We start from the raw sequence: 82,072 nt of genomic DNA on the forward strand, positions 1-82,072 counted from the left end.
GGGCGGCGGTGATCTATTCCTCGCTTCGCAGCAGCGCGGCCACCCGCAACGACGTCTCGTACAGCCGGTTGAACACCTCGAGCATGGGTTCCATCTGCATGCTCAGCATCGGGAAGGACGCGCCCGGCGCAGCGGCCAGAGCGGCTTCGGAGGTGCTCACCATTGTCGAGGAGTCCACAGCCATTCGTTCACGATGAGCGGCTGAGATAGTGAACTAGGCTGGAGCTCGCCGGACGAGGGTCGAGTTGCAGGGGGAATCGTTGTGTTCGAAGTCAATCCGGAGAACCTGCGGACGGCAGCGCAAGCGTTGGCCGTGTTGCCGACAGAGATAGATGCAGCTGCGCCCCTGGGCGCCGATCAGGTCGACGGTAAGCTGAATGGATCCGCAGTCGGGCACAGCCTGGAGCAAACGACCCAATTGGCGGCCCAAGCGCGAGAAACTTTGAAGGCTCGGTTCACCCGATTGTCAGAACTCCTCGAGCATGCGGCGAGTACCTACCACGACGACGATATGGCGGCCGCCACCCAACTGGCTGCTGTGACCGATTTGGTCCCGACAGGTGTCCACGATGGTAACTAGAGCGACACCCACACCGGTCGAGGTCCTGAACTGGGACGTCTCGGCGCTGGCCGGCATCGCAGACAGGTCTGACCAGATCGCGGACCTGATCTTGAAGACATCGAACTCGATGCACACCGTGATCCACGACCTCGCATGGCAGGGACAAGCTCGCGACGCTGCCGGGGGCAGGGCTGACCGCGAGCAAAATCAGATGCGCACGATCGCCACCGCGTTTCACGACCTCGGTACCGCCTGCGCTAGCGCTGCCCGCGACATGGAATACCCGCTGGCGGAGATCAAGACGATTTTCCAGCACTATGTCATCGCACCGGTAACCGTTGCCCACGATTGGAGCATCACCGGGGTCGATGACTGGAGTTCGGAAGCGGGCACTCAACTCTCGCGGCTGAACGGCCTGGTGTCGACTCTGGCGGCGGCCGATGCCAAGTGGGGCGCGAAGATCGCCGAGGCCAACGAGAAACTCCAACTGCTCGAGGCGACAGAGATTCTATTCCAGGCCGCCAACGACGGGCTGGTACAACCGCCGGGCGGGTGGAGCAAGGATCCGGGCATGAGGATGGCTCAGGAGATCGCCTACGGTCACGCCTGGACCAAGCACCGCGACGACTTCAAGGGAATGACGCAGGACGAACTCGCCGAGAAGGTTTACCAAATCATCCAGGGTCCACAAATGGAGCGTCTGGGCAAGGACAAAGTCGGCAATCCCGTGATGATGAGCTACGACGGGTTCATCGTTATCGTCGACCCCAGCACTACTGATCACGGCACCGTCTACCGACCCAAGGAACCATTGGGCGAGTTCATCCGCCTCACCAACCAGACCACAGATCCATCGCTGGACCCTTCAAGGGTCCCCGGCGGCACTGGAGGGACGCCCCCCGGAAAACCCGGCGGAAATCGGTAGGCAGCGAAAACGACCTCAGGAGAAAGACTGTTGGAATTCGATATGTCGAAGCTGACGCCCGCGGAACGCGATTTCGTGGACGGAGCTCTGGCCAGCTGGGTCGGAGTGTCGACGAACGCACCGATCCCAGTGCGCGCTTTGGGGTTTGCCAACCGTGACCGCTTCGATGACGAAGCCGCCAGGCTCCGTCGCGCGGTCCGCGAAGGAGCCATGCTGACCGAGGTCGAGACCGCGAGGGTGCTGTTTTTGAGCGAGTTGGCCTTCGGCAGTGACCTCTTCGGCGCGGGTGTCGAATTTCAACTCGTCAACGCGATCCGCGATACCGAAGCGATCCAGATCCTGCGCTCCCTGCAACGGAAGCTCCATACCCGCGCCGGTGCCAAAGCACTTTTCGAGCCCGAACTCTACGCACCCGAATAGACCTCTTTGCCGACACGGAAAGTACCGCAAGGCAAGCGAAGTCCGACCGGCTCAGCCGTAGCCCAGATGACTCAGCACTCCGGATGTACACCGGTGTCGACGTGCGGATAGCCGGGCCGCACCCCCCGACGCTACGAGTGACCATCCGCCGAGAGGCGTTGCCCAACTATGTGGCTTCACGGGTCTACGAAGCTGGCGTGCTGCGCGGAAGCCCACCGAGCTGTAGGGAGCCGTCGGCCTTGGCGGTCGGCAGTGGACCGTCATGAGGTAGTCAGTGGCTAGTTGGGTGGAGAGCCATCCGGCCGTCGACACAGACCCGCAAAGGCCACGCCGTCTACTTGCTCGTCGTGTCCTAGCGGGACGCAGGGGTTCGTCGCCTGGTCAGGGTTCGAGGTAGAGCCGTTCGCAGGGTAAGCGTGGGAGACCATTCGTGTCGCCGGGCAGCACAGTCACCGCGTCGGGGCGATGATGGGCGTTCCATTCCTGCACGAACACCAGGGCGGCGGTCACGCACGCGGCGAAATCCATGCGCTGGTCGTGGAGGTAGACCGACAGGTGAACGTCGGGCTCCTCCGGGTGCGGAGACTCCGCCGGGCCGGTCACGGTACCGCCCGCAACACCGCGCGCGGGTTGTCGTGGATGATTCGTGCGCTGTACCGATATCGCCGCGCATCCCAGGTCCGTGCTCGCCGATCCGTTCGACGGCCACCGCCCCCGGTCCAACCGACGGCGCCGGGCTCGCCACAGGCACCACCGCGTCCGTGTCCGTGTCCGTGTCGGACACCACCGCCCCCCACTCGGCGTACAACCGCATTGCACCCGCCGCAACGGTGGCCGATGATCGGGCGGCGGCCGAGAATCCGTGTGCGAGCGCGGCACGCGACCGCATGCCGGCTCATCGGCTCGTCCTGCCCGCGCGCGCGAGCAGGCAGGCACGCGCGCACCGCGTCGACCACCACCCGGCCCGAAGGCCGGTAGGTGTCCCGCGGCGCCTCCAACCACGCCCGGTATCCGTTCGCACTGTCGGCCGGGGACGGAAGCGCGATCAACGCCCCGTCGCGGATCACCTTCACCCGGTCGCGAAACAACCCCGCGAACGTCTGCGGGTCGTGGGGCAGATCAGGACGGACAAGGAATGTCCAGGTTCGCGAATACGCGTGCGCGATGGTTGGGCCGAGACTGTGCCCATCGCTGCGTAACCGATCCGCCACCGCGTGGCCCAACGGTTCGGGCACCGACACACCCCACACCATCGACCCTGCCCGCACCATGATGCGGCCGAGGGCTTCCGGTTCGACCTCGGCCGGGAGCTGGCACACCAGTTTGTAGAACGCGCACCGCCCGTGCGGGGTCGCCAGATCGAAACCCCCAGCGCTTGCCGCGCTCACCCCCGCACTCCCGCACCGGCGTGGTCACCGGGAGATGGGGGCGCGGACGTGGAATACAGCGCGCGGCCCAGCATCACATGCCCCGGCATGACCACACTGCACACCCGCGCGAACTCGGCCGGGACCGACCCGCCCAGATGCGCCATCCCCGGAACGATCACCGCCCCCGCCCGCGCTACGTGCACCATTTCCAGCACGGCCGTCACAATGACCAATGAGACGGTCTGCGGAGTAACCACATACGTGTGCAGCAACGTATATCCGTGCCGACGCGCCAGCGCCTCGATGGTGGCCTGATCGCTGGCCGCCTCCGCACCCGCGACCGATACGCACCGCAACCCGATCGCCGAGACACCCGACGCAGCCGTCGGCAATTCCCGCAGCGGCGTGGGCTCGTCTCTCAGATACGCCGCCATCCGTTCCAGCTCGGCCACACCCGCCGAATACAACCCCTGCTCGCTGCTCGCATCCATACCCTGCGCCTCCCTGCGATCCGATTCGGAAAGCACCCGACGCCGAGGGCATCAACACCAGCGGCCATAGCTGCGCCGGCGCGGCCGAGATAAGGAATCGGCCCGCTCACCCCGGCGTCGGGGCCGGAGCTGACGTTATGAGAAGGGATACAACGGATTTGTCCTGAAAGGACAGGCGGTGATCGCGGTCAGTTTCCGGGTGCAAGGTCAGGTGCGATTCCCAGACGCCAGGCGAGGCCGCGCAGATTCCGGCCGCCGGCATCCCGTCGAGCAGTACGTAGCTGATCCGCGATCGCTTCACGAACGAAGAAGTCAGTGCGAACTTGTTGTGGTGCGATGTCTTCCGCTTTCATGAGTAGGGTAAGGCCCATGTCTCGGTACTTCGGTTCGGCAAGGAGCGTCCGCCCGGCTTCGGCGTAGTAGTTGGCCCGACGGGACGGCGACGGAATGGATTCGACGGGCAAATCACGCGCCACCTCCACAGCACTGGGCCCGTCGCCGAGTTCCATTCCGATAGACGACCGCCACATCCCAACGTTGGTACGGCCGAACCACAGCCGTGCGAAGGTACCGACCTCCTCATTCATCCGTGCCGCGACCGCTGCGGCCTCTGCGAGGTGTGTGTTGGCGGTGTCCCTGTCGGATTGCACCGCTCCCGCCAGTGCTGCGGACAAGTGGAGCATGCCGTACGCCTGCAAGACAGAGCAGTCATCGAGATGCGGCCTGAGCCTGTCGGCTGTGCGCACAGCACGGTCGTACTGCTTCGAACGCGATAGCGAGCCCGCGATACTGCCGCGCAGCCACACCGCGAACCCGATCCACGCGGGCGACTCGAGTTCTTCCGCACATGCGTGTGCGGCCTTGACGATCATGATCGGCAAACCCCGAACTCCGAGCCGCTTGGTCGTCTGCGCCAATGCGTAGTAACAACGGATGATGCCTACCAAGACTTCACGTCGCCACTCGGGGCGTCGGACATACGCCGAATGCAACTCGGTCAGCAATCCAGGAGCTAGCACGCAGGCAGCCGCGTAGTCGGTGGACTCCCGAACAACCTCCAGCGCAGCCAGATCCGCAGCGATTTCCGCCCATTCGCGTATATCTGTTCCGGGATCAGTGCCGAGTTCACAGATCTCCAGTGCATTCTCGACGGCAATCAGACCGGCATACGCCTCAGCCGCTGGTCCATCGGTGATCTCCCACGGCTGGCCATTGAACTCCGCGGGCGACACCTTCAGCGCACGTGCGATCGCCTCGAGGGTGGCGCGATTGGACAGCGGTTGTTCCCCGCGCTCGAGCCGACCCAGGTATCCATAGCTGATACCGGCCAGGCCCGCGACCACCTCGAGGCTCTGCCCGCGCCACGCGCGGATCTCGCGCAGCCTGCGCCCGACTTCGTTCGGTGGGATGTCGTTCATGGCGTACTCCTCCGCCGATGGCTACAACTTGCGACGGTACCTGTTGCTCCCAGCGTGCGAGTGGCAGGCGAATGGGAGATTTCGAGCCCCTGGCATGGCTTCCGAGATAGTCAGGGATTGTTTACGCACGGGCGCAAACCAGAGTGACGCGCCCATGGCCTTCCAGGACAGAACCACCCGGCGATCTCACCGGCAGCGAGCACTCGATCTGTTCGGCGACATCGCCCTGTAGGAGTAGCCGTAGCCCCCCGATACACCGGCCGAACAGCCGCACAAGTTGATCGCCGGAAGCTCCGCCCTCTCAGAGAACAACACGATCGCCGCAACCTCCCAGATCGAGAGGTTGCGACGATCGCGGAAGCCCGCCATATTCAGGCCGTGGAGCCTCGTTCCCACTGGTCGGGTGCCCTCGCCGTCGGCGGCGCACCGACCGAACACGGCGGTACATCACCCTGCCTGACGGCATCGGGATTCCGGGCCGAAAAGTGAGCAGTCTGGCTACGGCTGAGTCGGCCGGACTTCGCTTGCCTTGCGGTACTTTCCGTGTCCGCCTTCGCCGATGACCCATGTCACCGGCATGCCCGGCGTGATGAGTTGTTCGTCGCCCTGGTACTGCCAGAGGGAGAACCATACGTCGCCGGAGTGGCTGGCGATGAGTCCGTCGTAGGTGTCGGGCAGCCACCACCGGACCACACCGTCGAGGCCCGGATCAGGATCCTTTGCCGCCTTGACCTGCCCGAACGGTATCAAGCCGCCCGGCCCGTGCCATCCGTCGGGAGTGGGGAGCAACGGCTGGTCCCCACCCTCGGGGTCGGCAGGCCAGATCTTTCCACTGCGGGACAGGACGTCGTCGTGGACTTCCCGGGCCAGTCTGCACGCCACGCCGTCGGGGGTGAGCTCGCCGGGGGTTGTGCCGAGCAGGACGTTCAAGGCCGGGACGGTGAATTCGATGAACCATGCCGGTGAATTGGCCGAGCGGCGACGATGTTCGGGGATCGTTTCATCGATGTGTACCTCGAAACCGAGAGCTGACTCGATGTCGGCCGCCAGCAGGTCGGCGCCTCGCCGTGATGTCTCCTGGTCCATGTAGCTATCGTGCCGTGTGGGGGAGGCAGGTTGTAGGTGAACGACGACGAACGCCAAGTGTGGGAGTTCGCGGTAGGACTCGGGCTGCCGGACGCGACCGGGCCCGGTGCCCTCGACGGCGAGGGGATCCACCCGATCGCACTGGCGCTCGAAGAGAGCGCCCATCGGATCCGCGGGGTGAACCGTATCCCGTGCTACACCAGCTTCGGACCGGTCACCGCGGTCGATGAGTTCGCTCAGCGCGCATGGGGGGACGCCTACGACCCGGCGCGCATTCCAATCGAATGCCGTCTCGCCGTCTATGTGACCGATGACGAGCTGGACGAACTGGCACCGGCGGTTGCGGAGGATCTCGGCCTGGACCAGGACGGATACTCGACAGTAGTCGGCCGGAAAATCACCCTCGGCCTGCGGGCCATCTCGCTGGAATCGCCCGAGAACGCCTTCTACCAGCACCTCGTCGACCAGTATCGGGATCAACCCACCACGGATTGACTCTGCGGGATGCCACCGGTGCGCGCGATCGGTCTGGCTTATGAGGACCCATTCCCGATGCCGACGAGCGAGATCAGAGCACCGTCTGCTCGATCAGTCGGCGGGCCGCGCGATCGGTGCGCTCGACCTCGCCGGTGATCAGCCGGTCCTGCAAGATGCCGCGCAAACCCGAAACGAGCAGAGTCGCGACGACTTCGGGGTCATCGATCGAGCGAAGGTTGCGCAACCCATCCGCCAGGGCCGACACGAACGCGGTGATGGCCGAGGTGGCGTAGTCGGCGTACGGACTCCGTGGAGCACAAGCCGCGCCGAGGACTTGCAGCATCACCCGCACGCTCGTGCGGCCCTCACCCGAGGCGTTGGCGGTCCAGAAGTCCCACAGCCGGTCACACAGTTCGGACGCGTTCCCGATGTCGGCGAAGAAGGCCGCGAGGTCGGGGCGTTGCGTCGCCAGCGCCTGGACCAGCAATTCTTCTTTGGTCGTGAAGTAGTAGATCAACATGCGCGAGCTTGTGCCGAGTTCGGCGGCCAGCGGGCGCAGCGACAGGTCCGCGAGGCCGTGGTCGGCGATGTAGCGCACGACGGCGGCGAGTAGTTCGGCGCGTTTGGCGTGGTCGAGGGGACGGGCCATGGGTTGACTGTAGCGATTGGTACAGGTATTCATGACATCGTGACTGTAACAATCGCTTCAGAAACTCGGGATTCGGTGGTCGTCACCGGGTACGCGGCGACCACGTCGCTGGCCGACGACATGGACACGACCTGGTCCGGACTGCTGGCGGGGCACAGCGGGATCGGCGCGCTCGAGGATGATTTCGTGGCCGAGTACGACCTGCCGGTCCGCATCGGCGGCAAGCTGAAGTCGCAGCCCGGTGCCGAGCTGACCCGGGTCGAACAGCGCAGGCATTCCTACGTCGAGCAGATGGCGCTGGTGCTCGGCCGTCGGGTCTGGCGTTCGGCGGGCGCGCCCGAGGTGGACGGCGATCGATTGGCGGTGGCCGTCGGCACCGGACTCGGCGGCGGCGACGCGCTGATCTCGGCGGTCGACGCGATGCGCGCGGGCGGCTACCGCAAGGTGTCGCCGATGTCGGTGCCGATGGTGATGCCGAACGGTCCCGCCGCCACCGTCGGGCTCGAGATCGGGGCCAGGGCCGGTGTCTTCGCTCCGGTCTCGGCCTGTTCGTCGGGTTCGGAGGCGATCGCGCACGGTTGGCGGTTGATCACCACCGGCGAGGCGGATGTGGTGGTGGTGGGCGGGGTCGAAGGGCATATCGACGCCGTGCCCATCGCGAGCTTCGCGATGATGCGTGCCATGAGCACCCGCAATGATGATCCGGAACGCGCGTCGCGCCCGTTCGACCGCGACCGCGACGGGTTCGTCTTCGGAGAGGCGGGCGCGCTGCTGGTGCTCGAGTCGGAGCGGCACGCACGCGCGCGCGGCGCGGCCGTGCACGGGCGGGTGCTGGGCGCGGGCATTACCTCCGACGCCTATCACATCGTCGCGTCCGAGCCTGAGGGAATCGGCGCCGCCCGCGCGATGCGCAAGGCCATCGAGACCGCAGGACTGCGGCCTTCGGATATTCAGCATGTGAACGCGCACGCCACGTCGACCTCCATCGGCGACGCCTCCGAGGCCAACGCGATCGCTTCCGTGGTGCCCGACGCTTCGGTCTACGCACCGAAATCCGCGCTCGGGCATTCGATCGGGGCGGTCGGGGCGCTGGAGTCGCTGGTCACCATGCTCACCCTGCGCGACCAGGTCGTCCCGCCCACCTTGAACCTCGACAACCTCGATCCGGCGATCGATCTGGACATCGTCGCGGGCGCGCCGCGTACCCAGCGCATCGATTTCGCGCTGAACAATTCGTTCGGCTTCGGCGGTCACAACGTCGCACTGGCGTTCGGCCGGGTCTGATTCGTCGATCACCACGTCGCGCCGGCGTTCGGTGGGGTCTGGCGGCGGAGGGAATCGCCTCGCGGGCTAACGTCGGGAGACAACCGACCACTTGGCCCGAGGGACGGATATCGACGTGAGCGAGAGAACCGAGGACACGGCGTGCGGCCGCGCGCGACGTAATCGAGGCGGGCACGGTCATGAGTGACGCGTTCTACTTGTCCGACCCGGATCGACCAGGTCGTTTCCTCTCGACCGAGCTGACCCGCGGTCCATGGTCCCCGGACGCCCAGCACGCGGGTCCGCCTTCGGCGCTGCTAGGTCACGTGATCGAGCGGTGCGAACCACGCCCAGGTTTTCAGGTCGGCCGGGTCGCGGTCGAGATTCTCGGCCCGGTCCCGCTGGAACCGCTGACGGCGGAAGCGCGGGTCGCCCGTCCCGGCCGCAGCGTCGAACTCATCGAGGCGACGCTGTCCACCGAGCGCGGGCCGGTGATGCGGGCGAATGCCTGGCGGTTCAAGTTGTCCGAACCGGAATTGCCGCTGCCGGAACGTTTCTTGCCCACCGGCACGCGCCCCGGCCCCGAACATGCGGATGTGCCCGCGCCGTTCCCGTCCACCCAGCCGGTGGGCTTCCACACCGCCATCGAATACCGCTTTGTCAGCGGATCCTTCACCGAGCCCGGCCCAGCGGTCTGCTGGATCAGGATCAAATACCCGATCGTTGGTGGCACCGACCCGAGCCCACTGGAACGCACCCTCGCGGCGGCGGATTCCGGAAACGGCGTCAGCGCCGTCATGGACTGGTCGAAGTACCTGTTCATCAACACCGACCTGACGGTCACCCTGCACCGCCAGCCCGCGGGCGAATGGGTCTGCCTCGACGCCGTCACCTACCCCCAACCCCATGGCATAGGTATGGCCGAATCGGCGCTCTACGACGAAAAGGGCCCCTTGGGCCGCAGCACCCAAACCCTCTTCCTCGGCACCCGATAGCCGAGACAGACCCACTCGGCGTTCGTCGCCGAGACGCCGGCGGACGGGTCGGGATCTGCTGAATGCTTCAGCCGTGCCGCATCGCGCTCACTGCGGCACTGGCGGCAACCGTCGAGCGCGTACGAATGTTCGGATCCGCTGCCCTCGATCTCGTGTGGGTCGCGGAAGGGCGAACCGACGCCTGCGTCATGCTGTCCAACAAGCCCTGGGACACCGCCGCCGGTGTGCTCATCGCTCGCGAGGCGGGCGCTCTCGTCCTCGACTCGACTTCCCGGCGGCACAGCCTCGAGTCCCCCGACACGATCGCCGCCTCACCCGCCATTGCCGATCAGCTCATGGCGGTGGTCGAGGCATCGATCTGCTGACCGAAGCCATTGTCCGCGCCCGGATTCGCTTACGGACGCGTCGAGATCTGCTGGACGCCCCAGCCGTTCCCGTCCGGGTCGGTGAAGAAAAAGAAGCCCACGTTGTCGAGTGGGTCGGGCATGGGGGTGCGGTTCTCGCCGAGGACTTGGATTTCGGTGACCTCGACGCCTCGGGCGGTGAGTTCCTCGTGGGCTGTGCGCAGGTCGTTTACCACGAGTTGCAGGCCCTGTTGGGAGCCGGGCGTCATATCGGGCACCGCGCCCTTGCCGATCACGATCGAGCAACCCGAGCCGGGTGGGGTGAGTTGCACGATGCGGACGTTGTCGCCGATCTCGGTGTCGTGGTCGACGGTGAAGCCGAGTTGTTCGGCGTAGAACCGTTTGGCTCGGTCGATATCCGACACGGGCACGATGACGACCTCGAGTGTCCAGTTCACGGCGCATCCTTTCGGGGCGGGCAGCGATATTCCTACCAGTGCGGACCGGTTGGCGCGGAAGAAATCATCGCCGAGCCCAGCGCCAGTTGAACTCATCCGGCGCGGGCGGGGGGCCGGGAAGTTCGCCATCCGCGCTCAGCCCGGCCAGGAGCATCGCGAGCACGCGGCGGCGCAGTTGGACCGTGCGCTGCGAATCGGGCACCGCGACGGCCGCGCAAGACTCCAGGATCAGGCCGAGATCCTGCGGGGTGACGTTCGAACGCAGTTCGCCGGTGGCGTGGGCACGGCGCACGAGTTCCTCCGTGACCTTCGCGGAGTACTGCACATCGGGCAGCATCGATTCGTCGGGGGTGAAAGTGCCCGCGAGATGCACGGCCAGCGAGTGTACGTCGGCGTCCACCACTCGCTCGAGAAAGCCGACCAGACCGTGCCAGCCGTCCGGATCCTTCAGCGCCGCATCGGCTTCCGCGTTGTACCTGCGCAGACCATCGTGACAGAGCGTGCGTAGCAGCACCTCCTTGCTCGGATAGCGGCGGTACAGCGCGCTGATCCCGACGCCCGCGCGTTCCGCGACGGCGGAGATCGGGGCGGTGGCGTCGGCAAGGAACACGGCGCGGGCGGCTTCCAGAATCAAGCCGTCGTTGCGGGCGGCCTGCGCCTTGCGGCCGGGCAGACCCTTCTGAACTGGGGCATCGGATGTCTTCGGCATGAATCCAGGATAGCAGTTGAACGGAACGATCCGTTCTGTTACGGTTCAATCAGAACAGAGCATTCCGTTTCAAAGGAGCAGGACATGACCGCGATCACCCCCTTCCGCATCGCCATCGACCAAGCCGACTTGGACGATCTGCGCGATCGCCTGTCCCGCACCCGCTGGGCCGAGCAGATCCCCGGCTCGGGCGATACCTACGGGGTGAGCGTCGAGCGCGTGCGCCACCTGGTCGGATACTGGCGCGACGGGTTCGACTGGCTCGCGGTCGAGAACTCGTTGAACGCCTACCCGCAGTTCACCACCGAGATCGATGGCCAGAACATCCACTTCCTGCACGTGAAATCCACCCGGGACGACGCGTTCCCGCTGATCCTCACGCACGGCTGGCCCGGGACCTTCGTCGAGTTCATCGGCGTCATCGAGCCGCTCACCACGGCCGGGTTCGATCTGGTCATCCCCTCCGTGCCCGGTTACGGATTCTCCGGCCCCACCACCGAGACGGGCTGGAACGACTCCCGCATCGCCCGCGCCTGGGCGGAACTGATGCGGCGGCTGGGCTACACCCGCTACGGCGCGGTGGGCAACGACGGCGGTTCGCAGATCTCGCCGGAGCTCGGGCGGGTGGCACCGGACCAGGTGACAGGCGTACACGTGACGCAGGTGTACTCGTTCCCGTCCGGCGATCCGGCGGAGCTGGCCGATCTCGACGAGGGCGAGCAGCGGTCACTGGCCACGCTGGACTGGTTCATGAAGAACAAGATGGGCTACAACGTGCTGCAATCGCAGCAACCGCAGACGCTGGCGCACGCGATCACGGACTCGCCCGCCGGGCTGGTCGGCTGGAACGGCCAGTTGCTCGGTCCGGATCTCGACGACGACTTCGTGCTGACCAACATCGCGATCCACTGGCTCACCGGCACCGCGGGTTCGGCGATCCGGCACTACTTCGAGAAGGACAAGGCCGAGCGCCCCGCCGCGCCGACCACGGTTCCGCTGGCACTGTGCGGCTCCACCGGCGATTTTCACGGCATCCGCCGCTTCGCCGAGCGCGACCACAACATCGTGTCGTGGCGCACGCACGATGTGTTCACCCACTACCTGCACCATGTGGCGCCCGCGCTGATGGCGGAGGAGATCACGGAGTTCTTCGCCCGGCTGCGCTGAGACTGTCTCTTATGGCATCGAGACTTGTGGCCATGGTTCGTCTCGGCCTCCGCTGATGTACTGGTTTCAACAACGGCACAGCAGCTTTCGAACAAGGAGAGAGACCATGAAAATCGCAGTCTTCGGAGCCACCGGGACCGTCGGCCGCCTCGTCGTCGAGCAAGCGCTGCGGGAGGGCCATGAAGTGACGGCCTTCACCCGCAGCGCCGCGAGCGTCACGCAGCGGCGCGACCGGCTGCGCGTGATAGAAGGCGATGTGCTGGACACGAATTCGGTGCAGCGAGCGGTGCAGGGGCAGGACGCGGTGCTGATCTCACTCGGCAACGGGCGCAAGGGCGTAGTCCGTGCGGGCGGCACCGAAGCGATCATCGGCGCGATGAATCGCACGGGCGTCAAGCGGCTGATCTGCCAGACGACGCTCGGCGTCGGCGACAGCCGGGGCAACCTGAACTTCCTGTGGAAGTACGTGATGTTCGGGTTGCTGCTGCGCCCCGCCTATGCCGACCACGTCCGGCAGGAGGAATACGTCCTGGCCAGCGATCTGGACTGGACGATCGTGCGGCCGAGCGCGTTCACCGACGGACCGGCCACCGGCAGCTACCGGCGCGGATTCCCATCGGGCGAGCGCGGTCTCACCCTGAAGATCGCCCGTGCCGACATCGCCGGCTTCATGATCGAGCAACTGACCGACACCACCTACCTCCGCCAGGCGCCCGGCATCTCGAACTGAGCGCACCATGCGGTGGCACGGAAGCGGCCCACGCCCCGAAGTCGGGAGCATGGGCCGCCCCGCAGGTCAGGCGTGCTCGTGCAGTTCACCCCACGCAGGGAACGGATCGGGATACTCGGCCCACACGCCCGGTCCTTCGGCGAACTCCGCCTCGGTGAGCAGAGCGTCATCCAGTAGCGCGCGCACCTTCTCGCGATCCAGCTTCACCCCGATGAAGACGATCTCCTGCCCCGGCGGCACTTCTAACGACGACCACCAGGCGGCGGGTTCGAAAACCAGGTTCGGCCCGGCTTGCGACCACACCGCGGCCAGCGTCGACCGGCTCGCGATCCAGCAGAAGCCCTTGCTGCGCAGCAAACCTCGCAACTGCTCCAGCGCACCGGAAAGGCGCAGCGGATGGAACGGCCGATCGGCGGTGTAGGTGAGACTGCCGATGCCGTACTCCTCGGTCTCCGGTGTGTGCCCGCCGGCGAGTTCCTCCGCCCAGCCCTCGGCCTCCGCGGCGACCACCGGGTCGTAGCGACCGGTATCCAGAACCTCGGCCAGATCGACCACGCCGTTGCTGGTGCGCAGCACGTGGGCGCGCGGGTTCAAGCGGCGCACCGTCGCCTCCACCGCGCCGGCCGCGGCCGCGCCGACCAGATCGGTCTTGTTGACCAGCAGGACGTCGGCGAACTCGACCTGATCCACCAGTAGGTCGGCGATGGTGCGCGCGTCGCCGTCGCCCGCCTGCAGATTTCGCTCCGCCAGTGCCTGCCCGCGCGCCACCTCCGCGAGGAATGTCGAGGCGTCGACCACGGTGACCATGGTGTCCAGTCGGGCGATGTCACCGAGCCGGAATCCGTCCTCGAATTCCCAGTCGAACGTCGCGGCCACCGGCATCGGCTCGGAGATGCCGGTCGATTCGATCACCAAATGATCGAATCGGCCTTCCCTGGCGAGCCGGGCCACGGCTTCGATCAGGTCCTCACGCAGAGTGCAGCAGATGCAACCGTTGGTCAGCTCGACCAGCTTCTCCTCGGTGCGGTCCAGGTGGCCCTGGCCCGCGACCAGTGCGGCGTCGATGTTGACCTCGCTCATGTCGTTGACGATGACCGCTACCCGGCGGCCCTCCCGATTGGCGAGGATGTGGTTGAGCAGCGTCGTCTTGCCCGCACCGAGAAAGCCGGACAGCACGGTGACGGGAAGCAGATCGGAGTCCATGCGGATAATGATAACGATTTTCATTTGCTATCCGCGGGCGGGCTCGGTTGCCGGTGGCTACCGGACCGGCTCGCCGTAGGGTTTGTGTCGTGAAACTGCTGCCATTGCCCGCCGAGGGGCAGACCCCCGTCCGGGCGCTCACCATCGCCGGTACCGACTCCGGCGGAGGCGCCGGAATCCAAGCCGATACTCGCACCATGGCGCTGTGCGGTGTGCACGCACTGGTGGCCGTCGCGGCGGTGACCGTGCAGAACACGGTGGGCGTCAGCGGGTTTCACGAGATCCCGCCCCAGGTCGTCGCCGATCAAGTGCGCTCGGTGGCCACCGACATCGGCGTCGGCGCCGCGAAGACCGGCATGCTGGCCTCCACCGCGATCATCGAGGCGGTCGCGGCGGTGTGCCAGGAGGTCGGCATCGGTCGTGATGGCGAGATCCCGCTGGTCGTCGATCCGGTCGCGGCCTCGATGCACGGCGATCCGCTGCTGCACGCCGAGGCGCTCGACGCGCTGCGCAGCACCCTGATCCCGCTCGCGACCGTGGTGACGCCGAACCTGGACGAGGTCCGCCTGCTCACCGGTATCGATGTCGAGGACGAGGATTCGGCGCGGCGCGCGGCCGAGGCGCTGCACAAGCTGGGGCCGCGCTGGGCGATCGTCAAGGGCGGGCATCTGCGTTCCTCCGAGTACAGCACCGACCTGCTGTTCGACGGCGAGCAGTTCCTCGAGTTCACCGCCCCGCGCATCGCGACCGGCAACGACCACGGCGGCGGTGACACGCTGGCCGCCGCGACCGCCTGCGCGCTGGCCCACGGCTACTCGGTGCCCGAAGCGGTCGAGTTCGCCAAGGAGTGGACCTACCGCTGCCTGGCCGCGTCCTACGATCTCGGCGCGGGCCAGGGGCCGGTGTCGCCGCTGTGGCGGTTGCATCGAAACTGAGCCCGGCAACCGCCCGGCGCACGCCATTTCCTGTCGGTGGGCGCTGCGATACTGAGAACGTCGCCGATATGGATGGCTTCAACGGCGAGGCGATCGGAACAACGACGTTCGGCGTTGACGCGACGAAGACCTCGGCGCCCGGCCCGGGAGGCGCTGGCGGTCACACAGCGGAAAAGGCGCGGTGCAGCGGAAGATCGGCCGCTATCGCGATGCCGTGCAACCGAGCGCTGGCCGCCACCAGCGCGAAGATGATCTCGCTCAGATAGGTGGCGAACTGCTCGACCGGCATGGCAGGCTGCTCCGACCGGTTCACCCCCAGCCACCAATCGGTGGCCGAGGCCACCGCGCCGAAGATCGAATAGATCACCAATTCCGCGCTGGTGACCTGCACCGACTCGTCGTTCACCGCACCGGCGAACAACTCCGCCGCGCGGTGGGCGGACTGCCGGGCCGATCGCAGCGTGCGGTCGGCGTCGTCGGATCGTTGCGTGAAGTGGCTGTGCAGCATGAAGCGGAAGACGTTCGGCTGCCGCGACACCACCTGCGCGTATTCGGACGCGGCGCGGCGCACCAGGTCACCGGCCGAATCGCCGGTCAGGTCGAAGCTGGTCATGATCTGTTCCCAGAGCATGTCACGTGCTCGGTCGACGATCGCGTTGTAGAGGTCGGCTTTGTCCTCGAAATGGCGATACAGCTTCGGCTTGGCCGCGCCCGCCTCCTTGGCGATGTCGCCCATGCTGACCGCGGGGCCGAACTTGTCGAGCGCGCGGAAAGCCGCGTCCACGAACTCCTCGCGCACCTTTCGGCGATGCTCGCGCCAGCGCTCGGTGCGCGCGTCCACACGTTTGCCCGGCTGGTCGTCTTCCCTCCGGCCGCTGAGCATCACGAATCCGGATGCTACCTGCCGACCCCCGGACCGAGACCCGGCCCTGGACCGGGTCTCATCCTGCGGTCAGTGTTTGCCGGAACCGGCGCCGCTGTCGCCCGCCGTCTTGGCCTTCTTCTCCGCTCGCTTTTCCTTGAGGGTCTTCCCGGACTTCTTGGACATCGAACTGCGCGGAGATTTGTCGGACAAACGTGGTCCTTTGCTCGGAGAACCTGAATGGTCCCGCTGTCGTCGACCGTACGCTACGGCGGCTGCCGAAGGGGTCGATCACCTCCGGCGGCACCCCCAGGAACCTCACAGCTGAGGCCCAGCCCCGTGGCAGCGTGGCCGTCGAATCTGAACGGCATGACCGAGACCTTGACCGTCGCGGCGGCGGAACGGACCGAAACCACGGGTGCGCCCGTGCTGGACGTGGTGATACCCGTCTATAACGAAGAGACCGACCTCGGCGTGTGCGTCCGCGGACTGCACGCCTACCTGCGCGACGGGTTCCCCTTCCCGGCGCGTATCACGGTCGCCGACAACGCGAGCACCGACGACACCCTCCAGGTCGCCCGGCTGCTCGCCGAAGAGCTGGACGATGTGCGGGTGGTGCACCTGTCCGCCAAAGGACGCGGGCGGGCGCTGCGAGCGGTGTGGGAACGCTCGGACGCGCAGGTGGTCGCCTATATGGACGTCGACCTGTCCACCGACTTGAACGCACTGCTGCCCTTGGTCGCACCGCTGATCACCGGGCATTCCGACCTGGCCATCGGCACCCGGCTCGACGCCGCGTCCCGTGTGGTGCGCGGACCCAAGCGCGAGATCATCTCACGCTGCTACAACCTGCTGCTGAAAGCCTCACTGCGCGCGCACTTCTCCGACGCCCAGTGCGGCTTCAAGGCCATGCGCACCGACGTGGCGCGCCGCCTGCTGCCGCTGGTGCACGACGGCGAGTGGTTCTTCGACACCGAACTGCTGGTGCTCGCCGAGCGGGCAGGGCTGCGCATCCACGAGGTTCCGGTGGACTGGATCGATGATCCGGACAGTCGCGTCGACATCATCGACACCGCGCGCAAGGACCTGCTCGGCGTCTGGCGGCTCGGGCGGGCGCTGGCCACCGGCGCGCTGCCGCTCGAGGAACTGCGACGGTCGGTGGGCCGGGAACCGCTGGTGCCCGGGGTGCCGCTGGGCATGATCGGGCAGCTCGTGCGGTTCGCGATCGTCGGAGTGCTGAGCACGCTGGCCTATCTGCTGCTCTACGTGCTGTTGCAGCCGCTGACCGGCGCGCAGGTGGCCAACTTCGCGGCGCTGCTGATCACGGCGGTGGGCAATACCGCGGCCAACCGGGCCTTCACCTTCGGTGTGCGCGGCTCGAACGGGGCGGTGTCGCATCAGTTCCAAGGGCTGGTGATCTTCGGCATCGGGTTGGCACTCACCAGCGGATCGCTGTTCGCGCTGCATCGGTGGGCGCCGGACGCCTCGGTGCACCTGGAGCTGTTCGTCCTGGTGGTGGCCAACCTGGTCGCCACGCTGTTGCGGTTCGTCGCATTGCGCTGGGTGTTCCGCGACAGCGGCGGCGATCGCGCGCCGAGCGCACCGGCTCTCGCCTCGGACGGGCACACCACCGGGGGAGACCGTTGATGACGACGACGTCGACCGCACAGCCGGTCGCTACCGAACCGCAGCCGAAGGTCCGCCGGAACTGGGAGTATCCGGCGCTGGCGGCGCTACTGATCGGCACGGCGGCGGCGTATCTGTGCAACCTGAGCGCCAACGGGTGGGCGAATTCGTTCTACTCGGCTGCGGTGCAGGCGGGTTCGGTTTCGTGGAAGGCGTTCTTCTTCGGGTCCTCCGACGCGGCGAACTCGATCACCGTGGACAAACCGCCCGCCTCATTGTGGCTGATGGAGCTTTCGGTGCGGGCCTTCGGGCTCAACAGCTGGAGCATCCTCGTGCCGGAGGTGCTGCTCGGTGTGGCCGGTGTCGCGCTGGTGTGGGCGACGGTGCGCAGGCCGTTCGGGCCCGCGGCCGGACTGCTCGCCGGGGTGGCGCTCGCGGTGACGCCCGTCGCGGCGCTGATGTTCCGGTTCAACAATCCCGAGGCGCTGCTGGTGTTCTTGATGGTCGCCGCGGCATGGGCGATGACACGGGCGGTGGAGGACGGCCGCTGGCGGTGGCTGGTCCTGACCGGCGCGTTGATCGGCTTCGGATTCCTCACCAAGCAATTGCAGGTGCTGCTGGTGGTTCCGGCGCTCGCGCTGACCTACTCGATCGCGGGGCCGCCGAAACTCGGTAAGCGCATCCTGCAACTCCTCGCGGCCGCAGCCGCGATGGTGGTGGCCGCGGGCTGGTGGTTGCTGGCGGTGGAACTGTGGCCGGCCTCGTCACGTCCGTGGATCGGCGGCTCGCACGAGAACTCGATCCTGGAACTCACCCTCGGTTACAACGGGCTCGGCCGGCTCAACGGCAACGAGCGCGGCAGTGTCGGGCCGGGCGGTGATCTTCCGTCGGGCGGCAACGGCATGTGGGGAAGCACCGGCATCACGCGAATGTTCGAACCGGCGCAGGGCGGTCAGATCGCGTGGTTGATCCCCGCGGCGCTGGTCGCGCTCGTCGTGGGAATCCTGCTGCGCGGCAGAGCGGCTCGTACCGATCAGCAGCGCGCCTCGCTCATCCTGTGGGGCGGGTGGCTGCTGGGGACCGGGCTGGTCTTCAGCTTCATGGCCGGCATCTTCCACCAGTACTACACCGTGGCCCTGGCTCCGGCCATCGCCGCGCTGGTCGGCGCGGGCGCGGTGCTGTCGTGGCGGGGGCGGCACCGGCTGTGGGTGCGGACGGCGTCGGCTCTCGCGGTGGGCCTCACCACGGCGACCGCCTGGATGTTGTTGTCCCGCACCCCGGAATGGCAGTCGTGGCTGCGCTGGACGGTGCTGGTCGTCGGCGCGATCGCGACGCTCGCCGCGCTCTTCCCCGCGCCGCGCAAGCTTGCCGTGATATCGGCGCTGGCCGCCGCGTTCACCTTCCTCGCCGGACCGGTCGCCTACGCCGTCGACACGATCGCGACGCCGCACGCCGGTTCGATCCCTTCGGCGGGGCCGAACGTCGGGATGCGTGGCCGGCCACCGTGGGGCGAGGGAATGCCAGGCATGGGTCGCCGCACGCAGGACGGAACGGGAACCACCGGCCGCGATGGAGCCGGGCAAGTCCCGGGCGGCACGACACCGGATGGGCGTTCACCGGGAACGGGCCCGCAGGGCACGACATCGGACGGCCGAGTTCCTCAGCCGAACAACGCACCCGGCGGCCGGATGCCCGGCGACGGACAGCTCCCGGACGGCGCGGGCACACCGCCCGGTACCGCACCGCAGGGCAACCCACCCGGCGACGGCACGATGTTCCCGCCCGGAACGCTGCCCGACGCACAGGCCCCGCAAGGCACCGCGCCGACGCAGGCTGCGCCCGGAGACGGCGGTCCCGGCCCCGACGGCGGCGGAATCGGCGGCCTCCTCGGGGCGAGCGAACCCAGCGCCCAGGTCGTGTCCCTGCTCGAGCACAACGGCGGCGACTACACCTGGGTGGCCGCGGCCATCGGCTCGAACAGCGCCGCGGGCTTGCAACTGGCCACCGAGCTGCCCGTGATGCCGATCGGCGGGTTCAACGGCAGTGACCCCTCACCGACGCTGGAGCAGTTCGAACGGTATGTCGCCGAGGGGAAGATCCACTACTTCGTCGGCGGCGGACGTGGCGGGCCGGGTTCGTCCGACTCCTCCCCCAGCGCCCGTATCACGCAGTGGGTCCAGCAGAACTTCACCGCCATCCAGGTGGACGGGGTCACCTTGTACGACCTGACCGCGGCCCACTGAGAACCGCGCGATGCGGTCCTGTCGCCCTGCATTCCCCGGGACCGCATCGCCTCCCTGTGTTCAGCGCGACCCCTGCACCCGCTGAACACCGCATCCGCACCGGCGCCATACCTCGGCGTCGGTGCGGACCGCGTTGCCTGATGGGGCATCCCTGGCCGCGACCCGGACGATGCGCGCGGTCGCACTGCGGCGGATCGCCGGACGCCGGAGGCTGCGACGATTCGAGCACCGGCTCTTGGCATCCCGCAAAACTCCAGCGATGATGGTCGGACGCGTGACGGCTCCGGGCCGGTAGCCGGACCATCAGCTCACGTGTCCACCGCGAACATTCAGGGAAACAGTTGAACGCTTTCATGAAGCTGGCCGTGACGGTGGTCAGCGCACTGGTCGCAACCGCGCTCACCGTCGGATTCGCCGCCACCGCGTCGGCCGCCCCCGCCGACCGAACCGAATCGATCGCCGCGGCGACCAGCGAACCCCCGCAGGTGACCTACATCAAGGCGTGCCTGCCACCCGGCGACACCATCGAACTGCGCACGGGAATCGGCGCGGCGATCGGCGCCGCCATCGGCGCGCTCGTCGGCCTGCCCGTCTTCTTCGTCGGCGCGATCCCCGGCGCGATCATCGTCGGCCTGATCGGCGCCGCCATCGGGGCTTCCTCCTACGCCATCGATTCGGGACGGCTCGAGCAGCAAGGTCTGTGCTGACCGGCGCGGCGTTCACAGCTCCGCGACGGGCAGCGACCCGATCGCGGACTCCCGCTCAGCGGGGTGCGTGCAAGGCGGCGTGTAGCGTGGCCGCCCACTGTTCGACTATCCGCTTGCGGCGGGCCGAATCGTCGGTGAGCACGTCGGCGAGGCCCAGACCACGCGCCATGTCCAGGGTCGCCTGAACCAAGTGGTGAGTGACCGGGTCGGAGTCGTCCACGCCCAGGGCTTCGACCGCGCGATGGTGTGAGGCGCGCCCGAAGCGCGCCTCCAGCGGGACGATCCGCTCCCGCAACACCGGGTCGGCGGCGGCGTGCGTCCAGACTTGCAGGGCCGCTTTGAACAACGGGCTGGTGTAGGACTCGACCAACCCCGCCACCACCGCCTCGGTGCGGGCGAGGCCGTCACCCAGATCGGTCAACGTCGCGGCCTCGTGCACCGCCTGCCCGCTGCGCGTGTCGAACATGTACTCCAGCGCGGCGGTGATCAGATCTTCCCTGGTGGGGAAGTGATGCTGCGCCGCACCACGCGACACCCCAGCCCGTTCGGCGACCACGGCGACCGTCGCGGCCGCCCAGCCCATCTCGGCCAGGCAGTCGATGGTCGCCTCGAGCAGGCGCTGCCGGGTGGCGCGGCTGCGATCCTGCTTGGGTTCGTGGGGTGTCGCCATGGTCGCTATTCTGCCCAGCTCGGCGGGCGGCGCTGCAAAAAGGCCGACATGCCCTCGTGCACCTCGGGGGTGCCGAAGAAGCTCGCCGACCGCCGTGCGAGTTCCTCGGCGGAGGCGTCGAACTCGGCGAGGATGCCCGCGTTGACCAGTCGTTTGGCCTCGGCCAGCCCCTGCGGGGAGCCTTTGCGCACCTCCTCGCACAGTCGCGCCACTTCCGCCGCCGGGTCGTCGGCGGTGACGGTGACCAGGCCGATCTCCGCGGCCACGGCGGCGTCGAACTTCTCGCCGGTCAGGTAGTACCGGCTGGCCGCGCGCGGGCTGAGTCTGGGCAGCAGGGTCAGCGAGATCATGAACGGCGCCAGCCCGATGCGCACCTCGGTGAGCGCGAAACTGCTGGCGGGCCCCGCCACGACGACGTCGCAGCCTGCCACGATGCCCATGCCGCCCGCCCGCACGTTGCCATCGATCCGTGCGACCACCGGCTTCGGAATCTCCACCAGCCTGCGTAGCACGCCGATCATCACCCGCGTGCGCTCGTCGGCGGCCACGGCCGGATCGGCGTCACTGGCCTCGCTGAGATCGGCGCCCGCGCAGAAGGTGTTGCCGGTGTGCGCGAGCACGATGGCGCGCACCTTGTCGTCGGCGGCCGCGTCGTCGAGCCCGCGCAGCAGTTCGGCGACCAGCTTGGACGACAGCGCGTTGCGGTTGTGCGGCGAATCGAACGTGAGCGTCGCGACGCCGCCGTCCACCTCGTAGCGGACGAACGGACCCGTCTCGGTCATGCGCGTCCTCTCAGTACGACTTCGGCAGGCCCAGCGAGTACTGGGCGACGAAGTTCAGGACCATTTCCCGGCTGACCGGCGCGATGCGGCCGATGCGCGCGGCGGCGAGCATGGCGGCCAGCCCGACGTCCCTGGTCAGGCCGGAGCCGCCGTGGGTCTGGATGGCCTGGTCGAGTGCTTTGATACTGGCTTCCGCGCCCGCGTATTTCGCCATGTTCGCGGCCTCGGCGGCACCCATCTCGTCGCCCGCGTCGTAGAGGGTGGCGGCCTTCTGCATCATCAGCTTCGCCAGCTCCAGTTCGACCTTCACCTGGGCGAGCGGATGCGAGATGCCCTGGTGCGCACCGATGGGCGTCTTCCACACCGTGCGTTCCTTGGCGTATGCCACCGCCTGTTCGATGGCGTAGCGGCCCATGCCGACGGCCATGGCGGCGCCCATGATGCGTTCCGGGTTGAGCCCCGCGAACAGCTGCATCAGCGCCGCGTCCTCCTTGCCGACCAGTGCGGTGGAGGGCAGCCGGAGGTCGTCGAGGAACAGGCTGTACTGGTGGTCGGGCTCGATGATGTCCATCTCCTGCGCCGTCTTGGTGAAGCCTTCGGCGTCGGTCGGCACGATGAACAGGGCGGGCTTGAGCTTGCCGGTCTTGTGGTCCTCGGTGCGGGACACGATCAGCACCGCCTCGGCCTGGTCCACACCGGAGATGAAGATCTTGCGGCCGTTGAGGATCCAGTCGTCGCCGTCGCGGCGCGCGGTGGTGGTGATCTGGTGGGAGTTGGAACCGGCGTCCGGCTCGGTGATGCCGAAGACCATCTTGCCGGAGCCGTCGGCGAGCTTGGGCAGCCACTCCTGCTTCTGCTCGTCGGTGCCGTACTTGGTGATGATGGTGCCGCAGATGGCCGGGGAGACCACCATGAGCAGCAGGCCCGCGCCCTGCGCGGACAGCTCCTCCATCACCAGCGACAGTTCGTACATCCCCGCGCCGCCGCCACCGTACTCCTCGGGCAGGTTCACTCCGAGGAAGCCGAGTTTGCCCGCCTCCTGCCATAACTCGTCCAGCGGCTCGTTCTTGCGCGCCTTCGGCAGCACGTAGTCGCGGTAGTTGTATTTCGCGGCCAGCGCGGCGACGGCGGCCCGCAGCGCCTTCTGCTCGTCGGTTTCGATGAAGCTCATCAGTTCTCCTGGTTTTCTACGGGTTCCGCGGGTTCGACGACCGCGAGCACGGCCCCGACGTCGACCTGCTGGCCGACGGTGACGTTCACGGCGCTGAGCACGCCCGCGGCGGGCGCGGCGATGGTGTGCTCCATCTTCATCGCCTCCAGCCACAGAATCGGCTGGCCTTGTTCGACCTGACTGCCGACCTCGGCGCCGAGCCGGATCACGCTGCCCGGCATGGGCGCCAGCAGCGAGCCGCTGGCCACCTGGTCGGCCGGGTCGCTGAAGCGGGGCACCCGGCGCACCGCCACCGGGCCCAGCGGCGAGTCGACATAGACCTGGTCGCCGTAGCGGGCGACCTCGAATTGCCTGCGCACGCGGCCACGTTCGCCCGGGACCGACAGCACGACCCGATCGGGAGCCGACTCGACGAGTTCCAGGCCGTCGTGACCGTCCACGGTGACGCCGGTCCGGCCGAAGCGGTAGCCCACCTCGTGCGTCCCGGTGGTGCGACTCTCGTACGACTTGCGCTGCGACTGCGACGGCAGGTTCCGCCACCCGCTGGGCAAGCCGGCGCCCACTCGCGCGCCGCCGCGGTTGGCGGCGGCTTCGGCCAGTGCCGCGGCCACGATGGACAGCGCCTCGTCGGACTCCGACACCAGCGGCGCGGCGAGAACGTCCAGGCCGTGCGTGGCGAAGAACGCGGTGTCGGTGTCGCCGGCCAGGAACGCCGGATGACGCAGCACGCGCACCAGCAGGTCGCGGTTGGTGACCAGACCGTGGATCTTCGCGCGGCGCAGTGCGGCGGCCAGCAAGCGGGCCGCCTCGCCGCGGGTCTCGGCGTAGGAGATGACCTTGGCCAGCATCGGGTCGTAGTGCACGCCGACCAGCGAGCCGTCGACAACGCCCGTGTCCAGGCGCACACCGGGGCGGTCGAGCAGGTCGAATTCGGTGCGCACCGAGGGGATGTCGATCCGGTGTACGGTTCCGCTCTGTGGCTGCCAGTCCTGCGCCGGATCCTCGGCGTAGAGGCGCACCTCGATCGAATGACCGCGCATCGCGGGCGGTTCGGCGGGCAGCGCGCCGCCCACGGCGACGTCCAGTTGCAGCCGGACCAGGTCCAGGCCGGTGGTGCACTCGGTGACCGGATGCTCCACTTGCAGGCGGGTGTTCATCTCCAGGAAGAAGAACTCGCCTCGCTCGTCGGCCAGGAACTCGACGGTGCCCGCGCCGGTGTAGCCGATCGCCCCCGCGGCCAGGCGCGCCGCCTCGAACAGCCGATCCCGCATACCGTCGGTGCGTTCCACCAGCGGCGAGGGCGCCTCTTCGATCACCTTCTGGTGGCGGCGCTGGATGGAGCACTCACGCTCGCCCACCGCCCAGATGGTGCCGTGCGTGTCGGCCATCACCTGGACCTCGATGTGCCTGCCGGTCTCCAGGTAGCGCTCGCAGAAGACCGTCGGATCGCCGAAGGCGGATTCCGCTTCGCGCCGCGCGGCCTCGATCTGCGGAGTCAGGTCGGCCAGCTCGCGCACCACACGCATACCGCGCCCGCCGCCGCCCGCGGACGCTTTGATCAGCACCGGCAGGTGGGCCTCGGTGACCTCCGCCGGGTCGAGCTCGGCGAGCACCGGCACTCCGGCGGCGTCCATCATCTTCTTCGAGGCGACCTTCGAGCCCATCTGCTCGATCGCCTCGACGGGCGGGCCGATCCAGGTCAGCCCCGCGTCGAGCACGGCCTTGGCGAATTCGGCGTTCTCGGAAAGGAAGCCGTAGCCGGGGTGGATGGCGTCGGCGCCCGCGGCCAGTGCGGCCTCGATGATCAGCTCACCGCGCAGATAGGTCTCCGCGGGAGTATTACCGGGCAGGCGCACCGCGGCGTCCGCCTCGGTGACGTGCGGCGCGGCGGCATCCGCGTCGGAGTACACCGCGACGCTGCCCAGACCCATCCGGCGGCAGGTGGCGAAGACGCGCCGGGCGATCTCGCCCCGATTCGCCACCAGGACAGTGGTGATCTGCCCACCTGTCACCCGCGCCCCACTCGTCGAATCGCCCTGCGATGCGGTCATATCCGGCCTCACATTCGGAAGACGCCGAAGCCGTCGGCGCCTTTGATCGGGGCATTGTGAATGGCCGAGAGGGACATCCCCAACACGGTGCGGGTGTCGCGCGGGTCGATGACGCCGTCGTCGTAGAGCCGCCCGGACATGAACATCGCCAGCGATTCGGCCTCGATCTGCGCCTCCACCATGGCGCGCATCCCGGCGTCGGCCTCCTCGTCGAACGGCAGGCCCTTCGCCTCGGCGGCGGCCCGGCCGACGATCGAGATGACGCCCGCCAGCTGCGCGCCGCCCATCACGGCGGATTTCGCGCTGGGCCAGGCGAAGACGAAACGCGGGTCGTAGGCCCGGCCGCACATGCCGTAGTGGCCCGCCCCGTAGGAGGAGCCCATCAGCACCGAGATGTGCGGCACCTTCGAATTGGAGACCGCGTTGATCATCATCGCGCCGTGCTTGATGATGCCCTTCTGTTCATACTCCTTGCCCACCATGTAGCCGGTGGTGTTGTGCAGGAACAGCAGTGGCGTGTTCGTCTTGTTGGCCAGCTGGATGAACTGGGTGGCCTTCTGCGATTCCTCGGAGAACAGCACGCCGCGCGCGTTGGCCAGGATGCCCACCGGATAGCCGTGCAGTTCGGCCCATCCGGTGACCAGGCTGCTGCCGTAGAGCGGCTTGAACTCGTCGAAGTCCGAGCCGTCCACGATGCGGGCGATCACCTCGCGCGGGTCGAACGGGATCTTCAGGTCCGAGGGCACGATGCCGAGCAGATCCTCCGGATCGTGCAGCGGCTCGATCACCTCGGCGCGCGGAGCCGGGCCCTGCTTGCGCCAGTTCAGCCGCCTGACGATGGAGCGGCCGATGCGGATCGCGTCCTGCTCGTCGAGCGCGTAGTAGTCCGCGAGGCCGGAGACGCGCGCGTGCATGTCGGCGCCGCCGAGCGATTCGTCGTCGGACTCCTCGCCGGTGGCCATCTTGACCAGCGGCGGGCCGCCGAGGAACACCTTGGAGCGCTCCTTGATCATCACCACGTGATCGGACATGCCGGGAATGTAGGCGCCGCCCGCGGTGGAGTTACCGAACACCAGCGCGATGGTCGGGATGCCCGCCGCCGACGCCTGAGTGAGGTCGCGGAACATCCGGCCGCCGGGGACGAACACCTCCTTCTGCGTGGGCAGGTCAGCGCCGCCGGATTCCACCAGCGAGATCACCGGCAACCGGTTCTCCCGCACGATGTCGTTGATGCGCAACGTCTTGCGCAGCGTCCACGGGTTCGAGGTGCCGCCGCGCACGGTCGGGTCGGGCGCGACGATCATGCACTCGACGCCCTCCACGATGCCGATCCCGGCGATGGTGCTGCCGCCGACATGGAATTCGCTGCCCCAGCCCGCCAGCGGGCACAACTCCAGGAACGGCGAGTCCTCATCGACGAGCAGTTCGATGCGCTCGCGCGCGGTCAGCTTGCCGCGCTTGCGATGCCGGGCCAGCTTGTCCGGCCCGCCGCCCGCGATCGCCTTGGCGAACTCGGCCTCCACCTCGGCCAGCTTCGCCGTCATCGCGTCGGCCGCGGCTTCGTACTCGGGCGCCGCCGTGTCCAAGGTGCTGCGCAGGATGGTCATGACTGGTACCCCAATCGCTTCGCCGCCAGTCCGGTGAGAATCTCGGTCGTGCCACCGCCGATGCCGAGGATGCGCATATCCCGGTATTGGCGTTCGATCTCGGATTCGCGCATGTAGCCGAGGCCGCCGAACAGCTGGACGGCCTGGTTGGCCACCCACTCACCCGCTTCGACGGCGGTGTTCTTCGCGAAGCACACCTCGGCGATCAGGTCGGTCTCGCCTTCGGCGCTGCGCTGCACCACGTCACGGGTGTAGACCCGGGCGACGTCGATGCGCCGCGCCATCTCGGTGACCGTGTTCTGCACCGCCTGCCTGCTGATCAGCGGACGGCCGAAGGTCTCCCGGTTGCGCACCCACTCCAGGGTCAGATCCAGGCAGCGCTGCGCGCTGGAATACGCCTGCACGGCGAGGCCGACGCGCTCGCTGACGAACGCGCCCGCGATCTGATAGAAGCCGGAGTTCTCCGTGCCGACCAGGTTCTCCACCGGCACCCGGACGTCGACGTAGGACAATTCGGCGGTGTCGGAGGCCAGCCAACCCATCTTGTCCAGCTTGCGACTGACCGTGAAGCCCGGGGTGTCCTTGTCGACGATGAGCAACGAGATGCCGCCCGAGCCCGGCCCGCCGGTGCGCACCGCGGTGACCACGAAGTCGGCGCGGACGCCGGAGGTGATGTAGGTCTTGGCCCCGTTGACGATGTAGTGGTCGCCGTCGCGGCGCGCGGTGGTGCCGAGGTGCCCGACGTCGGAGCCGCCGCCGGGTTCGGTGATCGCGAGCGAGCCGATCTTCTCGCCGGCGAGCGTCGGCTGCACCCAGCGCTCGATCTGCTCGGCGTTGCCCGAGGCGATGATGTGCGGAACGGAGATGCCGCAGGTGAACAGCGAGGCGAACAGCCCGCCGGACGCACCGGCCTGGTGCATCTCCTCGCAGACGATCATCGCGTCCACGCCGTCGCCGCCGGAACCGCCGGCGGATTCCGGGAACTGCACACCGAGCAGGCCGAGCGCGCCCGCCTTCTTGTGCAGCTCGCGCGGGATGTCCCCGGCGCGCTCCCAGCCGTCCAGGTACGGCAGGATCTCGCGTTCTACGAAACCACGGACGGTGGCTCGCAATTCGCGTCGTTCCGGCGTTTCCCAGAGTTTCGTCATGACAGCAGCTCCACTGGAATGTCGAGGTGACGAGACCGCAGCCATTCGCCGAGTCCCTTGGCTTGCGGGTCGAAGCGGGCCTGATAGGCCACGCCTCGACCGAGCAGGCCTTCGATGATGAAGTTCAGCGCCCTCAGGTTGGGCAGCACGTGGCGGGTGACCGTCAGCGCAGCCGCTTCCGGCAGTAGTTCTTTGACGCGCGCCACGGTGAGGGTGTGCACCAGCCAGCGCCATTGCTCGTCGGTGCGGACCCACACGCCGATATTCGCGTCACCGCCTTTGTCGCCGCTGCGGGCCAGCGCGACCGTCCCCAGCGGCAGGCGGCGGGTTTCCCCGGTAGGCAGTGGCTCCGGAGCGGGCGGCTCGGAGACCTCGGCGAGTTCGGCCGTGTCCGTGGACGGCGGTACGCCGACGCGGCTGCCGTCGGGCAGTACCGCGGTGTGCGGAACCTCCGCGGCATCGACGAATCCGGGCGTGAACACGCCGTAGGGAGATCCGTTGCCGGGCAGGGTCGTGAAGCTGCATCCCGGATAGCTCGCCAGCGCCAGTTCCACCGCGACGTTGGAGAACGCGCGCCCGACCTTGTTCGGGTCCTGGTCGCGGACCACGCAGCGCAGCAACGCGCTGGCCTGCTCCTCGGTCTCCGCGTCCGGCCGGTCCAAGCGGGCCAGGGTCCAGGTCAGCTCGGCGGGGCGGGTCGGCAGCCAGGATTCCAGCTGGCGTCGCGCCAGTCGGGCTTTCGCCTCGATGTCCAGACCGGTGAGCACGAACTCCATCTCGTTGCGGAAGCCGCCGAGAGTGTTCAGCGAGACCTTGAGCCGGGGCGGCGGGGCCTCGCCGGTGACGCCGCTGATCCGCACCCGGTCCGGGCCGTCCTGGTCGAGCCGGATGGTGTCCAGGCGAGAGGTCACGTCGGGTCCGGCGTAGCGGGGGCCCTGGATCTCGTACATCAACTGGGCCTCGACGGTGTCTACCGTGACCGCCCCGCCGGTGCCCGCGTGCTTGGTGATGACGCTGCTGCCGTCGGCGCGGATCTCCGCGATCGGGAAGCCCGGCCTGCCCAAATCGGCGAACTCGGTGAAGAAGGCGTAGTTGCCGCCGGTGGCCTGGGTGCCGCACTCGATCACGTGCCCCGCCACTACCGCGCCGGCCAGCCGGTCGTAATCCGTTCGGCCCCAGCCGAAGTGCGCGGCGGCCGGGCCGACGATCACCGACGCGTCGGTCACCCGGCCGGTGACCACGATGTCCGCGCCCGCGTTCAGGCATTCGACGATGCCCCAGGCCCCGAGGTAGGCGTTGGCGGTCAGCGGCGCGCCGAATCCGAGTTCCGCGGCGCGCGCGAGGAGGTCGTCGCCCTCCACGTGCGCGATCTTCGCGTCCAGTCCGAGATCGGCGGCCACCTTGCGCAGTTTCGCCGCCAGCCCGGCCGGGTTGAGGCCGCCCGCGTTGGTCACGATGCGCACGTTGCGTTCCAGCGCGAGCCCGAGGCAGTCCTCGATCTGCTTGACGAAGGTCTTGGCGTAGCCGAGGTCCGGGTCCTTCATACGATCCCGGCCGAGGATCAGCATGGTCAGCTCGGCGAGATAGTCGCCGGTGAGCACGTCGAGCCGGCCCCCGTCCAGCATCTCGCGCATGGCACCGAGCCGATCACCGTAGAAGCCGGAGCAGTTGCCGATCCGCAGTACGTCCGGGTCGGCGGCCAGCATACTCATCAGCGGGAATGCCTCCTGTACGGCGAACCGTCAGGATGGGCCGCATGCCGCACCCGTGAAGTCCGCGTCCGCGACCAGCATCACACCCCGGCAAGAAAAAAGCAAGCATGCGTGCTTGTTAATTGCGCATCGAACGACTCGCGCACCCCCACGGCGGTGGCCGAGCAGACTGGAGCAAGATGGGCACGGTGTCCAGCGACGTCACCGTGATCATTCTGTTCGCCCTGGCGGGGTTCCTGCTCGGCGGCGCCTACACCACCTGGAAGACGGCCCGGCCACTAGCGATCGCGCTGGCCGTATGCGCCGTTCTCGCGGCGGGTGGCGCGCTGGCCTGGTGGCTCGGTTAGCTCTTCGACAACCGGAAGATTCGCAGGTCATCGGGGACGCCGCTGAGTGGCGCCGCGAACAGGCTGCGGCGATACTGCTTGACCGCCAAACCCAATTCGGCCAGCGTCTCCGGTGGTAACTCCAGCAGCGTGGCCTCCGACAGCATGGTGTTGCCGTTGCCACCGGCCTCCATGACGCGGGCGGCGATCGTGACGTCCACCCCGAGCCAGTCGCCTCCGATCTCGCGAGGGGAACCGGTGTGCAGACCGATTCGCATGCGCGGGGTGTAGCCGCGCACCTGCACGTCGGCCAGGTTGCGCTTGGCGGTCACGGCGGCGCGCACCGCCCGGTCGGCCGAAGGGAACACCGCCATCACGCCGTCGCCCATGCGCTTGACCACCTGCCCGCCGCGTTCGGCGATCGGCGGCTCGATGGCCTTGGCCACCTTGCGCAGCAGTTCCAGGGTGGCCTCGTCGCCTGCCGACAGCGACCAGCGCGAGAAGGCCACCAGATCGGTGAACATCACAGTTATTTCCTGGCCACCTTTGCCGCGTCCCATCCGCTCCAGGGCGGCCTGCCAGACCTGCAAGGCCCCGAAACCGATCTCGCGCGCCGCGCTGGGGGCGTCGCCGACCAGCTTGTCCGCCGCGCGCGCGACCGCTCGCGCGCCGCCGGGTCCGGAAACCGACAGCGGATCGCCGAAAGCCGGGTCCCCCGGCAGCTGCTGCCGCGCCTTGCGCAGCACGCCGATCAGATCAGACCGCTGATTCGCCGCGTTCACCAGCGCGGACAGCTGGCCGCGACGGAATCTACCGGAACGGCGGGAAGGATCGATACCATCGGACGGCTCCAACGGAATGACCACCTCGGGCGGCACGCCTCCATCGGCCTCCGGCCCCGGCCCCGACTCGGCGCCGCCGGAAGGTGTTTCATTCACGCCCCGAGGGTATCTCAGCCGATCTGACGTCGGCAGGTTACCGATCATCGCCATCTCTCACCTCCGCGACGAACACAGCGAGCACGTCGTCGGGCTCCGCGTTGGATAACGAGCTGGTTGCTGAACCGAGGCTACTCGGGCGAGAAGGGGTCTCGGAAGCGGCAAGCGGCAGAGTTTCCGCGATGTTCACACGCATGATCGGCCCGGTGCGAGCATTCGCACCGGGCCGATCGACGCACCGCCCGCCGGGCAGTGGCGGGCGGTGGACGGAGCGCCGGACCTCCCGACAAGGTCGACGCCCCGCCAACCCGAGTGGCGAGGGAGGGCGACTCGGGTAGTCAAGCGGCCTCGCCCGCGCGCATCAAGCGTCGCGCTGGTTCACCACGACCAAGGCCGCGCCGAAGACGATCGCGACGAAGACCGTGAAGTACAACAGGCTGCCCCACGGCCCCCAGTGCCAGTTGGCCGTGGAAGCGGCGGCGCTGAAGAAGTGGTTCGCGTTCGCGAACGGCAGGAACGGGGTGACATTGCGGCCGAAGCTGCCGAACGCTCCGAGCAGCCCCTCGATGAGCAGCGGCCACAGCACGATCAGCGAGATCGCGGCGGCGGACTGCCGTACCAGCACGCCGACGCCGATCGCGAGCAGCACGCACAGGAACGCGTAGATCGGGATGCCGTAGACCTCGCGCCAATCCTCCGGGCTGGACAGTGTGAGGGCCGCGCCCGCGTCCGGGCCGCTCAGGGCCTTGGCCACCAGGTAGGAGAGGAACACCAGGACGAGGGTCAGCACCGCGCCGTACCCGCCGACCAACCCGGCCTTGGTCGCGACGACCTTGGCCCGATGCGGCGTCGCCTGGAACGTCGTCCGGATGATGCCGAAGCGATATTCGCTGGTCACGGTCAGCGTCGCCATGATCATCAGCACCATCACGCCGAAGCCGCTGATCCCGGCCACCGCGGTGGAGACGGTCAGGTCGATCGCGCCCTCCTTGCCGTAGGACGCGCGCGCCACCGAGGCGAGCAGCGCGGCCATACCGAGGGCGAGGGCGACGACGATCGCCGAGCACCACCAGGGCGACCTGGTGGAGGTGAGCTTGATTCGTTCCGCTGCCAGCACGCCCATCAGAGCGCACCTCCCATCGCTGTGTAGGGGCCGCCGTCCGCGGGGCCCTGCGTGGTTGCGCGAGCTGCCGCCTCCGGGCCCGTCGCTCCCGTCGGGTCGAAGCCTTCGCCGTGGTACTGCACGGCGCCGCCGGTCATCCGCATGAACGCCTCTTCCAGCGACGCGCGCTGCGGGGCCAGTTCGAACAGCGTGATGTCGTTCTCGCCGGCCAGCTTGCCGACCGCGTCACTGGTCACGCTCGCCACCATGAGCGCGGGGCCGTCGGCGCCCGCGCCGTCCTCGCGAACGGTCATGCCGTTCGAGGTGAGCACGCTGCGCAACTGATCGAGCTGCGGGCTGCGCACCCGCACCGACTGCTCCGAGGCGCGTTCGATGAACTCCTGGGTGGTCGAGTCCGAGATGAGCTTGCCGCGCCCGATGACCACCAGGTGCTCGGCGGTCTGCGCCATCTCCGACAGCAGATGGCTGGAGACCAGCACCGTGCGGCCCTCGGCGGCCAGCCGCTGCATGAACCGGCGGATCCACAGGATGCCCTCCGGGTCGAGGCCGTTCACCGGCTCGTCGAACAGCAGCACCTCCGGGTCGCCGAGCAGCGCGCCGGCCAGGCCGAGCCGCTGCGACATGCCCAGCGAGAAGCCCCCCGCGGTCTTGCCCGCCACCTCCGAAAGGCCGACCAGCCGCAGCACCTCCTCCACCCGGGACTTGGCGATGTCGTTGGATGCGGCCATCCACTCCAGATGGGCGCGCGCCGACCGGTTCGGGTGCACCCACTTGGCATCCAGCAGCGCGCCGACAGAGCGCAGCGGATGGTCCAGTTCGTGGTACGGCTTGCCCTTGATCAGCGCGGTGCCCGCGGTGGGCCTGTCCAATCCGAGGATCATCCGCATGGTGGTCGACTTGCCCGCACCGTTGGGTCCGAGGAACCCCGTCACTTGCCCGGGTCGAACGGTGAAGGACAGATCCTGCACCGCTACGGTCTGCCCGTAGTGCTTGGTCAGGCCTCTCAGTTCGATCATGCGCCCAGCATTCCGTAAATCGCGGCCGCGCGCGTCGGTAAATAGTGCCGAGTTGGATCATCCTCGAGGATGAGGGAGAGGCGTCCGGGTGGGTGCAAACCCTCGCCGCGACGTTCTCCGGCGAGGGTGCAGCTATGGCTACAGCGACGTTCCGAGCCAGGACGCGAATCCCACCAGGCCCTCGCTCTGTCGCCGCTGAGCCGCCGCGATGCCGCGAACGGTCTCCCGCACCCCCGGATGCAAGCGGGTCTGCTGTGGTGCCGCTGCCCGCGCCTTGTTCAACGCGATCAGGGCCTTGTCCGGCTTACCGGACATCAACCACGCACGGGCGTTGTCTTGCCAGTGATGCCCGATCCGGGTCGGGGGCGCCCCGGCTGAATAGGTGAGTCCGACGCCCTCGATCGCGGCTCGGTTCGGGTCTCCGGCTTCCATCTCGATCGCATGCGCGTGTATCTCGACATTCAGTGGCCCGAACGCGGTCATGTACAGATCGGTCTCTCCGGTGCGCTGGCCGATCTCACCGGCTGCGGCTATGTGGTCGGTAGCGGCTGGGTAGTTCAGTTTCCGGGCTTCGTTCACAGCGGCCGCTAAATGGGAGTAGCCACTCAGCACCAGCCCTGCACGGAAGTTGTCGGCCGCGGATAGGGCGGTATCGATGAGTTGGCCCGCCACTTCTGATTCCCCGTAATGGGTGAGGACTCGTGCGCGGGCCAGGATCGAGAACGCGCCCCAGTTCCCGTCATCGGCCAGCGGCGCGTAGCTGTCGGCCATGTCCAGCGCGGGCAGAGTAAGCAGCATGTGTCCAGTACGCCGGGCTGACCACTCGGCGAGCACGTACGCGGCCGTCAGCATCGTGTAGGCGCGTGCCTGCTCGTCGCCGGACAGTTCCCGCACGGCACCGTGCAATCGGCGGATGATGCCGGGCAATACCTCGATGGTCTGCCGCGTACGGTCACGGCGGTACAGCAGTTGCGCGGCAGACAAATCGGCCTCGAGCTGCGACAGCGGACCTGGTTCGACCGCGCGGGCGTACCGACCTTCGGTCAACAGCACCGACAGTTCGTTCACCGCGTCCGACAACGATTTTCCGTCGTCGTAGGGGGCTCCGGTCAATTGCTCCGGGGTGATTCGTAGAGCACGCGCTACCGCCGAGATGAAGCCGGGGGAAGCCGGTTCCCGTCCCTGCTCGACTGCCTTCAGCATGCTCAGGCTGTAGGCCGCACGGGATGCGAGCGCCCGTTGGCTGAGCCCCGCGATCTTGCGTTCGGATGCGATCCGCTGCCCCACGCTGTCGCTCATGTCCCGAGGGTAGATCGATCGCGGCCCGCTGTCCCCTCACTATCCCTCGGCGATCTTGCCGTCCGCGAATGTTTCTGGCTGGCCCCGACGCCGGGTGACCCCCGAATCCTCGGCGCCGGGTGCCAGCCAATCACACCACAATGCAAGGGAGTTCCGGAGTGACCGAACTCGCAGTCACCCTTACCGTCATGGCCGCTGTCGCCGGACTGCTGATCATCGTGTTCTGGGTGCTGCCGTGGCTACTCGAGCTTGGCGGCGACCCGGACGAGCGGGTGCCATTCCGTGAAGTCATGGACCGCATCGAGAGCGAGGACAAGCGGTGACCCCTCGGCGTTCATGGATCCAGGACTATTGCGAGGACGGCAATTCGCCCGCCGATGAGCAGCACGCGCAAGGCTTGCTGAAGCTCCATGCCACCTGCACCCCGCCGTGCCCGCGCAAGCTGTCCGCTCAGCGGTGGCTCCGTGAATGCGGCACGGGCAGTGAGCCGGACAACACAGCGAGCGACGGGTAACTCAGCCCAGCCGATTACGTCGTGACGACACCCACCGAAACTCCAGCGGCCCAGCAGTTCGGCGACGTGCAGGAGCGGCGCGACGTAACCGGGGATCGTGCTCGGATCACGCAGCACGCTCGATACCGGGATCCAGGTTCGTATCCTGGGCGGTCGGCCTTCCGAAAGGCTCGAGAGATCGTTGCGATGCGGCCTCGCGTGAACTCGACTGCCGAGATCAGGAGGCCGCGTGGGCGATGACGGCGGTGAGCGCGGCGGCCGCGTCGAGCAGGGCGTGGGAGCGAGCCGTGATGCTCGCATCCCTCGCCGCGAGGGCGGCTTCGACATCCCCGGATCGGTGGCCGCGCGGCAAGTCGGGCATCAAGGCCCGAAGGGTGTCGACGCGGTATCCGGCGCTGCGGAGTTGGTGGACGATCCGGGCATCGCGTACCTGAGCAGGTGAGTACCGCCGCGTCCCCTGTGTGGTGGCGCGGTCGGGAACCACGAGTCCCTCGGCGTCCCAATGCCGCAGTGTCGAGGGGCGTACGCCCAGCGCGGCGGCGAGTTCGGAGACGCTCATCGAATCCGATGCGCGAACGTCATCGATCGGCTCGGCCGAGATCGCCGCGGCCGCCCGTTTCGCCAGCTCGAGGTCCGTCCGCTCACGATAGAGCCGCGCGTGCGCCGCATCGAGAAGCGCGAGCGCTTCGGCGATCGGGCGGTCGTGCACAGTGCGGACGACCCGCTTGGCCTCCACCGGACCGACCCCCGCCGCCAGTGCCCGGTATGCCAGCGCGGACCGCACGTGCACCTCCCCATACCGGCGATAGCCCGCTGCCGAGCGCAGCGCCGGAGGCAACACCCCGTCCCGCTCGAGATTGCGAATCTGCTGCACCGAGTAACCGGCGCGCCGCGCCACATCGACCGTGCGCATCCCCGAGTTGAGAGTTTCCACGCTATCGATCCTCGATATCCCGGCCCGAAGTCTCCACATGCACCTTAATGAAACGCTGGAGCACATGACCATCGACGACATCATCGACTTCGTCTCCGCCCTCGAGGGAGTGCTGATCCTTCGCCCCGGCCCCGGCGACGGCTCACCGGAGATCAGCTGGGGCGACACGTTCTTCTACTACTCACCCGACGGTGTCGTGCCGAAGGCGACTCAACCCTTCGCGACGATCGTCACGAAGAACTACCCCGGTGACGAGGAGTCCCGCCTGGACCGCCCGAACACCTTCCGCGTCAACATCGCCGCAGGCAAAGAAGCCTTCATCCGGTGGACCGGCCACACCCCTCGCGAACCCTCCCCGCACGATCCGAGCGCGACGGACACGGTGATCCCCCACCCCGTCTACGGCTCCGCCGGTTGGCTCGCGGTGGTGAACCCCGGCGCGCAGACCAACGAATCAGCCCGCGAACTCCTCCAAACGGCCTACCAATTCGCGCGCTCACGCTACGAACGACGTACAGCGCCAACCCCCGACTGACACCTACCGCGAGCGGCACGGGTAGACGGAACAGCGTGCGGTGCGGCACGAGAATGCCCCGGCGCCGTTCGAGCGGACGTGACCAGGCACATCGGAACTACTCGCCCTAGGCGGCGAAACCAATGTTCAGATGGACCTCCAGTGCGGCCGCGATGCGATCCAAGGTTTGCAGGGTCGGCACACTGTCACCGGCTTCGAACCGGCTGATCGCGTGCTGTTTCATCCCTGCACGACGCGCGAGCTCGGTCTGGGTCCACCCTCGCTGTTCGCGCGCTTCGCGAACCTTCTTGCCCAGCTCGTAGGCAAGTTGCGCGGCCCTGTAAGCCGCCTGGTACTCCGGTGTCGCGCGTACTTCCGCGCTCCGCCGATCGAACTCCTTCTGCGTAATACGCTTGGTCATGTTTCTACCCTCTGGGTGCTCTCTCGCAGCGCTGGCACGCTTTGAGAGGGTTCATTGTGATCTCTCCCAGCGTGGCCGCGCTGGGAGAGATCCTCTGTGGCGGTATGTTTTTGGTGGCCTGCCAGGGCCACGACAGGTGACTGTTCAGTTGAGATGAGCGCCCCGCACAGTGCGCCGACCTGTGCGGAGTACCTCGGTCGCGCTGCGTCTTGGTTCATGCAGCCCTCTCGCGATCGCCAGCGCGAGAGGCTTGTAGCGCACGGAAACTTACTGATTACCTTCCCTCACAATGTGAACACGTTGTGATAGGTCCTGTCGTGTTCTGCCTCGCATACCTTCTTCGCTACCTTTGCCCGCTCGACCTCGCGGACTTCTCGTCGCTGAGTCTTGGTGAACATCGTGAGCATGATCACCAGCGGACCGCCCGGAAACCAGTAGGTGATCCGAACAGCCTGCCCGTCGGAGATAGTGAACCGAAGCTCCAGAACGCCATCGCCCAAGGGCTTGCTGTAGGGCTCCCGCAAGCCGGGACCCTCCTCCGCTAGTAGCGACGCCGCGAAATCAGCACGGGCGCGGTCGGCGGGTTTCAAGCGGTGCAAGAACCCCACCACCTCCGGTTCAGCGATGATCTCGAACAACCACACCGCCGCAACATATCACACATAAGTGATACTTGCTGGTAGATCACCTAAAAGACGATATCTCCGCCAAGCTTCCCGGCCAACGACCGGCCGGATACCCTCCTCGCTCCATGGAATGCGGAGTATGGACCATCTCGTCGCCGACGTTCCAGTCCCTTCGCCGTCTCTTGTGAATTCACGAAAGACGCCCGCGGCGCCCGCCTGGGACGCGCTCTTGCCCCGTTGACATGGAGCACGCTCCAACACCTAGCGTCGAGACGACAGATTCGAACGCAGGAGGTAGCAGCATGATCGACGTTTCCACTCGGCAGCTCGGCGAACTCACGGTCTCCGCGCAGGGTTTGGGGTGCATGGGCATGAGTCACGCTTACGGCGCCGCGGACGACGCGCAGTCGATCGCGACGCTGCACCACGCCCTCGACCTCGGCGTGACCTTGTTGGACACCGCCGATTTCTACGGCGCGGGGCACAACGAGGAATTGATCGGGCGGGCCATCGCGGAGCGCCGTGACGAGGTGGTGCTGGCCACGAAGTTCGGTTTCGCCAATCGCTTGGGCGAGCCCACCCACATCCGCGGCGACGCCGCCTACGTGCGACAGGCGTGCGAGGCGTCGCTGCGCAGGCTCGGGGTCGACCACATCGACCTCTACTACCTGCACCGGGTGGACCCGAAGGTGCCGATCGAGGAGACGGTCGGAGCGATGGCCGAGCTGGTACAGGCGGGGAAGGTGCGCCACCTCGGGCTGTCGGAGGCCGGCGCGCAGACCATCCGGCGCGCGCACGCCGTGCATCCGATCGCCGCGTTGCAGAGCGAGTGGTCGCTGTGGACCCGCGATCTGGAAGCGGAGATCGCGCCGGTCTGCCGGGAACTCGGCATCGGCCTTGTCCCGTTCTCCCCGCTCGGGCGCGGCTTCCTGACCGGCCGGTACAACTCCGTCGAGGGTCTGGCGGAGAGCGACGTGCGGCGCAGCCAGCCGCGTTTCGCCGAGGGCAACCTCGAACGGAACCTCGCGATAGTCGCGAAGCTGACCGAGCTGGCCGCGGCGAAGGGGGTCACGGCGGGCCAGCTCGCGCTGGCCTGGGTGCAGCACCGCGGCGAGGACGTCGTGCCGATCCCCGGCACGCGGCGGCAGCGCTATCTGGAGGAGAACCTTGCGGCCCTGGCCATCGAGCTGTCCCCCGAGGATCTCGCCGCCATCGAGGCCGCCGCGCCGCCCGAGCAGATCGCGGGTACGCGCTACGACGCGACGAACCTCACCTTCGTCAACGGCTGAGGTCGCGACAACGGCCGGCTGCCGGGACCGGCGTCACCCACGGCCGCGTCCCGGACCGGCCTCGCCTATCGAGTGGCGTCCCGGCGGTGTCATGGGAGCCCGGTTGGAAACAAGCGGGGTGGCATTCGGGACCTACGCAGGGGAGACAAACGGGTGTCGCGTTCCGGACCGGTTCACGACCTCGGGGAACTGACCGGAAAAGCCGGAAGCGAGCGTTCCCGTCACAGTGCGGGTGACGACGCCTGAGCCCAGAACCGCTTCGGGATGCGCCCGGCCAGCCGGGCCGCGTATCCGGCCCGGACGGCGTCCGCCATCGCGGCGGCCATCAGTTCGGGGCGGCGGGCCCTGGTCACGGCCGTGGCGAGCAACACCGCCGAGCATCCGAGTTCCATGGCGAGCGCGGCGTCGCTCGCGGTGCCGATGCCCGCGTCCAGGATGACCGGAACTCTCGCGTCGGCGACGATCATCTCGATGTTGTGCGGGTTGCCGATGCCCAGGCCGGTGCCGATGGGTGCGCCGAGCGGCATCACCGCCGCGCAGCCCGCCTCCTCCAGGCGGCGGGCCAGCACCGGGTCGTCGTTGGTGTAGGGCAGCACGACGAACCCGTCGTCGACGAGTTGTTCTGCGGCGGTGAGCAATTCGATCGGGTCGGGCAGCAGGGTGCGCTCGTCGGCGACCACCTCGAGCTTCACCCAGTCGGTGTCCAGCGCCTCGCGCGCCAGCCGCGCGGTAAGCACCGCTTCGGCTGCGGTGCGACAGCCCGCCGTGTTCGGCAACGGCGCGATATCCAGTCGTTTCAGCAGGTCGAGCACGCCGGTGCCGCCTGCCGCGTCGATGCGCCGCATGGCCACGGTGGTCAACTCGGTGCCGGAGGCGATCAGCGCCTCTTCCAGGACGGCGAGGTTCTCCGCGCCGCCGGTACCCATGATCAGACGGGAACCGAACTCCCGGTCGGCGATCCGCAGCGGGGCGTCGGCCTGCCCGGATTCCGTCGTAGCCTCAGCCACCTTGGACCGCCGTCAGCACCTCGATCTGCCAGCCGCGCCCGACCGGTTCGTCCCAGCGCGACTTGGGGAAGACCGCGCCGTCCACCGCCAGCGCGACGCCCCGGCACGGCAGGTCGAGGCGTTCCAGCAGCTCGCGCACGGTCAGCGGCTCGGCGAACTCGTGCTCGTCACCGTTCACCGTGACACCGATGGGGACGGATGACAGCGTCATCTGCTTCCTCCTACAGTCGTCGAAAAGCGTTGCGGGTCGGCAACTTCCGCTTCGGGCAGCACCGCCCCGTCGAGCAGGCCGGTCACCGCGTCCACGGTGAGCGGCACGGTCAGCATGCCGTTGCGGCCGTGCCCGGTGGCCACCACGATCCGGTCGGTGAGCCGGCCGATCAGCGGCAGGTTGTCCGGGCTGCCCGGCCGGGAACCGGCGCTCGCCTCGGCGAGTTCGTATTCGCCGATGCCGGGGAACACCGCCTCGGCGTCGGCGATCAGGTCGCGAACGCCCGCGACGGTGACCGCGGTGTCGAAACCCGCTTCGTACTGCGTGGCGCCGACGACGATGCCCTCGGCGCGCGGCACCAGGTACACCGCCCGCCCGTGCACCCGGGCCCGGATCACCCGGTTCGGTGCGGGGGCGACGCCGGGCCGATGCCGCAGGCGCAGGATCTCGCCCTTGACCGGACGGACCGGCAGTTCCGGCCACAACGCCGCCGACGCGGCTCCCGCGGCGAGCACGACTTGGTCGTGCGGAAGTTCCGTCAGCGATTCTACGGACTCGGCGCGCACCACGACGCCCGCCGCCTCGGCCGCCTGTCGCAGTGCGGCGACCAGCTTGCGGTTGTCGATCGCGGGTTCGGCGGGCGCGAGCAGCGCGGCGCGCACCGTTCGGGCCAGACCGGGCTCCCGCTCACGAACTCCGGCGCGGTCCAGCATGCTCAGCTCGTGCCCGCGGCTGCCGACCCAGTCGGCCACGGTGCGCAGGTCGGCGACGTCGGCCGCGTCCAGCGCGACGGTCATGGTCTCGTCCGCCACGAAGACCGACACGCCGGTCGCGGCTTCGAGCCGGGCGGCGAAGCCGGGCCAGCGGGCCAGCGACGCGGCGCCGAATTCGAGCACCCGGTCCTCGCCGGGCCAGCCTTCCGACAGCGGCGCGAGCATGCCACCGGCCACCCAGGAAGCCCCCGTCGCGACCGCCGGATCCAGCAGCGTGACCGACCAACCGGCCTCGGCGGCCCGCCAGGCCACGGCGAGTCCGACAGCGCCGCCACCGACGACGGCCAGAGTCCGCATCCGATCCACCTGCCTCCTGTTTCGCATCCCCACGGTAGCGCGGCTACGGTCGAAGGCGTGCAACCCTCCCACCCGAATCGACCCGCCTCGCCGCGGGAGCGTCTGGCGAACGCGCGGCTGTATCTCTGCACCGACGCACGCCGGGAGAAGGGCGATCTGGCGAAGTTCGCCGAGGCCGCGTTCGCAGGCGGAGTCGACATCATCCAGCTCAGAGACAAGGGATCACCGGGCGAAGCGAAGTTCGGTCCGCTCGAGGCCAGGGCCGAACTCGGCGCGCTGGCCGAACTGAAATCCGCCGCGCGCAGGCACGGCGGGCTGGTCGCGGTGAACGATCGCGCCGATATCGCCCTGGCCGCGAGCGCCGACGTGCTGCACCTCGGGCAAGGCGACCTCCCGCCCTGGTACGCGCGCCGGATCCTCGGGCCCGACGTGGTGATCGGACGATCCACACACAATCGCGCGCAGGCCGGGCTCGCCGCGATCGACGAGCACATCGATTACTTCTGCACCGGCCCGATCTGGGCGACCCCGACCAAACCCGGCAGGCAGGCGGCGGGCCCGGAACTGATCCGCTCCACCGCGGAGGCCCATCCCACCCGGCCTTGGTTCGCGATCGGCGGGATCAACGCCGAGAACCTCGCGCACGTGCTGGAAGCCGGAGCGAAACGGGTCGTGGTGGTGCGTGCGATCACCGAGGCGCGTGATCCGGAAGCCGCGGCGCGCGAGCTGAAGACGGCGCTGCTGGCGAACGCGTGAGCGACGCGGTCAAGAAAGCACCTGCCCGCGGGTGAACGAAAGCGCGGTCTCCACCGCCGTGCTTCCGGTCGAGGCAGGCTCGGTGACCTGCGCGCCCGGCTCGTCGACGATCCTGGCGTAATCGCCGGGCCCGGCCGGATCCGAATGCAGCCAGACGAAACCGAGGTCGGCGAGGTCGAGCGTGCGCGGCAGCGCGGCGGCGACGGCTCCGTCGTCGGCGATCTCGGCGAGCAGCACCCGCGCGGGCGCGGCGCGCAGGGTGGGCCAGGACGCGGCGAAACCCGGATGCAGCGGACGGGCGTCGACCTCGTTCTCGGGAACCCAGGCCAACTCGGTGCTCTCGCGATTCCCGGTGGTCGGGAGCGTCATCACGGCGTCGGCGACGACCGTCGTGTAGGTCCAGCCGCTCAGGGCGGACGCCGTCACCCGCTCGCCGCGCACCCGGACGTCGGCGGGGTCGATGCCCGTCTCCTCCCAAGCCTCGCGGACCGCCGCGTGGACGGGCGTCTCATGGCTGTCGCGGGCTCCGCCGGGCAACGCCCAGGTCCCGCCTTGATGACTCCACGGAGCGCGGTGTTGCAGCAGCACCGCCGAACCGCCCTCGGCCAGTGGAGCGCGCAGGAGAAGTCCGGCGGCGCCGAAGCGACCCCAGTGCCGCAGTCCGTCCGGACCCCGCGACCAACCGTCACCGTCACCACGCATCTCGTACCATCCTCGTCCAGCCACGGCGGCGCCCACCACCGTTTCCTCCCAACCGAGGGTGTTTCACACACCGCGGCTCCCGTACGACCACAATAAACTCCGCACCAACACGCACGGGTCGATCGGATCTTCGGTCCAACCGTCGAGAAATCCGCGTACGCGGATCAAACTGGGGAGGTGGACATGGCTAGCTCCGAGCCGACGACGGCCGAACTCCGGCCATCGTCCGTGCCCGAGCCCGCCGGTCGGGACGATCCGGGCGGGCTGAGCGTCGCGGTGGTGCGCGAACGTCTCGACCTGTCCAACCTGCGCTCGTTCGCCAATTCCTCACCCGGACGGCTGATCGCGCTCGGTCTGCTGCTGATCGGATTGTGCCTGGCCGCGGGCTCGATGACCGCCGCGACGGTCGGTGACCGGCAGCAGAGCCTGGATGTGCTGCTCTACGACACCGAACCGGACGCCGACTCCGCGCATCGGCTCTACACCTCGCTGTCGATCGCCGACGCCGCCGCCAGCACCGCCTTCATCGCGGGCGGGCTGGAGCCGCAGGCGGTGCGGGATCGCTACACGCAGGCGCTGGGCGAAGCGGCCGCGGAATTGGTGACCCAATCCGACCGTGCCGTCGGACCCGGAGCGGCGATCGATCCGGATGCCCGGCTGCGCACCGGCATAGTCACCGGCCTGCCGGTGTACTCAGGTCTGGTGGAAACCGCACGGACGAACAATCGCAGCGGATATCCGGTCGGCGCCGCGTATCTGAGTGAAGCGTCCAACCAGATGCAGACGACGCTGCTACCGATGGCCGAGGAACTGCACAATCATCGCTCGGCGGCGGTCACCGACGCGCAGCGCAACCACGTGCGCCCGCCGTGGGCCGCGATCGGGCTGCTGATCCTCGCCCTCGGCGTGCTGGTCTGGGTGCAGCGGGATCTGGCGCGACGCTGGCGGCGGGTGCTCAATCCAGGCCTGCTGCTCGCGTCGGTGGCCATGCTGATCCTGCTGGCGTGGACGGTGATCGCCGGCTCGGTGTCGGCGGCGTCGATGATCAGCGCCCGCGACGACGGCGCGGTGCCCTCCTCTCGTTTGACCGAGAGCCGGATTCTGGCGCAGCAGGCGCGCGCCGCGGAGACATTGAAACTGGTGCGCCGGGACGCGACCGGCGACTACGACCGCACCTATGACGCGGACATCGAACGGCTGGCCGATCTGATCGGCAACTACCCCGGTTCCGCGCCCGCGGCGGACGAGGTGCGCAACGCCGTTCCGGCGCTGGCGCGCTGGCGGGTGGCGCATCAGCGCATGAACGACGCGCTGGCCAAGGGCGATTTCAACAGCGCGGCCGTGGTGGCGACCGGTCCCGGCTCGGCCGACGCCACCGTGCAGGTGGAGGCGCTGGACCGTTCGCTCGAGCAAGGTATCGCCGCGACCAGGGATACGCTGCGTGACGAGATCTCCCAGGCGGCACGCGTCCTGGACTTTCTGGGAGCGGGAGCGATGGTGCTCGGCATCCTGGCGGCAGGCTATGTCGGACTGGGCATATGGCCCCGGCTTCGGGAGTACCGATGAGAACCGCCCGCGGCATTCTGGTGGCCGCCCTCCTCGTGGTGGCGCTGACGAGCGGCTGTGCGAGCGATTCCAGCGCGCCGGTGTCGACCAAGACGCCGCGGTACACCGATTCCCCGTTTCCCGCCAAAGCTGTTCCGGTGCTGCCCGATTCGCCGGTACCGCCGCCACCGGGCACACCGCGCTGCGGAGATCCGACCGCCAGCTTGCGCCCGACCGGCGCGGGAGCCGGCGCGCGCGGACCGGCGATCGATGCGATCCGGGCGCGGGGCCGGCTGCTCGTCGGCCTGGACACCGGCAGCAATCTGTTCAGCTACCGTGACCCGGTCTCCGGCGCCATCGTCGGCTTCGACGCCGACATCGCCAGGGAGGTGGCCCGCGACCTGCTCGGCAGCCCGGATCTGATCGAGTTCCGCAGCCTCGGTTCCGCCGAACGCGAGACCGCGTTGCAGAACCGCACCGTGGACCTGGTCGCCAAAACCATGACGATCACCTGTGAGCGGCGCGAGAAGGTCACGTTCTCCACCGTCTACCTGCACGCGAACCAGCGAGTGCTCGCGGTGAAGAACTCCGGGATCCGGAGTCTGGCCGATCTGGCGGGGCGGCGGGTGTGCATCGTCTCCGGCACCACGTCGCTGGAGCACATGCGCCGCGACCAGCCCGCCGCGACCATCCTCACCGTACCGAGCTGGGCCGATTGCCTGGTCGTCTTGCAACAGCGCCAGGTCGACGCGGTGAGCACCGACGACGCCGTCCTGGCCGGCCTGGCCGCGCAGGACCCGTACACCGAACTGGTCGGCGGCAGCATCAGCGAAGAGCCGTACGGTATCGGCATCACCAAAGGCAACGACGATCTCGTCCGGTTGGTCAACGGCACGCTGGAACGTATCCGGAACGACGGCACGTGGGTCGGGCTGTACCAGAAATACCTCACCGTCCTCGGCCCCGTTCCCGCCCCACCCGCCCCCACCTATCAGGACTGATCGGCCGATGAGCACGCGGCCCGCCCCCGAGCCCGACCCGGACGAAACCGCCCCGGGGCGGCCCGGCCCGGCCGAGGTGTTCGATGGCGGGTGCACCGGATCGACCGGGCGTCCGGGCGCGGCGGCGAAACCGCCGCGCGGAGACCACGCGGGCACACGGCATCTGGACGCCCATTCCACAGCGGCAGGCAGGCGAAGGGGCTCGACCGATCCGGAAGCGTCTGCCGCCGGGGAGGTTCAGCCCACGGCCCACACGCCGGTCGACCGAACGCCATCGGGCACAGCCGCATGGACACGCGACACTTCCGGACCGGAGAAGTCACCGGCGGACGAAACCCCGGGCACGGAGAAGGCGCGTGACCAGCCGGTGACCGGACACGACGAAACACGCCGCACCACATCCGAACCCACGTCGTCGCGCACTTCCGGACGCAGCGTCCGCACCGCGCGCACCCGTCCGGCGGTGCGGCGGCTCGGCGCGGGACTGGTGCCGATCCCGACGGTGACGCCCGCCGATCCCCGCGACGCCGTCCTCACCGACGCGGTGGTCTCCGAGGGCAGGCGATTCTGCTGGCGCTGCGGCAAACCGGTCGGCCGGGCGACGGCGAGCCGACCCGCGACCACCGCGGGCACCTGCGCGACCTGCGAGGCGCCCTTCGACTTCCGCCCCACGCTGCACGCGGGCGACATGGTCGCGGGCCAGTACGAGGTGCAGGGGTGTATCGCGCATGGCGGACTCGGCTGGATCTACCTGGCGATCGATCGCAATGTCAGCGACCGCTGGGTTGTGCTGAAGGGCCTGCTGCACGCCGGTGACGGCGAGGCGCAGGCAGTGGCCATGGCCGAACGTCAATTCCTGGCCGAGGTGGCGCACCCGAGCATCGTCAAGATCTACAACTTCGTCGAGCACGCCGGCGCCGACGGCATTCCGGTCGGCTACATCGTCATGGAGTACGTGGGCGGCCGGTCGCTGCGCGACATCCTCGACTCCTACGAACGCCCGAAGCGCATGCCGGCCGCCGAGGCCATCGCCTACCTACTGGAGATCCTGCCCGCGCTGGACTACCTGCACTCGACCGGCCTGACCTACAACGACCTCAAGCCCGACAACATCATGGTCACCGAAGACCAAGTCAAGCTGATCGACCTCGGCGCCGTCGCCACCATCGAGGCATACGGAAACCTCTATGGCACCAGAGGGTTCCAAGCGCCGGAGATCGCGCGGACCGGTCCGACCGTCGCTTCCGACATCTACACCGTGGGTCGCACGCTGGCCGTGCTGACTCTGCACATGCCCTCGGAGCACGGACGTTACCTCGACGGGCTGCCCGATCCCGCCGACGAAACGGTGCTCGCGCGCTACGAGTTCTTCCACCGTCTGCTGCTCTGCGCCACCGACCCGGACCCACGGCGGCGTTTCCCCTCCGCCCGCGCGATGTCCGCGCAGTTGTCGGGCGTGCTGCGGGAGGTCCTCGCGCTGGAGACCGACACCGAGCATCCGCAGCTGTCCACCGTCTTCACTCCGCCGCGAACCAGTTTCGGCACCGAGGAGCTGATCAGCCAGACCGACGCCTACACCGACGGCAGACCGCGCAGCAGCATGCTCGACGCCCGTGACGTGGTGGCGGGATTGCCGATCCCGCTGCTCGATCCGGCCGATCCGTCCGCGCCTCTACTCTCGGCCGCGGTGCATCCCGAACCGGACCACGCGCTGGAGGCGCTGCGGGACGCTCGCGACCGGGCCGAGGTCGATCCCGGCAACGCCCCGGAGACGCTCGATCTGGAGCTCAGCCTCGCCGAGGCACGCGTGCGGCTCGATCTGCGGGAGTCCGCCACTGTCCTGGACCTGCTCGCGCGGTTGCCCGAACGGGAGTGGCGGGTGAGCTGGTATCGCGGTATGGCCGAATTGCTCGATCGGGAGTACGAGCGCGCCTTCACGAATTTCGACGAGGTCCTCCGCGTGCTCCCCGGCGAGCTGGCTCCTCAGCTCGCGCTCGCCGCCACGGCCGAACTCATTCTCCAGCACTGGGATTCGCCGGATCCCGAACAATGGCGCGCCTATGCCGAGAAGGCTTACGAGACCGTCTGGCGCACCGACCGCACAGTGGTGAGCGCTGCCTTCGGGCTGGCCAGGCAGCTGGCCACGGACGGCCGGGTGGACGAGGCCGTGCGGGCGCTGGACGCGGTGCCCGCAGCCTCGCGGCATTTCACCACCGCGCGGATGACCGCCGTGCTGTTCATGCTCACGGCCGCGCCGGTAGCCGATCTCGACGAGGCCACCCTGCACATCTCGGCGTCGCGGGTGCTGGGCCTGCCCGCGGGCGAGAGTCGTGCGGTGCAGATGCGGGTGCTGGTGCTCGGCGCGGCCTTGGCATGGCTGCAAGCGGGCAACAGGCCCAAGCGTCCCGATGCCACGCTGTTCGGCGCGCCGTTCACCGAACGCGAACTCAGGGCAGGCACCGAGGCGGGGCTGCGCTCCCTGGCCCGTGGAGCGCCCGATCGCAAGCATCGCTACGCGCTCGTCGACCTGGCCAACGCGATCCGCGCGAAGACCTGGATCTAACCCAGCCGCCCGACCAGGTGCCGAGCGGCGCGGGCGATGGCCAGTTCCTCGTTGGTCGGCACCACGAGCACCGCGACCGGCGCGCCGGACGGGGAGATCAACCGCGCGGCACGGCTTTCCGCGGTGTTGGCCACCGGATCGACTTCGATGCCGAACCGGCTGAGCCCGGCCAAGGCATCGGCGCGCACCTGCGGGCTGTTCTCCCCGACGCCGGCGGTGAAGGTGATCGCGTCGACCCCGCCGAGTTCGATCAGATATGCCCCGAGGTAGCGCCGCAGCCGATGGATGTACACGTCGTAGGCCAGTTCCGCGGCCTCGTCGCCGCTCGCGATGCGCCGCCGCAGTTCACGGAAATCGTTCACGCCGGACAGGCCCTTGATTCCGGAATCCCGGTTGAGCAGGGTGTCGATCTGGTCGATGTCCAGGTGTGCCGAACGTGCCAGATGCGCGACGATGCCGGGATCGAGATCACCGGACCTGGTGCCCATCACCAGCCCTTCCAGCGGGGTGAGGCCCATGCTGGTGTCGACCGGTTGCCCGCCGCGGATGGCCGACGCCGACGCGCCGTTGCCGAGATGGAAGACGATCTGGTTCAGCTCGGCGGGGTCGCGCCCGAGCAGCTCGGCCGCACGGCCGGACACGTACTCGTGCGAGGTGCCGTGGAAGCCGTACTTCCGGATGCCGTGCGCGGCAGCCACCTCGGCGTCGATGGCGTAGGTCTTCGCGGCGGCAGGCAAGCCGTGGAAGAACGCCGTGTCGAACACCGCGACCTGCGGCACTTCCGGCAACAGCGCCCGCGCGCTCTCGATCCCGGCCACGTTGGCCGGATTGTGCAGCGGCGCCAGCGCGGCGAGTTCGGAGATCGAGGCCACCACGTCGTCGTCGATCAGGGTGGGCCGGTAGAACACCTCGCCGCCGTGCACCACCCGGTGCCCGACCGCACGCACGCCCTCGCGTACCAGGTCATGGCCCGTCGCGGCGAAGGTGTCGAAGACCAGCCGCAACCCGGCGGCGTGGTCGGCGATCGGCTCGCGGCGCTCGGTGGTGTCGCCGTCGGCGCGATGCTCGAGCCCGCCCTCGTCCTCGCCGATCCGCTCGACCATGCCGGAGGCCGCCACCACGCCCGAATCGGGATCCAGGAGTTGATATTTGATGGATGAGGAGCCGGAGTTGATCACCAGCACCATGCCCTCGGCCGTCTTGCTCATCGAACCTCCCGCATTCCGCGAGCCCGCCGCGCGCGCTCGGCAACCACGATCACGACGCGCTCGTCGCGCGCCGCGACGGTGCGCGCACGCATCAACTCTCCTGCGCCTGGATGGCGGTGATCGCCACGGTGTTGACGATGTCGGCCACCAGTGCGCCGCGCGACAGGTCGTTGACCGGCTTGCGCAGACCTTGCAACACCGGTCCGATCGCGATCGCACCCGCGCTGCGCTGCACCGCCTTATAGGTGTTGTTGCCGGTATTGAGGTCGGGAAACACGAATACCGTGGCGCGGCCCGCGACTTCCGAATCGGGCAGCTTGGCGTCGGCGACGGTCGGCTCGATCGCAGCGTCGTATTGGATCGGCCCCTCCACCGGCAGCTCCGGCGCGCGTTCTCGCGCCAGCTTGGTCGCCACGCGCACCTTGTCCACGTCGGCCCCGCTGCCCGATTCGCCGGTCGAATACGACAGCATCGCGACCCGGGGCTCGATGCCGAAGCGGTCGGCGGTCGCCGCGGACGAGATCGCGATATCGGCCAGTTGCCGCGCCGTCGGGTCCGGCACCACCGCGCAGTCGCCGTAGGCGAGCACCCGGTCGGCCAGGCACATGAGGAACACGCTGGAGACGGTGGAGACGCCTTCCACCGTCTTGATGATCTCCAGCGACGGCCGGATGGTGTGCGCCGTGGTGTGCGCCGCGCCGGAGACCATGCCGTCGGCGATCCCCTTGTACACCATCATGGTGCCGAAATACGAGATGTCGGCGACGGTTTCGCGGGCCCGCTCCACCGTCATGCCCTTGTGTTTGCGCAGTTCGGCGTATTCGGCGGCGAACTCGTCCAGGTAGCCGGAGGTGCGTGGATCGAGCACTTGCGCGGCGGAGATGTCCACCCCGAGTTCGGCCGCGCGGGCCCGCACGGTCGGCTCGTCGCCCAGGATGACCAGATCGGCGATCTTGCGCTGCAACACCCGTCCCGCCGCGCGCAGGATGCGGTCGTCGTCGCCTTCGGGCAGCACGATGCGCTTGCGATCGGCTCGTGCGCGCTCGATGAGCTGGTATTCGAACATCTGCGGCGTCACCACCGGACTCGGCGGAACATCGATGCGCCGCAACAACTCGGCGGCGTCCACGCGTTCCTCCATCAGCGCCAGCGCGGTATCGACCTTGCGCGGGTTGCCCGCGGACATCCGGCCGCGGGTGCGGTAGGCCGCGCCTGCCGTGTCGTAGGTGCCGAGTTCGGTGGTGAGGATCGGCAGCTTGGGCTTGAGTCCGGTCATCAGCCGCGCCACCGCGGGATGCGGCAGCAGGCCGCCGTTCATGATGATGCCCGACAGCGACGGAAAGCCCTCCGCCTCGTGCGCGTTCACGACGCTGAGCAGCACGTCCGACCGATCGCCCGGCGCGATCACCACCACGCCCTCGACCAGCCGTTCCAGGATGTGCTCCGCCGTCATGCCGCCGACCATGATCTTCAGCGCCTCACGGTGCAGCAATTCCGGATCGCCGCTGTACATTTCGCCGCCGATGGCGGCGCACAGCTCGGCCATGGTGGGCGCGATCAGCAGCGGGACTTCGGGCAGCGTCCAAGAGGGGACGCCGAAGCCGCGCAGCGCCGCGGCCACCTCGTCCAGCCGCTGCGGCTCGCAGCGATTGGCGATGACGGCGACCAGCTGCGCGTGCTCGTGGGCCAGTTCGGCCGCGCACAGGTCGGCCAGCTGCTTCACCTCGTCCGGGCTGCGGTCGGCGCCGCGGACCACCAGCAGTACCGGTGCGCCCAGATTGACCGCGATCCTGGCGTTGAAGCGCAGTTCGCTCGGGCTCGCCACGTCGGTGTAGTCGCTGCCGACCACAACCACCGCGTCGCACACCTTGGCGACCTCGTGGAAGCGGAGCACGATCTCGCTGATCGCCGCGTCCGGGTCGGCGTGCACCTGCTCGTAGGTGGTGCCGATCGCCTGCGCGTAGTCGATATCCGCTGTGCTGTGCTCGAGCAGCAGTTCGAGGATGTAGTCGGGCTCGGTGGTCGAGCGCGTGATCGGCCGGAATACGCCGACTCGCGCGGTCGTCGCGCACAGCATCTGCAGCACCCCGAGGGCCACCGTCGACTTACCGGTGTCGCCTTCGGGGGAGGCGATGTACACGGCGGATAGAGCGTTGTCGGCCATGCCCGAGAGCTTAGTGAACCGAGGGCAACCAGGCCGCCCCGCTATAGTCCGGGCATGGCTGAGCAATTTCCGGATCGGCAGTGGGGTTCGCGCACCAACCTATTCGCCCGCGCGGCAGGTAGATTCGCGGCCACCAAGCCCGGCTCCCGGCTGGTCCGCGCCCTGACCCCGCTGGATCGGGCGGTCCTGGAGCGCACCGACGCCAAGTACACCGTGCTCGGCCCGATCGGCGCGCCGGTCATCCTGCTCACCACGATCGGACGCAAGTCCGGGCAGCCACGCACCCAGCCGTTGCTCTACGTGCACGACGGCGACACGCTCTACGTGATCGGCAGCAACTTCGGCCAGGCACACCACCCCGCCTGGACCGCCAACCTCCTGGCGAACCCCAACGCCACGGTAGCGATAGCGGGCGAACGCATCCCCGTAACCGCCACCCCCCTGGAAGACCCAGACAAAACCCGTATCTTCCAACGCTTCGTCGACATCACCGGCGCCTACGCCGCCTACCGCTCCCGCACCACCCGCGACCTCCGCATCTTCGCCCTCCGCCGGGCATAACGCCGCGAGTGGCACACCACCGCGGCATCGGTCCGAAAGGGCCTCTGGCGCGTGGTGGGCCACTCGTGAACGTCAGGCGAGGGCGCGCAGGCGGGGGGCGAGGTCGCGCTGGAAGAGGTCGAGGAAGCGGCGCTGGTCGTGGCCGGGGGCGTGGAAGACCAGGTGGTTGAGGCCGGCGTCGAGGTAGGGCTTGATCTGGGCGACCGCCTCGTCGGGGTCGCTCGCGACGATCCAGCGCTTGGCGATCTGTTCGATGGGCAGCGCGTCGGCGGCGGCCTCCATCTCGATCGGGTCGGTGATGCTGTGCTTCTGCTCCGCGGTGAGCGAGAGCGGGGCCCAGAATCGGGTGTTCTCCCTGGCCAGTTCGGGATCGGTGTCGTAGGACAGTTTGATCTCGATCATCCGGTCGATGACCTCCACGCTGCGCCCTGCCTTCGCGGCGCCCTCGGCGACGGCGGGCATCAACTTCTCGGTGTAGAGGTCCATGCCCTTGCCCGACGTGCAGATGAAGCCGTCGCCCGCGCGTCCGGCGTACCGCGCGACCAGCGGGCCACCCGCGGCGATGTAGATCGGGATGCCGCCCTTGGGCACGTCGTAGATGGAGGCGCCGACGGTCTTGTAGTACTCGCCGTCGTAGTCGACGCGGTCGCCGGTCCACAGTGCGCGCATCAGGTCGACCGCCTCGCGCAGGCGCGCGAAACGCTCCTTGAACTCGGGCCATTCGCCGGTGTATCCGGTCGCGATCTCGTTGAGCGCCTCACCGGTGCCGACCCCGAGCATGACGCGATCCGGGTACAGGCAGCCCAAGGTGGCGAAGGCCTGCGCGATCACGGCGGGGTTGTAGCGGAAGGTCGGGGTGAGCACCGAGGTGCCGAGCTGGATGCGCTGGGTGCGCTCGCCGACCGCGGCCAACCAGGCCAGCGAGAAGGGCGCGTGCCCGCCGTTGTGCCGCCAGGGCTGGAAATGGTCGCTCACGGTGGCGCTGTCCAAACCGTGTTGCTCGGCCAGCACCGCGATCTCGACGAGTTCACGGGGGCCGAACTGCTCCGCCGATGCCTTGTATCCGAGCTTGAGTCCGCTCATCTGCCACGCTCCTCGCGTTTCGTTTCGCCGCCATCGCGATCCGTTCTCGACAGTAGTCAACGCTGCCGCCGCCGCGCCGACGGCCTGGCGCGGATGATCTGCACAGCGGGAGAACGCCGCGCCCCGGGCGAAATGTTTCCGCGCGCCGGTCTGCCGGTCGTCGCCGTTTCGGTCGCCGGGCGATAGCGGATAATGGCTCGCGTGACCGCAGACGAGCCGATCCTGTCCTACTTGACCGATATGGACGGCGTGCTGGTGCACGAGGACCATCTCATCCCGGGCGCCGACAAGTTCCTCACCGAACTGCGCGCCAACGACACACCGTTCCTGGTGCTGACCAACAACTCGATCCGCACGCCGCGTGATCTGCAGGCGCGGCTTCGGCACACCGGGCTCGACATCCCCGAAGAGGCGATCTGGACCTCCGCGCTGGCCACCGCCACCTTCCTGAACGACCAGCGACCCAACGGCACCGCATACGTGGTGGGCGAATCCGGGCTCACCACCGCACTGCACGAGATCGGTTACGTGCTGACCGACAGCGATCCGGACTACGTCGTCCTCGGCGAGACCCGCACGTACTCCTTCGAGGCGATCACCACCGCGATCCGGCTGGTCGAGCGAGGCGCCCGTTTCATCGCGACCAACCCGGACCCGACCGGGCCGTCCCGGGACGGCTCGCTGCCCGCCACCGGTTCGGTGGCCGCGCTGATCACCCGCGCCACCGGTCGCGACCCGTACTACGTCGGCAAGCCGAACCCGCTGATGATGCGCTCCGCGCTGCGTCGCATCGGCGCCCATTCCCAATCGACGGTGATGATCGGCGATCGGATGGACACCGACGTCATCTCCGGCCTGGAAGCGGGCATGCGCACCATCCTGGTCACCTCGGGCATCTCCACCCGCGCGTCCTTCGAGGCCTACCCCTACCGCCCCACGATGGTGGTGGACTCCGTCGCCGACCTGATCGGGAAGACCGGGTCTCCGTTCACGGATTGATCAGGTTTTCCGGCTGACAGCAGCCAGAGCCTCTCCGGGCCCAGCTGATCGCCACGCGACACGGCGATGCGCGCTGCCGTCGCACCCGGCGACCGCCGGTCGCCGGAGCTAGTCGCCGTCGGTGATCGCGTCCATCGCGGCGGACAACTCGGTGAGCACATCGACGGTCAGCGCGAGTTGCTCGCGGCCGAGTTCTTCCACGAGCCGTTCGGACATCGCCTTGTGCTGCGGGTCGATGCGGCGGACCGCGGCGAGGCCCGCGTCGGTGACAGCGACGAGTTTCGCTCGCCGGTGCGCGGGATTGGGGCGGTATTCGGCAAGTCCCTTGTCCACCAGCAGATCCGCGATGCGCTGCACGCTCTGGCGGGTGATGCCCATTTCGCGGGCGATTCCGGCGACCGGTAGCGGCGCGCGCAACACCGCGCCCAGCACCTGCCACCAAGCCGCGGTCAGTCCCGCCGGTCGCGCCAGTTCCTCGGCCACCGCGAGGAATCGGCCGTTCAACCGGAACGACGTGATCGCCGCCGTGGCGAACAGCTCCTGTTCAGCGGTCATGCTTCGCCTCCCGACGCCCGCGTCGGTGATCCGGCCGTCCGGATCACCGACGATTCTCGCTCACGCATGCTGCGCGTCGTATTCCGCGAGCACCGCCCAGCCGGCCGGATCGGCGTGCGCGAACAACCGATACCAGCCGTCCAGCACATGCGGCTCGTACACGCCGAGCCTGCCCAGTACCTCGCGCGCGAATTCGAACGGCGCGCTCGCGCTGGCGGTGATCACGTCACCGTCGGTGACGGCCGGGGCCTCGACGTAGTGGTCGGCGCCCGAATAGCCGCTGTAGAGCAGGAATTCCGCGACATTGCTGGTGTGCTTGCGGGTGTCGAGCAGGCCGGCCTTGGCCAGGCCGAACGTCGCGCCGCAGATCGCGGCGACCGGCACGCCCGCGTCGACGAACGCGCGCGCCTTGTGCGTGAACGCATCCAGCTCCGACCCCTCCCAGGTCTGCGCCCCCGGCAGGATCAGCATCGCGCTGTCGGCGGGCGTGAGCTCGTCGAGCACGACGTCCGGCACGATGCGCATGCCGCCCATGGTGGTGATCGGCTCCGCGCTCAGGCCGACCGTCTTCACCTGCCACGTTCCCGGCTCCCGGTGCCAGCTCGGCTTGTTGATGTGCGCGGTGGCCGCGCCCACCTCCCAGTCGGCGAGCGTGTTGTAAACGGCCATGTGCACTGTCCTCGTAACCATGACAGTATACTGTCATACATGACAGCATACTGTCAATGCTCAATCGGCGCGAAGCGGGAACACTCGGCGAACCGGCAACTACGCTGGGGGCATGCGCATTTCGGTGGCGGCGGACGAGCGAGTCGGAGTCGCTCGGGAATTGGTCGACGAGCTGCACAAGCGCGGTCTCGAGATCGTGCCGCACGGCGCGCTGTCCGACGCGGAGCGCGACGACTGGGCGTGGGCCAGCGAGGCGGCGGCCCGGGACGTCGCGTCCGGCCACGGCGACCAGGCGATCGTCTGCTGCTGGACCGGCACCGGCGCCTCGATCGCGGCCAACAAGGTCCCCGGCGTGCGCGCCGCGCTCTGCACCGACGCTTCGACCGCGGCGGGCGCCCGCACCTGGAACGATGCCAACGTCCTCGCCCTGAGCCTGCGTTCGACCTCCAGCGCCGAACTGCGGGAGATCCTCGACGCCTGGTTCACCACCGAACCGAGTTCGTCCCCGGACGACCAGGCGAACATCGCCCATCTCGCCGACATCGAACGCGCCGCCGACGCCTGAGGAAGCCTCCGGGCACTCCGTGTGGCGCACGGCGCATCGCCGCAGCACGGTCCGACTGGCCTTCGACCAGGACGAGGCCCCGAATCGACTGGTCCGCACGGCGCACCGTCGTCACCCGGCGTCATCGCGCCGATCGGCTGACCGATCGCGCGACGGTTTCCGGCTCAGGAGAGGGCGTTGTCCAAGTCGTCCAGGAGATCTTCGACGTCTTCCAGGCCCACCGAGATACGCACGACGCCGTCGGTCAGGCCGATGGTGGCCCGGCCTTCCGGGCCCATGGCGCGGTGCGTCGTGGTGGCCGGGTGCGTGATCAGGGTCTTCGCGTCGCCGAGGTTGTTGGAGATGTCGACTATGCGCAACCGGTTGAGGACTTCGAAAGCGCGCTTCTTCGCCTCGTTCGCGGGCGCGTTCAGTTCGAAGGTGACCACGGTGCCGCCCCCGCTCATCTGGCTGGTGGCCAGCGCGTGCTGCGGATGGGATTCCAGGAACGGGTACCGCACCCAGCTGACGGCCGGGTTGCTTTCCAGGAAACGAGCGATCCGCAGGGCGGACTCCGCCGAGTGGCGTACCCGCAGCGGCATCGTCTCCAGGCCCTTGAGCAGTGTCCACGCGTTGAATGGGCTCAGCGCCGGACCGGTATGGCGCATCAGCGTTTTCACCGGGCCATCGATGTAGTCCTGAGCGCCGAGGATCGCGCCACCGAGCACGCGGCCTTGGCCATCGATGTGCTTTGTCCCCGAGTAGACCACCACGTCGGCGCCGAGTTCGAAGCTACGTTGCAGCAGCGGAGTGGCGAACACGTTGTCCAGCACCACTTTCGCGCCCGCCGCGTGCGCCAGCTCGGTCACCCGGCGCACGTCGACCAAGGTCTGCATCGGATTGGCGGGCGTCTCGAAGAACACCGCCCGGGTGGGCACCGACAGCGCCTGTTCCCACTGGTCGAGATCCTCGCCGTCGACGAAGACGGTCTCCACGCCCCAGCGCGGCAGGATTTCGTTGCACACCACGAAGCACGAGCCGAACAGGCTGCGCGCCGCGACGAGCCGGTCGCCCGCCTTCAGCAGCGCGCCCAGCGCGGTGAACACCGCGGACATGCCGCTCGCGGTCGCGAAGCACGCCTCGGCGCCGTCGATCAGGCGCATCCGCTCCTCGAACATGGCCACCGTCGGGTTGCCGTAGCGGGAGTAGACGAAGTGCTCGACCTCGCCGGTGAACGCGGCCTCGGCGGCTTCGGCGCTCTCGTAGACGAAGCCGGAGGTCAGATAGAGCGCCTCGGCGGTCTCCTCGAAACCGGAGCGCCGCAACCCGCCGCGCACGCCCAGCGTCGCGGGACCGACGCCGCCGGGCAGCGGCTTGTCGAACGCGCCGCCGGTGATCACGACTGCCGCCAGGGCAGTCCGAGAGCACGCCAGCCAGCACTGCCGCGATGCCCGAATTCGTCGAGCGGGCCTTCGAAGCCCTCCAGCACGTTGTAGGAGGTGCGGTAACCCGCCGTGGTGGCGGCGATCGCCGCGCCTATCGAACGCTGACCGGAGCGACAGAGGAAGACGAGGGGAGCCTCGGGGTCGTGGCCGTCGAGCGCCTGCCGAAGCTGCTCGACGAACGCCTCGTTACGCGCGCCCGAGGAGTCGACCCACTCGATCAGCACGGTCGGCCGTTCGATCGCGCTCGTATCGGGGACGCCGACGAACTTCCATTCCGCTTCCGTGCGCACGTCCACGAGGACGGCTTCGGGATTGTCCCGCAGCAGCTCCCACGCCTGCTGCGGAGTGATGTCACCGGCATAACTCATGTGCACCTCCTGCGAATCCGCACTTGCCGCACCCGGGACCAGGGCGCCGCCAGGTCGTCACCCGGAGCACCCCACCGCGGAGGAGGGTTGCCGACCAGCAATGCCGGGGCTTGACACTGGTTCTCATGACCTTCGACTGAGATTGCACCGACCCGGGTCATCGTGTCAAACGGTGGCGCACACTGCGCGAACGCTCAGGTGCAGACCAGCCACTTGCCGCCGGATCTGGTGAGATTCCAGGTCGAGGTCCGCTCTCGCCCGTCCACCTTCGTGGTCACGGTCGCCTTGCCCCGGTCGCCGTCCATGATCGGGTTGTCGATTTTCGTGATCTCGACCGGCTTTCCGACGCCGTCCTGGCCCGCCAGCGGCGAGCGGCTCGCGTCGAAACCCAGGCACGCGGTGCCGGGCGGCGGTACGGCGTCGCTGCGGTTGGCGCCGTCCACGAAATTGCGGACGGCCGCCACGATGCGGTCGGCTTCTGTGACATTTTTCTCAGCCGGCGACAGCACACCACCGAGCACGATCGCGATCAACACGATCGCCGCGACCACCGCGGCCGCGATGAACGGGGCCGCCGAACGCTTGTCGGTCTGATCGACCCGGATGATCTCGTCCTCGCCCGCGGTCGGCTGCTGTTCGGTCATGGCTCGATGATCCCTGGTCGGCGCGGGTATCGAGCGCTCGGCCCCCGGCTGCGGACACCGGCGGAGCCGGCTCGGTCCCGGCGGCCGCGATAGGCCGCGCTCGAGCGGGTAAGCGACGATTGTGGCTTTTCACGGCATCCGCCGAGTTCACGCACCGACGCGGGGCGGCATCGACCATCCCGATAGAATCGCGGGAGGGCGGCCTGCTGTCATAGCGAATCGGCAGCTCCACGCCGCGGCGAACGGAGCACCGTGCAGCCACGAGCCGGCAACGCCGGCGTCCGCACCGAGGGTGCGACCGAGCCGGTGCGTCAACTTAGCCTAAGCTAAGCCAGACGTCCTTAATTGTTTCGACCATAAAGGTGCGCGTAAAGAGATGACCGAACAGAGTGCAGTAGAGGACGGCGGTGTTCGCGAGCCCTCCGTGGTGACGCAGGCTTCCTCCTCCGGGCCCGACGCGCACACCGCGAGGACCCGCCCGCTCCGCATCGCGATCGTGGGCGCCGGACCGGCCGGGATCTACGCCGCCGACGCACTGATGAAGTCCGATGCCGAGGTGAGCATCGACCTGTTCGAGCGCATGCCCGCGCCCTTCGGGTTGATCCGCTACGGCGTCGCGCCCGACCACCCGCGGATCAAAGGCATCATCACCGCCCTGCACAAGGTGCTGGACAAGCCGCAGGTGCGCCTGCTGGGCAATATCGACTACGGCACCGACATCACGCTGGACGACCTGCGGGCCTTCTACGACGCGGTGATCTTCTCCACCGGCGCCAACGCCGACCGCGCGCTGCCCATCCCCGGCATCGATCTCGACGGCTCCTTCGGCGCCGCCGACTTCGTCTCCTGGTACGACGGCCACCCCGACGTCCCCCGCACCTGGCCGTTGGACGCGGAGAAGGTCGCCGTCCTCGGCGTCGGCAACGTCGCCCTCGACGTCGCCCGCGTGCTGGCCAAGACCGGCGACGAACTGCTGCCCACCGAGATCCCGCCGAACGTCTACAAGGGCCTCACGGCCAACAAGGCCGTCGAGGTCCATGTCTTCGGCCGCCGCGGGCCCGCCCAGGCCAAGTTCACCCCGCTGGAACTGCGCGAACTCGACCACTCCCCCACCATCGAAGTCATCGTCGACCCCGAGGACATCGACTACGACGAGGGCTCCGAAGCCGCGCGCAGGCATTCCAAGCAGGTCGACATGGTCGCCAACACGCTCGAGCAGTGGGCCATCCGCGACGCCGGCGACCGGCCGCACAAGCTGTTCCTGCACTTCTTCGAATCCCCCACCGAAGTGCTCGGCGAGAACGGCAAGGTCGTCGGCCTGCGCACCGAGCGCACCCAGCTCGACGGCACCGGTAACGTCAAGGGCACCGGCGTGTTCAAGGACTGGGACGTGCAGGCGGTGTACCGCGCCGTCGGCTATCTGTCGCAGAACCTGACCAACCTGCCGTTCGACGACCAGGCGGGCACCGTGCCGAACGAAGCGGGTCGCGTGATCGCCGACGAGAACGCCGACGGCGCCGCGCGCTACCTGCCCGCCACCTACGTCACCGGCTGGATCAAGCGCGGCCCGGTCGGCCTGATCGGCCACACCAAGGGCGACGCCAACGAGACCATCGCCTGCCTGCTGGACGACGCTCCCGGCTTCACCCCGGCGCAGCGGCCCGACCCCGAGGCCGTCACCGAATTCCTGGAGAGCAAGGGCATCCCGTTTACCACCTGGGCCGGCTGGTACCGCCTCGACGCACACGAACGCTCCCTCGGCGAACCCGAGGGCCGTGAGCGCGTCAAGGTCGTCGAGCGCGAGGACATGCTGCGCGCCAGCGAACCGCACAAGGTCTGATCACCCCGGCTGCGACCGACTCCGCTGCCACCGCCACACCCCCGCTGTGGCAGCGGAAAATTCGACCCTGAGGCATTCTGTACAAGTGTTCGATGCCCACCTGCACATCTTCGACCCGCGATTCCCGCTGGCCGAGAACGAGGGCTACCTGCCCGACCCGTTCACCATCGCGGATTACCGCAAACGCATGTCGCGCTTCGACGTCGCGGGCGGCGCGGTGGTCAGCGGGTCGTTCCAGGGCACCGATCAGACCTACCTGAAGGCCGCCCTCGCCGAGCTCGGCGAGGGCTGGGTCGGCGTCACCCGGCTCGACTTGGACGCCTCCGACGAGGAGATTCTGGAACTGGACCGCATCGGCGTGCGCGCGCTGCGGTTCAACCTCAAGCGCGCGGCGGCCGACATCACCGGAATGACGTTGCAGGCGCTACGCGCGCACGAGCTGGTCGGCTGGCACGTCGAGGTCTACATCGACGGCACGATGCTGGCCTCGCTGCAACCGGTCATCTCCAAGCTGCCCGCGTTGTCGGTCGACCATCTGGGCATGTCCGCGGAGGGGCTGCCCTTCCTGCTCGATCTCGTCGACCGCGGAGCCAAGGTCAAGGCGACCGGTTTCGGACGGGTCGCGATGAACGTGGCCGACACCCTGCGCCGCATCCACGCGGTGAATCCCGGAGCCCTCATGTTCGGCACCGATCTGCCCGGCACCCGAGCCGGACGCCCGTTCCGGGACTCGGACGTGGATCTGCTCTGCGACGTGGTGGGCACCGACATGCACGCGGTGCTCGAGGACAACGCGCGCGCGTTCTACCGGCTCCCGGCCCGCGAGCGCGTCGTCCGTGACGATCCGGCCCCCACGCTGCCGCTGTACCGCCCGCAACCGCCGACCCTCCGGCTGCGCCGCGACGAACTCCCGGAAAGCGGGGCGGGCGACACGATCCCGTTCCCCGCCATCGATCGGTAGCGCTCACACGACGAAGACGCCGACGAGCCAAACGCCGGTGGCCAGCAACGCGCCGAAGAGTTCGATCAGCATGGACAGGCCGACGCCCTTCAACGCGTGCACCGTCGCCTGCCATGCCTGCCGATTGACGCGCAGCCGCTGGAGTTCCGAAAGATACACGCCGAGAACGAAACCCACGAACAGGCCGATCACCGGGATCACGAAGAAGCCGACGATGCCGAGTACCGCGCCGAGGAAGACCGCCCGGCTGGACACGCCCGCGTCCTTCATCCGGCGGCCGGGCCAGACGTATTTGACGACCCCGGAAAGCACCAGCAACAACGCGCTGATCGCGAAGACTGTCCACGCCGTGGCGCCACCGGTGAGGGCGGCCCAGACGGCGATGGCCGCGAAGATCAGGATCACGCCCGGCAGGATCGGCACGACGACTCCGACGAGGCCGACCAGCATCGCGAGGCCGGCGAGAAGGTTGTACCACCCCTGATCAGACAGCGCTTCCACACGTGCAGCCTAGAGCGGCGCGCAGTCGCGAGCGAGCCGTAGCGCCGCGGCGTTATTGTCGTACTGTCAATACACCCCTCCCGGTCGCGTCCGGGAGGACGTACCGGTCACCGGTGCGCTGGATCAACGACGAACCGAGGTAGGGCGTGAGTACTCCATCCACCGCCGAGCAGGGCCCGCTCGCGGGCATCAAGGTCATCGAGCTGGCCGGCATCGGCCCCGGTCCGCACGCCGCGCTGCTGCTCGCCGATCTGGGCGCCGACGTGGTCCGGGTGCAGCGCGCGGGTCAGCTGCCGGGCGGATTCGACCGGCCGCAGCTGCGTGGCCGGACCATCGTCGAGGCCGATCTCAAGAATCCCGCCGACATCGAGAAAGTGCTCGGCCTCGTCGAGAAGGCGGACGTGCTGATCGAGGGCTTCCGTCCCGGTGTCACCGAGCGGATGGGCCTGGGTCCGGACGAGGCGCTCGCTCGCAACCCGCGTCTGGTCTACGGACGGATGACCGGCTGGGGTCAAGAGGGCCCGCTGGCCGACCGCGCGGGACACGACATCAACTACATCTCCATCACCGGCGTGCTGCACGCCATCGGCCGCAAGGGCGAACGGCCGGTCCCGCCGCTGAACATGGTGGGCGATTTCGGCGGCGGCTCGATGTTCCTGGTGTTCGGCATCCTCGCCGCGCTGGTGGAACGGCAGCAGTCCGGCAAGGGCCAGGTGATCGACGCGGCCATGGTCGACGGCGCCCTTGCCCTTTCGCACATGATCTGGGGCATGCGCGGTGCGGGCGTCTGGTCCGACGAGCGCGGCGTGAATCTGCTCGATACCGGAATGTCGTTCTACGACACCTACGAGACCTCCGACGGCAAGTACATGGCGGTCGGCGCGATCGAACCGCAGTTCTACGCCCAGTTGCTCGCGGGCCTGGAGATCGACGCGGACGGCCTGCCCTTCCAGCTCGACCCCGCCGGCCAGGACACGCTCAAAAAGCTGTTCACCGAACGCTTCCGGACCAAGACCCGGGACGAGTGGGCCGAGATCTTCGTCGGCACCGACGCATGCGTCTCGCCCGTGCTCACCTTCGAGGAGGCGACGCGCAACGAGCACATCGCGGCCCGCGGCTCGTTGCTGGAGCTGGACAACATCACCCAGCATGCCCCCGCGCCGCGATTCTCCCGCACTCCCAATGGGATTCCGACTCCGCCGCCCACCACCGCGACGCCGATCGCGTCGGTCTGGACCGACTGAGTCCCGGGCGGGGCGTCGGGGCACGTCGTCCCGGCACCCCGCCCTGCGCGCACTAATTGAAAGTTGCAACATACCAACCGGTTCGACAGTTCGGCGCCGGGCCTGCCATACTGTCCGCGAGCAGGCGGCTTTCGAGGACAGCGAACTTTCCCGGGCATCGTCCGGTCCGCCCCTTGACCGCCGCTCGAGTTGGAGGCCGAGGCGCCGTGCGAGCTTCCGCACGCCGCCCGAGCACGACGAGGGCCAGTCCCGAGGGGTGACCGGCCACCCGTGCCCGGCGGCGCTCGGAGGGGAGTGCCGCCGGCGGAGCCTCCCGAAGTCGGAGCGGCGAAATCTCCTCAGTAGCAGGTCAACGGCGTCAGCGGGTCCGCGGCGCGGGGCGTCAGCGCGAAATAGGCGGACGCGATGGCTTTGACCGCCAACCGCAATTCGGGCTCCCGGTGGGTGAACGGCAGCCGCAGGAACCGTTCGAACGCGCCCTGCACGCCGAATCGAGGCCCGGCCGCGAGCAATACGCCGTGGTTGGGCGCCGTGGCGGCGAGCGCGGTGGACACCGAGGTCGGCAGCTGCGCCCACACCGACATGCCGCCCGCGCCGACAGTGACCCGCCAGTCGGGCAGTTCCTCGGCGAGCGTGCCGAGCAGAGCGGCACGCTGCGAACGCAACTGGTCCCGGCGGCGGTCGAGAATCACGTCCGCGTGCCCGAGCAGGTGCACGGTGGCCAACTGGTCCATCACGGGGGTGCCGAGGTCGACGGTGGAGCGGATGCCGAGAAGCTTGGTGATCAGCGCCTGGTTGGTCCGGATCCAGCCGACCCGCAGACCGCCCCAGAACGATTTCGAGGCCGAGCCGATGGTGATGATCTCGGAGCCTCGGGCGAAGGCCGCGACCGGCGGCGGTGGAATGTCCGCGCCGAGGCCGAGATCCGCCATGGATTCATCGATCACGACGGTCATCCTGGTATCCCTCGCGATGGCGGCCAGTTCAGCGCGGCCGTCGGCGTCGAGCAGCAAGCCCGTCGGATTGTTGTAGTCCGGCACCAGGTAGGCCAGGCTCGCCGCGGTCTGCCGGGCGGCACTGCGGATTCCGTCGAGATCCCAGCCTCCCGCCGGGTCCTCCGGGCGCAGCGGCACCGGCACCGGCCGGGCGCCGACATCGCGGATCGCCTCGATGGCATTCGGATAGGTCGGATGGTCGATCAGCACGCGCGCTGCGGGCGCCGTGAGCACGTTCAGCAGCAGGCGCAGGCCGTGCTGGGCGCCGAGAGTGACCAGGATCTGGTCGGGCTCGGTCGGCAGCCCGCGCGCGGTGTAGCGGCGGGCGATGGCCTCGCGCAGCGCGAGCACGCCGACCGGGTCCATGCCGTGCGTACCGAGATAGGCCGGAATTCCTTCCAGGGCAGCGGAATACGCGTCTTGCATCTCCAAGGGGGCGGCCATCGCGGCATAGGTCATGTCGATGGTGGGCAGCTCGGGCGAGGCCATCATCGCCAGGATGCTCCTGGCCGGTTTGACGCCGTCGTGCTGCACGTCGCGGGGCAGGGCCACCGTGCTGCGCGACCCCTGGCGGCTGATCAGGTAGCCGTGCTCGCGCAGCAGCGCGTAAGTGGAGGTGATGGTGGTGCGGCTGACCCCGAGGGTGGCGGCGAGATCACGTTCGCTGGGCAAGGCGACACCCAGCGGCGCCCGACCGTCGTGGATCAGCAACCGGATGCCTTCGGCCAGCGCCAGGTACGCCGGGCGGGTGGAGCGCCGCCCGGCCGAATCCGGATCACCGTCGTGCGCGTGCCGCCAACGGCCCAGATCGCGGGCCAGGCTGCCCGCGCCGATCACTCTCGTCGCCATGCGGTCCAGTATCGGCCGATTGGATATTCCTTGGCAAGGCCAGTAGCGCGCACGCTGGCGGACATGACCGCCCTCGCCACCCTGCTCCTGGTCGCTTTGTTCGGCTGCCTGATCTACCGCTTCGCGCCGAAACGCGACGAGCGCGCCTTCCGCCTCGAACGTTTCCACCCGGGCACCCCGATGTCCGACCAAACCCTCTCCTACTACGACCATCAGCGGCGATACTCCGATCTCGCCGCGATCCACGGGCACAGGGACATGCCGGACCCGGACCTGTCCAGCGGCGCGGAGTCACCGCGAACCGTCTTGCGGCGACGGAAGGCCACCGCGCCCGCGCCAGGCCGGTGCGGCGGCAACCCTCATCCCGCCGTGTGACCTCAATCCTTCCGGCACACGCGCCCGGCCCAGCTGAGACAAAAGGCCAGTTCCGGATAACTGGACTGATCATTGCTTGTTTGTCGGTCCTACGATGCAGACTTGGCTCATGAGTGACGCCACTCCCCTCGCCGCCGATCCTCCGGCGACCGAGGCCATCGGTTCGGCCACGGAGCCCCTGGGCCGGCCCGGGCCTACCCGTCCAGCCGCGGCGACGCTGTTCGACACCACGATCGGCTGCTGCGCGATCGCGTGGAGCGGCGCAGGTGTGATCCGATTCCAGCTCCCGGAGGAGAGCCCGGCGGCCACCCGGGCGCGCATCACACGCGCTCGCGCAGGCGAGAAGCTCCACGAGGATCCACCCTCCGCCGTGATCGCCGAAGCCATCGCGGGCATATGCGCCCACCTCGCGGGCGAGCTCGACGACCTGCGCTGGATCGCCGTGGACACCAGCGGGATTCCGGAGTTCCACCGCGCCGTGTACGCCGTCACGCGCGCCATCGACCCCGGCCACACCCTCAGCTACGGCCAGGTCGCCGAGCGCGTGGGCGCACCGGGCGCCGCCCAGGCGGTCGGACAGGCATTGGGCCGCAACCCGATCCCGCTGATCATCCCGTGTCACCGCGTACTCGCCGCCGACCACGCCCTGCACGGCTTCTCCGCCCCGGGCGGCATCGATACCAAGCAGCGCCTGCTGACCATCGAGCGCACATCGGGATTCGGCGAACCCACCTTGTTCTGAGCAACTGCCCCCGACCGAGTGAAGGCCCAGGTCCTCGTTTCGGAGTCATGGATACGCCGACGGTGCGATGAATTCGTGTAGTTCGCTTCGTCCCTACGAGCGAGACATCGGCAGCACCCGCCGATCCGGAACGGAAGTGAGTGGACCATGGAGACTGTCACATCGGCCGACGGCACCGTGATCGCGTTCGATCGGCAAGTCGGCGGCGACAACGGAGTCGTGATTCTGGTCGGCGGCGCCTTCGGTTTCCGGAAATTCCCCAAGATGGTCGAGTTGGCCACGGCACTCGCCGAGCAGCACCAGTTGACTGTGCTCAACTACGACCGGCGTGGCCGCGGCGACAGCACGGATTCGCCCGGCGTCTACGACGTCGAGCGCGAGATCGCTGACATCGCCGCTTTGGTCGAGGCCGCGGGCGGTAAGGCGGCGTTGTTCGGCTGGTCCTCGGGCGCCGCGCTCGCGCTACGAGCCGCCGAGTCCGGCCGGGTGAAGGGCATCACGAAGATCGTCGCGTTCGAGCCGCCTTTCGTGGTCGACCGGGAAGGTTTCGTGCCTGACAGCGACTTGGAAGCGCGGCTGCACGAACTGATCACCGCAGATTCGCGCGGCAACACCGTTCGGTTCTACATGACCGAGGCCATGGGTATGCCACGTGTGATGGCCGCGGTCATGCGCTTCACCCCCTTTTGGAAAGACCTGTGCGCCACCGCTGCCTCCACCGCACACGACTGGGCTGTGATGCGCGACTTCATGCGCGGCGAGCCGCTGCGGCCCGAGGACTGGGCCGGGGTCGGCGTGCCGACTCTGGTCATCGCCGGCGGCAAGACCGACGCGCTGCTCCGGAAGGGAGCCCGCGCCGCCGCCGCGGTACTGCCCGATGCCGTCTTCCGGGAGATTCCCCGGCTCAGCCACAACCCGAATATCGGGCTCCTCGCCCCCGTCGCCGGTTCGTTTCTCACCGGCGCCGAGCAGCCCGCCGGGTAGTACGCGGCTCAGTCCATGGGATGCGCGCGGAAGAATTCACACTCGTCGCCGGTGATGTAGCCGTCCTCGCAACCGAAATAGGTTTGAATACAGGCGTTCGTCGAGCAGCCGAGTTCGATCAGCTTCTGCCGGATCCGGGCGTTGCGCTCCTGGGGCGTCTCGGTCTTCGGCGCCACCGTCGTCGAGGGGCGCGCCGAACTGGTGACCGGTTGCGGCTGCCCGTCCGAGCACCCGGCGGCCAGGAGCATTCCGGCTGCCAGCGCGCAGATCACCGCGGCCGACCGCGAGGTCATCCGCCACTCCCGGACTCGCCGCGCATCAGCGCTCCGAGGGACTCGCGATCGGTGACGTCCATCTTGATGCAGGCCCGGTAGAGGTGGCCCTCCACCGTGCGCACCGAGACCGTGAGCCGGTCGGCGATCTGCCGGTTGGACAGGCCCGCGGCGACCAGGTTCGCGATCTCTCGTTCTCGCGCGGTCAACGGCAAGGGCTGCGCGGCCTGCCGCAGCGCCGGGGTACTCGCTCCGCCGCAGGCGGCGGCCAGGCGGTTGGCCGCGGCGGCGGACTCGAGCAACCTGCGCCGATCGCCGGACCGCTCGTGGGCCGACGCGGCCTGCGCCGAGGCGTCGGCGGCCGACAGCAGCACGCCGAGGCGCTCGAATTCGGCTGCGGCCGTGTCCAGCCCGGGTCCGTCGTGGGCGGCGAGCGCCACCGCGTGCCGCGCCTGCGCCTGCACCAGCCGCCCTTCCACCCGGACGGCCAGCTCCGCCAGTCGTCCGGACACGGAATGATCACCGAAACGGGCCGCGGCGTGCAGTGCCATGGCCTCGATCGCATGCTGATGCGAGTGTGCGGCCGCGTCGGCGGCGCCCACCGCGAGCCGGATGGCCGGGGTCACGGTTCCTTCGGCGGCGGCCAGCCAAGCGCGGGCCACTTCCAGCTGCGGTTCGTACACCGCGCTGTGCCTGCCGCCCCGCGCGGTGGCGTGCGCGATCGACTCGGCGGCCTCGGCGGCGCGCCCGAGCGCCGAATACGCCTCCGCCAGACGGATTCGCGCGGGGAACATCCAGGCGGCGGCGCCCTCCGCGGCCAGCGCGGCCAGCGCCTGTTCCAGATTCTCGATGCCGTCCAGGAATCGGCCCTGCGCCACATCGACGGTGCCCTGCAGGATTTTCGACATGCCCCAGGCCAGATACTGCCCCGGCGAGGAGTAGCCGACGAAAGACCCGGCGCGGCGTCGTGCGGCGTCCAGATCGCCGGTGAAGGTCAGAGCGAGCACCTCGGCGTGCGTGGACATGAAGCGATTGAGCCCGTCGATGTGCTCTTCCACCTCGTGCCCGCGGGCCGCGTACTGCCTGGCCGCCTCGCCCTTGCCCATCAACGCCAGCGCCAGGCCGCCGCCGAACGCGGCCCACCACACCGCCCACGGCGGTGCGCCATCGGCGGACATCACCGTTTCCGCCTCGGCGATCGCGTCGTCGACCCGGTTCTCGTTGACCAGACTCGCGGACGCCAGACCGGTGAAGATGGCCGCGATCTTCGGATGCCGCACCTTCCCCCGCACCAGCTTCAGCACCTCGTCGGCGCGATCGGCATCGCCCATGGCCCACAACAAGTTCGCCACCCGGGTGCTGCCCCAGCGCGCCAGCTGCACCTCGTCGAGCTGGTCGGGGTCGAAGCTGGCCAAGGTGCGCTCGGCCTCGATCCGATGTCCCTGCCAGAGCAAGGCGCGCGCCAGCAGGTCGGCGGACTCCACGCCACCGCGCCGCTCCACCGCGGCGCGGGCGAAGCGCTCACCCAGCGGCAGATTCGCCAATCCGATCGCGTCGGCCGCCGCCGCCTCGAACAATTCCAGATCCGCGGATTTGTCACTGTCCAGAGCCAATTCGGCCAGCCGGATACGATCGGCGGCGGAATTGATCCGGCGCTCCTTCAGCGACGAATACAACCGGCCGCGCAGCCGCCGCGCCGAGGCGATGCCCAACCTGCGCCGGATCACCTCGCCGAACAGCGGGTGGTTGTAGCGGACGATCAGATCCCGGGAGTTCTGCACGACCCGGATCACACCGCGCGTTTCGGCGGCTTCCACCGCGTCCTCGCCCGCCAATTCGGCGAGGACGTCGAGATCGATCGGCTCACAGAAGGTCAGCAGTTCCAGCACCCGCAGCACGGGCTCGGGCAGTTGTTCCACCCGATCCTCCAGCAGCGCGGCCAGCTCCGAGGTCACCGCTGCGCGGCCGCGCAACTGCCACACCCCGTTGACCTGGCGCAGCGTGCCCGCCTCCAGCGCACCCTCGACCAAATGCCGCAGGAACAACGCGTTTCCGGCAGAGGACTCCCACATCAAGTTGGCGGTGAATCCCTCGAGCTGCCCGCCGAGCATCGACTCCACCAGCTCGACGCTCTGACGCTGGGTGAACGGGCGCAAGTCGATGCGCGTCAGGTGGCCGTCTTTCCACAGCGAAGTGACCGCGTCCGGCACCTGGACACCGCTGCGCACGGTCACCACGATGTGCGCCGCTTTGTCGATGGCCAGCTGCAGCAGCAATGTGGCGGAGAGCTGATCGAGCAGATGCGCGTCGTCCACGCCGATCACGGTGTCGCCGTCGGCGAGCAACGCCTCACGCGCCGCCGACATGAAGGTGACCGGGTCGTGCGCCGTGTAGACGCCGACCATGTGGGCGAAGACCCCGAGGGGAATGCTGCGCGCCGACTCGGTGCCCGCCACCCAGCGAACATTGCCGCCGATCGCGGAAGTGGCGTGCCTGGCCAGGGTGGTCTTGCCCACCCCCGCATCGCCGGTCAGCACCACACCGACGTGCTCCGAACCGGTCAGCGCCGCGCGGATCGCCTCGAATTCGCTTTCGCGCTCGATCATCGGCCAATTCCGAGCCATGCTCTAACTGTAGTTCTTCACCGATCATGATCGAAGCCGAGCGAGCACGATAGATGTGGTGAATTTCTGGTGACCTTGCCGAATTTCCGCTGGACCACGCGGAATTCGAACAGGTTCTAGCCGAGCACGTCGTGTCGGACGATGGTTTGATCCCGCCCGGGACCCACGCCGATGCAGGAAATCCTGGCGCCGGACAGCTCCTCCAAACGCAACACGTACGCCTGGGCGTTGGCGGGCAGCTCCTCGAAGGTGCGCGCGCCGGAAATGTCCTCCCACCATCCGGGCATGTGCTCGAAAATGGGCTTCGCGTGATGGAATTCGGTCTGCGTAGTCGGCATCTGCTCGACCCGCTCGCCGTCGACCTCGTAGGCGACGCAGATCGGCACCGTCTCCAGACTGGATAGCACGTCCAGTTTGGTGAGGAAGTAGTCGGTGATGCCGTTGACCCGGGTGGCGTAGCGCGCGATCACGGCATCGAACCAACCACAGCGGCGGGCGCGCCCGGTGGTGACGCCGACCTCGCCGCCGGTCTTGGCCAGGTAGGTGCCGAACTCGTCGAACAGCTCGGTCGGGAACGGGCCGGAACCGACGCGGGTGGTGTAGCACTTCAAAATGCCGAGCACCGTGTTGATCTTGTTCGGCCCGATGCCCGCGCCGACCGCCGCGCCGCCCGAGGTCGGGTTCGACGACGTGACATAGGGGTAGGTGCCGTGGTCGACGTCCAGCAGGGTGCCCTGCGAACCCTCCAGCAGCACCGTCTCGCCGCGCTCGAGCGCCAGGTTCAGCTTCAGGCGCGTGTCGGCGATCCGGTGGGAGAAGCTCTCGGCCTGCGTGAGCACTTCGTCGACCACCTGCTGCGGGTCCAGGGCGCGTCGGTTGTAGATCTTGACCAGCACCTGGTTCTTGAACTCCAGCGCCGCCTCGACCTTCTGCGTGAGGATCTTCTCGTCCAGCACGTCCGCGACGCGCACGCCGACACGGGCGACCTTGTCCTGATAGCACGGCCCGATACCGCGGCCGGTGGTGCCGATCTTCTTGTTGCCGAGGAAGCGCTCGGTGACCTTATCGATGGCCACGTGATACGGCATGATCAGGTGCGCGTCGGCGGAGAGCAGCAGGCCGGAGGTGTCCACGCCGCGCTCTTCCAGCCCCGCCAGTTCGTCCAGCAGCACACCGGGGTCCACCACGACGCCGTTGCCGATGACATTTGTCACGCCGGGGGTCAGAATGCCGGAGGGGATCAGGTGCAACGCGAAGTTGTCACCGTTCGGCAACACCACGGTGTGACCGGCGTTGTTGCCACCTTGGTAACGGACCACCCAATCCACCCGACCACCGAGCAGATCGGTTGCTTTGCCCTTCCCCTCGTCGCCCCACTGGGCGCCGATCAGGACGATTGCCGGCATGGTCGTGTCTCCTACGGTTCGACAGGCAACACTGGTGTGTTGCAGCTACCTGCCGTACTGAGGCGGTGGCCGGAAGGACAGTCTAGCCGACCCGTCCACGGCGGCATGGCAGCGGATCTCGTCGTAGGCTCGACACCCGTGTGGTCGCGGCCGGGCAGGGCTATGGTTGCACGGCACGCCGAGCGGCTGCGCGGCGTGTGACGGCCGAGCCGCGGCTCGGCTCGGCCGCAATGGCGAGGGGCCCGACGGTGTCGGCTCGAACCGAGGAGGGTGTACGGCAGCTTGAGTACCCATGTTCTCCGCTGCGACGGCGCCCCCGTACCGATAGCGCTCGCGGCGCTGCCGACCACCCAGACGGCCGCCATCCCCGATTCCGCGGTGATCGATGAGCTGCTTCCCGTGCTGGCCGCCGACAGTCTGCCGCGCCTGATCGTGCTGGGCGAGGACCCCGCGCTGGCCGCGGTGCTCACCCATCTGATGCGCACCGAGCGCTTGCACGTGGAGATCGGATACGTGCCGGTCGAGAAGACCTACGGATCCCGTGCCTACCAGACCGGCACCGGCAACGCCGCCGCCAAGCGCGCCATCGACGGCCGCCCGGTCGAGACGCCGCTGGTCCGCGACGACACCGGCAAGGTGCTCGTCGGCCGAGCGGTGATCACCGGTGTCGGCGGCGAGAAGCTGGCGGGCGAAGCCTATGTCGATGACACATTGCTGTTCTCCGGACAGGTAACGGCCATGCTCGTCTCACCGTGCCTCGAACCGCCCGGTGTGCGCGCTACCGTGCGCAAACGCTTCCGCAAGCGGCGCTGGCTGGAGGGGCGAGCAGCGCAACTCGGCACGCCCGGTGCGATCGTGACCAGAGACGGCCTCCGCGCCGATCGTCCGGTGCCGCGCTCGACCTTCTACCGCCACCACGAACCATGGCTGCTGGTGCGATGAACGCCCCGTTCCCGATCGGCCGCAGGGCGCGCGCGGTCCGGCCGAGCCCGATATTCCTGCTCGTGATCGCCCTGACCGCGGTCGGCGGCGCACTGGCCTGGGACGCCGGCCTCGACTCGACCCGAGCCAAGGCAGGGGTCTTCGTCTTCGTGGTCTCCGGCTGGGTGGTATCGCTGTGCCTGCACGAATTCGCGCACGCCTACACGGCTTGGCGCGCGGGCGACCGCGAGGTCGAGTTGCGCGGCTATCTGACGCTCAACCCGCTGAAGTACAGCCATCCCCTGCTGTCGATCGTGCTGCCGATCGTGTTCATCGCACTCGGCGGGATCGGCTTGCCGGGCGGCGCGGTCTACGTGCACACGCACAATGTCGCGCCGCGCACGCAGCGGATCATCAGCGGCGCCGGGCCCGCCGTGAACGCGCTGTGCGCGGTACTGCTTCTGGTGATCGTCCGGGTCTGGGGCAGCTCCAGCAACCATCCCGCGTTCTGGTTCGGCGTGAGTTTCCTTGCGTTCCTGCAAATCACGGCGGCGCTGCTGAACCTGATCCCACTGCCCGGACTGGACGGCTACGGCATCGTCGAGCCGTCGCTGAGCTACCAGACCAGACGCTCCCTCGACCAGTTCAAGCCGTTCGGCATGCTGATCCTGTTCGCGCTGCTGTTCACCCCCGCCATCAATCAGGTGTTCTTCGACGCGGTGTACGCGCTGTTCGAACTGTCCGGCGTCCCATCGAACTGGTCGCGCTACGGCAGTTACCTGACGAGATTCTGGACCTGATCGCCGGCGCGCCCGGCCCGCGGCACATGTGCGGCGCAGGGCCGCCCGGTCAGGTCGGCCGGACGGCCCCGCTTCTTCGCCCGCTTCCGATCCGCCCCGCCTCTCGGCCGCCACACCCCATGGCCGAGAGGTCCTTTCATCCACGTGCGAAGCGGTCGACCGCGATACCCCTCGACTCGCGGTCACATCGCAAAGCTACGGCGGGAGAACGCGGGCAACGCGAGTAGCGGACTACTCGAAGATCGAACGCCCGGCGCGCCGCACCGGGCGTGGACCACGGTGCCCGGCGCGAATGTCCGAATACCGCTGAGTAGTACGGGTTCAGGCCTCGGGCCGCACGTAGGGATTCTTGACCGTCGGCGGCAGCAGGGCAATCGCCGAGATACGTTGCACGCCGCAGACCTGCATCAGGTCTACCAGCGTGGAACGCACCTGCGCGAACACGACGTGCGCCGAAAGCCCCGCACCCGCTACCAATTCCGGGCGCGCGCCCTTCGCGACCGAGCGCAGTACCCGGGCCGCCTCGGCGCGGTCGGGCTGCTCGCCGGGGTCGGCCAGCATCATCCGGCGCACCACGTCGACGGCTTGACCGAGGCGCTCCACCTCGTCGATCAAACCGGGATCGAGGATTTCGTCGTCGCGTACCAGGGTCAGCGAGCGCCGCAACAGGACTCGGGTGTTGCGGATGGCGTTGTCCAACGGGTCCGCCGTGGCCCTGACGCGTTCGAGACGGTGGCGGGAGTTCCAGTACAGCGGCGAGATCCGGCTGATCTCCCGGCCGCCTTCCAGGGTGGCGCGCAAGGAGTCGATCTGCGGCTGCGTGGCACGCATCGCGGTGAGCGCGTGGTGCAGCTTCTCCGGATCCTGTTCGAGCAGTCCGTCGGCGCAGCTGCTGATCGATCTGCCCATCACGGCGAGGATGTCCGCGGCGAGTGTCCGCGCCCTGCGCACGGGGTGCAGCGGGATCGCGGCGACCACCACCACGCCGACCAGGCCACCCACCAAGGCGTCGATCATGCGGGAGAGCCCGCCGCCCGCCGAGGGCGGGAGCAACGTCGCGACCAGCACGGCGGAACCGGCCGCCTGCACGGTGATGACCGAACCGCCGTCCAGGAACACCGCCGCGGCCATGGCGATCGCGACCACCAGCGCGATCTGCCACACGCCGGTGCCGACACGGGAGATGAACAGATCACCGATGCCGATGCCGACCGCGACGCCGACCACCAGTTCCACCGAGCGACGCAGCCGCGCGCCGAAGGAAATGCCCATCGACACCACGGCCGCCGTCGGTGCGAAGAACGGCAGCGCGTGACCGATCACGTGATGGGCGAGGAACCAGGCCAGTGCCGCGCCGACCGAACACTGGACGATCGGCAGAACCGACCGGCGCAGCCGCGCCCAGGAGGTGCGCAGCCTCGCCATACTGTTCGCGCGGGCCACGCTGACCCGGGACGTCGGGTCGAACGCACCCGTCACCCGGCCGCCACCCCTCCTCGAATCGCTCCGCGGTACTTCGATCACTACGACTCAGTCGAGGCCGAGCTCCGCGGCCGCGCGAGGGTCGCAGTCTTCCAGCAGATCGAGGCAGCGGGCGTACTCGTCGGTCTCGCCGATCACTTTGGCGGCCCTGGCCAGCGCGCCGACGCTGCGCAGGAAACCTTGATTGGGCTCGTGGCTCCACGGCACGGGACCGAAGCCCTTCCAGCCGTTGCGGCGCAGCAGGTCCAGGCCGCGGTGGTAGCCGGTGCGGGCGAACGCGTACGCGGCGACGATGTCGTGGTTGATCGCCTCGTCCTGGGCTTCGCCACGGGTCAGCGCGGCCTCGGCGAGGTGCGCCCAGGCGATCGAGGCGGCCGGGTGCTCGGCCGCGACCCGCACCGGATCGGCGTTGTCGAGCAGCGCGTCCTCGGCGTCGGGGATTTCGGGTAGCAGTACCGGTTGCGGTCCGAGCAGGTCACCGAACGAGGTCATGCGGTTCATTGTGCACCGCACGACGGTTTGCTCGACAGGCGGCTTCACTCACCCGGCGCAGGTCCGTGAACGACCTCGACCGGCTCGCCGCGCCACCGGCCGAGTTCGCGCCTGCATCCGGCTGCCTCACCTTTCGCCGCCCGAAGCAAGGCTGCGACGACTTCGTCCGGTCGCGCCCGCCGGGCAAGTGATTCGCGGGCGTACGACGAAACTTTCGTACTACTCGCGCGACCGTGCGGCGGCTTCCCCCGAGCCCCGCGCGGGCTGCGTACGGCCGTGCCCACGCGCGGCTGCCTCCGCCGCCCGTCAGCGGCATGGACTACGAACCTTCGAGTCGTGCCCGACCAGGCGGTTGCCCGACCTCCGACTTCGTGGAACGGTCGGCTCGAGCGCGTGACCTGGCAGCCGCCCGGACCGGCTCTGGGCGGCGCTGTCGCGCGCCGCCCACCATCACGATCACGACCTTCCCTGGCACGAATCCGGCGAGTAATTCGCTCGGCGCCGACTCACGGCCGATTCGCCTCCTGCTCGACGCGACCCACAGACCACCCGCCCTCCACTCGACCCACAGACCGCCCGCGCTCCGTTCAGCCCTCGGATCCGAGCCGGATTCTCGCTCGCGGGCGGCCCATCGCGCGGGCGGCTCGGCGTTCGTTCGGCTGGACGTGAACTGATGCCGGACTTCGCCGGGCCGCGACCATTAGGCTGGCCGTCGAGTTCAAACAGTTCCGCTTTGACGAGGGGTGTGCGTGTCCGACCCGAACGACGAGAAGAATCCGGCGCGGGACAGCGCCGACCCGGCCGACGCCGCCAGGGACGCACGCCCCGGTGCCGCCGCGGAACGTAACCCGGCCCCATCGGCCGCGCCCACCGAACGCATCGCGAAGGCGCAGCGGCCGAACGCCTCGCCATCGGGCACGGACCGTTCCGCCTCGGGTGCGGAGGCGTCCACGGCGGACGCGGGCAGCCGCGGGCCGGCCCCGAGCGCGCCGCGAGCCGCAGATCCGAGACAAGCACCCGCCAACCCGGGCAGCGGTCCGGCCTCGTCCAAGGACGCGAACGCGCCGTCGAACGCGGCGGGCGCGAAACCGACGAACGGCCCCGTGGGCAACGCGAACTCATCGGCCCCCGCAACGAACACGCCCGGCGGGAGACCGGTGAACGGCCCCGCAGCCAGTGCCGGCTCCCCGGCCTCCGCTTCGAGTCCGGGCGCCTCCGCACCGGTGGGCGGCCCGGCGAAGAGCGCGGGCTCCGCGCAGCAGCCCGGGGCGTCCAGCGGCACGAAGCCCGCGACACCGGACCACCGGACGAGCACTGCCGCCCGACCTGCTCCCTCGAAATCCCCGGCACCCGCGCCCGGTGGCGCGCCTTCCTACGGCCTCGCCGCCGAGGCAAAGGCTTCGTCCACGAGTCCGGCGTCGAGCCCCACCGGCAGCGCACCCAGCCCGGCGCCGCGCGGCACCGGTGAACCGAACCCCTCAGCTTCCGCGTCGTCCCAGCCGGGCCAACGCCCCGCGCAGCCACCTGTCACACAGTCCGGCAGCCAGAACACCCCGCCCGCCACCGGCTCGGCGACTTCCGGTGCGCCCGGCGCCAAGGGCACCACGCCGTCCGGACCAGCAGGTCCCGGCAGGGCGAACGCTCCGGCGGGCCAACGCCCCGCACAACCGCCCACCGCGCAGTCCAACAGCCAGAACACACCGCCTGTCTCCGGGTCGGCCGCTTCCAGCACGCCCGGCACACCCCCCTCCGGACCAGCTGGTCCGCAGTCGAACACCCCTGCGGGCCAACGCCCCGCGCAACCGCCCACCGGTCCGTCCAACAGCCGGAACGCGCCGTCCGCCGCAGGCTCGGCCGCTTCCAGCACCCCCGGCGCCAAGGGCACCGCGCCGTCCGGACCAGCAGGTCCCGGCAGGGCGAACGCCCCGGCGGGCCAACGCCCCGCACAACCGCCCACCGCGCAGTCCAGCAGCCAAACCACACCGCCTATCCAACAGGGCAACCAGAACACACCTTCTGCCTCCGGGTCGGCCGCTTCCAGCACGCCCGGCACACCCCCCTCCGGACCAGCTGGTCCGCCGTCGAACACCCCTGCGGGCCAACGCCCCGCGCAACCGCCCACCGGTCCGTCGAACAGCCGGAACGCGCCGTCCACCGCAGGCTCGGCCGCTTCCGGCGCGCCCGGCGCCAAGGGCACGGCACCTTCCGGACCGGGAGGACCCGGCAGGGCGAACGCCCCGGCGGGGAAGGACGGGGGCGAACCAGCGCGCTCCGGTACGGGCGCGTCCGCGGCGGCCTCGGCACAAGGCGCCGATGCGGAGACGGTCACGATCGATCGGACGTCCGCACCGAAGCAACCGGAGACTGGTGGCGCTTCGAAGCCCGGCCCCGCACCCAGCCAGTCGGGCGAAGCGCGCACCGTGGTGATCAAACGGGACCAGACGCCGTCCGGTCCGACGCGGAGTTCCGCGCCGGGCGTCGCCCCCGCAGCGGCGTCCACCTCGAAAGAGGCTGCGGCGCAATCGAAGCAGGGCACAACAACGCCCGAATCCGGACCGGCGGCCGCGACCGGGGCTGCGCCGCAGCCCACCGGAACGGCGCCACGGGCATCGTCCGAGACCGCAGCGGGTGATTCCACTTCGCCCGGCTCCGACGCGGACACCGCGGCGCCTCCGCAGGGCACTGAAGGCGCGACCGTCGTGATACGCAAGCCGCAGCCGCCGGCCGGACCGGCGACTCCGGCCGAGGAGTCCACCCCGGGTGATCAGCGAAATCCGCCCGGTTCGGAGGACGTGACCATGGCGATGCCGGTGGTCGGCCTGGACGACGCGAAGACCGTCGCGCTCCCCATCCAGCGCCCGGCCGACGGTGGCAGGCCGGGAACCGATCGGGTGGTCGCGCCACCGGCGGGACCGGTTCCGATCACGAAGCCTCCGAGTACGCCCCGTCCGGCTTCCGGTCCGAAGCAGCCCGGCCCGCACGGACCATCCGCGCCGCCGCAGCACGGACCCGGAGTCGAGGAGACGCGCCCGTCGCCGCAGCGCCCCCAGGGCAGGCCGCGACAGGTCGCGACGGCTCCGTCACCCGCGGACGTCCAGCAGACCGTGCCCGCGCAGTCGATGTCGGGGCCGCGCGCGCAGCAGACCCGGCCCGTCGCGCCGCCGCAGCGCATACCCGCGGCTCCGCAGGGCGCCGGGGCGTCCGCCACCACGCCCACTCGGAACAACCGCGTGCTGCTCATCGCGGGCGGCGCGGTCGTGCTGGTGGTCGCGCTCGTCGCGGTGATCGTGTCGCTCGTCACGATGTCCGGCGACGACTCCCCCGAGGCTCAGGTACGCAGCGCGATCACCAGCTACACCGACGCGCTGAAGACCGGCGACCTGGAGGCACTCCGCTCCACCACGTGCGGTCCACTGCACGACTTCTATCAGGGCATCCCGAGCGATCAGTTCGCCGGCGTGCACAAGCTGTCGATGGAGCGGAAGAACATTCCGGTGGTGGACAGCATCGACGCCATCCGCATCACCGACGCCACCGCCATCGCGCAGGCGACGGTGTACACCGAAGCCGACCCGGCGAAGCGCTCCGCACGCACCTTCGACCTGCAGCGCACCGACGACGGATGGAAGGTCTGCGACCCGCCCGGTAGCACCCAGTAACCGCTCGGCAGCGTGATAGCCGACACGCATCGATGCCGGTCGCGCGCGTCACACACACCTGGTCAATGGTCCGGTTCAGCAGTAGCATGGCCCGGATCATGAGCAGGGAACAGACGATGGCGCGGCCGGATATCGACGTCGTTCCGGTGACGCCGACCGGACAGCGATTCCGGGTGCGGGACCATTACGAGGTCGGCCGGGAGAAGGTCCGGGAGTTCGCCCGCGCGGTCCAGAACCACCACCCGGCGCATCAGCGTGAAGACGACGCACGCGCGCTCGGGTATCCGGGCATCATCGCGCCGCCGACCTTCGCCTCGGTGGTCGGGATGACCGCGACCAGGGCGCTGCTCGACGCCGTGCTCACCCAGTACGACCTCTCCCAGTTCCTGCAAACCGACCAGGTCTTCGAGATCTACCGGCCGATCCTGGCCGGCGACCGGGTGCGCAGCGAGATCGTCATCGAGTCGATCCGCCAGTTCGGGGACAACGACTTCATCGTGGTGCGCTTCTCGCTGAGCAACCAGCACGGTGAGGTCGCCATCGTCGGGTCGACCACGATCGTCGCGCGCCGCGGCGCCGAGGTCGACGCCACCCTGGACGACGTGGTCGAGAACATCATGATGCACGGGCGCCCGATCGACGCCGACGCGGCGGGAGCCGATCTCGCCCACACCGACGTGCTGGTGCCGCTGGGCGTCGGCCCGTTGGTCGAGCCGGCCGAACACTCGCGCACGGCCGTGCACACGCTGCCCGCGTTCGACCAACTCGCTCCGGGTGATCAACTCCCCGAAGGCGCCTTCCGGCTGACCCGCGGTGACCTGGCGAACTACGCGGGCGTGTCCGGCGACGCGAACCCGATTCACTTCAGCGACCACGCCGCACAGTTGGCCGGGCTGCCGACCGTGGTCGCGCACGGCATGCTGACCATGGGCTTGGCCGGTGGCTATCTCACCGCCTGGCTGGGCGATCCGACCGCCATCCAGAAATTCAGCGTGCGATTCTCCGGCTTCGTTCCGGTCGCCGCCGACGCAGCGAGCACGGTCGATTTCACCGGCCGGATCAAGTCGCTCGACCCGGCCGCGCGCACCGCGACCATCCTGCTCGGCGGCTCCTCCGAAGGGCGCAAGCTGTTCGGTCGCGCGGTGGCCGAGGTTCGGCTGCGCTAGCGCGCGCGGATCACTCGCTCACGACCGAGTGCATCAGGTAGACGTTGTAGTCATTCCAGGTCGACATGGTGAAGTAGAGGTCCGATCCCGAGGACCACGGGTGGATGAACCCGCCGTACAGCTCCGGATAGGTCAGCGCCGACACCGTCGGCGTCCCCTCCGACCACACGCCCTGCGGTGAGTCCGCCTCCCGGACGACGATGGCCGCCTTCGTCGTATCCAGATAACTCATCTGCCATACGCTCCGGGCCGCGTCGTAGCGGACCGACAGCTCACCGACGGTGCCGTCCACGATCGGCGTAGCCGAGCCGAAGCCGCCGACCGGGGTCCAGACGCCGTCCTGCCAATACTGGTAGGCGGTGGTGTTGAGCAGCTGGTCCTCCGGCACCCGAGCCAGTCCGACCGCGCCGAGGCGGGTATTGGGCGTGCCGAACATGTAGACGAAACCGCCGTGCGGGACCATCGCGCTCACTTGGAAATTCGCCACGCCGAAGATGTTGTCCCAGCGGGCGTGCGGATCCTTCGTCCAGGTCTGGCCGTGGTCGTCGGAGTAGGCGATGCCGCCGTAGTTGGTGAAGAACGTGCCGGGCAGGCTGTTCCAGGTCCGAATCGACATGTAGCTGAGGTACTGTCGCCCGCCGAGTGCGAAGCCCGAGGTGGGAATGGTGGTGACCTCGACATTGTCGAGCTTGCGGCTGGACAGCACCTCGGCCGCGTGGCAGCGGTCGTCGGTGACCATGCGGTCGAAGGTCACCCCGTCGGCGAGATCGCGGTCGGTGCTGAAGGCGAGTACGTTGCTGCGCCAATCCAGCCCCATGCCGCCCGGCGGATGGAAGCCGCGCCCGACGGTGTCGCCGAACGCGGTCGCGATCTCGCCCGGTGCGCTCTCCCACATGATGCCGAGGTCGGTACCGTCCACCTGCCACCGCTTGTCGGTGCGGTTCACCGAGTTCGCGCCGGTCAACTTCGCCACCTCGCGGGCGGGGCCCAGGCGCGGCGCGGGCCGGGCGGGTGACTGCGCCGCGGGTTCGACCGGCGGCCGCACCGGCGCGGGCGGCGGCGGCACCTGGCCGGGGTCGGGACCGGGGCCGGGGATCGCGAAGTGGAACGGCTTGGGATTCAGCAGGATCTCCGGAATTCCGAGCCGACCGGCGAGACTCGGCGGCGCGCCGGGCAGATCGGTGAGATCGGGACAGGGGCTGGCGCACGGGTCCGGCGGAAGCTCCATCCGCGTCCGCTTCGGCGCGGGGTCCGGCGCCTGTGCCGGAAGCACGGTGACCACCGGATAGGGAATCGGCACCTCCAGCGTTTTCGGCACCAGCGGCTCGTGGGTCGCCACCGGGTCGGTCGCGCACGGCCCGATCCCCGCCGGGCCGTCGGCCGCTTCCGGCGCCGCCACGGCAGGCCCATCGGCGTAACCGAGCAACCCCGTACCGACCACGATCGCACCGACGGCGGCCAGCATTCGCATCGCCATAGCAAACCTCTCGAAATCCATTGCGGACACGAACCTTGCGGAGACGAACCAGCGGAACGACACTACCCCGTTCGACTTTCGAAAACCGGCCGACCGACACGCCCAACTAAAAGGATCCCGCCACCACCGAACAACCCGCCCCATTCGAACCCACCACCGCAAGCACCCCCGGGCAGCCCGTCATACAAGAACTGCACCGAGGTTCGTAACGCGGGCAAGGCTCCGCTGTTGCGCGGACAGCCGGGCTACGCCCCGCACCTGGACCGGGACAGCGACGGAATCGCCTGCGAGTGAATCGCACCGGCGCACCGGCCGCCGCGGGAGCAGGATGGAAGGCGTGACCAAGTCAGTTCTTCGCGTGGCACCCGCGATCGGGGCGGTGCTGCTGGCGGCCGGAGCGAGTGCGCTCGGGCCGTCGGCGGCGTCCGCCGTCCCGTCCCCTGCCGTCGTGATCGCCGGACCGCACGACGACCATCCGATCCCGCACAATCGGTCCGGGCCGAAAGGCGACAGCGAGCGCCCCGAGGAATCCGATGAGCGGTCGCCGGAGATCTACACCGATTGCGACCAGGTGCGCGCGCAGGGCGCCGGGCCGCTGTATCGCGGGCAGCCCGGTTTCAACGCGCATCTGGACCGGGACGGCAACGGAATCGCCTGCGACTAGCGCAGTGCCTGGAAGGTCAGGATCGTCCCGCCGATCCGGATCTGGTCGCCGTCGGCGAGCAGCGCTCCGCTGTCGACCGGATTCTCGTTGACGAAGACGCCGTTGGCCGAATGCAGGTCTTTGATGAGCAGGCCGGCGCGGCTCGGCATGATGTGGGCGTGGTAGCGGCTGGCCCGCGGATCCTCCAGCACCAAGTCGTTGTCGGTCATCCGGCCGATGCGCAGACCACCCTGAGCGATCGCCACCACGCGACCGTCCGGCATCCGCAACTGGCCGCTGCGCACCGCGCGCGGCATCTCGGTGACCGTCTCGGTCATGGCCGCGGCCAGGCGCTCGACCTGCCGGAGTTCGACCGTGCTGAGCGGCTCCTGCCGCAGTACGCGCTGCTCCAGATCGGCCAGCGCCGGTCCAGGGTCGATGCCGAGTTCGTCGGCGAGCACGCCGCGCACCTTCCGGCACGCCTCCAGCGCGTCCGCCTGACGTCCGGACAGATACAGCGCGCTGATCAGCTGTCCCCACAGCGGTTCGCGCAGCGGGTGCTCGTTGGTCATCGCGACCAACTCGCCGATCACCGAGGACGCGCGCCCGCAGGCGATCTCGGCGTCGATCCGGGCCGAGGCGGCCAGCAGCCGCTCCTCGTCCATGGCGGTGGCGAAGCCGTCGGCGAACTGCAAACCGGCCAGATCGGCCAGCGCCCGGCCGCTCCACTCCCGCAGCGCGGTGCCGAACAACTGCGCCGCCC

General features: G+C 68.8%; 84 protein-coding genes and 1 riboswitch. Of the genes, 36 read left to right on the forward strand and 48 right to left on the reverse strand.

The genetic code is table 11. The features are described 5' to 3' along the window. Positions 1 to 13: 13 nt before the first annotated feature. Positions 14 to 184: a hypothetical protein gene (locus ACFU5M_RS13885; protein WP_379048769.1), complete on the reverse strand. Its 171-nt coding sequence runs from the start codon at positions 182 to 184 to the stop codon at positions 14 to 16. 78 nt (positions 185 to 262) lie between these two features. Here ACFU5M_RS13885 and ACFU5M_RS13890 point away from each other — a divergent pair, with 78 nt between their 5' ends. The 3 genes from ACFU5M_RS13890 to ACFU5M_RS13900 are packed head-to-tail and all read left to right on the forward strand — an operon-like array spanning position 263 to position 1,907. After that, positions 263 to 580, forward strand: coding sequence for a hypothetical protein (locus ACFU5M_RS13890; RefSeq protein ID WP_379048771.1), 318 nt, complete (start codon positions 263 to 265; stop codon positions 578 to 580). Further along, positions 570 to 1,487, forward strand: a complete 918-nt coding sequence (locus ACFU5M_RS13895; RefSeq protein WP_379048773.1) for a hypothetical protein — start codon at positions 570 to 572, stop codon at positions 1,485 to 1,487. Before ACFU5M_RS13890 ends, ACFU5M_RS13895 begins: the two co-directional genes overlap by 11 nt. 30 nt (positions 1,488 to 1,517) lie before the next feature. Continuing rightward, positions 1,518 to 1,907 (forward strand): hypothetical protein, encoded by a 390-nt coding sequence (locus ACFU5M_RS13900; RefSeq protein ID WP_379048775.1) that lies wholly within the window; start codon positions 1,518 to 1,520, stop codon positions 1,905 to 1,907. 381 nt (positions 1,908 to 2,288) lie between these two features. Here the strand turns inward: ACFU5M_RS13900 and ACFU5M_RS13905 are convergent, their stop codons facing one another. The 4 genes from ACFU5M_RS13905 to ACFU5M_RS13920 form a co-directional block, all read right to left on the reverse strand. Continuing rightward, positions 2,289 to 2,510, reverse strand: a complete 222-nt coding sequence (locus ACFU5M_RS13905) for a hypothetical protein (RefSeq protein ID WP_379048777.1) — start codon at positions 2,508 to 2,510, stop codon at positions 2,289 to 2,291. A gap of 781 nt (positions 2,511 to 3,291) precedes the next feature. Further along, positions 3,292 to 3,768, reverse strand: a complete 477-nt coding sequence (locus ACFU5M_RS13910; protein WP_379048779.1) for a hypothetical protein — start codon at positions 3,766 to 3,768, stop codon at positions 3,292 to 3,294. A gap of 188 nt (positions 3,769 to 3,956) precedes the next feature. Further along, entirely contained in the window at positions 3,957 to 5,186 is a 1,230-nt protein-coding gene (locus ACFU5M_RS13915; RefSeq protein WP_379048781.1) for a helix-turn-helix domain-containing protein, read from the reverse strand. Between the two features lie 498 nt (positions 5,187 to 5,684). Then, positions 5,685 to 6,272: a hypothetical protein gene (locus ACFU5M_RS13920; protein WP_379048783.1), complete on the reverse strand. Its 588-nt coding sequence runs from the start codon at positions 6,270 to 6,272 to the stop codon at positions 5,685 to 5,687. Positions 6,273 to 6,308: 36 nt separating this feature from the next. On the opposite strand from ACFU5M_RS13920, the gene ACFU5M_RS13925 reads away from it, so the two are divergent. After that, the gene (locus ACFU5M_RS13925) at positions 6,309 to 6,767 is read left to right on the forward strand and encodes a hypothetical protein (protein WP_379048785.1); all 459 of its coding nucleotides are present in this window, start codon (positions 6,309 to 6,311) and stop codon (positions 6,765 to 6,767) included. 73 nt (positions 6,768 to 6,840) lie between these two features. On the opposite strand, the gene ACFU5M_RS13930 is transcribed toward ACFU5M_RS13925, so the two are convergent. Continuing rightward, positions 6,841 to 7,398, reverse strand: a complete 558-nt coding sequence (locus ACFU5M_RS13930) for a TetR/AcrR family transcriptional regulator (RefSeq protein ID WP_379048787.1) — start codon at positions 7,396 to 7,398, stop codon at positions 6,841 to 6,843. A gap of 39 nt (positions 7,399 to 7,437) precedes the next feature. Here ACFU5M_RS13930 and ACFU5M_RS13935 point away from each other — a divergent pair, with 39 nt between their 5' ends. From ACFU5M_RS13935 to ACFU5M_RS13945, 3 genes are all read left to right on the forward strand, one after another. Next, a complete protein-coding gene (locus ACFU5M_RS13935; protein WP_379048789.1) occupies positions 7,438 to 8,682 on the forward strand; it encodes a KasA/KasB family beta-ketoacyl-ACP synthase in 1,245 nt (414 codons plus the stop codon). 179 nt (positions 8,683 to 8,861) lie between these two features. After that, entirely contained in the window at positions 8,862 to 9,656 is a 795-nt protein-coding gene (locus ACFU5M_RS13940; RefSeq protein WP_379048791.1) for a thioesterase family protein, read from the forward strand. Positions 9,657 to 9,718: 62 nt separating this feature from the next. Continuing rightward, on the forward strand, positions 9,719 to 10,021 hold the full coding sequence (locus tag ACFU5M_RS13945) for an inositol monophosphatase family protein (RefSeq protein ID WP_379048793.1): 303 nt from the start codon (positions 9,719 to 9,721) through the stop codon (positions 10,019 to 10,021). Between the two features lie 29 nt (positions 10,022 to 10,050). Here ACFU5M_RS13945 and ACFU5M_RS13950 read toward each other — a convergent pair whose 3' ends face one another. Next, positions 10,051 to 10,458, reverse strand: a complete 408-nt coding sequence (locus ACFU5M_RS13950) for a VOC family protein (protein WP_379048795.1) — start codon at positions 10,456 to 10,458, stop codon at positions 10,051 to 10,053. Between the two features lie 64 nt (positions 10,459 to 10,522). Then, positions 10,523 to 11,167: a TetR/AcrR family transcriptional regulator gene (locus ACFU5M_RS13955; protein WP_379048797.1), complete on the reverse strand. Its 645-nt coding sequence runs from the start codon at positions 11,165 to 11,167 to the stop codon at positions 10,523 to 10,525. Between the two features lie 84 nt (positions 11,168 to 11,251). Here ACFU5M_RS13955 and ACFU5M_RS13960 point away from each other — a divergent pair, with 84 nt between their 5' ends. After that, positions 11,252 to 12,334, forward strand: coding sequence for an epoxide hydrolase family protein (locus ACFU5M_RS13960; protein WP_379048799.1), 1,083 nt, complete (start codon positions 11,252 to 11,254; stop codon positions 12,332 to 12,334). A gap of 106 nt (positions 12,335 to 12,440) precedes the next feature. Further along, the gene (locus ACFU5M_RS13965; RefSeq protein WP_379048801.1) at positions 12,441 to 13,064 is read left to right on the forward strand and encodes an NAD(P)-dependent oxidoreductase; all 624 of its coding nucleotides are present in this window, start codon (positions 12,441 to 12,443) and stop codon (positions 13,062 to 13,064) included. A 66-nt stretch (positions 13,065 to 13,130) separates the two neighbouring features. Here the strand turns inward: ACFU5M_RS13965 and ACFU5M_RS13970 are convergent, their stop codons facing one another. After that, a complete protein-coding gene (locus ACFU5M_RS13970) occupies positions 13,131 to 14,267 on the reverse strand; it encodes a GTP-binding protein (RefSeq protein ID WP_379048803.1) in 1,137 nt (378 codons plus the stop codon). A gap of 89 nt (positions 14,268 to 14,356) precedes the next feature. Here ACFU5M_RS13970 and thiD point away from each other — a divergent pair, with 89 nt between their 5' ends. Further along, the gene (thiD, locus tag ACFU5M_RS13975) at positions 14,357 to 15,202 is read left to right on the forward strand and encodes a bifunctional hydroxymethylpyrimidine kinase/phosphomethylpyrimidine kinase (RefSeq protein ID WP_379048805.1); all 846 of its coding nucleotides are present in this window, start codon (positions 14,357 to 14,359) and stop codon (positions 15,200 to 15,202) included. 160 nt (positions 15,203 to 15,362) lie between these two features. On the opposite strand, the gene ACFU5M_RS13980 is transcribed toward thiD, so the two are convergent. After that, entirely contained in the window at positions 15,363 to 16,085 is a 723-nt protein-coding gene (locus ACFU5M_RS13980; RefSeq protein ID WP_379048885.1) for a TetR/AcrR family transcriptional regulator, read from the reverse strand. Between the two features lie 69 nt (positions 16,086 to 16,154). Next, the gene (locus ACFU5M_RS13985) at positions 16,155 to 16,277 is read right to left on the reverse strand and encodes a hypothetical protein (protein WP_379048807.1); all 123 of its coding nucleotides are present in this window, start codon (positions 16,275 to 16,277) and stop codon (positions 16,155 to 16,157) included. A 156-nt stretch (positions 16,278 to 16,433) separates the two neighbouring features. Between ACFU5M_RS13985 and ACFU5M_RS13990 the strand changes: the two genes are divergently transcribed. The 3 genes from ACFU5M_RS13990 (at position 16,434) to ACFU5M_RS14000 (ending at position 20,640) form a co-directional block, all read left to right on the forward strand. Further along, complete coding sequence (locus tag ACFU5M_RS13990) at positions 16,434 to 17,711, forward strand: glycosyltransferase (RefSeq protein WP_379048809.1); 1,278 nt, start codon at positions 16,434 to 16,436, stop codon at positions 17,709 to 17,711. Beyond that, positions 17,711 to 19,933 carry a glycosyltransferase family 39 protein gene (locus ACFU5M_RS13995; RefSeq protein WP_379048811.1) on the forward strand — a complete coding sequence of 741 codons (2,223 nt, stop codon included), beginning with the start codon at positions 17,711 to 17,713 and terminating at the stop codon, positions 19,931 to 19,933. Before ACFU5M_RS13990 ends, ACFU5M_RS13995 begins: the two co-directional genes overlap by 1 nt. A 341-nt stretch (positions 19,934 to 20,274) precedes the next feature. Beyond that, positions 20,275 to 20,640 carry a hypothetical protein gene (locus ACFU5M_RS14000; protein WP_379048813.1) on the forward strand — a complete coding sequence of 122 codons (366 nt, stop codon included), beginning with the start codon at positions 20,275 to 20,277 and terminating at the stop codon, positions 20,638 to 20,640. Between the two features lie 55 nt (positions 20,641 to 20,695). Here the strand turns inward: ACFU5M_RS14000 and ACFU5M_RS14005 are convergent, their stop codons facing one another. Genes ACFU5M_RS14005 through ACFU5M_RS14035 form a run of 7 tightly spaced genes read right to left on the reverse strand, consistent with a single transcriptional unit; the run spans position 20,696 to position 29,781 of the window. Then, positions 20,696 to 21,310, reverse strand: a complete 615-nt coding sequence (locus ACFU5M_RS14005) for a TetR/AcrR family transcriptional regulator (protein ID WP_379048815.1) — start codon at positions 21,308 to 21,310, stop codon at positions 20,696 to 20,698. A gap of 5 nt (positions 21,311 to 21,315) precedes the next feature. Further along, a complete protein-coding gene (locus tag ACFU5M_RS14010; RefSeq protein WP_379048817.1) occupies positions 21,316 to 22,092 on the reverse strand; it encodes an enoyl-CoA hydratase family protein in 777 nt (258 codons plus the stop codon). A gap of 10 nt (positions 22,093 to 22,102) precedes the next feature. Next, a complete protein-coding gene (locus tag ACFU5M_RS14015; RefSeq protein ID WP_379048819.1) occupies positions 22,103 to 23,263 on the reverse strand; it encodes an acyl-CoA dehydrogenase family protein in 1,161 nt (386 codons plus the stop codon). After that, on the reverse strand, positions 23,263 to 25,314 hold the full coding sequence (locus ACFU5M_RS14020; RefSeq protein WP_379048822.1) for an acetyl/propionyl/methylcrotonyl-CoA carboxylase subunit alpha: 2,052 nt from the start codon (positions 25,312 to 25,314) through the stop codon (positions 23,263 to 23,265). Before ACFU5M_RS14020 ends, ACFU5M_RS14015 begins: the two co-directional genes overlap by 1 nt. An 8-nt stretch (positions 25,315 to 25,322) precedes the next feature. Further along, positions 25,323 to 26,921 (reverse strand): acyl-CoA carboxylase subunit beta, encoded by a 1,599-nt coding sequence (locus ACFU5M_RS14025; protein ID WP_379048824.1) that lies wholly within the window; start codon positions 26,919 to 26,921, stop codon positions 25,323 to 25,325. Next, entirely contained in the window at positions 26,918 to 28,069 is a 1,152-nt protein-coding gene (locus tag ACFU5M_RS14030) for an acyl-CoA dehydrogenase family protein (RefSeq protein WP_379048826.1), read from the reverse strand. The genes ACFU5M_RS14025 and ACFU5M_RS14030 overlap by 4 nt, the downstream gene beginning before the upstream one ends. Next, positions 28,066 to 29,781 carry an acyclic terpene utilization AtuA family protein gene (locus ACFU5M_RS14035; protein ID WP_379048828.1) on the reverse strand — a complete coding sequence of 572 codons (1,716 nt, stop codon included), beginning with the start codon at positions 29,779 to 29,781 and terminating at the stop codon, positions 28,066 to 28,068. Before ACFU5M_RS14035 ends, ACFU5M_RS14030 begins: the two co-directional genes overlap by 4 nt. A 179-nt stretch (positions 29,782 to 29,960) precedes the next feature. On the opposite strand from ACFU5M_RS14035, the gene ACFU5M_RS14040 reads away from it, so the two are divergent. Next, positions 29,961 to 30,128 (forward strand): hypothetical protein, encoded by a 168-nt coding sequence (locus ACFU5M_RS14040; RefSeq protein ID WP_379048830.1) that lies wholly within the window; start codon positions 29,961 to 29,963, stop codon positions 30,126 to 30,128. On the opposite strand, the gene ACFU5M_RS14045 is transcribed toward ACFU5M_RS14040, so the two are convergent. The 4 genes from ACFU5M_RS14045 to ACFU5M_RS14060 form a co-directional block, all read right to left on the reverse strand. Beyond that, positions 30,125 to 31,045, reverse strand: coding sequence for an adenylate/guanylate cyclase domain-containing protein (locus tag ACFU5M_RS14045; protein ID WP_379048832.1), 921 nt, complete (start codon positions 31,043 to 31,045; stop codon positions 30,125 to 30,127). The genes ACFU5M_RS14040 and ACFU5M_RS14045 overlap by 4 nt on opposite strands. Positions 31,046 to 31,406: 361 nt before the next feature. Next, the gene (locus ACFU5M_RS14050; RefSeq protein WP_379048834.1) at positions 31,407 to 32,168 is read right to left on the reverse strand and encodes an ABC transporter permease; all 762 of its coding nucleotides are present in this window, start codon (positions 32,166 to 32,168) and stop codon (positions 31,407 to 31,409) included. After that, complete coding sequence (locus tag ACFU5M_RS14055; protein WP_379048836.1) at positions 32,168 to 33,184, reverse strand: ABC transporter ATP-binding protein; 1,017 nt, start codon at positions 33,182 to 33,184, stop codon at positions 32,168 to 32,170. The genes ACFU5M_RS14050 and ACFU5M_RS14055 overlap by 1 nt, the downstream gene beginning before the upstream one ends. Before the next feature lie 138 nt (positions 33,185 to 33,322). Then, positions 33,323 to 34,483: a helix-turn-helix domain-containing protein gene (locus tag ACFU5M_RS14060; protein ID WP_379048838.1), complete on the reverse strand. Its 1,161-nt coding sequence runs from the start codon at positions 34,481 to 34,483 to the stop codon at positions 33,323 to 33,325. 158 nt (positions 34,484 to 34,641) lie between these two features. Between ACFU5M_RS14060 and ACFU5M_RS14065 the strand changes: the two genes are divergently transcribed. Beyond that, positions 34,642 to 34,806: a hypothetical protein gene (locus ACFU5M_RS14065; RefSeq protein WP_379048840.1), complete on the forward strand. Its 165-nt coding sequence runs from the start codon at positions 34,642 to 34,644 to the stop codon at positions 34,804 to 34,806. A gap of 408 nt (positions 34,807 to 35,214) precedes the next feature. Here the strand turns inward: ACFU5M_RS14065 and ACFU5M_RS14070 are convergent, their stop codons facing one another. Further along, positions 35,215 to 35,910: a MerR family transcriptional regulator gene (locus tag ACFU5M_RS14070; protein ID WP_379048886.1), complete on the reverse strand. Its 696-nt coding sequence runs from the start codon at positions 35,908 to 35,910 to the stop codon at positions 35,215 to 35,217. An 85-nt stretch (positions 35,911 to 35,995) separates the two neighbouring features. Between ACFU5M_RS14070 and ACFU5M_RS14075 the strand changes: the two genes are divergently transcribed. Continuing rightward, positions 35,996 to 36,466, forward strand: coding sequence for a DUF6194 family protein (locus tag ACFU5M_RS14075; protein ID WP_379048842.1), 471 nt, complete (start codon positions 35,996 to 35,998; stop codon positions 36,464 to 36,466). 106 nt (positions 36,467 to 36,572) lie between these two features. On the opposite strand, the gene ACFU5M_RS14080 is transcribed toward ACFU5M_RS14075, so the two are convergent. Beyond that, complete coding sequence (locus ACFU5M_RS14080) at positions 36,573 to 36,866, reverse strand: multiprotein-bridging factor 1 family protein (protein WP_379048844.1); 294 nt, start codon at positions 36,864 to 36,866, stop codon at positions 36,573 to 36,575. 284 nt (positions 36,867 to 37,150) lie between these two features. Then, entirely contained in the window at positions 37,151 to 37,510 is a 360-nt protein-coding gene (locus tag ACFU5M_RS14085; RefSeq protein ID WP_379048846.1) for a type II toxin-antitoxin system RelE/ParE family toxin, read from the reverse strand. 284 nt (positions 37,511 to 37,794) lie between these two features. On the opposite strand from ACFU5M_RS14085, the gene ACFU5M_RS14090 reads away from it, so the two are divergent. Then, positions 37,795 to 38,781, forward strand: coding sequence for an aldo/keto reductase (locus ACFU5M_RS14090; RefSeq protein WP_379048847.1), 987 nt, complete (start codon positions 37,795 to 37,797; stop codon positions 38,779 to 38,781). 221 nt (positions 38,782 to 39,002) lie between these two features. Here ACFU5M_RS14090 and ACFU5M_RS14095 read toward each other — a convergent pair whose 3' ends face one another. The 3 genes from ACFU5M_RS14095 to thiO are packed head-to-tail and all read right to left on the reverse strand — an operon-like array spanning position 39,003 to position 41,069. Beyond that, positions 39,003 to 39,788 (reverse strand): thiazole synthase, encoded by a 786-nt coding sequence (locus tag ACFU5M_RS14095; protein ID WP_379048848.1) that lies wholly within the window; start codon positions 39,786 to 39,788, stop codon positions 39,003 to 39,005. Then, positions 39,781 to 39,999, reverse strand: a complete 219-nt coding sequence (gene thiS, locus ACFU5M_RS14100; RefSeq protein WP_040870696.1) for a sulfur carrier protein ThiS — start codon at positions 39,997 to 39,999, stop codon at positions 39,781 to 39,783. The genes ACFU5M_RS14095 and thiS overlap by 8 nt, the downstream gene beginning before the upstream one ends. Next, complete coding sequence (gene thiO / locus ACFU5M_RS14105) at positions 39,996 to 41,069, reverse strand: glycine oxidase ThiO (RefSeq protein WP_379048849.1); 1,074 nt, start codon at positions 41,067 to 41,069, stop codon at positions 39,996 to 39,998. Before thiO ends, thiS begins: the two co-directional genes overlap by 4 nt. Positions 41,070 to 41,126: 57 nt before the next feature. Here thiO and thiE point away from each other — a divergent pair, with 57 nt between their 5' ends. After that, positions 41,127 to 41,825 carry a thiamine phosphate synthase gene (gene thiE / locus ACFU5M_RS14110; protein WP_379048850.1) on the forward strand — a complete coding sequence of 233 codons (699 nt, stop codon included), beginning with the start codon at positions 41,127 to 41,129 and terminating at the stop codon, positions 41,823 to 41,825. 9 nt (positions 41,826 to 41,834) lie between these two features. Here thiE and ACFU5M_RS14115 read toward each other — a convergent pair whose 3' ends face one another. Then, positions 41,835 to 42,527 (reverse strand): NUDIX domain-containing protein, encoded by a 693-nt coding sequence (locus ACFU5M_RS14115; protein WP_379048851.1) that lies wholly within the window; start codon positions 42,525 to 42,527, stop codon positions 41,835 to 41,837. Between the two features lie 183 nt (positions 42,528 to 42,710). Between ACFU5M_RS14115 and ACFU5M_RS14120 the strand changes: the two genes are divergently transcribed. From ACFU5M_RS14120 to ACFU5M_RS14130, 3 genes are read left to right on the forward strand one after another with little or no spacing between them, the layout of a single operon-like run. Continuing rightward, complete coding sequence (locus ACFU5M_RS14120; protein ID WP_379048852.1) at positions 42,711 to 44,093, forward strand: hypothetical protein; 1,383 nt, start codon at positions 42,711 to 42,713, stop codon at positions 44,091 to 44,093. Beyond that, complete coding sequence (locus ACFU5M_RS14125; protein WP_379048853.1) at positions 44,090 to 45,073, forward strand: glutamate ABC transporter substrate-binding protein; 984 nt, start codon at positions 44,090 to 44,092, stop codon at positions 45,071 to 45,073. The genes ACFU5M_RS14120 and ACFU5M_RS14125 overlap by 4 nt, the downstream gene beginning before the upstream one ends. Before the next feature lie 7 nt (positions 45,074 to 45,080). After that, positions 45,081 to 47,636 carry a serine/threonine-protein kinase PknG gene (locus tag ACFU5M_RS14130; RefSeq protein WP_379048854.1) on the forward strand — a complete coding sequence of 852 codons (2,556 nt, stop codon included), beginning with the start codon at positions 45,081 to 45,083 and terminating at the stop codon, positions 47,634 to 47,636. Here ACFU5M_RS14130 and ACFU5M_RS14135 read toward each other — a convergent pair. Continuing rightward, complete coding sequence (locus ACFU5M_RS14135) at positions 47,633 to 48,844, reverse strand: acetate kinase (RefSeq protein ID WP_379048855.1); 1,212 nt, start codon at positions 48,842 to 48,844, stop codon at positions 47,633 to 47,635. The genes ACFU5M_RS14130 and ACFU5M_RS14135 overlap by 4 nt on opposite strands. A gap of 91 nt (positions 48,845 to 48,935) precedes the next feature. Further along, positions 48,936 to 51,008 carry a phosphate acetyltransferase gene (pta, locus tag ACFU5M_RS14140; protein WP_379048887.1) on the reverse strand — a complete coding sequence of 691 codons (2,073 nt, stop codon included), beginning with the start codon at positions 51,006 to 51,008 and terminating at the stop codon, positions 48,936 to 48,938. 54 nt (positions 51,009 to 51,062) lie between these two features. Here pta and ACFU5M_RS14145 point away from each other — a divergent pair, with 54 nt between their 5' ends. Next, entirely contained in the window at positions 51,063 to 51,569 is a 507-nt protein-coding gene (locus ACFU5M_RS14145) for a nitroreductase/quinone reductase family protein (RefSeq protein ID WP_379048856.1), read from the forward strand. 72 nt (positions 51,570 to 51,641) lie between these two features. On the opposite strand, the gene fgd is transcribed toward ACFU5M_RS14145, so the two are convergent. Then, entirely contained in the window at positions 51,642 to 52,652 is a 1,011-nt protein-coding gene (fgd, locus tag ACFU5M_RS14150) for a glucose-6-phosphate dehydrogenase (coenzyme-F420) (protein WP_379048857.1), read from the reverse strand. A 192-nt stretch (positions 52,653 to 52,844) separates the two neighbouring features. On the opposite strand from fgd, the gene ACFU5M_RS14155 reads away from it, so the two are divergent. Continuing rightward, positions 52,845 to 53,651 carry an HAD-IIA family hydrolase gene (locus ACFU5M_RS14155; RefSeq protein WP_379048858.1) on the forward strand — a complete coding sequence of 269 codons (807 nt, stop codon included), beginning with the start codon at positions 52,845 to 52,847 and terminating at the stop codon, positions 53,649 to 53,651. Positions 53,652 to 53,759: 108 nt separating this feature from the next. Here the strand turns inward: ACFU5M_RS14155 and ACFU5M_RS14160 are convergent, their stop codons facing one another. Further along, entirely contained in the window at positions 53,760 to 54,206 is a 447-nt protein-coding gene (locus ACFU5M_RS14160; protein ID WP_379048859.1) for a MarR family winged helix-turn-helix transcriptional regulator, read from the reverse strand. A gap of 60 nt (positions 54,207 to 54,266) precedes the next feature. Beyond that, complete coding sequence (locus ACFU5M_RS14165) at positions 54,267 to 54,896, reverse strand: type 1 glutamine amidotransferase family protein (protein WP_379048860.1); 630 nt, start codon at positions 54,894 to 54,896, stop codon at positions 54,267 to 54,269. Between the two features lie 91 nt (positions 54,897 to 54,987). Between ACFU5M_RS14165 and ACFU5M_RS14170 the strand changes: the two genes are divergently transcribed. Then, on the forward strand, positions 54,988 to 55,440 hold the full coding sequence (locus tag ACFU5M_RS14170; protein WP_379048861.1) for an RpiB/LacA/LacB family sugar-phosphate isomerase: 453 nt from the start codon (positions 54,988 to 54,990) through the stop codon (positions 55,438 to 55,440). 164 nt (positions 55,441 to 55,604) lie between these two features. Here ACFU5M_RS14170 and ACFU5M_RS14175 read toward each other — a convergent pair whose 3' ends face one another. From ACFU5M_RS14175 to ACFU5M_RS14185, 3 genes are all read right to left on the reverse strand, one after another. Continuing rightward, positions 55,605 to 56,819: an O-succinylhomoserine sulfhydrylase gene (locus tag ACFU5M_RS14175; RefSeq protein WP_379048862.1), complete on the reverse strand. Its 1,215-nt coding sequence runs from the start codon at positions 56,817 to 56,819 to the stop codon at positions 55,605 to 55,607. Continuing rightward, a complete protein-coding gene (locus ACFU5M_RS14180) occupies positions 56,816 to 57,232 on the reverse strand; it encodes a rhodanese-like domain-containing protein (RefSeq protein WP_379048863.1) in 417 nt (138 codons plus the stop codon). Before ACFU5M_RS14180 ends, ACFU5M_RS14175 begins: the two co-directional genes overlap by 4 nt. A gap of 14 nt (positions 57,233 to 57,246) precedes the next feature. Next, positions 57,247 to 57,363: riboswitch (SAM riboswitch) on the reverse strand. 63 nt (positions 57,364 to 57,426) lie between these two features. Further along, positions 57,427 to 57,876: a hypothetical protein gene (locus tag ACFU5M_RS14185; protein WP_379048864.1), complete on the reverse strand. Its 450-nt coding sequence runs from the start codon at positions 57,874 to 57,876 to the stop codon at positions 57,427 to 57,429. Positions 57,877 to 58,252: 376 nt separating this feature from the next. Between ACFU5M_RS14185 and ACFU5M_RS14190 the strand changes: the two genes are divergently transcribed. After that, positions 58,253 to 59,716: an FAD-dependent oxidoreductase gene (locus tag ACFU5M_RS14190; protein ID WP_379048865.1), complete on the forward strand. Its 1,464-nt coding sequence runs from the start codon at positions 58,253 to 58,255 to the stop codon at positions 59,714 to 59,716. A gap of 85 nt (positions 59,717 to 59,801) precedes the next feature. Then, positions 59,802 to 60,677 (forward strand): amidohydrolase family protein, encoded by an 876-nt coding sequence (locus ACFU5M_RS14195; RefSeq protein ID WP_379048866.1) that lies wholly within the window; start codon positions 59,802 to 59,804, stop codon positions 60,675 to 60,677. 3 nt (positions 60,678 to 60,680) lie between these two features. On the opposite strand, the gene ACFU5M_RS14200 is transcribed toward ACFU5M_RS14195, so the two are convergent. After that, positions 60,681 to 61,127 carry a DUF456 domain-containing protein gene (locus ACFU5M_RS14200; RefSeq protein ID WP_379048888.1) on the reverse strand — a complete coding sequence of 149 codons (447 nt, stop codon included), beginning with the start codon at positions 61,125 to 61,127 and terminating at the stop codon, positions 60,681 to 60,683. A 197-nt stretch (positions 61,128 to 61,324) separates the two neighbouring features. Between ACFU5M_RS14200 and ACFU5M_RS14205 the strand changes: the two genes are divergently transcribed. Further along, complete coding sequence (locus ACFU5M_RS14205; RefSeq protein ID WP_379048867.1) at positions 61,325 to 62,422, forward strand: CaiB/BaiF CoA transferase family protein; 1,098 nt, start codon at positions 61,325 to 61,327, stop codon at positions 62,420 to 62,422. Between the two features lie 338 nt (positions 62,423 to 62,760). Here ACFU5M_RS14205 and ACFU5M_RS14210 read toward each other — a convergent pair whose 3' ends face one another. Beyond that, positions 62,761 to 64,266, reverse strand: a complete 1,506-nt coding sequence (locus ACFU5M_RS14210; protein WP_379048868.1) for a PLP-dependent aminotransferase family protein — start codon at positions 64,264 to 64,266, stop codon at positions 62,761 to 62,763. 30 nt (positions 64,267 to 64,296) lie between these two features. On the opposite strand from ACFU5M_RS14210, the gene ACFU5M_RS14215 reads away from it, so the two are divergent. From ACFU5M_RS14215 to ACFU5M_RS14225, 3 genes are all read left to right on the forward strand, one after another. Continuing rightward, a complete protein-coding gene (locus ACFU5M_RS14215) occupies positions 64,297 to 64,641 on the forward strand; it encodes a hypothetical protein (protein ID WP_379048869.1) in 345 nt (114 codons plus the stop codon). Positions 64,642 to 64,750: 109 nt separating this feature from the next. Then, a complete protein-coding gene (locus ACFU5M_RS14220; protein WP_379048870.1) occupies positions 64,751 to 65,383 on the forward strand; it encodes a methylated-DNA--[protein]-cysteine S-methyltransferase in 633 nt (210 codons plus the stop codon). 147 nt (positions 65,384 to 65,530) lie between these two features. Further along, entirely contained in the window at positions 65,531 to 66,367 is an 837-nt protein-coding gene (locus ACFU5M_RS14225; protein ID WP_379048871.1) for an alpha/beta fold hydrolase, read from the forward strand. A gap of 8 nt (positions 66,368 to 66,375) precedes the next feature. Here ACFU5M_RS14225 and ACFU5M_RS14230 read toward each other — a convergent pair whose 3' ends face one another. From ACFU5M_RS14230 to ACFU5M_RS14240, 3 genes are all read right to left on the reverse strand, one after another. Continuing rightward, a complete protein-coding gene (locus ACFU5M_RS14230) occupies positions 66,376 to 66,660 on the reverse strand; it encodes a hypothetical protein (RefSeq protein WP_379048872.1) in 285 nt (94 codons plus the stop codon). Continuing rightward, positions 66,657 to 69,263, reverse strand: coding sequence for a LuxR C-terminal-related transcriptional regulator (locus ACFU5M_RS14235; protein WP_379048873.1), 2,607 nt, complete (start codon positions 69,261 to 69,263; stop codon positions 66,657 to 66,659). The genes ACFU5M_RS14230 and ACFU5M_RS14235 overlap by 4 nt, the downstream gene beginning before the upstream one ends. Positions 69,264 to 69,379: 116 nt before the next feature. Beyond that, complete coding sequence (locus ACFU5M_RS14240) at positions 69,380 to 70,669, reverse strand: adenylosuccinate synthase (RefSeq protein WP_379048874.1); 1,290 nt, start codon at positions 70,667 to 70,669, stop codon at positions 69,380 to 69,382. 282 nt (positions 70,670 to 70,951) lie between these two features. Between ACFU5M_RS14240 and ACFU5M_RS14245 the strand changes: the two genes are divergently transcribed. Both ACFU5M_RS14245 and ACFU5M_RS14250 read left to right on the forward strand, forming a co-directional pair. Then, a complete protein-coding gene (locus ACFU5M_RS14245; RefSeq protein WP_379048875.1) occupies positions 70,952 to 71,611 on the forward strand; it encodes a hypothetical protein in 660 nt (219 codons plus the stop codon). After that, entirely contained in the window at positions 71,608 to 72,390 is a 783-nt protein-coding gene (locus ACFU5M_RS14250; protein WP_379048876.1) for a site-2 protease family protein, read from the forward strand. Before ACFU5M_RS14245 ends, ACFU5M_RS14250 begins: the two co-directional genes overlap by 4 nt. A gap of 321 nt (positions 72,391 to 72,711) precedes the next feature. Here ACFU5M_RS14250 and ACFU5M_RS14255 read toward each other — a convergent pair whose 3' ends face one another. The 4 genes from ACFU5M_RS14255 to ACFU5M_RS14270 form a co-directional block, all read right to left on the reverse strand. Further along, positions 72,712 to 73,815, reverse strand: a complete 1,104-nt coding sequence (locus tag ACFU5M_RS14255; RefSeq protein ID WP_379048889.1) for an aromatic acid exporter family protein — start codon at positions 73,813 to 73,815, stop codon at positions 72,712 to 72,714. 105 nt (positions 73,816 to 73,920) lie between these two features. Continuing rightward, complete coding sequence (locus ACFU5M_RS14260) at positions 73,921 to 74,364, reverse strand: DUF3151 domain-containing protein (protein WP_379048877.1); 444 nt, start codon at positions 74,362 to 74,364, stop codon at positions 73,921 to 73,923. 718 nt (positions 74,365 to 75,082) lie between these two features. Beyond that, positions 75,083 to 75,679 carry a hypothetical protein gene (locus ACFU5M_RS14265; protein WP_379048878.1) on the reverse strand — a complete coding sequence of 199 codons (597 nt, stop codon included), beginning with the start codon at positions 75,677 to 75,679 and terminating at the stop codon, positions 75,083 to 75,085. Between the two features lie 57 nt (positions 75,680 to 75,736). Next, a complete protein-coding gene (locus tag ACFU5M_RS14270; RefSeq protein ID WP_379048879.1) occupies positions 75,737 to 76,864 on the reverse strand; it encodes a hypothetical protein in 1,128 nt (375 codons plus the stop codon). A gap of 199 nt (positions 76,865 to 77,063) precedes the next feature. Here ACFU5M_RS14270 and ACFU5M_RS14275 point away from each other — a divergent pair, with 199 nt between their 5' ends. Together ACFU5M_RS14275 and ACFU5M_RS14280 are read left to right on the forward strand one after the other, a co-directional pair. Beyond that, entirely contained in the window at positions 77,064 to 78,023 is a 960-nt protein-coding gene (locus ACFU5M_RS14275) for a hypothetical protein (RefSeq protein WP_379048880.1), read from the forward strand. A 98-nt stretch (positions 78,024 to 78,121) separates the two neighbouring features. After that, positions 78,122 to 79,189 carry a fused (3R)-hydroxyacyl-ACP dehydratase subunits HadA/HadB gene (locus ACFU5M_RS14280; RefSeq protein ID WP_379048881.1) on the forward strand — a complete coding sequence of 356 codons (1,068 nt, stop codon included), beginning with the start codon at positions 78,122 to 78,124 and terminating at the stop codon, positions 79,187 to 79,189. Between the two features lie 10 nt (positions 79,190 to 79,199). Here the strand turns inward: ACFU5M_RS14280 and ACFU5M_RS14285 are convergent, their stop codons facing one another. Continuing rightward, the gene (locus ACFU5M_RS14285; RefSeq protein ID WP_379048882.1) at positions 79,200 to 80,666 is read right to left on the reverse strand and encodes a DUF4185 domain-containing protein; all 1,467 of its coding nucleotides are present in this window, start codon (positions 80,664 to 80,666) and stop codon (positions 79,200 to 79,202) included. Between the two features lie 114 nt (positions 80,667 to 80,780). Here ACFU5M_RS14285 and ACFU5M_RS14290 point away from each other — a divergent pair, with 114 nt between their 5' ends. Together ACFU5M_RS14290 and ACFU5M_RS14295 are read left to right on the forward strand one after the other, a co-directional pair. Continuing rightward, a complete protein-coding gene (locus ACFU5M_RS14290) occupies positions 80,781 to 80,960 on the forward strand; it encodes an excalibur calcium-binding domain-containing protein (protein ID WP_379048890.1) in 180 nt (59 codons plus the stop codon). A 43-nt stretch (positions 80,961 to 81,003) separates the two neighbouring features. After that, positions 81,004 to 81,330: an excalibur calcium-binding domain-containing protein gene (locus ACFU5M_RS14295; RefSeq protein ID WP_379048883.1), complete on the forward strand. Its 327-nt coding sequence runs from the start codon at positions 81,004 to 81,006 to the stop codon at positions 81,328 to 81,330. Here ACFU5M_RS14295 and ACFU5M_RS14300 read toward each other — a convergent pair. Then, positions 81,327 to 82,072: BTAD domain-containing putative transcriptional regulator (locus tag ACFU5M_RS14300; protein ID WP_379048884.1), on the reverse strand; the 746-nt coding region annotated here is incomplete at its 5' end. The two genes, ACFU5M_RS14295 and ACFU5M_RS14300, sit on opposite strands and share 4 nt — an antisense overlap.

The organism is Nocardia sp. NPDC057455, assembly GCF_042802775.1.
GTDB lineage: Bacteria > Actinomycetota > Actinomycetes > Mycobacteriales > Mycobacteriaceae > Nocardia.

Coding starts and splice junctions, on each gene's coding strand:
- ACFU5M_RS13885 (WP_379048769.1), bottom strand. CDS start 184: ATGGCTGTGGACTCCTCGACAATGGTGAGCACCTCCGAAGCCGCTCTG.
- ACFU5M_RS13895 (WP_379048773.1), top strand. CDS start 570: ATGGTAACTAGAGCGACACCCACACCGGTCGAGGTCCTGAACTGGGAC.
- ACFU5M_RS13910 (WP_379048779.1), bottom strand. CDS start 3,768: ATGGATGCGAGCAGCGAGCAGGGGTTGTATTCGGCGGGTGTGGCCGAG.
- ACFU5M_RS13915 (WP_379048781.1), bottom strand. CDS start 5,186: ATGAACGACATCCCACCGAACGAAGTCGGGCGCAGGCTGCGCGAGATC.
- ACFU5M_RS13920 (WP_379048783.1), bottom strand. CDS start 6,272: ATGGACCAGGAGACATCACGGCGAGGCGCCGACCTGCTGGCGGCCGAC.
- ACFU5M_RS13930 (WP_379048787.1), bottom strand. CDS start 7,398: ATGGCCCGTCCCCTCGACCACGCCAAACGCGCCGAACTACTCGCCGCC.
- ACFU5M_RS13940 (WP_379048791.1), top strand. CDS start 8,862: ATGAGTGACGCGTTCTACTTGTCCGACCCGGATCGACCAGGTCGTTTC.
- ACFU5M_RS13945 (WP_379048793.1), top strand. CDS start 9,719: ATGCTTCAGCCGTGCCGCATCGCGCTCACTGCGGCACTGGCGGCAACC.
- ACFU5M_RS13955 (WP_379048797.1), bottom strand. CDS start 11,167: ATGCCGAAGACATCCGATGCCCCAGTTCAGAAGGGTCTGCCCGGCCGC.
- ACFU5M_RS13960 (WP_379048799.1), top strand. CDS start 11,252: ATGACCGCGATCACCCCCTTCCGCATCGCCATCGACCAAGCCGACTTG.
- ACFU5M_RS13965 (WP_379048801.1), top strand. CDS start 12,441: ATGAAAATCGCAGTCTTCGGAGCCACCGGGACCGTCGGCCGCCTCGTC.
- ACFU5M_RS13970 (WP_379048803.1), bottom strand. CDS start 14,267: ATGGACTCCGATCTGCTTCCCGTCACCGTGCTGTCCGGCTTTCTCGGT.
- ACFU5M_RS13980 (WP_379048885.1), bottom strand. CDS start 16,085: ATGCTCAGCGGCCGGAGGGAAGACGACCAGCCGGGCAAACGTGTGGAC.
- ACFU5M_RS13990 (WP_379048809.1), top strand. CDS start 16,434: ATGACCGAGACCTTGACCGTCGCGGCGGCGGAACGGACCGAAACCACG.
- ACFU5M_RS13995 (WP_379048811.1), top strand. CDS start 17,711: ATGACGACGACGTCGACCGCACAGCCGGTCGCTACCGAACCGCAGCCG.
- ACFU5M_RS14005 (WP_379048815.1), bottom strand. CDS start 21,310: ATGGCGACACCCCACGAACCCAAGCAGGATCGCAGCCGCGCCACCCGG.
- ACFU5M_RS14010 (WP_379048817.1), bottom strand. CDS start 22,092: ATGACCGAGACGGGTCCGTTCGTCCGCTACGAGGTGGACGGCGGCGTC.
- ACFU5M_RS14015 (WP_379048819.1), bottom strand. CDS start 23,263: ATGAGCTTCATCGAAACCGACGAGCAGAAGGCGCTGCGGGCCGCCGTC.
- ACFU5M_RS14020 (WP_379048822.1), bottom strand. CDS start 25,314: ATGACCGCATCGCAGGGCGATTCGACGAGTGGGGCGCGGGTGACAGGT.
- ACFU5M_RS14025 (WP_379048824.1), bottom strand. CDS start 26,921: ATGACCATCCTGCGCAGCACCTTGGACACGGCGGCGCCCGAGTACGAA.
- ACFU5M_RS14030 (WP_379048826.1), bottom strand. CDS start 28,069: ATGACGAAACTCTGGGAAACGCCGGAACGACGCGAATTGCGAGCCACC.
- ACFU5M_RS14035 (WP_379048828.1), bottom strand. CDS start 29,781: ATGAGTATGCTGGCCGCCGACCCGGACGTACTGCGGATCGGCAACTGC.
- ACFU5M_RS14040 (WP_379048830.1), top strand. CDS start 29,961: ATGGGCACGGTGTCCAGCGACGTCACCGTGATCATTCTGTTCGCCCTG.
- ACFU5M_RS14050 (WP_379048834.1), bottom strand. CDS start 32,168: ATGGGCGTGCTGGCAGCGGAACGAATCAAGCTCACCTCCACCAGGTCG.
- ACFU5M_RS14055 (WP_379048836.1), bottom strand. CDS start 33,184: ATGATCGAACTGAGAGGCCTGACCAAGCACTACGGGCAGACCGTAGCG.
- ACFU5M_RS14060 (WP_379048838.1), bottom strand. CDS start 34,483: ATGAGCGACAGCGTGGGGCAGCGGATCGCATCCGAACGCAAGATCGCG.
- ACFU5M_RS14070 (WP_379048886.1), bottom strand. CDS start 35,910: ATGCGCACGGTCGATGTGGCGCGGCGCGCCGGTTACTCGGTGCAGCAG.
- ACFU5M_RS14075 (WP_379048842.1), top strand. CDS start 35,996: ATGACCATCGACGACATCATCGACTTCGTCTCCGCCCTCGAGGGAGTG.
- ACFU5M_RS14080 (WP_379048844.1), bottom strand. CDS start 36,866: ATGACCAAGCGTATTACGCAGAAGGAGTTCGATCGGCGGAGCGCGGAA.
- ACFU5M_RS14090 (WP_379048847.1), top strand. CDS start 37,795: ATGATCGACGTTTCCACTCGGCAGCTCGGCGAACTCACGGTCTCCGCG.
- thiS (WP_040870696.1), bottom strand. CDS start 39,999: ATGACGCTGTCATCCGTCCCCATCGGTGTCACGGTGAACGGTGACGAG.
- thiO (WP_379048849.1), bottom strand. CDS start 41,069: ATGCGGACTCTGGCCGTCGTCGGTGGCGGCGCTGTCGGACTCGCCGTG.
- ACFU5M_RS14115 (WP_379048851.1), bottom strand. CDS start 42,527: ATGCGTGGTGACGGTGACGGTTGGTCGCGGGGTCCGGACGGACTGCGG.
- ACFU5M_RS14120 (WP_379048852.1), top strand. CDS start 42,711: ATGGCTAGCTCCGAGCCGACGACGGCCGAACTCCGGCCATCGTCCGTG.
- ACFU5M_RS14125 (WP_379048853.1), top strand. CDS start 44,090: ATGAGAACCGCCCGCGGCATTCTGGTGGCCGCCCTCCTCGTGGTGGCG.
- ACFU5M_RS14130 (WP_379048854.1), top strand. CDS start 45,081: ATGAGCACGCGGCCCGCCCCCGAGCCCGACCCGGACGAAACCGCCCCG.
- ACFU5M_RS14135 (WP_379048855.1), bottom strand. CDS start 48,844: ATGAGCAAGACGGCCGAGGGCATGGTGCTGGTGATCAACTCCGGCTCC.
- pta (WP_379048887.1), bottom strand. CDS start 51,008: ATGGCCGACAACGCTCTATCCGCCGTGTACATCGCCTCCCCCGAAGGC.
- ACFU5M_RS14145 (WP_379048856.1), top strand. CDS start 51,063: ATGGCTGAGCAATTTCCGGATCGGCAGTGGGGTTCGCGCACCAACCTA.
- fgd (WP_379048857.1), bottom strand. CDS start 52,652: ATGAGCGGACTCAAGCTCGGATACAAGGCATCGGCGGAGCAGTTCGGC.
- ACFU5M_RS14155 (WP_379048858.1), top strand. CDS start 52,845: ATGGCTCGCGTGACCGCAGACGAGCCGATCCTGTCCTACTTGACCGAT.
- ACFU5M_RS14160 (WP_379048859.1), bottom strand. CDS start 54,206: ATGACCGCTGAACAGGAGCTGTTCGCCACGGCGGCGATCACGTCGTTC.
- ACFU5M_RS14165 (WP_379048860.1), bottom strand. CDS start 54,896: ATGGTTACGAGGACAGTGCACATGGCCGTTTACAACACGCTCGCCGAC.
- ACFU5M_RS14170 (WP_379048861.1), top strand. CDS start 54,988: ATGCGCATTTCGGTGGCGGCGGACGAGCGAGTCGGAGTCGCTCGGGAA.
- ACFU5M_RS14180 (WP_379048863.1), bottom strand. CDS start 57,232: ATGAGTTATGCCGGTGACATCACTCCGCAGCAGGCGTGGGAGCTGCTG.
- ACFU5M_RS14185 (WP_379048864.1), bottom strand. CDS start 57,876: ATGACCGAACAGCAGCCGACCGCGGGCGAGGACGAGATCATCCGGGTC.
- ACFU5M_RS14190 (WP_379048865.1), top strand. CDS start 58,253: ATGACCGAACAGAGTGCAGTAGAGGACGGCGGTGTTCGCGAGCCCTCC.
- ACFU5M_RS14200 (WP_379048888.1), bottom strand. CDS start 61,127: ATGCTGGTCGGCCTCGTCGGAGTCGTCGTGCCGATCCTGCCGGGCGTG.
- ACFU5M_RS14210 (WP_379048868.1), bottom strand. CDS start 64,266: ATGGCGACGAGAGTGATCGGCGCGGGCAGCCTGGCCCGCGATCTGGGC.
- ACFU5M_RS14220 (WP_379048870.1), top strand. CDS start 64,751: ATGAGTGACGCCACTCCCCTCGCCGCCGATCCTCCGGCGACCGAGGCC.
- ACFU5M_RS14225 (WP_379048871.1), top strand. CDS start 65,531: ATGGAGACTGTCACATCGGCCGACGGCACCGTGATCGCGTTCGATCGG.
- ACFU5M_RS14230 (WP_379048872.1), bottom strand. CDS start 66,660: ATGACCTCGCGGTCGGCCGCGGTGATCTGCGCGCTGGCAGCCGGAATG.
- ACFU5M_RS14235 (WP_379048873.1), bottom strand. CDS start 69,263: ATGGCTCGGAATTGGCCGATGATCGAGCGCGAAAGCGAATTCGAGGCG.
- ACFU5M_RS14240 (WP_379048874.1), bottom strand. CDS start 70,669: ATGCCGGCAATCGTCCTGATCGGCGCCCAGTGGGGCGACGAGGGGAAG.
- ACFU5M_RS14250 (WP_379048876.1), top strand. CDS start 71,608: ATGAACGCCCCGTTCCCGATCGGCCGCAGGGCGCGCGCGGTCCGGCCG.
- ACFU5M_RS14255 (WP_379048889.1), bottom strand. CDS start 73,815: ATGGCGAGGCTGCGCACCTCCTGGGCGCGGCTGCGCCGGTCGGTTCTG.
- ACFU5M_RS14260 (WP_379048877.1), bottom strand. CDS start 74,364: ATGACCTCGTTCGGTGACCTGCTCGGACCGCAACCGGTACTGCTACCC.
- ACFU5M_RS14280 (WP_379048881.1), top strand. CDS start 78,122: ATGAGCAGGGAACAGACGATGGCGCGGCCGGATATCGACGTCGTTCCG.
- ACFU5M_RS14285 (WP_379048882.1), bottom strand. CDS start 80,666: ATGGCGATGCGAATGCTGGCCGCCGTCGGTGCGATCGTGGTCGGTACG.